Consider the following 108,865-nt stretch of genomic DNA (forward strand, 5'->3'; position numbering starts at 1 on the left):
ATTCTATTATTAGTCTACCTTTCAACTATTTTGTCATGTAATGACAAAAATAGTTACGAAGGAATCGATAAAAAGGAATCTGTTTTTTTATCAGGAAAACAAATCTCAGATAGCCATTTTTTAGGCGATAACAATTGTAAAGAATGTCATATAAAAGAATTTAAAGACTGGCAAGGGTCGCATCATGATAAAGCAATGCAAATTGCAGATAGTTTTTCTGTATTGGCTGGTTTTAATGGTGAGAAATTCACAAGCCAAGGAATTACATCACATTTCTATAAAAAAGACAACGCCTTTTACGCAAATACTGAAGGGCCAGATGGGAAATACCATGATTACAAGGTAATCTACACATTTGGAATCACACCTCTCCAACAGTATATCGTACAATTTCCTGATGGACATTACCAATGTTTAAGAACTGCTTGGGATTCAGTAGAAAATAAATGGTTTGACTTATATCCAGATTTTAAGGTTGTGCATTCTGAATGGTTACATTGGTCTAGAGGAGGTTTAAACTGGAATAATATGTGTGCAGATTGCCACTCAACCAATGTTAGAAAAAATTACAACCAAGAAACACATAGCTACGACACTAAATATGCCATAATCAACGTAAACTGCGAAGCTTGTCATGGTCCTGGAAAACAACATGTGGAGGATGTTAATAGATTAGGAGACAGTTATACTTCAACCGGAACTATGCATATGACTTTAGATACTAAACCAAAAGAATTAGTAGATCAATGTGCGCGTTGCCATATGCGTAGAGAACAATACTCTACTAATTTTAATTTTGAAGGAACTATGTTCGACCATTATTTTCCTCAGGTACTAAACGACCGTTTGTATTATCCAGATGGTCAAATATTAGATGAAGTATATGTTTATGGTTCATTCGTTCAAAGTAAAATGTATCAAAACAATGTGACTTGCAATAATTGCCACAATTCACATTCATTAAAATTAAAATTTGAGGGCAATACATTATGTGCTCAGTGTCATTTACCTGAAAAATATGACACACCTAAACATTACTTTCATAAAGAGGATACAGAGGCTTCTCAATGTATCAATTGCCATATGACAGGGAAATACTATATGGGAAATGATTTTAGAAGAGACCATAGTTTTAGAATTCCGAGGCCAGATCTAAGCTTAAAGTATGGTTCGCCGAATGCTTGTACTGGATGTCATGAAGATAAGGATGATAAATGGGCTTGGGAAGAATTCAAAAAGCAATATGGAGAAGTAGACTCTATACATTTTTCAGAAAAATTAGCTCCTGGAATTGTTCACGAACCAAATGCTCATATAGGTTTAGCCGAATTAATGAATGACAAAACACAGCCAGAAATGGCAAGAGCTTCTGCTGTTAGAGCGCTTTCAAATTACAACGCGGAAAATTTAATAGAGCAATACCTAGCGCTTTTAAATGATGAATCCCCTTTGGTTAGAGGAACTACTATCGATGTATTGAGTGAGGTAAATACTAACGATTATGCAGCTTACTTTTTACCATTGTTAGAGGATAGTAAAAGAAGTGTAAGAGTAAAAGCATTTTATGGGCTTGGAGGTTTAACAGAGTTCCAAATACCTGAAAAATATAAAAGCAGTTATCAAAAAGTTAAAAAAGAGTTTTTTAACCATTTAAATACCAATTCTGATTTTGTTGGAGGAAGAATTAAAAAAGCCATCTATTATATAAAAAAGGGCGATTTAGAAAGAGGTATTGAAGGCTATGAAAGCGCTTTAGAAATTGATAATACAAATAATCAAATACGGTTGGATTTAGCAAACTTATATTATCGTAATCATAACGTATTAAAGGCAGAAGAAACATTCAAAACAATTACTGAGCAAGAACCAGAATTTGGCCCAGTTTATTATTCTTTGGCCTTATTATATGCTGAATTAAATCGTACTGATGATGCCATAGTACAGATGCAAAATGCTGTTAATTATATGCCCGATAACACACGTGCTTATTATAATTTAAGTTTGTTATATGGTAAAAAACAAGATAGCAAAAATGCAGAACAAACACTCATTAACGGATTAAAGATTGATGCAAACAATGAAAGTTTATTATATGCCTTGGCGTATCATTATTCAAATACCAGTCAAACTAATAAAGCTAAAAACATCTTATCCAAGTTAGTTAACCTTTATCCAAACAACACACAGTATTTAGATTTTTTAAATCGACTTAATTAATCCTAAATCAAAAACTATTATAAATTTTAAAGATGAAAAACATGAGTAAAAATCGTAAAAGGAATGTTTCTGTTACTGGCTCAATTGAGTTTAGTAATCTACAATTAAAAGAACCATCAAAATCAGCTGCTGGATTAACAGGAGTTAAAGTAGCAATACAACATGCTTTTAACGAAATGGGAATTGGTCGCTCATTAAAAACATTATCTAAATTAAATCAAGTAGAAGGTATTGATTGTCCTGGTTGCGCATGGCCAGATCCAGAAAAGCGATCAAAATTAGGGGAGTTTTGTGAAAATGGTGTAAAAGCTATAGCAGAAGAAGCTACAACAAAAAAGATAGATGCTTCTTTTTTTAAGAATTATTCTGTTGAGGAATTGTCTCAATGGACAGATTATGAAATTGGCAAAAGTGGGAGACTTACAGAGCCTATGGTTCTTTATCCTAATGAAGTACATTACAAACCAATTTCTTGGCATGATGCATTCACTTTAATTACTGATGAGCTTAAACAATTAGATAATCCGAATGAAGCCATATTCTACACTTCGGGAAGAAGCAGTAACGAGGCTGCTTTCTTATATGGATTATTTGTCCGCGCTTTCGGAACTAACAACTTACCAGATTGTTCAAACATGTGTCACGAATCAAGTGGAATTGCTTTATCAGAGACTTTAGGAATAGGAAAAGGCTCTGTGAAACTTAAAGATTTTGAGCAAGCAGAAGTTGTTATGATTCTTGGACAAAACCCAGGAACAAACCACCCAAGAATGCTAAATTCTCTTGAAAAGTGTAAACGTAATGATGGAAAAATAATAGCCATAAACCCTTTAAAGGAAGTAGGATTAATCAACTTTAAAAACCCACAGAAAATTAGTGGATACAGTAGTCCTGGTGTTGCTCTTGCAGATATTTATTTACAAGTGAAAATTAATCAGGACGTTGCTTTATTAAAACTAATTTTAAAGAAACTTAAAGATAGAGAAGAACAAAAAGAAGGTGTTTTTGATTGGGATTTTATTGAAACATATACTTCTGGAGTAGAAAACCTGTTAGAAGATTTAGACAAGTATGATGTTACATATTTATTAGAATTGTGTGGTGTTGAGGAAAAGTTAATTGATAAAACAGTTGACCTTTTGGCTAGTAAAAGTAAAATTATTATTTGTTGGGCAATGGGGTTAACTCAGCATAAAAATGCTGTTGATAATATTAAAGAGTGTGTTAATCTACTATTATTAAAAGGCAGTTTGGGTAAACCTGGTTCAGGAACCTGTCCTGTTCGTGGACATAGTAATGTTCAAGGAGATCGCTCTGTTGGAATTATGCATTATGTTTCAAAAGACCTTAACGATGCTATTAAAAAAGAATTCAATTTTGAAGCACCAAAAAAACAAGGTTTAGATGTCGTTGAATCCATAGAAGCCATGCACAATAATAAAGCAAAAATATTTGTCGCATTAGGTGGTAATTTTTCTTCTGCAGCTTCAGATAGTTATTATACAGCAGAAGCATTGGAAAAGTGCTCACTTACTGTACAGATTAGCACCAAGTTAAACCGCTCACATTTAATAACAGGCAAAACAGCTTTAATTTTACCTACTCTTGGTAGAACAGAAATAGATGAAAGGTCAGGAAATCAACGCTTTTTAACTGTAGAAAACAGTATGGGAAAAGTTCATACTACACGAGGAACTTTAAAACCAACTTCTGGGAATTTAAAAAGTGAACCTGAAATTATTGGAGGAATTGCCAATTCTTTTTTTGGAGGAAATCATAATGTTAATTGGAAAACATTAAGCGAGAACTATGATTTGATAAGAGAAAAAATTGAAAACGTATGTAAAGCTTATAAAGGAGTAACTCATAAAGCTCAAAAAAATGGGTTTTACCTTCCTAACAACGTTCGTGATTTAGATTTTTCAAAACTTCCAGATGGTAAAGCGCAATTTAGCTTGTGCCAACTTTCAGATATTAAAACAAATGATGATGAATTTGTTTTAATGACAATTCGTTCTCATGATCAGTTTAATACTACTATTTATGGCATGAATGACAGATATCGTGGTGTTTTAGGCGAACGTCGTATAGTTATGATGAATATTGAAGATATGAATAGATTAGATTTAAAAAACAAGGATGTAATTAATTTAGCTAGTTATTATGATAATAAAGAAAGGAAAATAGAGAACTTTAAAGTAATTCCTTATGACATTCCTAAAGGGAATTTAGCAGCATATTTCCCTGAAACAAATCCTTTAGTACCAATTAATCAGTACGCTAGAAAAAGCCAAACACCAATTAGCAAATCAATTAAAGTAAAGGTGTACAAAACTTTAATTCTATAATGAATAAAGAAGATACTATTTCGGCTTATATTTTATGTGGAGGCACTAATAGTCGAATGCAAACCGAAAAGGGGTTGATAATCTACAAGGGCAAAACGTTTATTGACTGGGTTATTGATGCTATAAAACCGATTACCAATTCCATTTTTTTAGTAACTAGAAATGATGATTACAAAAAATTTGGTTATCCATTAATTCCAGATACTTATCCTAACAAAGGACCTGTTGGTGGTATTTACACGGCACTTTTGCACACCAATACTGACACCAATATCATTTTAAGTTGTGATATACCAAAGATTACTTCATCTGTTTTAAAAACTTATTTGGTTGATAAATTTGACAAAAGTAATACTGTTTTATATGTTGCTGATAATAATAGAACATATCCTTTAATTGGTTTGTACTCTAAAAAGCTTGTTACTAAATTTGAAACAGCTATAAATAATGACCATTTAAAATTAGTGAGATTATTAGAAAAAATTAATTGTAAGTGTGTAAAAACCAAACCTGAAGATTATAATGCTTTACAAAACATAAACACTATTGAAGAACTCAAAATATTAATTAAAAATACTTGAATCAGTCAAGATTCTTATAAGACTTGAATTCACAAATACTTATTAAGCTATAAAAAGATTAAATTAAAAAATGGTAATTGATGATTATGTCTAAAAAAATAAAATCCTAACACATTATTATATAACGTATTAGGATTTATTCAGTGACCTCGAAGGGACAGAGTTCAAACTTTTTGACAGATGATATTAATCTAATTATCTCACAATCAATTAGTATGAAAGTAAGTCTTAAAATCTAATTTCCTTTCGTTTCTAAACTTTTAGCCAACCACTCATAATATTCATCCACACCTGAATACTGTTTCGCTTCGTTTAAAATTTCTAAGTCAGAGGTCATTGTTACATAAAATGGTTGCGATGCAGTTTGAAAATTTAGGTATTGAAACGTTGACCATTTGTCTCCAATGGTTTCTATATCTTTTAAATGATTTTCATTGAGCTTCATTCTAAATTGAGCTTCTTTTGGCAATTCTTTCCTATCATCTATGTACAAGGATATAAGTACGTATTCATCTTTTAAAATCTGATATACTTTTGGATCACTCCACACATTTTCTTCCATCTTTCGACAGTTTACACAAGCCCAACCAGTAAAGTCTAATAATATGGGTTTGTTGTTTGCTTTCGCGAAAGCGATACCTTCATCAAAATCTTTAAAGCAGTCTAATCCTAACGGACAATCTGATTCTTGCTCGTAAAGGCTGTAAAAGGTCGGTGGTGGAAAGCCTGCTAATAATTTAAGATGTGAATTTTTAGTAAGTCCTGTACCAAGATAAATAACAAAGGCTACCACTAAAACTGCAAACGAAACTTTTGGGAAACTAAACTTCTTTTTACCATCGTGAGGGAATCTTATGACTCCAAAAAAGTATAAAGCCATTAGCAAGAATATAAGCATCCAGATACCAATAAAAACCTCTCGTTTTAATAATCCCCAATGCGCCACTAAATCTGCGTTTGATAAAAATTTAAATGCTAATGCAAGCTCTACGAAACCTAATAACACCTTTACAGTTGTTAGCCATCCACCTGACTTTGGCAGGGATTTTAAAAGATTAGGAAAGAGCGCAAATAAAGCAAAAGGCAGTGCAAGTGCTACTCCAAATCCTGTCATTCCTGCTGTTAATTGAAATGCGCCTCCATCACTTGTAAGTGATCCTGCTAACAAAGAACCTAATATAGGACCAGTACAAGAAAATGAAACTAGTGCCAATGTAACGGCCATAAAAAATATACCGATAAGCCCTCCAGTACTGGAAGCAGAATCCATTTTATTAGACCAAGAGTTGGGAAGTGTTAATTCATAATAGCCAAAAAATGAAAAAGCAAAGAATATAAAAATCACAAAGAAGATAACATTCAACCAAATATTAGTTGAAATGGTATTTAAAATCTCTGGGTCTACAGAGTCTAAAAAGTGGAACGGAATACTAAGCGCTACGTAAATAATAACAATAAAGGCTCCATATAGAATTGCGTTTCTAATCCCTTTTGCTTTATTCCCTGACTGCTTTGTAAAGAATGAAACTGTAAGCGGTATCATCGGGAATACACAAGGTGTAAGTAACGCAACAAGACCTCCCAAGAAACCAAGAACAAAAATCTTCCACAAATTCCCGTCTGAGGTAAGCTCTTCTGAGTCTGACAATAAGCGTTCTTTATGTTTTAAATCGAGTAATAAGCTATTAGAAAGTGTTTTGCTTTTTTCATCTAAAACCACATTGTCAAGCGTTGCTTTACTACCATCCAGATTGATTACAAACTGCTCTTCCTTATTAATGCAAACTTCCTTACAAACCTGATACTCTAAATTTATAGTGAGCTGTTTTAAGTCTTGGTTTAAAACTTTAATTCGCTGGGTAAACTCAACTTTTTTAAGAAAATAAGTTTCTTCTACTTCAAAAATATCATTGTATGCTTTTACAGTTTCACTCTCTTTTGCTATGCCCAGTAGCTCATAGTTGCCTTCTGATTGCTCAAAGCTAAGAACAGATGGTAATGAGCCATCTTCACTTGTAAATTGAGAAAAAACGTGCCACTCCTCATCAATTGATCCTGTGAGTATTACATCGTACTCGGTGTCTGAAATTTTAGTAATATTAGATTCCCAGGTTACAGGATCTATAACGCCTTGTTGAGCCGTACTTATTCCGCTCAAAAAAAGGACTAAAGCTACAATTAAATTTTTCATATTAGTCTGTAAAAGTCTTGTCCTACTGTTATAGTAGAACAAGATTAGTTTGATAAGAGGTTTTGAATTAGTCCATCACAAATTTAAATCCAGCGGTAATGATGCTAGAGCTAAATGTTGTATCTCTATCGTACTGATAGAATTTAAGGTCTATACTTTTTAAGCCCAATTTCCAGATGTGCGCTTTCGCAAAAATGTCTGTGTAAGAAACTCCAAAGCCAAATTGATTTGCACTGTACTCAGATAAGTCATAATCTGAAGTGTAAAACTCATCTGTGGATAATGCTTCTTCATAAGGCCTAAAGTAATCTGCTGCGGTTTGGTTATAGAATCGGTACGAAGGATAAAGCGTAAACTTATCTGTTATCTTAATAGGCACTTCTATACTTGCGGTATGCGATGTAATTCCCCAATCATCATAATAATAGCGGTAAAAAGTACGTACTGTAAAGGTTTCATTGAGATACCAGTTTAAGCGACCACCTGCTGCCACTTTAAATCGAGAATCTGGTAAGCGTTCTATAGCATCTGCCAGTTGGAAATTCTCAATAAAAGAGTCTGCAACATCTCCAAAATATACTCGCTGGAATGGTGTTGACAATAAACCTTGCTGCTGAACAAAATCAAGTGCTAAAGACCCTTGAACATTCTTGTGAAGAATTTGAGAGAATCCAAAACCTAGAGAATATGAATTACGCCCTTCATCTGCAAACTCAGTAAAAATCGGTGCGTAATTTGTATTTCCAGTAATCGTGTTTTGAGTAAATAATCTGTTACTTAAACCATTTCCTCCTTCGCCAAAAGGCCTTAACTCTGTAGGGTAGATAGCATTCCAGGTATCTATATACACATTACCGTTCACACTTAGTTCGGTATTTTTCTCATTGAAGAGCTTAGTATAACTACCTCCTACACCTACAGAAAAATAATCATATTCTGAAGACACAGATAGTTTAGCTGACCAGATATCATTTCTGTCGTCTGAGCTGTGACTGTAACTTCCTGTTAGGTTTGCCCATAAATCGCTGCTTGACGCACCTGATGAAGCTTGAAAAGGATCTGCCTGTCCACCACCGTCAAAAGGTCCAACATTACTTGAAGAAGCAGAGGTGTATGCAGAAACTCCTGCATCTATCGTTAATACATCGTCATCATTTAATGGAATGGAAACCACAAATGTACCTGTAACGTCTGTCAACTCTTCAGTACCAATACCGCCACTTACGGCAGCATTATCTCCATCTTGCGTGTAATAACTTGATAAGAAATCTACTTCTACAGATTCAAGTACTCTTTTTTTATAGACTTTAGTCGAGTCTTGTGCTGTTTGTGAGTACGCTTTCGCGAAAGCGAATACACACATTACTAAAATTAATTTTTTCAAATTGTTTTGTTGTATTAATTAGATTCCGCTATACAGCGGAATAACTTCAATTCACATTTTTAAGTGCCGATTGCTTCTTAAAAAAGGAATTCAGTTAATTACAGCCGCAGCCTCCTCCAGTTTTTCCTCCATTTGCACCTACCGCTGCTTCGCGATAGGAATGTGCTGTGGTTACATTACGATCACACTTCTTTTCAGACAATGCCATATCTGGATCATTGATATTTACTTTTTCGTATTCTTTTACGACTACACAACTACTTAAACAGGTAGCTATTACTGCCGCTATCATTAATCTCTTTATCATATTTTGTCTATTTTTATGTTGTCTGATTTGAAGATATTTCCTTTATCATCAATGATGATACATTCTATCTTTGGCATCTGATTTATTCTGCTCAATCCTACATCTTTACCCATAACAAATACAGACGTAGCGAGTGCGTCGGCAAGTTCTGCTTTGGGCGCAAAAACTGTTACACTTATAATTCCGCTAGATGGATATCCTGTTCTAGGATCAATAATGTGGGAATAGCGTGTTCCATTAAATTTTACAAACTTCTCGTAATTACCAGAGGTCACAACAGCACCATTTGTAATAGGCAATAGCGCAAATACCTTATCCTTATCCATTGGATTTGTGATGGCTACTTTCCATTCTTTACCACTAGGTTGTTTTCCCCAAGTATTCATATCTCCAGAGGCGTTTATAATGCCTGATGACACTCCTTTAGAGATTAACAAAGACTTAGCTTTGTCTGCCGCATATCCTTTTCCGATAGCTCCAAAGCCTATTTTCATTCCTTCTAACTTGAGAAAGACTGTACTATTTTCTTTATCTAAGATGATGTTCTTAAAGCCAACTTTAGCAACAGATTCTTTTATTTTTTCTTCGGAAGGCATCTCTGTCATACTACCATCAAATTTCCAAATGCGATCCATAGATGCATAGCTAATGTCAAAAGCGCCATCTGTCAATTTTGAAATACCTATTGCTCTTTCAATTAATTGAAACAATTCTGAATCTACTTTTACAGCTTTGATACCAGCATTTCTATTAATTTCTGATGTTTGAGAATTGGTATCCCAAGAAGAAATCAGTTTTTCTATTCTTGTAATTTCGGCTACAGCAGTATCGATATACTTATTTCCTATACTTTCATTTTCTGCAACTACGGTTATGTCAAAACGACTACCCATTAGTTTGAGTGTACGTTTGTATGGCTGTTGCGCTATACAGACAACTGAAAAGAACAATAATGATAAAGTGATTAGATTCTTCAAATTACTTGGTAAAAGTGTTTAGTTCCTCAATGTACGCTTCTGGCGTCGTCTTTTTATAACTCGTTTCTCCTAATACTTTTCCGTTAGCGTCAAGTATAACTATGAAAGGAAAAATCCCATTTTTGTTATAGGCCTCTGCCAATTTTGCATTTGCTGCAGTTTGAGATTCACTCAATGCGTTTTTCTTTTTTCTTGGGAAGTCTGCTTGAAGCATCACGTAGTTTTTACTTGCGTACTTTTTAAAGGCTTCCGTACTCCAAATTTCACGATCTAATTTTATACAAGGCGCACACCAGTCTGATCCTTGAAAAACAAGAATTATAGGTTTATTTTCTTCGGTTGCTGTTTTCTTTGCTTTTGCAAAATCCGTATGCCATTCTTGAGCGGTTACTCCGCTAATAGTTAATAGTAGCACAAGTAATGTAAAAATGTTTTTTTTCATAATAATTTATAATCTGTAAAGGTATTTAGTTTAACGTTAAAAGCTATTTATTCTTACATTGACATTTATCAATTTTATTTATAATTACTTGCTTTTACAAGCCCTTCAAGGTCTTCAATAAAAATGATTCTACCCTTAGTAGAAATAAGCTTTTCTTCTTTAAAATCTTTCAACATTCGTACCAAGGACTCTTTTGCCGTACCTACCATACTTGCAAGATCTTCTCTGTTTATTTCAATTTCTTTAAGACTCTCTTTAACGCTGAATTTTCTTTGTAAAATCAATAGATTTATTGCCGTGCGTTCTCTAACCGTGTAACGTGCTAATATTTTAGTTGCATTTAAAAAAACTCCAAATTCGTGACTTAAATTTTTAAGCAAGCGTTGCGATAATAGGTGAGATTTGCTAACCACATTTAAAAAATCATTTTTAGGAATAAATGCTACTTCACAATCTAATAATGCAGTTGCAGAGTCTGGATACTCTTCTTCACTTAGAATAGCGTGATACCCAAGATATTCGTTTTCTCCACAGATATAAAATATATGGTCTGTACCAAAATTGGTAGCAGTATATTTCTTTACTTTTCCTGATAGTACTCTATAAATACCTTTAGGCTCTGTACCTTCTTTAAATATCTGCGTGCCTGCCTTAAAGTTCAGTATTTCTTTATTAGCTGTGAGTCTATCGCATTCAGCTGTTGTTAACCCAGATAATAAATCTTGATTATTAAAATTGTATTTTGAGTATGGAAAATTATTATTCATTGAAATAGTTTAAAATGTTTTCAACTTTATGAAGATTTTCCTGCTTGCCGATTTCTAAAGTTTGCTTTCCATAATCACTTCTAAAGTGATGCTCTTTTAAAAATTTGAGATTCAATAAATGCCATTCTTTATTTGTTGTTTTAATATCACAGAATAACTCCCATTCTCTACGAAGCAATAATTTTCTGTAAAAGAAATGCGAGTTACTTATATGAAAAATGTCTGCATCGCACAGAATTTCAGATAATCTATCTGTTGGACTTTGAGGCATCTTTGTGGCTTCTATACAATTACAAATTGTACTAATACTATTGCTTTCCATTCCTATACTGGAAAGAAACTTTTTAGCAATTTTTATACTTTCTGCCTCGTGCTCTTTGTATGTTTTAGAAAATCCTGTGTCATGAAACCAAGCTGCAATAATTAACAAATCTGTTTCTACTGAATTGATATCCATTGCTGCACATAAATACTTTACATTTTGAACGACCTCTTTAGTATGCTCAAGATTATGAAAAGGCAGTTCCTTACATTTTGAAGTGGTAAGCAAGTTTGAGCAATATTCAGAAACATCTTTAATCATCATCGGAGTCATTATCTTGAGAATCTAACTGAATTACATTTGCATCGTTTCTAATTTCGATATGCGTTATTTCGCCGCCACTTGTTCCTACATATTTAGAAATCCCAATTGAGGCAACGGAAAGCAATAAACACACAACAAAGCCATATTTATAAAACGGCAACTTTTTATATTCTAAAAACAAGGTTATTATTGATACTCCTCCTAAAATCAGCATCATTGTAAAAAACAATTCTGCATACTCTTCGTGTTTATGAATTAATGTCTCGCTAATTCCAGGTAAATTCTCTACAATTTCTTCAGCTCCTTCTCCTGTTAAAAAAGCTACTACTGCTGTTACGGCACTAAATATAAAAATGCCTAATGCGGTGTTTTTTATTTGAGGTTTTTTCATAATAAAACCTACTAATAATACTAAGAATCCAATCAATACTCCCACAATAGGAAGATGATTTACTGCTAAATGAAAATGTGCGTCGTTCATAATTTTATGTTTTGTTTAGAGATTTACTCCAAATAGATATCCAACTAATGCTGTTAGACCCATTGCTACGGTTCCCCAAAATGTGATACGTATAATTGCTATTCCTATACTTGACCCACCTGTTTTAGCTGCTAGAGCTCCTAATACAATAAGGAAAAATAGCGCAAAACCGTAAATAGAATATTCCATACTATTTAATGGCAGAAAAAGGGTTACTAAAAAAGGAAGTAATCCTCCTATAGTAAATGCTGCTCCAGATGCAAAAGCCGCTTGAATAGGTTTGGCTTGACTAATCTCATTAATACCTAATTCGTCTCTGATATGTGCACCTAAAGCATCGTGCTCTGTTAATTCTTGAGCAACAGTTAATGCAGTTGTTTTTTTAAGCCCTCTTTTTACATAGATATCTGCTAATCGCTGTAATTCGATTTCTGGCATTTCATTTAATTCTTGCTTTTCACGTTCAATGTCTGCTTTTTCTACATCTGTCTGTGAACTTACAGAAACATATTCTCCAGCAGCCATTGATAAAGCACCAGCAACAAGTCCTGCCAAGGTTGCTAAAATAATAGGCTCTCTTGTAGCACTTGCAGCTGCAACACCTATTGCAAGACTGGCTGTAGATAAAATACCATCGTTTGCTCCAAGCACTGCTGCTCTTAACCAATTGCTTCTATGAATGTAGTGGTTGTCTAAATAATTGTCTAATTCGTTTATTTGTTCTGCCATTTATTCAGTTATTAAATTAAAAGCTCCTTTTGTCAAAAACTCTGTATCTGCATCAAAATCCGAAGCATTTACTATTTGAATATAGCCATTATTTGTAGTTCCAATTTTTACTAACATTCTTTTAAAGTTTATCCCGTTTTCTTTAACCAGAACAAAGTAGTCATTATCAATATTTGCAACTGCTTCAACTGGTAGAGCAGGATATTCTGTGGTAGTAGTTAAAATCTCTCCTTCAATGTACATTCCTGGTGCAAATAATTTTACCTCACTTTCATTTACTAAATCTCCGTGAATATCTACTGTTCTGTCTTGGGTATTGATTGCCTTGTTTACTAAATGTACCTTTCCTCGGTATACTTTATCGGTATCATTTTGAAGTCTTACGTTAATAGGCTGTCCTACTTTTACCATAGGTAGATCTTTTTCAAAAATCTTTAACTCTATGTGTAAATCATCAGTATTTGTAACTGTAATAGCAACATCTGAAGGGTTTAAATACATCCCTTTTGTTGCATTAATTGTTGTCGCATAACCTGACAAAGGCGAAGGTACGCTGATGACAGAACGAATATTATCTCCTGTTAAGGTATTTGGGTTAATATTCATTAAGCTCAACTTCTTTTTCATTGACTGGTATTGTGCTAACGTCACGTTGTATTCTGACTCTGCCTTTAGGAAGTTCTTTTTTGATGTCACGTTATCTGCAACCAATTCTTTTTGGCGCTCATAGTCTGACTTTAAATAATTCAAACGTCCTTTGGCTTCTAAAAAATCTTGTTGTGCTTGTACATATTCAGGATTTTCAATCGTGAATAAGGTCTGGCCTTTTTTTACTACATCTCCAGGCAATAGACTAATGTTTTTTACATAACCAGCAAAATAGGCACTTACATCTGCTTGATTTTCTGGTGGAACAGCAAACATCCCGTTTGCTTTTACTACCGTATTAAATGGTTGCATTGTTATTTTGCCAAGCTGCATATCGCCAGATTTAAACTGATTCTCTGTTATTGAAACTACATCAGTGTTTTCAATCTCTGTGGTCGCTTCTGCATTGGTAACCTCGGTTTTCTCTTTAGAATTACAAGAGGCTAAAGCCATTATTACTACTAATAAAAAACTTTTCAAGTATATAAAATTTGCTATGGTGTTACAGGTATTTTTCATCGTTAATTGGTTAAGTAGTTTAATTCTAAAACTGTATTATTATACTTATTTAGGTTTTGTAAATAGTTGATTTCGATATTTTTTGCACTCTCTAAAAGCTGCACATATTGTAAAAAATCTATCTCGCCATTTTGAAACGCTTTTGAAGCTGTTGTTGTTAATTGCTTAGAAAGATCTCTTCCTGTACTTTGATAATAATCAACTGTTTCTTGAAACTTTTTTAAATCAGAAAGCAAGGCGTCGTATTTTGATTGTAATTGAATTTTATAGTTTTCAAATTCATTAGCAATAATCAATGTTTCTGTCTTAGCTGCATTGATTTTTGATTTATGTGCTCCAAACCATAATGGTACTGCAATACCTACTTGAAATCCATTATAATTTCTTGCAGCTACACCATTGTTTGTGCCTTGAAATACTGATAATTGTAAATCAGGTAAAAGCTTTTGTCGCTCTAATGAAAGAGAAGATTTAGCTAAGTTTTCTGCTGAATTATAATACATTAGTCCAGGATGATCTGTTAGACTGAATTCTTTTAATTCCAGTCTTGGTAACACATCTTCTGAAACCGTAATTGTTGAATCGGTCTGTACCCATTGATTTAACATTGTGTAGGCTTTAGAAACGTCTTCGCGTGCTTGAGAAAGTGCGATAGCGATTTCTTTTTGCTTGGTTTCAGCCGTTAGTTTTTCTAATAAATTAGTTTCCCCTACATCGTATCTCTTTTTAGCAGCTCTTGCAAATTGACCATATAAGCTATCTAAATAGACATATTGCCTCACAAGATTATTGCTATAGACTACATTATAATAGGCTGAATTAACCTCTTTAGTCAATATTCTTTCATTTAGACGATACTGCTGCGTTATTAATGCTACTTTTTGATTTTCTACTTTACGCTGTGCGCCATATACTGTTGGGAATTGAAGTGATTGACTAATGCCTAACACCTTTAATGGCAAACCATTTTCGGCAATGTTATTTTGGTCATAGCTATAGTAAACTTGTGTTTTGTCCAAATTAAAAGCACTTCCTACCAACTGTTCTGATTGATTAATCTTTTTCGCGTAAGCTTGCAATCCATTATTATTTTCAATAGCCATTTTTACAGTCTGCTCAACATTTACTGGGTTTTGTTGTGCCTTACCAAAGAATGGTAAAAACAATAAAAGCATAATGCTTAGAGCCTTAAAATTCACTTTTGTTTTTATTTTAGGATGATGTCCTTTTCTGTCGAACATTGCATATAAAATAGGCAGTACAACTAAAGTTAAAACGGTTGCAGTTATTAATCCACCTACAACTACTGTTGCTAATGGTCTTTGTACTTCGGCGCCAGCGGAAGTTGATATTGCCATAGGTAAAAATCCTAAAGCTGCTGCTGCTGCAGTTAATAATACTGGACGCAATCTGTTTTTTGTTCCCATTAAAATTCGCTTATTAATATTGCTGACACCGTGTGCTTTTAGTTCTTTAAACTCTTCAATCAACACAATACCATTTAATACCGCAATACCGAAAAGCGCAATAAACCCAACACCTGCCGATATACTGAAAGGAAGGTCTCTTATATACAGTAGCATCACACCACCAATTGCGGATAAAGGAATGGCACTGTAAATCATTAAGGCTTCTTTTACAGAATCAAAAGCGAAGTATAACAACACGAAAATTAATATTAGTGCAATGGGTACCGCTACTTTTAACCGTGCTGATGCAGTTCTTAAATTTTCAAATTGCCCTCCGTAGCTTATAGAATATCCGGTTGGAATCTTAACATCTCTCTCAATGATTGCTTGTACATCTTTTACAACAGATTCTAAATCTCGGTTTCTAACATTGACACCTACTACGATACGACGCTTGGTGTTATCACGTGAAATCTTTGCTGGTCCTTTGGTGTAACTTATGTTCGCAAATTCGCTAAGCGGTAATTTAGTACCATTAGGTAAAGTAACCGATGCGGTTTCTAAGTTTTCAATATCTTTTCTGTGAGCAGCATCAAAACGTAATACTAAATCAAATTGTTTTTCGCCTTCAAATACATTTCCAGCAGGCATTCCTGCAAATCCCATTGTTACCACTTTATTTAAGTCTTCAATGTTTAATCCATATTTAGCTATTTTCTGGCGGTCATATTTTACAGACATTTGTGGTAAACCAGCTGTTTTCTCTACAGAAATATCAGCTGCTCCTTCCACATTTTGAATGGCCTTTTCTATTTCTAATGCTTTTCTATAAAGCACATCTAAATCTTCTCCAAAAACCTTGATAGCTAAATCTGCTCTTACTCCTGTAATCAATTCGTTAAATCGCATTTCAATAGGTTGTGTAAATTCAAAATCTACACCTACAATTTCATTTGATAAGGCTTCTTTAAATTTATCTGCTAATTCGTCTTTAGACTCAGCAGAAGTCCATTCGCCTTTAGGTTTCAATTTTATGATAACATCACTTTCTTCCATAGACATTGGGTCTGTTGGTACTTCGGCAGCTCCAATTCTACTTACCACTTGTTCTACTTCAGGGAATTGTTTTAGTATTTTTTCTATTTTGGTAGTGGCTTCAATCGTTTTACTCAAAGACATTCCTGTTTTTAAAACGGGTTGAATTACAAAGTCACCTTCATCTAAAGTAGGTACAAACTCGCCACCCATTCTAGTGAATAAAAATCCTGTAAAAACTAACAACGCTACAGCCATACTTAATACCAATGTCTTTTTACGCAATGCCCAAGTAATGGTAGGTCGGTATTTGTTTTCTAAAAATGTAATAAGTCTTGATGATATGGTTTTCTTTTCTGTATTAGAAGGTTTAATAAATAATGAAGCCATTACTGGAATGTAGGTAAAGCATAACAGCATTGCACCTATTAATGCAAAACAGAATACCAATGCCATAGGACGGAACATTTTTCCTTCTACATTAACTAAAGATAGAATAGGTATAAAAACGATGATGATGATTAATTGCCCAAATACCGCAGAGTTCATCATTTTCGAAGCTCCTTGATAGGTTATTGTATCAATCAATCCTTGTCGTTCTTCTATTGGAAGCGCTAATAATTTAGCGCGTTGACTTGTGATTTTAAAGGCGATAAATTCGACTATAATTACGGCACCATCTATTATAATACCGAAGTCGATCGCACCCAAACTCATTAAGTTCGCATCGACCCCAAAAATGTACATTAACGAAAGCGCAAACAATAAACATAATGGAATTACAGAAGCCACTACTAAACCAGAACGCAGGTTTCCTAAAAGTAAAACCACTACAAAAATCACGATTAAACATCCTAAAATCAGGTTTTCGGCAATTGTGAAGGTCGTTTTAGCAATAAGTTCGCTACGCTCTAAAAATGGGTTGATTGAAATTCCTTTAGGTAATGAGGATTGTATTTCTGCCACACGTTGTTTTACTGCCTCGATTACAGCATTAGAATTGGCATCTTTAAGCATCATTACTTGTCCTAAAACTTTTTCGCCTTCTCCGTTTCCTGTGATAGCACCAAAACGGTTAGCGTGACCAAAGCCTACATTGGCCACATCTCTTACATATACAGGAATGTCACCTTTATTAGTTACGACAATATCTTGAATATCTTCAATTGAAGTGACTAAGCCTTCACCTCTTATAAAATAACTTTCATTAATTTTTTCAATATAACCACCTCCAGCAACGCTATTGTTTTTTTCAAGAGAATTAAAGACATCGAAAATAGAAACATCCATTGAACGTAGACGTTCTGGATTAACCGCTACTTCATAAGTCTTTAAGTAGCCTCCCCAAGTGTTTACTTCAACAACTCCTGGTATTCCAGAAAGCTGACGTTTTACTACCCAATCTTGGATGGTACGAACATCTGATAAGGAATACTGGTCTTTGTATTTAGGATCTACATCAATTACATATTGATAAATTTCTCCCAAACCGGTAGAAACTGGCCCCATAAAAGGTTTCCCAAAACCAGTTGGAATTTTTTCTTCGGCACTTTTAATTTTCTCAGCAATAAGTTGACGCGGTAGGTAAGTACCCATTTCATCATCAAAAACTACAGTAACTACTGATAATCCAAATTTAGAAATAGAACGAATTTCTGTTACTCCAGGTAAGTTTGCCATTTCTAACTCTACTGGGTAGGTTAAAAATTTCTCAACATCTTCGGTCGATAAGGTTCTTGAGGTGGTAATAACCTGAACTTGATTATTGGTCACATCTGGAACTGCTCCAATAGGTATATTGGAAAGGGAATACAAGCCGAATCCAACGATTCCTGCGGTAAATAACAGCACAATCAGTTTGTGATGAATACTGTACTGGATAATACGTTCTAACATTTTCTGGTGGTTAATTAAAATAATGAAACAAATGTAGATGGGTTATCTAATTGTAATCTAAACGGTTTCTTAAGATTAGCTTAAGATTGATTATTTATGTGTTACTCTAAAAAACAAAAGCCCTGAGAAACCTCAAGGCTTTTGCAACTACTAACCAATAAAAACCAACCAAAATATTTAAAGGTCAAGAGGGGGAACTGTTTTCTTTTTCAAGAGTTATTAAGCTAATTCTTTATAAAAGTAATGCTGTAATTTTAAGACTGTCTAAGGATAGTCTTAAGATTGGCTTAAAAGTAAACAGTAAAAGTGGTTCCAACGTTCAACGTGCTTTCTACTTCAATGTTTGCATCAATAGCATCTGCAGCTTTTTTGGCTATTGATAGTCCCAAACCATTTCCAGAGATAGTCTTGTGATTTAGTGCATCAGATCTAAAAAAATGGTTGAATAAATTATCTAAATCTTCATTTTTTATTCCAATACCCTCATCTTGAACTTTGCAAATAGTTTCTGAATCTAATTGGGTAATTGATATGTGTATTTTGGTAGCATCCTTAGCATATTTTATAGCATTACCAATAATATTTTCTAATATAAGGTTACTAAAATACTGAGGGACTGAGGTGTCATTTACTGTTTCATTTTTAAAATCAATCGAGAGTTTCTTTTTTGTAATCTGATTTTTATGTCTTGAAAGAATTTCGTCAATGATTGTTGTTAAGGAAATGGACGCTTTGTTTTTTTGCTTTGAATTAGTATCTAATCTTGCTAACAACAATAATTGTTCGATAGTGGCAGTCATTCTGTCTATTTCTGTAAGACTAAACTTAATTTTGTCTTCATATTCTGATTGCTCCCTTGGTTTACGAATTAATACTTCCAGCGTCCCTTTTAAAGTTGCTAAAGGTGTACGTAATTCGTGAGAAGCGTCCGATGTAAATTGACGTTCTCTTTCGATAGCATTCTCGATACGCTGTAATAAAGCATTAATACCAGAAGACAAATCAAACAGTTCATCTTTGTTTTGAGGAAGTGCAACGCGTTCTTTTAAGTTGTTTTTGGTGATTCTGTTAGTAGTCTCCGTAACTATTTGTACAGGAATGATACTTCTACCTGCAATATATTTTGATATAAAATAAAGGCTTGCTAAGAGTACTAAATAGACAAAAAATAAAATATTTCTTAAATTCAATAACACCATTAGAGAGGATTCTAATGGCATAGCCGCCACAATAAAACCTTTTATTTTACCATCTTGTTCAATGGGTAATTGAATCTGTCTTATGGGTTTACTATTGAGAGTTTCGTTATAGCTTCCGCCAAAATTGGCTTCAGAATTGTATGCAAGTTCGTTTTCTTTAAGATTAGGGGATTTATCCATAAAAGAACCGTTTCTATCCAAAATTTGGATAAAAACAGGATTTACTTGAACCTCTCTATGTTCGCGTTCTTCCCACTCTTTTTTGTTTTTAATTTTGATGCTGTCACCAACAATTTTTATTTCTTCGGTATGCTTTTCAGCTTCAAAAGAAAGGTCACTATCTATATTTTGATACACCACACCTTTTACCACAAAGAATACAACTGTAAATGCTACAGCCATTATAACTGCTGTGGCGATCATATAATGTAACGCAACCCTATTTTTAAAACTTAAATTCATAGCTCCTTCGCAATGTAACCAACACCTCTAACGGTCTGGATATAGTTTTCGTCCTTACTCAATTTCAATTTTTTACGAAGCGCATTAATAAAAACATCAATAACACCTGTATTATAATCAAAATGTATATCCCAGACACTTTCAATAATTCGGGATCTTCTACATACTATACCTTTATTACGTAATAAGTACTCTAACAAAGCAAATTCTTTTTGTGTTAAGTTGACTTCTTCTGTTCCTTTAAACACTTGATAGGTTGTTGTGTTCAGCGTGATATCTCCAATTTTAAAAATAGAATGTTCTCCAGATTTTGGTCGTAATTGCACTTTTATGCGTTCCAGAAGCTCTTCAAAATGGAAAGGTTTTTTAATGTAATCATTTGCGCCAGCCTGTAGTCCAAAAACAGTTTCGTCTATGGTGTCTTTAGCGGTCAAAAATATGATAGGTGTTTCTTTAAATTGTTTTCTAAATTGACGGCATACTTCAATACCGCTTAAACCAGGAACCATCCAATCTAATAATAAGAGATCATATTCTCCTGACAGTGCTAATTCTAAACCTTTTTTGCCATCTTCTGCAATATCTATAGCATAGGATTCTTCTTCTAATCCTTGCTTTAGAAAATTAAATATACCTGGTTCGTCTTCTACTATTAGTATTCGCATTGTACAAAAATCAATTCTTAAATTTAAAGTAGCATTAGTTGTTTCTTAAGATTTGCTTAAGATATAATTTATTGGTTACATATCTTCATTAGAAGTAGAAGATGGTTTGAAGAAAAATAGTGAAATTTAATACAAGTAGCACATTGCAATTCATACTCCATTTAAGAAGGTAATTTAATCGTTGGACTAAACCAAGCCTCATCTGAGTTGACTGCTGCGAACTTATTAGAAATATTGGGGTGAAAATTGAAACTCTAAATTAAAGAGAAACAATATATGTGCTTACTTGGATCATTTTTTTGTCAAAACATAAATAGCCAAAATATTATATATTGAACTTAAACGAGAAATAATCAAACTTTTACTTATTTCATAATCAAATGATTAACAAAAATCTAAAATTTACAATAAAGCTAAAAAGCTCTTTAAACAATTAGTTTAAAGAGCTTTACATAATGTTCGTGAACTCAACGGGACAGAGTTCGAACTTTTTGAAGAGTGATATTTCTTTAACACTCTCAAAATCAATGCTTATTGAAAATACTATTAGATTGTAATGTTTACTCCCACTTCATTTTCTGCAATCGAACAGCATTGAGAATAGCCAGCAATGCTACACCTACATCTGCAAAGACTGCTTCCCACATTGTGGCGAGACCTCCAGCGCCTAATATTAATACAATAACTTTCACGCCAAAGGCAAGTATGATATTTTGCCAAACAACCCGACGTGTAGAACGGCCTATTTTTATCGCTCTTGAGATTTTACTGGGTTGATCTGTTTGTATAATAACATCTGAGGTTTCAATAGCCACATCGCTACCAAGACCGCCCATCGCGATTCCTACATCACTAGCCGCAAGTACAGGCGCATCATTAATACCATCACCTATAAAAGCCACCTTAGTATCTGGTTGCTGTTTTAATTTTTCCACCTCATTGAGTTTGTCTTCTGGAAGCATTCCACCTTTTGCCCAGTCGATGCCTAATTCTTTTGCTACTTCTTGAGTGATAGAATCCTTATCTCCAGAAAGCATAATAATCTTATCGATTCCTGCTGCCCTTATTTCTTTGATCGCTTGATGCGCATCGTCTTTCAATTCATCGGCGATTGTTACATAACCTGCAAATGCGCCATCTATACCTACCATCACTATAGACTCAACAATGTTGTCTGTTTCTGCTGGAACTTCTATCTGATGTGCTGTCATCAATGCTTTGTTCCCAACTAAGACTGTTTTTCCATTTACGCTACCTTTCAAACCTTTACCTGCAATTTCAGAAACGTCTGTAGCATTATAATCTGCTCCTTCAGCCTTATATTCCATAATGGCTATTGCTATTGGATGCGTGGATTGCTCTTCCATTGCCATTAGGTATTTCATAAATTCTGCTTTCGCGAAAGCGGAACCAGTAACAATTTCTTTAATCTTAAATACTGCTTTAGTGACCGTTCCCGTCTTATCCATCACTACGGTATTAACTTGAGTCATTGCATCGAGAAAGGACGCACCCTTAAAAAGAATACCATTACGTGAAGCAGCTCCCAAACCACCGAAATAACCTAGCGGTATCGAGATAACCAAAGCACAAGGACACGAAATCACGAGGAATATCAATGCACGATATAACCAATCTCTAAACACATAATCATCTACAAAAAAGTAAGGAAGAAACGTCAGGCTGATGGCAAGGAATACAACGATAGGCGTATAAATCCGCGCAAATTTTCTAATGAACAATTCCGTTTTTGATTTTCTAGCAGTTGCGTTTTGCACCATATCGAGAATACGTGCAATGGAACTGTCCTTAAATTCTTTTGTTGTTTCAACTTCAATAACTCCATCGAGATTAATACTTCCAGCAAAAACGGTATCGCCTTTAGCAATAGTATCAGGTTTGCTTTCGCCTGTCAAGGCAGCAGTATTAAAAGAACCCTTTTCAGAAAGCAGAATACCATCAAGCGGAACTTTTTCGCCTACACGTACCTGTATCTTTTCGCCAATTTCAACTGTCTCGGGATTTACTGAAACATAATCGCCATCACGATAAACTAATGCCTCATTTGGTCTTACATCGAGTAAGGCTTTTATATTTCCTTTCGCACGGTTAACGGCCGCATTTTGGAAGAGTTCGCCCACAGCATAAAACAGCATTACGGCAACACCTTCGGGATATTCGCCAATGGCAAATGCACCTAAAGTGGCTATGGACATTAAGAAGAATTCCGTAAAAAAATCACCATTTTTGACACTCTTCCAACCTTCCTTAATTACAGGGAATCCCACAGGTATATAGGCTACCGTGTACCACACTATGCGAATCCATCCTTTGAAGAAAAGAAACGCATCAAAGTAATCAATAGCAATTCCGGCTATCAGCATCACAAAGCTGAAAATTGCCGGTAGATAGGTTCTAAAATTTGAAATTTCTTCAGGGCTGCTATGGTTATGGCCATCATCGTGTCTGTGCTCACCTTGATGTTCTTTCGCTTCTAAGTCACGTAAGTTTACTTTTTTCTTTTTCATATGTTCTAATCAAGTTTGATATCATTTTAAAAACTACTTCGATAATTTCAATATTCTCAATGCACCGCGCATTACAAAAGTGAAAACGATGCCGCCAATCACTAAATCGGGCCATTTACTATTCAGAAAATAAACCAGCACCCCAGCTACTATAACACCACCATTAACAATAATATCATTGGATGTAAAAATGGCACTTGCCTGCATATGAGCCTCTTGACTCTTTGCCTTGTTGATGAGCCAGAGCGATATCAAATTACCTGCCAATGCGAAAATTGAAACGATAATCATCCATTGAAACAAGGGTGTTTCGGTATTGCTAAAAAACCTTCTCAAGACCTCTGCAAACCCAAGTGTTGCCAATGCCATCTGAAAGTATCCGCTGTATTTCGCAACCTTCTTTTTTCTTGAAATGGCACCGCCTACCGCAAATAGGCTTAATGCATATACGATGGAATCTGCCAGCATATCTAATGAGTCTGCCACAAGACCCATCGAAGAAGAAATCCAACCGGTGGTCATTTCGATAACGAAAAAGCCAAAGTTGATGCCCAAGACCCACCATAGGATTCTTTTTTGTTTGGATTGGTCTTCCATTACGGGTGGTTCGGCTTCTGTGGTTCCTTCTAAGGAATCCCCAAGTTTTAAGCTGGCTATAGACGTTTTTATCGCCTTGACGTCGTCCACGTGATATACTTCCAATTTTCTGTTTGGAATATCAAAATCCAAGTGTTTTACTTGAGCATAAGACTCTAACTTCATCCGAATCATCTGCTCTTCTGAAGGGCAGTCCATTTTAGTTATTATAAAAGTGCTTTTTTTCAAAATCAATCTAATTTGTTCGTTTGTTTATTAAAGTAAATTACTGCTGCATTTTTCGCATATTCCCGTAACCACGAGATTAACATCCTCTGCCAAATATCCATCTGGCAAATTGATATGCGGGATTTTTTGTTCCGTTAAACAAACTGTTTCGTCACAGTTAGTGCAATGAAAATGTAAATGCAAATCCTGTTCTATTTCACAATTACAGCCTTCTTCACAAAGTGCGTATTTAGAGATTCCAGTTCCGTCATCTATGTGATGCACCACGTTTTTTTCTTCAAACGTTTTTAGGGTTCGGTACAATGTGGTTCTATCCGATTTTGCGAAAGCATTCTCAATATCAGTCAGGGCGATGGCGGCATCCCTATCGGCCATATACTTATAAATCAAGATGCGCATTGCGGTGGGACGCACGTTATGGTCATTTAATGTTTTTTCAATTTCAGTCATTTTGTGCGGTGTTATAATTGATATTTTTAGCTTTATTGTAGGCTTCATAGCCTTCTTTTGCAGCGTACGGAACGATAAGTAATGCCGCCACAGGATCTGCCCACCACCAGCCTAACCAGTTGACCAATAGCAATCCTATAAGTACGACCACGGTTTGGTATAAGCAAATAAAGGTGTCTTTAGCATCAGCCAGCAAGGCTGGACTGTCTAATTTCTTTCCATACTTTCTTTTGAAATAGATCAGGATAGGATTTACAACCAGGGAAACCAATAATATAATCAGTCCCATCGTGCTCCAGTTTGCGGTTTCTTTATTTATAAGCTTTGTAATGGAATCGTAGGAAATGAAAATACAGATGAGCGTAAAGGAAACTGCAATTACGATTAACGTGATTTTTTGTCTTCGTTTTACTTTTTCTTCATCGATACCTTTAATCTCGCCGTGTAGTCGCCAGCCTAATGTTCCCGCACTAACCACTTCAATCGTGCTGTCCAATCCCCAACCTATCAGAGCCGAACTATTTGCCGTAAATCCAGCAATAAGCGAGACCGCAACTTCAATAACATCGTAGATGACGTTCCAAATCTGTAAGGTTCTTGCTACTTTTAAGTTTTTCTTTCTTTTTTCTTTCATTCCATTTTAATCATCGTCACCAAGTTCCCCTTTTTTCATCTCTCCCATAAGGTAATAGGCATTATTAAAGGCAAAATGAGTATTTGGGTCTGGGGTTTCAAAAAAACGTATGGCTATCCAGTCACCATCCTTCTCGCCCGTAGTGACTTCTACTGGTATAAAACTCCAAGTGTTGCCTTCCCTTTGCGCTTTAAACACATAATCCCTACCACCTTCTGTAATAATGGCACTTTCTGGTAATGCGGTTTCAGCGGTTTCATCGTTATCAACTTCAATCCTACCTTTAATGTACATTCCTGGGATAAGACCACCACCTTTGTTCTCAATTTCTGCGTGTACGTGCACCGCTTTGGGATCTTGCTCGAAGGTTTTTCCTACTGAATAAATTTCGGCAACGAGTTCCGTTCCTGGTCTTGATTGAACGCTAAATCGTACTTGTTGACCTTTTTTTACCCTATCAACATCTTTTTCGAAAACCATTAAATCTGCGTGTACGTGGTCTGTATCTACTATTTCCATTAGGTTGGTCTGTGGCTCCACATATTGTCCAGTTTTTATAAAAACTTTTTCTACAACCCCTGCAATGGGACTGCGCAATGCAACACGCTGGTAGATAGTGCCATTGCGCACGCCATTCACATTGATGTTGTACTGTCGCAATTGTGCTTCCAGCCCGTTTACCATTGCGGTAGATGACTGATAGTCTGCCGTTGCCTTTTGGAAATTCATACCAGATGCCACACCAGCTTCATAAAGCCTTTTTTGACGTTCGTATTCTTGTTTTAAAAACCGACTGTTGCTGTGTGCATTTAAGTAATCGCTCTGTATCTGTATGATGCTGGGATGTGAGAGATAGGCGACCGCTTGATTTTTTTTCACTTCATCACCTTCTATTACTTCTATGGATGCCACATTTGCTCCTGTTATGGCGGTAATGGATGCTTCGTTTTGTGGTGGTACTTCCAGCGTGCCATTTGCTTCTACATAACCGCTCATATAACGTTGTGAGAGCGTGTCAATTTCCATCTGTAAGGCTTCAAACTGCTGTGCCGTGAGCATTACTTCCTTAGCTTCGCCTTCCATATTATCTTCTTCATCTTCCCCTTCAGAGTGATTTTCTTCTGTTTCAGAATGGGTGGCTTCATCGTGGCCATCTTCAGTTTTTGACTCGCCACAGCTGAATAATGTCAATGCCATAAGCATTGTGGTAATCGGTATATATTTTAATTTTTTCATCTTTTTTTAGTTTTGGAAATATTGTAGTTTAAACAAGGCTTCTAAATAATTATCGAGTGCGTCCAGCGCATCCATTTCGGTCTGTATGGCATCACGTATAATTTGCGTGAATGCTGCATAATCAAGCGCACCTTCTTTGTAGGCGAGCAATGCGCCTTTGCGCTGGTCTATGGCAAGTGGCAGAGCTTCGGTTTTATAGAAAAACCAAGTATCTCGCCATCGTGTATAATTTTGCTGTGCTTGTGTATATTGGGATTGCAGCTCGCGTTGTTTGAATGCGGCATTGGTTTCTGCAATCTGTGCATCCAGTTTAGCAGCTTTTGCGCGGCTGCGGTCTGGGCCAGAAAACAGCGGTATGGAAATCCCTGCCTGATAGGTGTAGAAACCACTATCGCCATTTACACGTTGCAGGCCACCTTGCAGATTGAATTTGGGCAACAAATTTGCTCTTGCTGCATCATAGCTTGCCTGTGCTTCGTCTATACGCTTTCGCGAAAGCGATAACTCGGGATGTTCATCCAATGTATCATCAGTCTCTAACACCGAAATTTCGGTAGCTTCAAATTCATCAGCTACGGTGTACATCGTATCTGGTGTCAACCAAAGATTGAGTTTTTGTAATGCGATTAAATAATCTGTTTCTGCCTGCTGAAACCTGTTGGTTATCTGTAACGCTTGATTGCGCGCAGCAGCATATTCCAGTCTCGAAATGGCTTCGACTTCAAAATTGAGTTCTACAGATTGTGCAAATTGACCATAAATGCTGTCCAGTTCTCGATAAAGAACAAATTTCTTCTTTGCCTGAAAAGCTTCTGACCAGGCTTTTTTGACTTCCAGTTCTATCTGGATTTCAGATAGGTCAAAAGCTGTTTCGGCTAACTGGATGCGTTGTTGTTGCAAGCGTTTTTTGGCACCTATTCCCAATAGATCAATATTTTGTTGACCGATACCTATCAAGGTATAAATGCCCTGACCATCTGCCACTTCTTCGCCACCTGTAAATACTTTAGTATTACCGAAGTCATAGGCATTGCCCGTGAGTGCGCTCTGTCTTTCTATTTCGAGTTGGCTCGTCTTGAGTGCTGGATAATTCTCTTTAGCAATTTCTACAGCCCGAGATAAGGTAATGGGTGTAATGCTATCCTGAACAATGAGGTCTGGCACAGGTGCTTGTGTTTGTTGCCCTTTCCCTTCGACTGCGCTCTGGGCAGGCGCGAAAGCGGTACCACCTAACATAAAACCAAGTATTAAAATCGTGGCCAATGCTTGCGGATTAAACGAACCAATCTTGTTCTGGTCTTTGCGCTCACGTCGCTTTTCTATAAAGGTATAGAGCACGGGAAGTACGATCAACGTGAGTAGGGTGGCCGTAAGCATCCCACCAATAACTACCGTAGCGAGCGGTTGTTGCACCTCTGCACCGGCTGATGTGGAAAATGCCATTGGTAAAAACCCAAAAATATCTGTGGTGGCCGTGAGCATAATGGGACGAATACGTTCTTTAGTCCCTTGAAATATTCTATCCTTTATACTTATCACACCTTCTTCTTTTAAGGAATTAAATCGGTTTATAAGTACCAGTCCGTTAAGAACTGCAACACCAAATAGCACAATAAAGCCGACACCTGCCGAAATACTAAATGGCATATCCCGCAACCATAGGGCAAACACACCACCGATGGCCGCCAAGGGAATCGCTATGTAAATCATTAGCGATTGTGAAAAGGATTTTAAGGCAAAGTACAGCAGTATAAATATTAAAAACAGGGCGATGGGCACAACGATTATCAAACGATCCTTTGCGCTTTGTAGATTTTCAAACTCGCCACCATAGGTAATATAATAGCCTGATGGCAAGTCCAGTTCTTCATCTAATTTTTGCTGAATATCTTTTACTACAGACTCCACATCCCTGCCTCTTGCATTTACACCTACGTAGGTTCTTCTATACGTATTGTCACGTGAAATTTGCATAGGTCCAGGGACGTATTCAATTTCGGCTATTTCGATAATGGGTATCTGATTGCCATCCTTAAGATCGATATACATATTGCGTAGGTCATCGATACTTTTTCTATGGCTTTCATCAAATCGTACCACGAGATCAAATCGTTTCTCGCCTTCAAAAATTACTCCTGCAGTTCCGCCAGCGAATGCGGTACTTATGTAATCATTTACTTTTTGAATATCCAGTCCATATTGCGCCATTTTATCACGCTTATATTTTACGGTCATCTGTGGTAATCCTGCAGTTCGTTCTGCACTCACATCACCAGCGCCAGGAACGGTCTGTATAATCGCTGCCATTTCCTGAACCTTTTGTGATAACACATCTAAATCTTCGCCATACAGCTTTACCGCAATATCTTCTCTTACACCTTCTAACAGCTCGTTAAATCGTAACTCTACTGGTTGGGTAAAAACTAAATTTACACCCACGAGTTCTTCATCTAATTTGTCTCTAATGGCATCTATCAAACCTTCTTTAGTAGTAGCTGTTGTCCACTCGTCCATATCCTTGTTTAGGATGATGTACATATCTGCAATATCCATAGGCATAGGATCTGTAGGAATATCTGCAACACCTATACGAGCTGTGACTGTTTTAATTTCAGAGAAATTTTCTAATAGGATAGTTTCTATTTTCTTGGAAACTTCAATAGATTCGGATAATGAACTTCCTGGTCTAATGAGCGCTTGCATTGCTAGATCTCCTTCATCAAGCTGGGGCACAAATTCTCCACCCATATTAGAAAAGATAAAACCAGCAATAAGAAGTAATACGGTAGCAGCTGATAAAACAATAAGTTTTAGTTTAAGGGCTCCCTTTAATAATGGCATATATGCACTATGAATAGCACCTATAATTTTATCGCTTATTTTTTCGAGCCAACGCTCGAACCTGCCGAACCAGTTTTTGGTATTTTGTACTGGTTTCATAAAAAGCGCTGCCATCATAGGCACATACGTGAGACACAAGATGATGGCACCTATCATTGCAAAGCCAAAGGTGTATGCCATAGGTTTAAACATTTTACCTTCTACACCAGTTAGAAAAAGTATAGGCGTAAAAACGATGAGGATAATTATCTGTCCAAAAAAAGCGGAACCCATCATCGTGCTTCCTGCATCATAAGCCACTTTATCCATCACGCCTTGATTGAATTTTAGCTTGCCAGACCTAATCCGTTTTTGGATCTCATAAACCGTTCCTTCTATAATAATTACCGCACCATCTATGATAATCCCAAAATCAATAGCTCCCAAGCTCATTAAGTTTGCCCATACATTAAACTGCTTCATCAGGATAAAGGCAAAAAGTAAGGACAATGGTATGGTCGTGGCTGTTATGATTCCACCTCTTAAACTACCCAGCAATAACACAAGGGCAAAAATCACTATTAGAGCACCTTCCAGTAAATTAGTTTTAACCGTATCTGTAGTTCTGGCAATAAGCTCACTACGATCAATGATAGGGGCGATCGTTAAACCTTCTGGCAGGGATTTTTCAATTTCTGCCATACGATCCTTTACATTTTGAATAACTGCATTAGGATTAGAACCCTTGAGCATCATAATCATACCGCCCACGGCTTCCTTACCGTCTTGGGTAAATGCACCATAACGTACCTGACTCCCAAAATGGACACGCGTTGCTACATCTCCAATTGTTATGGGAATGTTGCCTTCGTTGATAATCGAGATATTCTTGATGTCTTCCAAAGAGCGAATAAGACCTTCGCCTCTTATGAAGTTTGACATTTTATTTTTCTCAATATAGGCACCACCTGTATTGACATTGTTCATAGCAAGAGCGTCATACACTTGTGAAATGCTGATGCCCATACTATTTAACTTCTCTGGATCGACGGCAACTTCGTACTGCTTAATGCTACCACCATATGAGTTAACTTCTACCACACCTTCCAGTAAAGTAAGTTGTCGTTTGATAACCCAGTCCTGGATGGTACGCAGTTCCATAGGCGAATATCTGTTTTCAAATCCTTTCCCTGGCTGAATGGTGTATTCATAAATTTGACCTAATCCTGTGGAAATGGGACCCATAGATGGACTTCCAAATTTTTCAGGTATAGATTCTCCAAGTTCGTTGAGTTTTTCCCCTACCAGTTGTCTAGGAAGATAAGTCCCCATATCGTCCTCAAAAACGATGGTTACTACAGAGAGTCCGAAACGTGAGATAGATCTTATTTCGGTAACGCCCGGTAAATTACCCATAGATAATTCTACAGGATAGGTCACGAACTGTTCAATATCTTCCGTTCCCAGATTGGGCGATTGCGTGATGACTTGCACTTGATTATTGGTAATATCTGGCACAGACCCAAGATTTACCGTTGCCATTGACCAGATACCGACACCTACAAGAGTCAAGGTAAACAAGCCAATAATAAATTTGTTATTGATTGAAAAATCAATGATTCTGTTAATCATAGATTAATGTATTAATTCAGTTAAAAAACGAGTTTGCGTTTTCGCGTAGCAAAAACATAGTTGAGCATTCCCATTAGGAAAACTTCAAAAAAGGATATAGTTATCCTATGAAAACTGAATTATGCCCGAGGTGGCTGAAAAAGGGAATGGGGAATATCTTTGCCAAGGTCATCGAAATGGGCAAAGAATTCTTGAGGAATAGCAGGCTGTAGCGGTTGAAATGCAACAAGCCCAAAATTTATCGTGTGAACGTGACAACAATGGCATTGGCAAAAAGGCGAGCATAACTCACAGTCTTGGTCGTGGTCGCCATCAATATCGATTACTGTAACTACTTGGGTATCATCAGCTCTATTTGCCGCATCGCTACAAGGCACTACATTGAGTGCCAAGAAATAAAACGATAAAATGATTGCTACAACTTTCACAATGCAAAGATAAAATTTTTTTGGTGCAACTGTGTTGCAAATGATTTTTACAACGAATCAATCACACTTCCGCAAGTCAACATTGCATCGCCATAGTATGGATTTCTTATTTCTTCTTCCATACTTAGCCATACCGCACCTTTATTGTTATTTGCCATAGGGCATTTCTGAATGTAATAATTTATCGAGTTTTTTATGCTCATTGCAATAGGCACGATATTCTCGTTTAGAATGACGAAGTGAGCGCGCTGGTTTTCCAGATTATCATTGTTTGCAACGGCATCCAGCATCTCAATACTTTTGGTTAAGTGTTGTTTTTCCATCGTACTTAAATCATCAGTCGATATTGCTTTTAATTTTAATGATGTCGCTTTCGCGAAAGCGGAAACTTGACTTGCATCGCTTGCTACAAGGGCATCTTTCATTTTGAGATATGATGGTAATGCTTTGTCGAAATCAGAACTAAACGCATTGCTGAAACTCATTTCCATATCGCCCATCATTGCTGATTCGTCCTGCATCATTTGCTGATTCATCATTGATTTTTTACCCTGTAACTGTGCCGCTGCATCTACTGTAAATGTTCCATTGGTAACAATTTCATCGCCATTATTTAATCCGGCCGATACTTGGTAAGTTTCGCCAGAGCGATTGCCCAAGGTTACTTCGTGCATTTCAAATACAGGCTCGTTAGGATTGGTTTTCACATATACCAATGAGCGCTCGCCCGTCCATAACACAGCACTTGCAGGCACGGTAAGGGTGTTTTCCATAGTTTGTGTTGCGCCTTTAACCTTACCTGTAACAAACATTCCTGGTTTAAATAGGTCGTCTCTATTTTGAAGGGTTGCACGTACCGTTACCGTTCTTGTAGCATTATTTAAAATTGGGTCAATAAATGAAATTGTTCCCTCAAATTCTTTATTTGGATAGGCATTGGTCGTGATGTTGATTTTTTGCCTAACGTTGAATAGCGCTATTTGATTTTCATAGGCATCAAATTCTGCCCAAACCGAATTGAGGTTGCTCAACTTCACAATAGGCTGTCCTTGATTTACATAATCGCCTTGTGCTGCCATTACTTCTGAAACCGTTCCGGAAACCGTTGCATAAATCGGGAAATTCTCTCGTACCGTTCCACTTTCTTCAATAGCATTGATTTGTGTATCTGAAAGTTTCCAGTTTTTGAGTTTATTGCGAACTGCTTTATACAAAGCGGGTTGCGATTCTTTCAACGATGCTGCGGTAATCAATTCCTGTTGTGCCGCTACAAGGTCTGGTGCGTAAATGGTTGCGAGCAGCTGACCACGATTTACTTGTTGACCTTCATAGTTGACGTTGAGTCTTTCTATTCTTCCTTTGAAATAGCTGGCTTGCACAGTATTGTTTTCTTCATTAGCAGCTATTTTTCCAGAAAGGGATGTCATCCCATCATCATCGCTGGCTTCTGCATTGCCCACGATAGTGGTTTGAATATTTGCTAATGCCATAGCATTTTCGGTCATTTTTATCTCGTTTGCTGCGAGACCTTCAGCACCAGCTTCAGCAGGGATTAAGTCCATTCCACATATAGGACAATCGCCAGCTTCTGGTTGCATAATCTGTGGATGCATTGAGCACGTCCACATCTGGTCTGCACTCTCGCCAGAATGGTCGTGTTGATCGGACATATCAGACGTATCCTTATTTGCTGCATTGTCTGAGCTATTTCCAAAAATTAGCCAGCCAGCGCCCAAACCTATGATAACGGCTATTGCTATATATAAAATATTCTTATTCATAATCTTATTTTTCGTTTTCTAGACGTTCAATCATTGCTTTCATCTCTGCAATTTCCTTACGTTGTGCCTTAATAATGTCTTCTGCTAGTTTTTTTACTTCTGGGTCTTTAATATCTGCACGCTCACTTGTTAAAATTGCTATAGAATGGTGCGGTATCATTGCTTTCATCCACAGTACGTCGCCCACAGTGGATTTTTGGTCGCGTACTAGTCCTAATGCTCCCAAAAACAATATAACACTACCTGCGAGAATTGCAATATTCTTTTTCTTGTCTTTATACATATTCAGCATAAATAACAACATAATAACAGCCATAGTAGCTATTCCTAGACACACCATATAAAATCGTGTAAGACTGAACCACACGTGGTCAAACTCGTAGGTATTTAAATACATTGTGATGTACATTGCTATAAATGATGACCCTAGCATAAGGAAGAATTTAGTGTATTGGCTCATTCCTTTGTTCTTGTTTTCGTGTTCGTTTGAATTCATAATTTTTGGTTTTTTTGTTATTAATTATTTAATCTTCTTTTCTAGTTTTCTGATTGATGGGGAACTGATATACCACAAAACGAAACCACTCAATACGGTTATCAATCCCAAAAGTGAAAATGCCCTTAACAACAACGTGTTGAAATTATCCCTTCCCTGATAATCCATTGTATGGGTCATCCAAAGAAAATCAAACCAGCGCCAATCCCTGTGTCTCACCGTTTGAAAAGCGCCATTTTCAACCGCCACATAGGCTTTTAAATTTTGTGGTGTCTCATACAAGATTTCATAAGCTGGAAGTGGGCGACCGCGATATTCGTGATGTGACCCTACAGAATCGACTAATTGAATTTTTGCTATTTCTAAATCGTCCAACATATACCTATTTGCAACTTGTTGTGCCTCTTCTTTAGAAATTCCATTTTTCCTTTGTCCCGTTCTTGCATTATAAAGCTGTGCTTCATTAATCCAATAATAAGGTTCATTTGCGATTTCCAGTAGTTCCAAAGATTTTACGGATTCTTTTGTAGCCAGTTGGGATGTACCGAGCAAATTATCAAAAGAGGTCTGCACCGGTGCCGATTTCTTAAAATGGTCACCGTGGATTTCGTCGATGTCCGTCCAACTGAAATACATCCCACTAATCGTCCACATCAGAAACTGAATACCTAAAAAGATACCCAAATAGCGATGTGCTTTTCTAATTTTAAGAGCTGTCTTTCTTTTAACCATTTTAGTTTACTTCAAATGGAAATTCAACAATGACCTTTTCCCAACTTAAACTAATTGTGCCTGATGTATTGTTAACCTTAGTTACTTTGTACTCTAGATGTTCCTTGATTTCTTCGGAAATTTTAGGGGCTACTTTAAATCGCAATACATCATTATTCTCGTCATATTCATCCTTACCGTGTTGGTCCCAATTGGTATTAAAAATGATTGTCCATTCTTCTTGATTAGGAATAACAAAGAATCCATACTTTCCAGCATTCAATACTTTTCCATCAATGGTTAAATCTTTATTTGTTTCCATCCAAGTTGCATTATGTGCACCTGCCTGCCAAACAGCGTCATAAGGAAGTAATCCTCCAAAAACGATTCGATTACGAACTCCGGGCGATGAATAGTCAAAATGGATGTGTGCATCTCCCACCATTGCCATTGTACTTGTATGTGGACTCAATGGTTTTTTCTTATCTGGTTCAGCACTTTTTGTTTTTTGCTCCGTCGTTTCTTCACTCTGTGGTTCTTGCGCATTCTTTGAAGTTTCTTTACAAGAGACTAAGAGGATAAGGCATAAAAGAATGATACTGTTTTTCATATAAGTATGGTTTAGTTAATTGATTTTGTTTTAAGTCTAAGTGCATTCACGATTACAGAAACCGAGCTAAAGCTCATTGCCAATGCAGCAATCATAGGCGAGAGTAGAATTCCGAAAAACGGGAACAATACTCCTGCTGCAATAGGTACACCGAGTGTGTTATATATCAAAGCAAAAAATAGATTTTGCTTAATATTCCGCATTACTTTATGGCTTAAATTCCTTGCTTTTACGATGCCGTGCAAATCTCCTTTTACAAGCGTTATCATCGCACTTTCAATAGCGACATCTGTTCCCGTACCCATTGCAATACCTACATCACTCTTAGCGAGTGCTGGTGCGTCGTTGATACCGTCGCCCGCCATTGCTACGACTTTGCCTTGTTCCTGTAATTTTTTGACTTCATCAAGTTTGTTCTCGGGTAACATTCCTGCCATAAAGTTTGCAAGGTTCAATTCACTCGCTACGGCTTGAGCTGTATCGTGATTATCGCCCGTAAGCATAATGACATCAATACCTTTTTCTTGAAGTTCCTTAATTGCCTTAGCGCTTGTTTCTTTGATTTTATCGCCTATTACTACATATCCTAAAACATCGCCATCAATGGATAGATACGAAACTGTCTTACCTTGTTTCTGAAAAGATTTTGCTTCGGTTTGCATTTCAGAGGATAGCGTAGCATTTGCGTACTCCATCATCTTTGCATTTCCCAAATCGAGTTTTTTTCCATCAACTGTTCCTTCTACGCCTTTTCCTGTTACTGCGCTAAAGTTTTCGGTTTTGGATATTTCAGTTTTCTGTTCCTTTCCATATTTCACGGTAGCTTCGGCAAGTGGATGCTCGCTGGAACTGTTTAGGGATGCGATAAAATTTAGAATCTCGCTTTCGCGAAAGCGGTCTCCAAAAACACCTATTTTCTCTACCGTTGGTTTTCCTTCCGTTATGGTTCCTGTTTTATCCACGATGAGCGTGTCTACCTTATCCATTTTTTCGAGCGCTTCGGCATTTTTAATCAGCACTCCGTTTTGAGCACCTTTACCCACGCCCACCATTACTGACATAGGTGTAGCCAATCCTAAAGCGCAAGGGCAAGCAATAATCAATACCGCGATGGCATTGACCAATGCATAGACATATGCAGGTTCTGGACCCCAAATTGCCCAAACCGCAAATGTGATGAGTGAAATAACAACTACAACTGGAACAAAATAACCTGAAACCGTGTCTGCTAATTTCTGAATGGGTGCACGACTGCGACTGGCATCGTTTACCATATGTATAATTTGGGAAAGCAAGGTGTCGCTACCTACTTTTTCGGCTTTCATTAAAAAAGACTGGTTTCCGTTAATTGTACCGCTGCTCACTTTATCACCTTCAACTTTATCGACAGGTATTGGCTCGCCAGAAATCATCGACTCATCCACAGTTGTTTTGCCTTCAGTAATCTTACCATCTACAGGAATTTTATCGCCCGGCTTCACTCGTAGTATATCGCCTTTTTCAATCTGGTCAATAGAAACTTCTTCTTCATTTCCATTAACTACTTTAATTGCTTTATTGGGTGCGAGCTTTAATAATTCCTTTACTGCGGAATTGGTTTTACTATGCGCACGGGCTTCCAAAACTTGACCCATCAATACCAATGTGAGAATTACGGTAGCGGCCTCAAAATAAACGTGAACCGCACCAGATGCTGTTTTGAATTGTTCGGGGAAAAAATCTGGAAACAACATTCCAAAAACACTAAAAAGCCACGCAACGCCGGCACCTATGCCAATAAGCGTGAACATATTGAGATTCCAAGTTTTGATGCTTCGGTAGGCACGCTCAAAAAACATCCAAGTGGCATAAAACACAACTGGAATAGATAGCCCGAATTGAATCCAGTTCCACCATTTTTGCTCCATTATATCGTATAATGGATTATTAGGAATCATTTCACTCATAGCGATTATGAAAATAGGTAGTGTGAAGGCTACAGCAACCCAAAACTTCTTTACTAACTTTTTATACGTTTTTTCTTCTGCTGAACTATCGGCTTCCATTGGGACTAAATCCATTCCGCAAATAGGGCAAGCTCCAGCTTCGTCTTTTACGACTTCTGGGTGCATTGGGCAGGTCCATTGTTCTGAAGTTACTACTGATAGATTTTGCTCTTCGACCAAATCCATACCGCAGACAGGACAATCGCCTGGCTTGTCATAGGTTTTATCGCCTTCGCAATGCATTGGGCAATAGAAGGTGCCAGCTCCTTTACCTTTTGGTTCTTCTTTATTTGCCTTTTTTGTATGGTGTTGGTGTTCTTCTGAATTATGAATACTATATCGACCACCATCATTTTGTAAAGCCTCTTGAAACGTCTCTATTGCAATGTGAGATTCCATTTCGATTGTAGCTTCTGCTTTCTCTAAATTTACCGAGGCGTTAGTAACACCTTCCACTTTAGAAAGTGTTTGCTCTACGTGATTTCGACAACCGTTGCAGGTCATTCCTTGTATGTGATAGGTGTGTTTCATAATTTTCTAAATTTTACATTTTCATCATTCCCTCATCATCCATCTTCATTTCCATATGCATGTTACCATCACTATCAGTATGAGATTTCATAAAAAGGAATTGAAAAAGGAATATAAGAATGATACCTATTCCTGCTACTATAAGCACGAAGGGGTCGTTTATATATTTTAAATAAATGAATGCAGATAAAATAACTACATCCATTACTATTGCTATTATAGGAATAACTGGATTAAATTTTACTTCTGTTCTAAGATGTCTAAATAGTCCCCAGTGAATTGCAATATCCATTATCAGATAAAAGATTGCACCTATGGAAGCTATACGAGTTAAGTCAAACAAAATAGTCAAAAGTATTGCCAAAGAAACCGTGAAAATGAGTGCTGGATTTTTAAGTTTTTGAATGATGTTTAAATTGGGCACTTGTTTCATACTACTTAACATTCCTAACATTCTTGAAGCGGAATATACACTAGCTATTACCCCAGATACCGTAGCAATAATTGCAAGAATAATTGTTAATATAGAACCCCATTCGCCAAATATTGGTTTTGCTGCCGCCGCCAAAGCATAATCTTTTGCTATAATTATTTCTTCAACACCTAATGCTCCAGCAACTGATAAGGCCAAAACAACATAAATAATGGTGCATATAACTATTGAAATAATTATGGAACGCCCAACATTCTTATGTGGATTTTTAATATCCCCTCCCTGATTCGTAATAGTTGTAAATCCTTTAAAGGCAAGTATAGATAAAGCCAAAGCAGCTATAAAACCGAAACCTTCGGGTAAGGATTGACTACTACTCGCTACATAATTCCCCGTGATGGTCGGTAAGCCTGAAATAATCAATCCTGAAACTGCCAACAGTACAATGCCAATTACTTTAATAATTGCTGTAAACGTAGCCGTAGTTTCAATAATCTTGTTACCGGATATATTTATAATGTAAGCGAGACCTATAAGAACCACACCTAATACTGATGCATATCCTGAATATTCCTGTGGAAATAGTCGCAATGCATAAGCTCCAAAAGTACCTGCAACTAAACTCTCTGCAACTACCATAGACACGTACATTAATAATGAGAAAGACCCAGCAGCAGTACCTGGTCCATACGCTTTTGTTAAAAATTTTGCAACACCTCCAGATGAAGGATACGCGTTTGAAAATTTTACATAAGAATAAGAACTGAACCCAACCACGATGGCACCTGCAATAAAAGCAATGGGAAACAAATCGCCTACCAACTCTGCTATTTGACCCATTAAGACAAAAATACCAGCACCTATCATCACGCCTGTGCCTAATGATACAGAGCCTATTAATGAAAGTTTTTGATTATTTATTTTTGGTGGTTTCATTTTATCTTAATTTTTTTCGCATAGCTTCGGAAATGTTCTCGGCATAGACACCATAGGCATCTACTAATAAGCCTTTAATTCCTTTTTTAGAAGATATAGCGTAAAGCACACTATTGTCGTCGGTACTGCTCATACCTTCAAAGCGATACATCTTATCAACCTCAAAATCTTCTGGGTGTAATTTTAATTTTAAAGAATTGCATTCTATATGTCCCGAGCATATATTGAAATCATAGGTATAGCCATCAGCTTTTAAACTGTTCATAGCCTCTGAAAGAGTATCGTAATTTTTCATATTATAGATGAACTGTCATCACTGGTTTTTTTGAATGATTCGTTACATCTTCGGCAATACTCTTTGAAAACATACTTGATAATCCCTTTCTGCTATGGGTATACATTACAATTAAATCTACATCAATGGATTCTTCAAATTTTTGGATACCACTTTCTACATTAGTTTCACTATAAACGTGCATCTGATAGTTTTCCAAGTTTGGGAAATGCTTTATGAAATCTTTAATAGGCTCCAAACCATCTTCAACGCTATTAAAATCTGTTGTTGTGTTGATGTTTAACAAGTGTATTTTTGAATTACATTTTTTTGAAATTTCTTCAACTGTTTTAAATGCATTGGAAATATCTTCCTTAAAGTCTGACACAAATGCAATATTTTTAAAAGGAAATATTACTTCATTTTCCTTAACAACCAAAATAGGCACACGAGTATTCCGAATAATCTTTTGGGCGTTACTACCCAATAATTTACTTAAGAATCCTTTTTGAATACCTTTACTTCCAGTTACAATAAAATCGTGATGAAAATCGTGAGAATGTTCTACAATTGCTTGATTGTCTGATACAAATTGTAAAAAGGTTCTTGATTTTAAACCCTTATGTTCTGCCTCCATATCTAATGCTCTTAATTTACTTTTGGCATCACCTATTGCTGCAAGCGTATCAGGATAATTACTTTCCTTTTCCTTATCGAGTTTTACCCAATCTACAGGTGTATGCAATTGATGTAAAAAATGAATTTCGGATTTGAAAAGTGTTGCGATTTTAATAGCCAGTTTTGCTGCTTTATCGCAATTATCTGAAAAGTCTGTGGGCACTAATATGTTTTTCATAACATCTATTTAACAATCAATTGAATTATAACTTTTTAAATGAAGTATGTGAGTGTATGATTTTCCATTTGCCTTCTATTTTTTCTAAAATAGAAGTAGCAACTCCTTTACTTTTAATGGTTCGCTCCTCTGTCCCTTTAGCCTTGTCACCTTTTAAAACTATCTTATACAGGTAATTTTCAGTTGTATATGCATACGGTAAATTGACATTTGCATTAATTTTATAATCTGAAAATGTAAAACTTTTAAAGTGACCTAATTCTGGACCTAGATGCCCATTAATGTACTCTTTATAAGTGCCCTCTACTTTACCTTGTTCAAAAATTGTAGCATCCTCCGTAAAAAGTTCGAAAGTACCGTCTGTAGTCAGGTTTTGAATGGCATCTTTATACGACTTCATCACTTCTATGACCGCTTGTTCTTCTGTATCCACATCGGCATTTTGACTGTTGATTTGACTAGTCACAAATAACAATAGCGTTAATAATGTTGTAAGTTTTACTGTTTTCATACTGTTTTTTCTTTAAAGGGTTATTTATTCACTCTAATTCTATTCACATTTGCGATACCAAAAACCAACACGAAAAATCTAAGTAATACCTCAAGTGTTACTAAAATTTTAGCAGGAACCGTTATTGGAACTATATCTCCAAATCCTACAGATGAAAATGTAATAAGGCTGAAATAGGATAAATCGAAAAATACCGAGAGTCCATTATTTCCAATGCCATTGTTGACTTTAAAATGAGTAGGGTCCAAAAATTGTAATGCTGTAAAATCTATTGCAAACGAGAATATAACCAACACAATCAAATATCCGAACAGCACCAATACGTGACTCAAGAGATGACTTTGAGCAATTATTTTCATCAACTGATTAAAGGACAAGGCTATAATAAACCCAATTTTAATCAATGTTAAAACTAAAATTATAATTGTAACGTAAGACGCATCAAGACTAGGCATAGCGTACAGTTCGACTACCGAAGCGATAAGCAGCACTAATAGCACATACTTAGAACCATAGAATAGCTGCCCATAAAACGCAGTTGTAGTTTCTATGTCTTTTTCTTTACCCATTCATTAATTAGTTAACTATGATTTTTCATCAAAGGTCTCTTCAATTATATTATTCTTTTAAACTAATATCTGTAGCACCAATGCACCGCCAATTATTGCTATTAATATTGCATACACTAAATAATTGAACCATTTTGCAAAAGAGCTCTTATTTTGGGCTTTGGCATTATTAGTATTACAACAATTCTTCATTCACTTTACATATTTTTTGATTGTGATTAGTAAACTGAAATCTTTATTTTATACTTAAAAATGTGGGGCGAACTAGTATTAAACGATTAACCACTTAAGTCTTTCATCTCATAAAATCAGATACTCTTTACTATTTTTTTTAATTAATACATTGTGCCTAAAAAAGAGAAAGGGTTTACTAAACCAACCAATGAAAAGAACATCCCTTTCTCTTATTAGGACTTTAATTTGTGCTTGAATTGGGAAGTAACTAACACTAACCATCAATTATTTTTCCTTCCAAAACAGGACTTTTTAACTATTCAGATATCCTTATCATCTCTCAACTTTCTGTTAACTAATAAACCAGAGTATTGAAAAGATTTCTATACAAGGGACTATCTATTGAATAGTTTTTTGAACTTTTCCACACTTCAACATTGAGCTTCCATAATAAGGATTTCTAATTTCTTCACTTGTGCTTAACCAAGCACTCCCTTTATCATACATTGGGCAAAATTGTTGGTACAATGTGCTTTTTGACCCTGTAATAGCTATCATATCGGTAATATCCTTACTCAAGATCTTAAAATGCTCTCTTTGGTGGTCTATGGCACTTTCAGCAATATGTTCTGAGTGTTCAGTAGCATCTTCTATAATGTCGGTTAGCTCCTTTTGCTGATCTTTTGTGTAGCTACTTTTATCAAATGATTTAAGAGAGGCTACTAGTTTAGTACCTGCTTGTGCGGCTTTTTTGGTGTCATCTCCTACTAGAGCATCTTTCAACATAAAATAATCAGTAAGAATTACTTCTGTTTTGGCATCTCCCATTTTCATTTTACTATGATCCATTTCCATTTCTCCGTGGTTCATTTTTTCTTTTTCCTGTGCATTAGTAAAAGAAATTGTTAACAATAGCATTGCTGCTATACTCATTTTTAAATTTTTCATTTTCCTTAATATTTAATTATTATTTATAAACTATCCTTTAATTGTGTGATGAAATTGATTATTTCATTCGTTTCTTCCTTTGAGAACGTTGCGTCTTTATGAATTAAGGTGTAAGAATCTAAAGGCATTTCTCCGCTTTCTATTTGTTTAATAATTGATCGAAGTTTACTTTTCTTTCTTCGGTTTGATAACGAATCCCATTCGTTGAAATTTAGTTCCGCTTTTCCTTCTTTAATGTGACCTTCTAAAAACCAGGTAAAAGGTTGCACTTTATTATACCAAGGGTATCGGGTGTTATTACTATGGCAATCATAGCAGGATACTTGCAACTTTTTTTGAATAGTTTTAGGTACATTATTAACCAACATAAAATCGGTTACTGGGACAATATCGCTTTGGTTGCGTTCTGTGGGTACAAATTGAATTCCCACAAGAACGACCAATGCGATAATTGCTATGATTTTTATAGCTTTTTTCATTTAGTTAATTTCTCTTTGCACTTTACCACATTTAAGCATTTTGCTACCATAGTATGGGTTTGTTACTTCTTCATTCATACTTAACCAAGCTGAACCACCGTCAAACATTGGACAAAATTGTTCGTATAATTTTGTTGTTGTTCCTGTAATTGCTACCATATCAGTTACATCCTTGCTTAAGATTTTAAAGTGCTCACGTTGGTGGTCTATATCATTTTTTGAAATATGCTCTGAATGCTCAACAGCATCTTCAATAATATCCTTTAAATCTGCTTTTTTAGCATCTGAATAATTTGAAACATCAAGATTTCCTAAACTTTTAGCAAGGGTTGCACCAAGGTTTTTTGCCTTTACATTATCGTCTGCGACCAATGCATCTTTAAGATTGAAATAGTCATTTAAAATAGCTTGTGATGCGCCATCTCCATTCATTGCCATTTTCTTGCTTTCTCCATCGTGATGTCCATCGCTATTATCGTGGTTCATTTCTGAATGATTACCATCTGAGGTATTTTGTTCCTTTTTTGCGTCTTTGCAAGACACCGCTGTTACCGTGATAAATGCTATTGCAACTATACCTATTGTTAATTTTAGTTTTCTCATTACTATTTGTTTTAGTGTTAATATTATTTACTTAAAATCTTACGGATAATCCTCCGCCAGCTCCAAAGCGGTTATCATAACTTCCCATTAACGAGAAATTTCTAGATAGCATATATTCGGCTCCTGCACTCCATACGGTTTCTGAAGTAAAATCTTTATTCATAGGTAAATCATCTACGAAACCTAAATCTATTTGGTATTCATAATAACCGAATACAGACAGTTTAGGGAATATCATTATACTGCGTCCTACACCAATTCTTGGTCTTAGTTTATTATCGACACGCACATCTAAATTGAATAAGTAGGGCGTTAAATAACGCACACCAACAACTGCTGTAGTACTAAATTCATCTAAGCTGTCTGGAGATTCATTTTCAATATTAACTCCTCCAAAAACTCGTAAATAATCGTGTAGATAGCGTTCATATGTAAATTCTCCTTCCATATTCTCATTCCAGCCATATTCAAAAGAGGCATTAAATTGATTTCTAATATTCGAAGTCAATAAATTAAAACCTGTAGTATGCGATGCAACATCTGCCATTCCCCAAGTGTACCATTTATTAGTTTCTTCAATGATTTTAGAAGCTGGAAATTCATCCATTCTTGGGTCTCTTGGCGTATCATAAGACACTACTCTTGCCATACCACCCATCATATGATATAAAATGTGGCAATGGAAAAACCAGTCTCCAGCCTCATCGCCATTATTTCCATAAAATTCTATGGTCATTTTTTGCATTGGTGGCACATTTACCGTGTGCTTTAATGGCGAGTATTCACCATTTTCATTAAGTACTCTAAAAAAGTGACCGTGCAAGTGCATTGGGTGGTGCATCATCGTCAGGTTATTGAATGTAATGCGCGTTACCTCCTTATTATTTATTTTGATATTATCAGCCTCAGACAATGGTACACCATTCATACTCCAGATGTAACGATTCATATTACCAGTAAGATTCAATAAGATTTCTTTTACAGGAACATTCTTGTCGTAGGTTGTTTTCTCTGGCGACTTTAAATAATCGTAATTGTATTCGGAAAACATATCCATTCCTTCTATCTTCATTCCCGGCATAGAATCCTCTTTCTTCATATTCATTCCAGACATTGTTTTGTCTTTATTCATATCCATTCCTGCCATATTAGAATGGTCCATCTTACCCATTGCTATAGTATCTTTTGACTTATTCATATCCATTCCAGATGTTTTTGAATGATCCGTCTTCATACCTTTCATTTTAGAGTGATCCACTAGCATTGAATCTTTAGGCATTTCCATTTTAGAATGATCCATTTTCATCTCTCCATCCATTTTCATTCCCTCCATTTTATCCATCTGCATCCCGTATTCCTCATTCATCTCAAAACGCTCATCCTTACCTGGCTGAAATTTTAAGGCGTGTGCACCCATTTTCATATCCATTTTAGCCATTTTTTGCATCATCCCGATTTTATCTGGTCGAGCAACATCCATTGCAGGTAAAATTGTACCATTACCTATAAAAGCAGATGCTGTACCAGAACCATCTTGTGCAGTAATTCTAAATTCCATCTTACCTTCTTTTGGTACCGTGACAATAAAATCATACGTTTCGGCTACTCCTATAAAAGTTTTATTTCTTTCTACAGGAACCACATCTAATCCATCTGAAGAAACCAGTACAGGCGTTTCCCCACCAAAAGTCATCCAAAAAGAGGTAGAAGCTCCTCCATTAATCATTCGTAGTCTTATTTTTTCACCAGCTTTAAATTCTGGATAGTCAATGCTTTCTTCTCCATTAATTAAAAATGCAGGATAATATACATCTGCAATATCTGCACCTTCCATACGCTGTCTCCAAAAATCTAATTGCGCACCAAAAGCACCTCGTGCGATTACTTGATTTAGTGGTGTAGCTGTTCCTTTTTTAATGCCATACCATTCGTTGCCACGTTTTAAATTACGCAATACGTTCATTGGCTTTTCATTAGTCCAATCAGAAAAAACCAATACCAATTCTTTATCATAATCCAACACTTTTTCTTTAGGCTGAATTACAATGGAACCATAAACACCGCTTTGTTCTTGTAACATTGTATGCGAGTGATACCAGTAGGTTCCAGATTGCTTGATAGGAAATTCATATTTCTGTGTATGGCCTGGTTCTATAGGTGGTGTATTTAAGTAAGGAACACCATCGTAAAAGTTAGGAAGTAAAAGTCCGTGCCAATGCACCGATGTTTCTACACTCATCTCGTTCTTTACATAAATAATTGCATATTCTCCTTCGGTAAATTCTAATGTCGGACCAGGAATGGTTCCATTAACGGTCATTCCCATAACGTCTTTTCCTGCTTTATTTACGGTAGCCTCTCGTAAGGTGATGGTGTGTTCTCTTATAGGAAGGTTATTTATGTTTCCTTCTAACTGTACTTCTTGAGCAAAAACGCCCGTTGTTAAAGCAAGTAGTAAAAGAAATATCAATTTTGTTTTCATAGTTATCTTTTTTTATAAAAATACTGTTGGTTAACAGCTTGCTATCTATTAATTATGGTTGGTATTTACACAATTCGGTCTAAAGGATTCCTAAAATTTTGCTTGTTGTCTTTGTACTCTGTTAAGCTCATACCTGTCTCATTTTTAAATTGATTACTTAAATGCGTTAAATTGCTATAATCAAGTAGTTGTGAAATTTCTGTAAAGTTGTTTTCTTGTAATTGTATCAGTTCTTTTACTTTTTCTATTTTCAATTTGATAAAGTATTTTTCTATAGTTATACTTTCATTAAATGAAAAAATCTTACTGATTTTTGAGTACTCAATATTCATTGTACTTTCTAAATATTTAGAGAGTGTTTTCTCTAATTGTAAAGGTAATTTTTGCAGTAATTTGATGAGTTCAATTTTAGTTTGTTCTACTAATTGCTGGTCTTGAGCAAGTAGAATTTCAAAGCCATTGTTTTCTAAGGCATCTTTTATATTTTGAAAATCATCTTTAGATTTCTGTTCATAAATTATAGAGCCCAATTCGATATGTTTTGACTGAATACCCAATGCATCGACATCTCTCTGGATTGCTTTAATACAGCGATTACAAACCATATTTTTTATGAATAATTTCTTTTCCATCGGTTAGTTGATTAGGTAATTAATCAATGCAGATTGTATGTAATACATCTGTATGGATTCCACCTGATTCAACTCAAATTTGAGTTGTAGCTCTTGAATATCCAGCACGTCGTTAAAATCGATAGTTCCCGTTTCATAATTCTTGATGAGAATTTGTTCGGCATCTTTAGCTTGCTTTAAATTTTTAGCTTGTGTGTTGTATGCTATTCTGGACTGATTATGTTGGGATATCGCTTTCGCGAAAGCTGACTCCAGCACATTTAATCGCTCATCCTTTTGCAAGTTAATTTCTTGCTGTCGCAGTTCATTTTGCTTAGAAATAGATTTATACCGATTATTAAAAATGGGAATAGAAACAGAAACCATAGGCATCAAAATATCTTTACCATTATCGCTAGGAAATGCATCTGTACGCTCACTAACAGGTAAATAATCCACGCCAAAACCTATCATAGGCAATCCTTCACGCTGATTGAGTAACTCTGATTGCGCTACAGATTCGTAAAGTTTATCGTACTTGAGTAATTCAGGATTTAATGCTAAACCTTCTAAAGTTTTGATTGAGTCTATTTCTGGAATATTCATCTCTGTAGGAATAGTAATCAGGGCATTTTTTTCTTTATTTAATAAATTATTAAATACAGTTTGCTCTGCGATAAATTCTTCTTCAAGCACTTCTTTTTTCTGTTGCATTTCGTTCTGGCGTATTTGTAAACGCAGTACATCTACCGCACTCGCTTTGCCCACTTCTACAGATGTTAAAGCTAATCGCTCGTAAGTATTTAAAAGCTGGATATTCTCTTCAAGTACTTCTTGCTTTGCTCGAATGGCGTATAGTCTATAATACGATTGAGAAACAGAAAGCGCTAACTTTCGTTTTGCAATCGCGATTTCCACATACTCGGTATCTGCCATAGAGGTGGCATAATTTTCACGTGCTGTTATAGTTCCAAACCAAGGCAACATTTGTTTTACACCTATACGTGCTCGTTGCGCTCCTGTTCTGGTTTCTGGTGTGCTCAAAAAATAGCCTGCGCTTATCTCTGTATTAGGAATCCAGTCAGCCTCATTTACTTTTTCTTCGGCTCTATTATAGCGCAATTCAAAAGCCTGAATGTCTGGGTTATTAGATTGTGCCTCGTCTATGTATGCTTGTAATTGTTGCGCTTTCGCGAAAGCGGAAACAAACAAAAGACAAAGAATTATTAGTGTATTTTTCATTTGTTTGCTCTTTTAAGTTGAAATTCTTTTTTCCAGCTATACAATACTGGTAGTAGAAAATAGGATGTAACATCTATAATCATCCCACCAAAAATAGGTATCGCCATAGGTATCATTATATCACTACCTTTTCCAGTAGACGTAAGGACTGGAAGTAAAGCGAGTACGGTTGTAACGGTTGTCATTAAACAAGGTCTAATACGTTTTCCAGCTGCCTCTAAAGTAGCAAGCCTTATCCCTTTTTTAGTATCTGGATTTTTACTTTCAAAAGATTGGTCTAAATAAGTGGCCATTACCACACCATCATCTGTAGCAATACCAAACAGCGCTATAAACCCTACCCATACGGCAACACTTAAATTGATAGTTTTCATATTAAAGAGGTCTCGCATATTCTCGCCAAAGAGACTAAAATTGAAAAACCAATCTTGACCATATAACCAGATCATTATAAAGCCACCAGCAAACGCCACAGCAATCGCAGTAAAAACCATCAACGACGTGGAAACTGACTTGAACTGGAAATAAAGAATCAAGAAAATTACGAGTAGGCAAAGTGGAACTACAACCGCTAAGGTTTTTTCTGCTCTTAATTGATTTTCATAGGTTCCCGTAAAGCGATAGCTTATACCTGAAGGAACAACCAATTTTCCCGTATCAATATTTTCCTGAATTAATGCCTGTGCATTCTCTACAACATCTACTTCGGCAAAACCATCGAGTTTATCAAATAGTACATAACCAATTAAGAATGTGTCTTCACTTTTAATGACTTGCGGTCCTTGTTCGTAACGAATGTCTACTAACTCGCCTAATGGCACAGGATTCCCTTTTTCAACCGGAACATAAATTTTTTTTAAGTCGTCTTCATTACCACGTAATTCCCGTGGGTAACGTACACGAATACCATAGCGCTCGCGACCTTCAACAGTTTGTGTAAGTGGCATTCCTCCAACAGCTACTTTAAGAACCTCCTGCACATCCATTACTGAAATACCGTATCTGGCCAATTGTTCTCGCTTGATATCAATAAGTAAATAAGGTTTCCCAACAATACGGTCTGCAAAAACAGCTTGTTCTTTTACACCTTCGGCTTGTTTTAAAATACCTTCTAATTGTAAACCGAAATCCTCAATCGTTTTTAAATCAGGACCCTTTACTTTAATTCCCATAGGCGCTCGCATTCCCGTCTGTAGCATCACGAGCCTAGTTTCAATAGGCTGTAATTTGGGTGCAGAAGTAACTCCTGGGAATTTGGTCACCTTAACTATTTCATTCCAAATATCATCTGGGCTATTGATGTCTGGTCGCCAGTTTCTGTAATACTCGCCATCGTTATCTTCAATTAAATCATCCCGGTTTGCAGAAGTCTGTAGACTTGCTTTATCATAATTTGCATTTTTCTCAACTTCGTTATTTGGATTTACGATGAACTTATTATTTTTGAGGACAAAAAATCCGTCATCATTTACCTGATAGCGTTGTCTTTCACCATTCTCGTTACGTATATATTCAGATTTATACTGAATTACATTTTCATACATAGAGAGTGGAGCAGGATCTAAAGCAGAATCTGTTCTTCCAGATTTACCTACTACCGTTTCAATTTCTGGAATGCTTGCCACTGCCATATCGAGCTGTTGTAGTACACGTTTATTTTCTTCAACTCCTGCGTGTGGTAAGGATGTAGGCATTAATAAGAATGAACCCTCATTAAGTGCTGGCATAAATTCTTTACCAGTATTACGCATAATCAAAAACCCAAACGTCAATACCGTTGCTGGAATAATTAAAAACAAAAGTTTATTTTCTAATGCCCAGCGTAGTATTCTATCATAATACATTCTGAAAATAGAGAATACACCCAGCAGTCCGAAACAGATAATAGATACAAATATCAAATTGAGAAAAATGCTACGGTCAAAACCTAGCGGTCTCCAGTATTCGGCAAGAAGTATGACTATCGCAATACAGGAAATAATAATATGAATGAGATTTGCTCGTTTTGCTGTAATAATCTCTCTCACACTCAAAATTGCTACGACACCAAAGGCAATTAAAATAAGTCCTAGCCAGTAGCCGAAAATAATCGCCGTAACGCCTAGAATGATGAGAACACTATTGACAATGTATTTAGTACGTTCTCTAAGAGTATTATTTCTAAAAAGGAAAGCAGCAACTGGCGGAATTATAAATAGAGCAATAACTAAAGAGGATGCAAGTGCCATCGTCTTTGTAAACGCCAGTGGACGGAATAATTTACCTTCTGCACCTATCATTGTAAAAACGGGCAAGAAACTGATAATCGTTGTGAGTACCGCAGTTAAGATTGCGCCAGAAACTTCAGCAGTAGCGTTGTAGATTATTTCGTTTGTGGTGTATTCTATACCGCTTTCGCGAAAGCGTAACTTCTCATCTTCCAAATGCCGAATCATATTTTCGGCAAGTATGACGCCTACATCCACCATTGTACCAATAGCAATAGCAATTCCTGATAGTGCAACAATATTTGCATCTACATTAAAAAGCTTCATCGCGACGAAAACCATCAATACCGCTACAGGTAATAATCCTGAAATTAGAATGGATGCTCGTAGATTAAATACCATTACGATAATTACTAAAATAGTAATGAGTATTTCAAGAGTAAGCGCTTCGTTAAGTGTATGAAGTGTTTCCTCAATGAGCTGTGTACGGTCATAGAATGGAACAATAGTTAATTGTGAGGTGCGACCATCTGCTAATATTTTAGTTGGAAGTCCTGATGATAATTCGGCAATTTGATCTTTTACATTATTAATGACTTCCATTGGGTTTGCGCCATAGCGAGCTACCACAACACCACCTACAACTTCGGCACCTTCTTTGTCTAGAATACCACGCCTTGTTGCTGGTCCTAAATGAACATTTGCAACGTCCTTTATACGAATAGAAGTGAAGTTTTCTGAATCTACGACTGCATTTTCTATATCTGCTATCGATTTCACATACCCTAAACCACGCACGAGATATTCGGCTTGGTTAATTTCTAAAGTTTGAGCACCGATGTCTTGATTGCTTTCCTTGACAGTTTTTGCTATCTGGGAGAGACTTATGTTATATTGACGCATTTTTTCTGGGTCAATATCCACTTGGTATTCCTGAACATAGCCGCCGATAGATGCTACTTCTGAAACGCCGCCTGCAGAAGACAATCCATACTTCACGTAATAATCCTGAATACTACGTAATTCTTGCAAATCCCAACCACCAGTAACATTACCGTCTTGATCACGACCTTCGAGTGTGTACCAAAATATTTGTCCCAATCCCGTTGCGTCTGGGCCCAAAGCTGGGTTGACACCTTCGGGCAATAAATTTGCAGGAAGCGAATTGAGTTTTTCAAGAATGCGGCTACGTGACCAATAAAACTCTACGTCTTCTTCAAAAATGATATAGATACTGGAAAACCCAAACATAGAAGAACTACGAATAGTTTTAACTCCAGGAATACCCAGAAGTGAAGTCGTAAGTGGGTAGGTGATCTGGTCTTCGATATCCTGCGGAGATCGCCCTTGCCATTTTGTAAAAACAATTTGTTGATTTTCACCAATGTCTGGAATAGCGTCTACTGCAACTGGATTGGTAGGTAGAAAACCTGTGTCCCAACTAAATGGTGCGTTTATAACTCCCCAACCTATAAAAAGAGTTAAAAGAAGTACCGCTACAAGTTTATTTTCAATTAGAAATTTAATCGCCTTATTAAGCATACGATTTGATTATTAGATAGTTGAAATTGTGCGAAGTAAAAAATACCGTACACGAGATTCAGCCCACTACAGTATAACTGCTGGGCTTTGTTTCAAAAGTCTAATAGATCAAATAAGAAAAGTCTGGTGCAACACTTGCACGTCCTGTTTGACAAAGGGCGGCGAGTAAGCAACAAAAGGAACATCTGTAGTTGCGGTTCCTTCAAATAAATTTAAATAAGAATATGTAAATGAGGCAACAAAAACTTGTTGCTCGAAACTGAGTGAATCAAAAGAAACCTTTAAATCATCTTGCCCTTGCTTAACCATTTGCTCATCAGAGCAGCAAGACTTTTTAGATAGTGTTGGTTTCTCACAAGAAACAGTTACTTGTGCTTTCTCCATTCCGCAAGTTTCTACTTGTTGAACAAAAGAAAAATCAACAAGTATATCTCCACAATAATGCATATCCACAGTAAACGACATCGTAGTCATAAGAACTACGGCTGCCATAAAAACTGCCATTGATTTGTGGATAAATTGTTTCATTTGATACAAAGTTAAAAATTTATTTAACATTGAAGCTGTCTTTAACTAATTTTTATGCTCTCGATAAAATCATATTTTAGAAAATTAAGAACAAATCACAATGAAATTCTTTTAACTTAGTAAGCTCACAAATCATTAAACTTCATTAATTATAGATTTCGATTTAGCAGACATACACGCATCATACTCCAGTCTTATTCCAAAGAAGATTGACGGTATTACTGTCTATATGCTTCATAAGAGAATCATTAATAGACAGGTAAATAAGCACTTTACATATAAAGATATTGAAAGATGTATTAAAGAAGCGGCACTTATGGAAAGCGGCGTCGTACCTCACACGGATGCTATTGTAGATGGTTTGCTAAAGTACTATTTAGAACACCCAAGAGAAGAACGCTTTAAGTATGCATTAACCGATTTCGCACTCAAATTCGTCAAACTTTTAGATAATAAACTTTATAGTCCGTACGCAAAATTTCCGTTACGTGATACTTTTAAAAAACTTGCAGATTTTAAATCTGCAGAAATTAAAAGTATAGATGATTTTAATAGATGGTATGAATTCAATTTTGAAGGAAACAGCGGTACCGTTATTATAGATCATCTAGAGGCATTAAAGGATTACGTAAATAAAGCTATTGATGAGCTTAATGCATACATTAATCAAGATCAAGATTCTGCATTAAAAACAGCAGAAAACGTTTCTATTTTATTTGAGAAAATCACTGCAAAAAGTGAGGAGATAAAAGACACTCTTTTAATAAGCAACAGTCTTGATGAAGAAATAGAAAAGGTTGTAAACTACTTTCTAAGGAAGAAAAATAGTCTTCCTGATAATAAAACGCCTAAGCAAAAAGAAGCGCATAAAATTTTAAGAGAGGAATACGATAGAGCTGTAGAAATTAAGAAAAAGGTAGATGACTTTTTTGTTGAAGTTGAATATAAACTGGGACAGTTATTAGACAGATCTGCCTATGCAAGTACGCAACTTATAACGGTACAAGATAATTTTAAAAATAAATCTGCAGTTAGAATTAATATCAAGCGCCTCTTGAAGTTTACATTAGAGCAAGCCAAATTTTCAAAAAAAGAAGGTTTCTTATTACCTGAACATTTCCCAATTAAGTCTGTAGTATCTGAACGTTTTAAACATATTGGTTTGGTTTATTATGAAGAATTTGGTCTTCAGAAAAGCTACGTTATTGAGCCTAAGACTAATGAAGCACATCTTAAATCACAAGTTTTGAAACTGGATACAGAATTAACAAGGCAAGAGAATACCGCAAAATGGGTTAATCTATTCAAAAAGCAGTTGCAAAAAGAAAGAGAGATTGATTTTAGCAATCATTTTTACGATATCGCATTGAAAGAAAATGATACTTTAATTGCACTTAAAGTAGGGTTTGAACTTGTAGAGTTTGCAAGACATAATAAAGAGTATGAAATTAAAATAGACAGAGAAATACCAGAATCCTCGCTGTCACAAAATATTGCATTATGGAAAATGAAAATAATAAAGAGATAAATCAAAATTTTTCGTTTTTTGAAAACGCCGACGTACAAGAATATTTTGCAGATTTGAATATTGAATTGCTATCTGGTAGGCACATCCAGAAAGATAGATTTTATCTCTACAAACTACTTAAAGATTACTACAACGAACTTTCGTTTTATTATGAAAAATTATATGGTTTAGAGCTATTAATGGAAACCAGAGAGAACTCTAAATACTACTATGTCGATTATCCCGATACATCTAAAGGAGCGCTTGCAAATCCGTTGCGCCACAAAATGTTAACTCAGAAACAAACGCTAATAGGTCTAATATTACTTAATATGTATTATGAGCAGTATTTTGAAAATAAAAAAGAGGTACGCTTTGCGGACATTAAAAAAGAAATTAAAGAAAGTGAGAACAACATTTTGTACAAAAAATTATTTTTCAACAAAGTGCAAGACGATTATCTTGAGGGCGACTGGTCAATAAAAGTTATAAAACCATTTAAAAGTGTGTTAAGAGAATTCAGTAGGCTAGGATGGATTACAAACCTGGCAGTCGAGGATGGCGAAGAAATTCATTTTGTGCTTCGTGAACCCATTATTAGGTTTCAAAAATTATATGAAAAAGAAATTACAAACTTCACAGAGTTCAGTGAAAAATACCTTAGCCAATTACAATGATAGAATATCCTAGAATTTTTTCGTTATCTACGGTTGGTATTAGAAAGCACTATAATCAAGACTATTTACTGCATCGCGTAAGAACAGATTTTACCGGTAATAATGGTATTGGTAAATCGCTTATAGCAGACTTATTTCAACTCATATTTATTGGGCAAAAGAGCAAAATAAGTTTTGGTACAGAAAGTTTTAAAAACAAAGATAGGCACATACATACCATACCTTACGATACCGATGATGCCTACGTTTTTATACATATTGAGTTTAAGAAAAATGAATTTATAACCATTGGTACTAACATAGGTAACAAGCGTAGCAGACCTTTGAAATCTTTTTGGATATTAAACCAAGCCTATAATGATAATGACAAAAAAGACCTTGAAACTTTGTCACTTAACGCCGACCAGCTATCATACAGTAAAGATTTTTTAAAAGATGGCCACTTTTTGCCTATAAGCCAACTTGCAAGACACCTTAAAAAGAATAAAAAAGGATTTCTGAAATCGTTTACGGATGTAGAAGATAAAAAGGAATACTATGAATTTCTTTATTCAAATGAGCTTTTGCCCATAAATCTTGCGATTGATGAAAATATGGACGCTTTCGCGAAAGTGATACAATCCTTTTCAAAAGCAAACTCGTTAGATACTGAAAGCGATAAGATTTTAAAAGATTTTCTATTTGAAAATAGTTTGGACACGCTTCAGTCTAAATACCAATCAAACAAAGAGAAGCTTGAGAAACTAATAAATGAATACAATGAGCTGGATGAGGAAATACATACGATTGAATTAAAACAAGAAGTGTTAGGCGATCTTAAAGAGTTACAACAGCTTAAAAATGAATCTCAAAAAAAATACCTTACAGCAAAATATCACATCAATTATTTTAGGTATGATAAAGTAGCAACTAACTGCACAGATACTTCCGATAAGATAAAGAAGGAAACAGATTTTATTGGTAATTTAAAAAAAGGAGTCCCTAAAATTGAAAAACAAATAGGAATTACAAAGTCGGAATACGACACCTATTCTAATGCTCAAATATTCTTCATAAATTATAAAAATCTGTTCAATACAAGATCGAAAAAATTAGAAAGTCTTAACCAGCTTCAAAAAATGAAGCTACCTATAATAGATCAAGCAAATTTAGTTGAGATAGATATTGATGAATATGGCGACCAGATAATCATTGAAAAGATAAATAAGCTTAATTCAGCTTTAGAAAAATACGGCACGATACATAACATAAATGAAAAAACGCTATCGCAACGAAAAATAATAACAGAATACAAAGAGAAAAAAACCTCAGAGCTTGCTGATTTGGAAGCGCTTAATCGTATTCTTTCTGCTGGAGAAGATGGCTCTTTAATAGCACAAATTATAAAAAATGGTAGAAATCTTACGGTAGAAGAGGAAACGGTTCTGTTTGGGTTACTCAAAAATGTTCATTTGGAAAAACCAAATAATCCTTCTAAAGGAACACAATTCACTAAAGATAGTTCTCTTTTAAAATATGATAATATAGAAGACGATAAAGTTAATTCTGGTTATTGGTTCAAGGTTGGTGCTCTGCGAACATTCGTACCTTATTCCAATGAGAAGCAAATATTTGCAGATACTGCTAAAATGAAAATTGCCAAAGAAAAAAAGCAGAATGCAATTGATGAGCAAATCAAGTCTATTAAAAATGAACTTGTCGAAATTTTGAAATTTGAGAAAGGAGACGTTTATAATCTGTCATCGGTTGATGAGTTAAAAAATCTCAATAAAAATTTTAAAGACTTCTCATTATACGAATCCTCAAAAATCGCAATGAGTATAGCCGAAAGTCTTTCTACAAAGATCCTTACTGATCAAAAAGAGTTGGCGCAATCATTACAGGAGTTAGAGATGCTTGAAAAGAAAATTCCAATTAAAATTACTGATGAGAAAATAGACGACCAGTTAACGTCTTATATTCAAAAAATAGCTGCTAAAAAATCCGTTTATAAAGAATTACAAAACAAACTTAAAAACTCAAAATCTACAATAACCCAAAAGGAAGATAACTTAACTACATTAAACGAACTACTTACAGCAAAAGAAAAGGAAAGAGATGACTTAAAGAAACAATACGAAGACGCGTTAACAAATTTTAAAAAGCATTTTAAGCTCTTAAATATTAACGATTTAAAACCTACCAACCTCGACTCGATTGATTTAGATGACCTTAGTAAACAACATAATAAGCACAAGGATAATTATATAAACGCTTATGGTAAAGCATCGTCTCAGTTTGATACTACAAAGGATGACTTAGAAGTTAAAAACCAGATGGATGATCAAAACTATTCATTTGAAGTTTTAGAATTAGTTCTTTTAGGTCCAAAAATTAAGCATACAGAAAATCTGGCACCAGCACTTAAAAAATCCAATCAAAACAGAACTAAAGTAATGCAGGCCATCACTCAGGCGATGCTCCGAATATTTAAGTTGACAAAAACAAAATATAAAGACTTTGAAAAAATAGTTGAAGATTTAAACGACTTCTTTAGTGAGCGACTTATTAGTGATAAATACAACTTCAAGATCGACTTCACACCTAATGAGACTTTTAAAATAGATTGGATGAAAAATTTACAATCTTCCACACAAGCTGCATATTCAGAAGGAGAATTGCAATTTTCAGACTCAGTAGAAAGTTTTGTTGAGAAGATTTTCACAGAAGCAACATCCTACAACGAAAAGATTAAATTTTCAGATCTATTAGACCCGAAAACGTATTTTGATTTGAGTACGAGGTTGCTTGACAAAGATGGAGTTGACCAAACAGGAAGCACAGGACAAAGCTATACTGCGATTGTTTTATTAGGTATTGGGAGACTTTCTATTGTACAAAAGGAAGATAGAAAAGGTGTAAAGTTTTTAATACTTGAAGAAGTCTCAAATATGGATAAAGGTAACTTTAACACATTTCCTAACATAGCAAAAGAGTTTGGATATCAAATGCTAACGATGACACCAGAACCTTACGGATCTAATGAAAATGAAGGTTGGTATTTACACCATTTAATAGAGGGCTATGAAGACGTTAATATTAATTATGCGATGCCAAGCAGCTATTTTAAAACAAATGAATCTAGAGAAGATTTATCAGATTACTTAAAAAATATAAATAAACAATGAATTGGGTCGCACTAAAATCCCTAAATGAACTTTATAGAGATAAACAGACAAAGATTAAAGAAACTTTAATCAAGGACTCTTTGTTTCAACATTTACTGAACGATACTCAAGAGATAAAAGAAGGTTATAAAATTTATTATTCTGATGATGAAGAATTTTTTGAGATGTATGAAGAAGAGCATTTAGAGAAATTTAATCAATACTATGATTTTTTAGAACATAATAAACTCTTAAAACCCCAAACAAGATTTGAAGAGGCAGATATTATTGAGCTAATGGATATGAAGCGTCGTATGGATAATGGTCAGCTATTGCCAATACGAGACCAAATTGTCCAAAATGAAGATACTGTTAGAAATGTATCTTCTATGTTTTTTAAAAATGAAAAGTATTTGCTCGGAAAGAAATCGCTCATAGATGCCATAAAACAAATACTTCAAATTGAAGAACTTGCAGATGATAAAGATCAGCAGTATATGTACAAGCTACTATGCGAGAAAGCTAATCTAATAATACTTTGTGAAAATTTAGACTTTTTAAAAAAGCCATCATTACCACAAAAATATGGGTATGAATTATGGTATGCTGGCGGTAAAAATATTGATAAATTAAAATTCACAGATAACAGAGGTTTACCAATTTATTACTCCGCAGACTGGGATTATGATGGCTTACTCATTTTTAATATGATAAAAAAAATTATCCCTAATATTAAGTTGTTATATCCAACCGCAAATCCAAAAAGCATCGTAAAGTCGGAACATAAAAGCCTATGGGCAGATATGGATAATCCTGAAAATTATTCTAATCTTGACATAAAAGACTTAGATACAAAGCATAAAACTATTTTAAAGAAATTAATAGAAAATAACCAGTGGATTACCGAAGAGGATAATAATCTGAAAGAAATGGTATCATTAGTCTTTAATTCCAATTAAACAATCTCAATAGTATCTTCAGATCTATCATCAAAAAAATAAATACGATCAAAACCGTTTTTATCAATTGATGACCTATCGAGTAAATCGAATCTGTATCCTGATGATCGATGACCTAAGCCAGCAATAATAACAAGCCATTTTTCATCAATATTATTTGGGTATTGGGTAATTAGACTGGCTTTGTGATTTATTACAAGTTGTACATCTTTGTAATCTATTGGCTTTACCAGATATGCACCTACGGATTGCCAGTTACTCCAAGTAGTATCTGAGCTCACATTGATACTATCTACAAATTCATTTTCTAACTTGCAATGTTTAGTACTAACTCTAAAATCTCTTCCCTTATTTGCTAAATAAATAGTTTCTACAAGACTGAAAAACAAGTCAATATAATGGTTTTTAGAATGTCGCTTGTCCATCACGGCATCAGAGTACCTGAACATACATTGCAACTCCACATCGTACTTATCCTCAAATTTAAGGCGTGCTGCATCGATAATACTTTGCCGGTAGACTTCAATCATTTTACTTTGATTGTTAATGAATCTCGTATGTTCTATCGATATGATTTTATCAGTCGTCTCCGCAGTAAAATCTGGTGTTTCAGACGCTTCTCATGTCTGAAATATGATACCGTGCTTCACGTTAGATATAAAGCGTTCAATCTGTAGTTGCTCAATTTCCTTTGCCCTAATTCTTGTCACAATACTTTTTTAAGACAAAGTAAAGTAATTAATTTAAAACCTAAACAAAAGGATTTACCTCCGCAGGTGTCCCACTTGGATAGCCCCAAGCCACATACTGCGACTTCATTTCATCTGTATCAAGATGCACAAAGGTTCTACCTACTCCAATGCGCTTAAAACCAACATCGCGAGCTACAGAGACTAGATGATTACGGATAAACGTAGTTTGAGCTTTAATATCTACAGCTTTACACGTAGGGATTTTATGAGACGAACTGGAAACGCCGCCTACTTTTTTGTTGTGTGAAGCGCTACGAGCTCCAGAGTTAATCCATTGAAAAATAGGGTAGCCAGTTCTGGCTTCCAGTTGCTGAAGCATAAAGATTAATTGCCTATCCATACAACTACCAGAGCCAGGAAGATCTGGACTGTCAAAAACAGATAAATCGATAGGTCGTTGAGTCATTCGTATCACTCGATTTTTAATTGACTTTGTTTTTGATTTTCTGTAAATAACAAAAGCACCTATCAGCAAAATTGACAAGGTGCCTAATCCAACATAGATATGTTGATTGTTACTTTTTACCACAGCCACAACCTTTTGCTGTTTCTTTACTTTTCTTGTATCTCAAGAATAAATCTGAACTTATTTTTACAGCGCTTAGCAGTATAAACGCCCCAAAAATATAGTTCAATGTGTTATTTCCTTTGTCCACGTTCATTGTTTTTTTGTTTGTTATATAATTGAATTTCAGCTTCCAATTGCTCGATATATCTTTCAAGATCTGTTATACGATCCCTTTGTTTGGTAATCGTTTTATTCATCAAGGTATTCTTACTTTCCAGTTGTTTCAACCGTTTCTCCATATTTTCAGACCATAGCTTATAGTTTTCTACCACAAGACTATTGGCCTGAACATTGAGATTGCGTATTTCGGCGCTTTTGAGACGTCTTTGCGTCCCATATTGCAATAGCACTTCAATGAGTTTCCAAAACCCAGTAGCGCCCAGTACAATTGCAAGAATTTTAATTAAGTCCATTAGTTTTTAGATTACGCTTTCGCGAAAGCATCATTAAATTTTAAAAGGTGCTTGGTACTCGAGTTCGTCTTACTATAACTGGCTCAGACTCTTCGATTTCGTCTTTCTCAATAACATCAGGTGGTAGCACAAATATTCCACCAGAAAACGGTCTAAACTTCAATGGAAGCTCCGCCACATACGGATTCACATTAAAAATGATTTCATCTTCTGGATCGTTAAAAATACCGCTTACAAATACACGACCGTCGTCATCTATCGCATAGTAAAACGGTTTTCCTTGACGGCTCAACAGTGTTCCTGTATGCTCGCCTTGTTGATTTTTGTTGATCGGTGCAGGTAGACTTAATTGCCAGCCAGCAATTTCCTTTCTTCCAGACCTTGAACGCAAACGAATGTCCTTGCCGATTACGATATTCTCGTTGATCACTGCATAAATATTACGACCAGGAGAGTGCAACATATCTGCATTTAATTGATTAGATGGCACACTCAGCTCTCGCTGAGTGTTTGCTATTAATCCGCCACCTTGTGCTTTTGGCACATTACTTTGATATCCTACTATACTCATTATTGTGCTATTATTATTCCGGTTAATACAAGTAAGCCACCGCCAAAAAACCAGCGCTCCAGCTTACCTCTTTTAATTTGTTTGTGCTGTCTCTTAATGGTCAAGTTCAGCTCTTGAATATGAGATTCATCATTATCCTGAATGACAACAAAATTCTCAACTTTACGCTCCAATTTAAAAATGATCGTATCCTTTTTTTGAGTGAGATACTGCCATCTATAATTGCGTAATTGCAACGTATCAATAATGCTATCTTGATAAAGACTGAACTCTAATCGCTTTGCCAAATACTTTGATTGTGATAAGTCAAAACAGAAATATTTCTTATTGTTTAAGTCTTGTACTATCGGCTGTAAATCCTGAGAAATACTCATACAAGTCCAGAGCAGACATCCTATCAATAGTATTAATTTTTTCATCCAATGCATTTTGTAAATTTTGAATCGTTTTATGGCTTAAAACTATCTTACCAGTCAAGCTATCAGTTTGCTTTTTAAGCTTTTTTATTTCTTCATCAAGGCTTACGTTTTCAACCGTAAGTAGTTCGTTTTCCTTTTCAAGTTTTAGTATGGTTTCATTGTTCAAAGCTTCCTCTTGCGGAATGATGTAAAAGATGAGCAAGACAAGAATCCCTGCAATCCAAAGCACTAATAAAAAAGGTTTCCAAAACTTCATTACTCCTTGGGTTTCGTTTGAAATAGTTTGTTTAAAAATTTCTCTAATAAGAGTTTATGAAACACCAGCGCAAAAGCAAACGATTGTAATAAACATTCAATCATCTTGATTTGATAACCTCGTATGAAGTACAGAGCGACTCCGTAAATAATGCCGATGATGAGCACACGATAGCGTGTTGCTATTTTAAGCTTAAAAACTTCATAAAAGAAGTTAGTTGAGCGGTAATGGTTGAGACCATAAGCAATAACGATGAATGTGAAAATGTAAGCCCAATCCAGGCTATTTAAATAATTGGAGATGTGTGATAAAATTTCGATCATTTTAATTGTGTTTTTAGGGTTTCTTTTATGCTTTTAATATCTGCTTGCAACGCAGCTATTTGATGATTTGGAAATAGATTCTTAGTTAAATGTACTACTACCACTATAGTTGCTCCCGAAGCCAATAGAGCAAGCACAATTTTGGTTAATGTTTGATTGGTAAGCGTTACTGTGACTTCGGTCTTGATACCGTCTTTATCTACCAGACCATCTATTAAATCTTTAATGCTTCGCTTTTCTGCCATCCTTGTGTTGCTTTTTTATGTTGCCCATATTGCGTTCGTTGAAGAGCTGTTCTGACACTTCTTTTACTTTGTAAAGTCTCAAAACACGTTCTTCAGTAATAGCATCAAATTCATCTGTGATTAAGCCTTGTGCAGCACCGTGATTTTTTAAGAGATAGACACGTAATTGATAAACAGGTTCTCCTTTGCTTCCTAATTTTAATGGAAAATCATCATTGGGTTTTGGTAGTACTTCGGGCTTTATGACGATTGCTTTCTTTTCTTTTTCCAAAGAAACTATAGGCTTCATTTCAACCACAGAAACTTCTTTTTTCTGTGGAATAGGTTTCTCAACTTTTACAGATTGAGATTCCTCAACGATTGTAAATTCTGCATCTTCAATCGTTTCTTCTTTATCTCTAAAGAGGACATAGCCCAACAATCCTAATCCCAAAAGCCCACCAGCGATAAGCAATCCTTTTTGCATCGTTTGTTCGCTCATTATTTCCCGAGACTTGACAGCGCTTTTCGCATTCCTGCGATATCGGCTTGAGTGAATACTGTTTTCTTTAATCGCTTTTGTGCAGCTCGCGAGGTTTTAGGACCAAATTGCCCATCTACACCATCACGTTTTGGTCCCGTTTTGCCTAAATCTTCTTTGTAGATCTTCAGATAGCGTTGCAATATTTTCACATCAGGATGACGGCTTCCATATTTGATAGGATAGCCTGTTTTAGTAATAACTGGTTTCGTACTTGAACTAGATGAAGTTGAAGAACTTGGAATAAACGGTGGTGTTTGATAGCTGGATGAACCACTTGAAACTGTTGTAACTCCAGACGAAGATGCAGTTGCTAATGCAGCTTCTTTTTTCTCCTTTTTCTTGGTCATAAAATAATACGCGGTAGCAGCTCCCGCGAGTACCACGATAACACCACCTACCACTAAAAGGTCTTTGTTTTTAGTCATAAATGATGGATTTGTTGCTGTTGATTTCTGTTTCATTGGTTCGATTTATGATTGATAATTGGGAAGGCGTTGCACATAGTTTGAGACGTATTCCTTCATTTCGCTTTGGCTCAAAAAGCTATTCAAGTGTTGCCACATATCCTTGTTGTAGAGCTGATAAAATGCTTTAGAAAGACTGGCGATTTGCGTTTTATCACGCAACTTTTTACCGAAAACATCTTTGATGGCCTCTTCATCGTCATTAAAAGTGCCTTTCGCATCCTTAATGATTTTAGCCAGTTTCTTAGCCGAAGCATCGTCCAATACTTGAATACTTTTTGGTGCCACCCATTTCTGAACATCTGTGAGATAGTTCATATCAAATGGACTGTTCCAATTCGGCTCTTGTTTGGTAGTTCCTACGTTTCCAGTAGTGACTTGCACACCAGTTCCTATAGATGTGGTTGTCGTGGATTGCAGTGCTTGCTGCTTTATACGCTTTCGCGAAAGCGTAACAAAAACACCTATCCCGATAACGCCAAGTCCTGCGCCACCTATCATCCACCATCCTGTTTTTGAGATTTCCATATTAAGCTGTTCTGTAATTAGGTAGCGCCTTCACGATGTTGAGCACTATGGTTATTTCTTCCTTATCAAAGCGGTCTTTGAGCGTGTCAATCAGGTTTTTTGAATAGGTTTCTTGGTAGGCTTTTGCCACTTGAGAGACCTGAACTTTATCTTTCATCTTGCGAAAGACTCCGTAGACTTGTTCTTCATCATCGCCTCCTTGATACCAGCTTCCCCAAGCTTTGTGAATCTGGTCTGCATAGCGAGAAGCGGTACTTGTTTTTAATACCAACACTTCGCGGTTTACTGTTTGTAACACCTTATTCAAAAAATGAATATCAAAAGCATTCTGCGAGGTCAGTCCACTTGAAATTGGTTGAATTTGCGCCTGAATAGCAGTCAGTAATTTGCTGGTGCGTACGTCACGACTGCGCTTCCTCAATGAGAAAAACGTTGTCCCTATAAATAGAGTTCCTACACTTGCGCCTATGATTTTATACGTCATACTCATTTGTCCAACAGTTTTAAGCCACGACCTGCAGGTGTGAGCATTGCTAAATCCGACACATCTGCATTCTTTGCTGAATTTTTAAGAAGTACGATAACACCAACCAATACGACTGCCAGTATCACAGGAACACCAATCGATAATACCTTTGTCAAACTCTTTCCCAAGCCAAAAACATTTCCACCTATTTCAGATAAATCGGCAATGGTTCTGGTTGCCATATTAGAAACATCAAGATTGTTTTGATTGAGCCATTTGTTGAAATTGGGACTCGTTGTACAGGATGCTGAACCGTTAGATTTCCAAGTAATGAGCCATATCATTTTTGCATTCTCTTGACCTAATTCGCTCTTTAATTTGGCGAAATAGCTTGTCCAGAAGTCACACGGATCGTCTGCTTCTGGAACTAAAAAAATGCGGTTATCTATGTTTACTTGTATCGCCATTAATTACTCCTGAAAATGGTATTACTGTGTTTTTTGCTATCGGTTTTACTGAAATCGTTTTGTTCTAAAAATTGCTGAAGGCGAGCTTTGAGTTGTGCTTCTTTTCTTAAAGCGGTTCGCTTATCATAATTGATATACAGCTGCCTACCCAACCAAAAACCTACGCCTAATGTCAAAATCGTTTTCATCTACTTTCTCTTGTAAATATTATGCTCGGGAATGTCTAATGCTCTGAGCCATTCTGCTACTTCAAATCCTGGACTATCTTCATCTGCTTTGGCAGGAATTTCATTAAAACCTGCAATAATGATGTCTGGAAAGCGCAGTATATAGAACTTTACAATCGCTTCGAGTGACTGTTTTTGTTCATCGGTACGCGTGTCTTTGTCCCAAGCTTCCTTGAGTGTTCTGCCACCTACATAAGCAATGTGTTTGGCGATTCCCGTGATACCATTTTGTCCGTGAGAGATGCCCCATAAATCTGTGGTTGTTGGGCTGTCTTCACTTATGATGGTTTGTAACACACCATCTTGAAGTACGAGATAATCAATGCCTGGACGGTTCCATCCAAAACCGCCTTTATCTTTTGGTAGCGTGTGCTGATTGATAATAATTTCTTTACCAAAGTCTTTAGCTTCGCTGGTATCGGTACTTTGTATGATGAGATAATCTACTTTTTGCATCTGTTTTGATTTAAAGGTTTATGGCGGATAAGCGTCTAAAGCCCAATAAGCGATAGACAGGATATTTCTTGATGTTAACTTGATTACTTTGGTTGCCTCCCAAGACGTAGATGTATTTTTTGTCTTCGGAATAACTGATAAAAAGACCTACGTGACCTTTCCAACTGGACTTTTTATGACGCCAGAAGACGACCACATCGTTAAGTTTTGGTTCGTTGATTTCCTCGCCAACTTGCAACCAAGAACGCGCAGTAAGTTTATTACTTCGTTCTAATTTCGCCTTGAGCGCTACCCAATTGATAAAGGCAGAACACCAAGCAGTTTCATCTGTAGAAACCCAAGTATGACCTATTTCCTTGAAGTAGTTGAGAACAATGGGATTATGTTGATAGCCTACAATTTCGGTTACACCGTATTGGCTTAAGGCTATATTAATAAGTTGACTCATTAGGTGGATCGTCTTTAGGGTTATCGAGCCACGATACTGGAATGCCTTTACTCATTTGGACACCAGTAGATATTCTTGATTTTTCGGGAAGTAGATTATACATCTCTATTTGATTGTAATAAATTAAAAAGCTGACTTGTTGTAACGGATTGATTTTAAAACACCAGGTCACGTGTCCATCTATTAAGTTTCCATCAAAGTCAAATACCTCTGAAACATTTGCAAAGTTTTGAGGACTCTGACTATTACTCAACGAGATGGTTTTACAGATTTCGGTACCAGTGACGGACTTCTCTGTAATCTGTAGTGCATTGATGCGGTCTTCTCCAGAAGCGACCAGCTTTACGTGACCAACCATTGCAGGATTATGTTGGAAGTCTTCACGATCTTCATAATATTCTTCGTTTACGGTTACGGTAGGACCAGATTGTAATCCCGAAATGCTAACTGTATCATCTACAGAGTTACTTACGCCTATAATTTCTTCCTTAGAACTAATAGCTAACCCAAGTCCAAAACTTTCAGTTTTAATAGTATCTAATACTTGATGCTTTGGGCTAATTCTACTGAACGTTTGATCGCCTCGATTTCCCACGTACATCAATCCATTATGCGAATTATAAGCAATAGCTACAGGATCTTTACCTACTCTTAATTTAGTGATGGCTCCAAATCTTACGGTGTCTAAAACCGAAACAGAATTTGAATTATTCAGTACCATATACATATTCTTGGTCACTGGATGGAATTGAAACGAAACAATATCTGCCACTACAGAACCTACGCTTCCTTTTTGATTGCCTTGAAGATCATACACATTGATAGCGCCATCCACAATATTGTGAATGTATAAATCACCTGAATCTGTATCAACTCCAAGTGTTCTGGCTCCAGGTACTAAAGGCAAATTATTTACTCTACGATTGATGCAAATTTTAGAGATTGTTCCTGAAACTAAATTTGCTGTATAATAACATTGATCCACTGGATTATAAACGATATCTACTGGACGATTTCCAACAGATTCTCTTCGTAAAATTGTAAAGTCTTGATTTATAAAAACGACTTCATTTGATACTGAGCAAGCTACCGCAACTACTCCGTATTCAACACTATTAGCAGATGTATTTACCGCTAAAGCAACTGGACTGATACTACCTGGAACGCTTAAAATTGTCGGATTAACAGCTCTTCTTTCGCCAACTCCAGATCCACTATCAGTCTGAGAATTACCTTGCAATAAGTCAATAGTCGTAACAAGTTCTCCTGAAGGGTTAACCACCGAAACTGAATCGCCTAATTGATTCACTACATAAAATAAGTCTGTAGCAACATTATAGACCAACTCTTGTGGTTGCTTATCTACGATTACACTTTTTGTTCCTTCTTCATTTATAAACATTGGGTCAGTAAGAGGTGTGCAAGCAATCGCACCCCAAAGACATACTTTTCTTATGTCCTTAGTATGGTTGGTAACCGTTACTTGTACAACATCATTATCTTTTTGAAGTTGTGCGTAGAAACGTTTTAAACTTGCCTGCTTGTCTAACCAAGTATATGTTGCTCTACTCATTGGCTCTATAATTTTCTATAAAATTGATAACATCTTTGGTACGCTCAATTTGTGATGCACCAACCATTTCTGGGTTTTTCCCGAACACTTTCGTTACCGCATACACCGCCTCAATGGTTGGGAAACCATAATCGAGGTATTGTTTCATTCCGCATAAATCTGCGGTGGTTTGACTGCGCGTATTTAAGAACCAATGACAACCTTCGTGTGCTAAAATGGCAACACGAATAGGAATGGTGTACGATTTAAATAAACGTTGTGATATCTGAACTCTCGGCATTTTGCGATGCGTTCTCGCTGGTGTGATAAGCTCTGTACCAAAAGGATCTGTTATTTTATCTAAATATTGAAATAGAAATTCGTTGTCGGTGCTTTCATAAAAACCAGGAGGCACATAACCTGCTTTTTGTGCAAACTGAATCGCAAATTCTAAGAAACGATGTTGGTCGTCAGTCGCCCAAACCGCAAGTGCTGGCATTTTTTCAATTTTCACATTGACGATTTCAAAAGCATCGTCATCTGCGTGGTTTTTATCAAAGACTTCCATCTCCAGCACTTCTGGAGAGACAGGTAATGCGATCACAAATTCTCGTTTTGAGTTTGCTTTCGCGAAAGCGGCTTTTCTCCTAAAATAATAGCTATTAGGATGCTCAGGATCATACACACGAATTCCCAACTCAAAAGGCATCAAAGCCATAATGGTCAGTTTTATCTGAAAGCGTTCTCTATTTGATGGAATGGTTGTTATCACTGAGGATATTGTTGGTATTGCTTATTCTTAGAACTACTCATTACTGCAAGTCCAATCACTCCGACAACTACGACGCCACCTAAAACATAAACGATGGTAGGAATCCCTTTTTTCTCTTCTTCTGGAACTTCTGGAGCTCCTAAGTCTACAGAGAAGTCCGAAGGTAATTCTGCGTTAGTGCCATATCCATCTAAAGGTTTTGGTGTAGTAAACGAATCGATTACTTGACCTATTGCTGTAGCGCCACCAGCTTCTTTATAAATCTGTCCTACATCTTTAAAGAACTTCGTGCGCTTTGCTTTGCGCTCTATTCGTTTTGGAGCAGATCTTCTTACCGTTCGTCTGGCCGCACGTGTTGCTTTTCGCTTGGCACGTCTTGCTTTACGTTTCTTTTTATTTCCAAAAAAGTCATCGTAATCCTCATCTTGTAGATGGCGACTTAAAATGCTCTCTGTTTCTCCTAAAATCATAAATGGGAATTAGATAATTTGCATTATTCTTAAGGTCGAGGCTCCAGGATCGTAGGTAATTTTCTTATAACCTTTACCCACAAAAGGGTAGCCCTTTGCTTCGCCTGGAAATAAAACCACTCCATTAACCAAAGCTTTTCCCTCTCCCACGTTTTTAATTGAGGCACTCAAAAACCCATCACTTATTTCTCCTGAGACCGTTGTGTCAATTTCATTTACTTGTGCTAATATGTCCATTTTGTAATTTTTTGTTTTGAATGAATTTATAAATCCCAAATCCTGTGACACCTACAACGCCCACGACAGCAATAACTTTAACCACTTTGCTCACCTTACTGTCAGATTTCATTGTCTTTTTACTGGCTTCTACTTGTGCAGTGTGAAGTTGTTTGACTTCGGCTTTTGCAACAGCCGATAATGGTGTTTTGACAACCGATGGATTTGATTTTTTAATCAAGTGACTTATGGGTGTCTTTGTTTTGACTGGTGGTTTTTTAGTCTTGATGACCGCTTTTTTCGGTTGTACCGTTTTCTTACGAATCACAGGAATACTCTTCACTCGAATAGGCGGTAATTTCATAGGACGACCAAGAACGACTCTGGGGCGACTTCTTACAGGTGGTCTGCTTAATTTTGGTTTAGAAGACCGTCTGCGTTTTAATAATTTTCGAGTACGTCGTTTCTTTCTGCGACGACGACGTCTGCCTCCAAAATTATCGTAGTCTTCGTCCTGATAAACATCATAATCCGTAAGTGCGTAGGTGTTTGTCATTTTATCTCGGTATTGGCATCGGTTGTTGTCCGTAAGGCATAGGTGGACGTCCCGATTTCATTAATACTACCGCTCCGATTCCTAAGACGACCACACCGCCGCCTATCATTAGCATCATATTGGTTTTCTTTTTTGCAGCTTCGGCTTTCTTCTTTTCCTCCTCACGACGACGTGCTTCCTCTTGTCTACGTCTTTCTTCTGCCTCACGACGTTTGCGTTCTTGCTCTTCTCGCATACGCTGCATACGCATTTCCATATCTCTTTTGGCCGCAGCAGCTTGGGCAGATGCTCTTGCTTGTGCAGCTGCTTGAGCTGCGCCACTATTAGATGAACCTCCACGTTTCTTTTTCTTAAAGAGTCCACCTATAATGCCTACAGCACCTTTGGCAATCGCTCCCCAAAATTGGTCGTTCTCTTGTGATGAGAAACGAGCTATTAAAGTTTCTAACGCTTTCGCGAAAGCGTAATCTCCATCTTTTAATAGGTCAACCACCTCATTTACGAGTTGCTCTTTTGATGGTTTACCTTGAAAGAACACATTGCTTTTAGCAAGTAATTCTTGAACAGGTTTTGGATAATTGAGAACCAAATAAGTAAGGTTATCAATCGCCTGATTGTATTGTGATTGTTTATTTGACATTGCTAAAATTGAATTTTAAACCGTGCCCAACTAAAGCGCCTGCGATGAAAACCACTCCAAAAAGTAGGAGTTCATCTTTAGTCACGCTAAAGGTTTTATGCGGTTGTGGTTTAGGTTCTGCTTCTTTTTTCTTTGCTTCTTTACGAATGCGCACTTCGTTCCAAACCATTTGAACTTCCTGCGCAAGATTCTTATCATCTGCTTGAGCGTTAGATCGTTTTACGATGGTCTGGTAATAGCGTTCTAAGTCCTTGTCAGAATAGCTCTCAAACTGGTTAAGAAAACTGTCTTCATCTCCTGTGCCTGAATAATTAGAATGCCCACAAGCTTTACAGAAATTACTTTCTGTATTGTAAGAGTCGTTGCTACAAGCACCACAAAAGTTGTCTTCTTTGGGTTGGCTAAGCTTTAGAATAGCCTCCTTATCGGGATGTAATTGTATGAGCTCTTTAATAACCTTCCGACCTTTTTTGCGAGCAAGTTCTTTTATAGCTTCTGCTAGGTGTTTAGGGTCTTCGGGCGCTTCAAAACCATACTCAAACAACAATTTTGCAACATCATCTGTATTGTGATAGACGATATAATCGATTCTATTTTGAGCTAGTGAAGGTGTTTGTTTTGAGTTTTTCATCTTGATTTCAATAAGAACAGCCAGAGTGTATGGTTTAGGGGAAAACCGACTCTGGCTGTCTGGTATTAGGTACAAAGTCTGGACGATTTCCTTATTACAGGACTATCGTCTACGACGTCTTACCAATCGAGAAACTGGACGTCTCGCCACCGGTTTTCTGACTAGTCTACGACGTTTTACAACTCTACGAGTAGGACGTCTCACCACTCTACGTCTAGGACGCACACCTAATGCTGTTGGTCTTTTTCTACGGATTAAATCCAGTTGTGGAAGCCCAGTGGTACGTGGTGCTCTTGAAAGCTCTGCCACGTTAGTGCCTTTTAAAAGGTTACCCAGATTTGCTCTCGCTTTAATCGTAAATGTGAATACTGCCGTCACACCATCTTCTACAGATACACGCAGGGAATCCTGACCTGTAACATCCATCTCGAAGTTATCATCGTCGATGAGTTGTTGGGTAAAGTTTTGTGGCGAAGTCGCATTACGCGGTTGATAAACTCTGGTGGTTTTAGACCCAGAAGCGGTTCTACGGTCAATACGTAGCACGTTATCAAATTGCAGTGCGTTACTCACAGAGTATTTCATTCCCGCAATCTTGAACGGATTTGATTTGCTCTCTTCACGTACTTCTTTGTGACTGGACTCTTCAATCTCAACGGTTAGTCCGTTAGGTTGAGCAGCTTCTGCATTACCACCAAAAATAACTGCCTCTGCACGAGCGCCAGATTTGTTAGTCACGACAACCGTAAGGGTTCTATCGTTAGGGTCTATCTTGCCAATACTTGATTTTGTGTAATCATCATAGGCATCATCGTCGTACTCGCCTTCATCAGCGTAGTCGTCGTAATCATCATATTCATCTTCGTACTCTTCGTCATAACCGTCTTCTAAACCTTCAAATCCAGTATCGAAGTCGTCTTCTTCATCGTCGTACATCTCGTCGTTATCGTAGTCGTCATACTGATCTTCAGCAGCTTCTTCGTAACGCATTAATTCGTCGTTATAATCTTTCATTTGTTTTCATTGTTTGCCTGTTCAAAAAACAGGATGATACTTTTGTTTTGGTGTCCAAAAGTGTCTCTAAACACTATTTTTTAGTTGGACTTGCGGTTGCTGGTTTCTTTGCTTCAGCTAATTTTTTAGCTTTCATTTTTTGCATCATCGGAGCAATTAAAAATGTTCCTAATGCGATTCCAGCGACGCCTGCTCCCACACAATACAGAATTGGTGTCCAGGCGATGTCGTTCTTGTTTGCCATTCGTTTAATTATTGATTGATTTCGTTTTGAATTAGTTGGCGAGGTCTCTAAACCTTGATTGACTGCGAAGTTGAGAATGAATGGTAGTTTTTCCGCTGTCGCGAAAGGGACTTTGGGACGATGAATACTTAAAATATTCAAAAAATAAATCTCTAACTATTGACTATTAACCAGAAAGGAGTAAATTGTATTTGAAGATATTTAAGATCGTGATTTCTTGGTTAACGAAATCTTTTGATGTTGGTTTATCCGTAGTCAGGTTTGGTATGCACTTCTCGTTAAGTGAACTAATAACAATTTTAAAAAACGTGATTATGATAAAAATTAATGAAGTAAAGAATTTTGTGAAAAATGAATATGGAACTATTTTTAATAGTATTGTCTGGAGTTTAGCGCTAGTGGAGAAGTGTGGTACCGATAACACCTGACTTAAGATAAGCACCCCAAGAAAGTTAATCAGCGAAAGAAATCAGGACGGCGCTGGGGAGGTTCGACTCCTCCCTTCTTCACCAATTTATCATAAAGGACCACTCAACCCATCTTCGTGATAACGTAACTTATCTGAAATCAATTTTACAATAGCCTCATTCTTGGTTTTGTAAATATTGTTTTCATTAAAATCTTGTTCATTTAAAAGCATCTTTACTTTTCTACTTTCTTCCTGGTCGATAAACTTTTTACAAGCCCTTATAAAGGCTGCGCGACTACAACCTTTAATGCGTTGCTCTCGCATATTGACATACACGAAAAAACTCTTCTGGATTTTATATTCAAGATCTGTAATCTTTCCCATTGCAAAAGCATTGGAACATAGTTCATATTGTTCATCTACGATAAGCTGACCGATACGCACCATTTGATACTTAGGAATACGTTCTCGATAGCGCGTCACATCATCTACTTGGTGGTGCAATCGCAACCACGTACAGTTTTGCCACTCAGAGGTTGTGATTTTTGCTACAGACTGGTGCGTTAGTACGATATCAATCCCTTTATGACGCACTGTACAAAGCGCACCTATCATAGACTGTCCTTTTGCGCCTGTCATATAATGGTCAATATCGTCTAAGACTACGAGACCATTTTTATAATGTTTCATAATCTTCGTAATGACTTCTTTTTTTTCGTCATTATCCATAGGCGAACCATCTGCGTTAAAAGGACGGATGCGTCTTGAAGAGACTTTGGTAAGTGCCTTCAAATGATTTGGGCTTACGGTTCTGAATTGTGGATAATCATCATCATTGGTATCAAAGGCCAAAACCTTGCGACCTTTCTTTCCCATCACTAAATGATCCATCATATAGTGTTTGATCTCTTGTTTGTTGCGATAGGTTTTACCAACACCTGTTTCGCCACAAACGAGCATAATCATCGGTTGGCGTTCTAAATCTTCTTTCTTATAGCTTATGGGCTTACGTCCTCGATTAGATGTAGTTCCTGACATTACGAATTGCTTTGTGGTTCTTCAGCAACATCTAAGATTGGAATATCATCATCGACTTCTTCGACTTCTATATCTTGAATGGTAGGTTCAGGTTTAATTACTTTTTCTTTAAGTGGCTTTTGTTCTGGTTGCGCTTTAACGCTGCGCTCTCCCTGCGGTCGTGAATCTCGCACGCTCGATTTCGAGAAAGCATAATTAGCACTATCTGTATCGTCCTTATTTTCATCTTCCTCCTCAATATCTTCTATTTCAGTCTCACCTTTTTCTTGGCGAACGATATCGAGAATGCGGTTTTCAAGTAGACTGTTCTCTGCACGCACTTCCATAACGACTTGTGCTTTTTTCATCAAAATGGAAATGACTGCACCCATTAATTGCTGTTCTGGCGTGAGCTTTTTAGCTTTCTTACGAAGTACTTGAGCAAGCAATGGTCTAAGTAAAGCTTGATCTTCTTTGTCAAGCTTTATACGCTCTACATTCTTTTCATTTTGCTGGTCTACAACCTGAATGATTTCTTCAAACTCATAGAACTCTTGGTGCTTTTTTATTTTTACGAAGTAACCACCGCCAACTGCAAGAACATTGTTAGACATTCCCAATATCGCATCGGCTGCTTGATTAGCTTGCGCGAGCGGAACTTCAAAATCTTGGTCGGTTACGGTTTCATCAGCTTCAGTATCAAATCCATTTCCGTTGATTTCTTGCTCTGGAGCATCAAGTGGTTCTTGCTCTTTTTCCTTTTCGACCTTGGCTTCGACCTTAGTTCTAAAATCTGTTTGAGTATTTCCGCTGCGTCCAGGTTCTAATTCATCAAGGGTCTTATGCTCTTGTTCTGGTTTCCAAACGTTCCAGCTTTTTTGTTTTTCTTCATCTGCATCAACAGGACGTTCACCACCTATGTCTTTTTCAATCACTGGTTGGTTAAGCGGACTACTATCTTCGTTTTGAAGTTGTTCAAAATTGATTTCTTCTGGAGTTGCAGTTAGGGCATCTTGTACCTCTTGGGCTATTTTATCTTGCATAGGCTTAATTCAATTTTGCAATAAAATTGATGATGTTGTTTTCGAGGATTTTGAATTTTTCTACAAAAGGTTTGTAGAATTGTGGGATGGAAAGAATCTCATCGCACTTGTGGTAATTGTATAGTATGGCACGTTTGGACTGCTTAAAACTCTCGCCAATCTTTGCATAACTAGAATCTGTATATTTTTTGAGTAAATAATAACAGGACATACGAGCCTCACGATACTCTTGAACGCTGCTGGTGTAGAAGTTTTCTTCTTTTAAATCAAAGACTTCAATGCTTTGTGAAATAATAAAAACGAGAAGAAGTTTTACTTTCTCCTTGTCTTGAGTGGTAAGCTCTGTATTGCTGGTTAAACTATCAATAACCTCAATGGTTTTTTGAAGCCCAAACTTTCCAATTAAGGAATCTATACTCTGCTGTAAATCGTGGTAATCGTGTGCTGTCTTTTTCATTGGGCAATCGCCGAATTGTTTGACAGGCAAACTACTAAAAGTTGTTTTTCAATTTATTTACAAAAAGTTTATAGAAGATTTACTTTAGTTTTCACTTGAGTAGGTGCGAATGTTTTTTAACTTGTATACTTTTTTAATATAGCGCATAAACTACTACTTAACCATTTGCCTTTGTGATTTGAATAAAGATAGAATTCAAGGTTTGGTAGCTTAATAAAATAGAATGTATTTATCAAAACTAAGCATAGAAAATTTTAGAGGTATCAAGAAAATGGTACTGGAATTCCACAAGCGAATCAATATACTTATTGGAGAAAACGGAAGTAATAAATCTGCTGTCATAGATTCCATACGCTTACTATATAATATGGGAGAGCCACTTAGGGATTTATCTGTTGGTTTCTCTGACTTTCACGAAAGTATCACTAAAAACGAAGATGACTCTATTGCAGTCGAGCGTGCAGATAAAATCACAATATCATTTGAGTTTAGAGGCCTATCTGCATCACAAAAAGGAGCTCTTTATGAATATATGGTTATAGATCCAGATGATGACACAAATGAGTATGCAGGCATCACATTAACTTTTGAGAACAAAGGTGGTAAATACCCAATATCTTCATATTATACTGGCAATGTAGAAGGACAACGTGCAGATTATAAAACTTTTGAAATTTTCCAACATTATTACTTAAGTGGTTTAAGAGATAGCACAAGAGATCTTTTAAGTAACCGAGGAAACGTGCTGGGTCGTGTTATTAAAAGACGCGTAGAAAAAAATGGGTCTGAGGCAACTATCGAGCAAATAATGACAGATGCAAATGACAGATTGCTTGAGCAACCAGAAGTCTCTGAAACTCGATTAGGAGTAAATGATAATTTATCTGGTATTTACCAACGTTTTAGAGATAATCAAATAGGGCTTCAAATTGAGCAATCTAAAACAGAATATATTGTAAATGCAATCAAGCCTTATTTACCTCACAATAGAACTTCATTAACTGGAGACGGTTTTTCATTGTGGCAAAATAGTTTAGGACAGAACAACTTAATCTACATTGCAACAGTCTTAGGAGATATAAAGCATCAAATTGAAGAAAATAAAATTCCTCATTTTGCCCTATTAATAGAAGAACCAGAAGCGCACTTGCACCCTCAGCTTCAATTAAGTTTGTATGGCTTTTTACGAGACTCCAGTACTTCTAAAAATAGCCAACTATTTATTACTAGCCATTCGCCTACGTTAACATCAAAAGTCCCATTAAAGAACCTAATTCTTTTAGATGACAATGCATTTAGACTTTCAAAGCAGTTTGAAAACAGAGATGATGAAAGTATTGTGGAAAACACCGTAAAAGGTAACGCAGTTAAGGATGCTCGATTCAAATTCAGAAAAGATCAATTAGAACGTTATATAGACGTTACCAAATCTCAATTGCTGTTCGCAAAAGCTGTTCTATTCGTTGAGGGTATTTCTGAAGAGTTACTTATAACGGCATTTGCCGAACTAAAAAAGTATCGTTTAGAAGATTATAGGATTGAATTAGTAAACGTAGGAGGTACAAGTTTTTATCCTTTTATGCATTTGTTTAATTCGTCGAAAGACGAAAAGGCAATTACTAAACCTATTTCTATTCTAACAGATAATGACAAATATCCCAAATCAAAAAGTAAGGATTATAAGTTTGACAAGCTTATAGCAGATGGTTATAAAGTGTTGAATGTATTAGATAATGAGATCCAATCTGCTGCCCCAAATTCAAGGGTTGCTAATTTGAAATCTGTTGCAAATAGCAGAGATCATATTAAAGTTTTTGATGCTGAGAAAACATTAGAATATGAGCTTGCACTTGCAAACATTCCCGAAGAAAGAGCTGATTTACAAAACAACTTCCTTTTTAAATATATAAAGAAAATTGACGATGATAAGGCATCTAGTATTTTAGAATACCTCGAGACGGTTAAAGATGAAGACTGGGATGAAAGCTACAGAAGAAAAACTGCAATTTTGTTATGGAAAACATTTACTTCAAAAGGGGCATTTGCACAAAATTTCTCACTCTACTTATTGAAGAACATTAAAAGGGCTCGGAAGGAATTTAAAGTTCCAAAATACATTCGCAAAGGGTTGAAACATTTAAGGCAAGGAGTATGAATATAGATATTACTCCTGAACTTCAAGCCTATCTGGATGCCGAAGGTAAGGTTGTCTTAAATGCGTGTCCTGGTGGTGGAAAAACAACAGCCATAGCACAAAAAATTATTAACCTTGAGCCAGGTTACCGCAAAAAGTACAATACTTATTCTGGAATTGCTTGTTTATCCTTTACAAACGCAGCAAAAAACGAACTGAACGAAACATATAATAAACTTAGTGGTCAAACCTTATCATATCCTAGTTTGGTAAGTACAATAGATAGTTTTATTAATATTTACATTACGTTACCATTCTACTATTTGTTACAGAGAAATTTTGCAAGGCCTAGAATCTTAGATAATAATTCAAGACTTGATTCATTTTGGAAAATCAAATACAATAAAAATGGAAAGCTAGTTGATGGTATTACCTACAAAATGAACGGCTTCAAAGCAAAAGATGATAGAAGTATCTACTTTTTATATCCCCCTTCACAAATTAGGCTTGAGCCTAATGGTAGTTATACTGTAAAAGGAAATGCACCTTCAGAAGATAAAGTTGATCTTGAAGTTTTTAAAGAATACTGTAAGTATATAAAACAATGGCAGTTTGAAAAAGGTCTTATTACAACAAATGACTCTTCGTTCATAGCTTTGACATTACTACGCAAAAACCCAAAAATAGCGCAATGGCTTGTTAAACGATTCCCACATATTATTATAGACGAAGCACAAGACAACTCACTCTTGCAGCATCAGATTTTTGAAGAATTACAATCTCAAGGCTTACAAAACATTGAATTCATAGGTGATCCATATCAAAGTCTCTACGAGTTTAGAGACGCAAATCCCCAACTATTTCTTTCGAAATTTGAAGATGATGGTTATCAAGGTTTAGAACTTACAGACAATAGAAGATCTCCCCAGCATATCATAGATTGTTTTTCATTATTGAGACCGGATAGTGTTTCAAAAATCAACTCTGCTTGTGCAGAAGACCTTGAAGAACCTATCTTAATTTATAGATATAGATCAGACGATCGAAGCGCAATAATCCAACATTTTGATAATTATTGTTACGTAAATAGTTATGATGACCGTAAAGTTGTTGTAAGAGGAAATACAGTTAGAAATAAAATGCTTGGAAGAAATGCACTACAGCAACCCTGGAACGAGAGGCTTCCTTATGATCTTATAACAGCGAGAATAGAGTACGAGGACAATAATCTAAAGGAAGCTATTAAAATAATGAGATATATCACTGTCGAAGTAGAAAACCCTGAAGCAAACCATTCTACAAAAGCTCAGATTAAGGAAGAACTATCTCACGACTTTGAGAACAACGCGAGATTGATAAAACTTATTAAAAATCTGCCAGCTCTTACTAATACGGTAGCTGAATGGTCGGTTTTATGTCCTGCCTACTTTGAAAAGCACTTAGATGTTGATGTCAAATTATTATTTAAGTTGAAGCGAGCTTCAAAATACTTTGATAAATCAACACGTGATGAACCGGTAAGTGATCATTTTAACCGTGTCGATATTGCAAAAACAAATGCTCTTACTACTGTTCATCAAGTAAAAGGAAAAACTCTAGACGCTATTCTCGTATTTTTTGATGAGAAAAACCATAAACAGAATATGAATTTTAGAGACATAGAACCTGAGCCAAATGGCTTTATATCGGAAAAGAAGAGAATTATTTACGTTGCAATGTCAAGAGCCAAACATTTATTGGCAATGGCTTTTCCCGTAACCATAAGTGAAAAGCAGATTACCGATAAATTTGGGGATAAAGCTATCTTAGTCAATTCTGTAGACCTTACGGACGAATAATATCTATATCCGCTCCACCTCATACCGATACTTAAAAACACTAGTCCTTACCACACGATACTTCCCAATCACCGTATTCCAACCCAACTGCGTTTTTACACCCAAATCTCGAAACGTAGAGCCAGCAATATTTCGGACACGTCCCATTTTTACTAACTCCTCTAAAATAGCCTCGTCATTAGCAGGTTTTGCAGCTTCCTTTTTAGGTGCTACTTTTTCAAGTTCTGGTTGTTCTTCTAGTGCATCTTCAATTTCATTGAACTCTAGTTTATCGGCATACTCTTCATCGATGTCCTCTAAGATTTCTAAATCCAGTTCCTCAAGCTGTTCGTATAAACTCCCTTTTTCACAATCTGAAACTGTTTCAAGCAGTTTATACATTCTATCAAAGATTTCTATTTTTTCTTGAATGGGTTGTAATAGCAATTTCTTATCCAGCTTGTTATTTTTCAGGAAACCCTGATGTTCTATTTTCTTCATAATCTTATGTTGTTATTGGGATGAGTTCCTGTTTATCTGCAATAGCATTTTCTAAAACGTTAGAAAGTGCTGCTGTCGCCAGAGAGGTCACGATAATGATACCAGTAGTTTTTAAAAGTTCGGCACCTTTGGGTATTTGTAGTTTTAACTCCTTTGATGGATCATTCTTACCTAAATTGTAATAGATAAGCGCTTCGGCAAAACCTATTGCGAGTCCAGCGCCTGTGATGATTAATACTTTTTTATTCATAGTTATTTGGTAGCTTTTTCTTCCATTTTGTCATACTTCTCCTTGATGGCCAGTTCGCCAGCTTCGGCACGTACAAAGTTGATTCCGTAGGTGTTCATAATACCTCTGTGCGCTCGCAGCAGAATCTTCTCGGCTTCTTTCTGCATCTTCACATTATCCTTATGCGCTGGCGGAATCAAATTAGCAATCGCGATAAAATGATTTTTGATTTTGGTGTGGCGCATCGGCTTGGGCTTCTTAGGCTCGTTCTTGCGCTTTTCTTCGTTAAAACGTTTGATTTTTAACCGACACGCCTTGATGTCTTTACTCAAACTATCCAGTTCTTTCTTAACGGTTTTAGTAGGTTCTTTGTCCTTTTTTGGAACATCCTTTTTAGACTCAGTAGATTCTTTTTTAGAAGTCTCTTTGGGTTCCTTCTTTTCGGCTTTCTCAGCTTTTATGGCTTTAGGTGCGAGACGTTCCACTAACAGAAAAACCTTCTCGATATTTTCTTTGGCAATCTCTTCAAAAGCCTTTTTATCATTGGTTTCTTTGTAGTCATCCAGTATGTCCTGCACAGCAGTTTGTAATGCTTCAGGTTGCACATTGCTCATATCGAGCGCTTGTAATTGTTGTATGGTCATCGTTTTTTTTTAAGCTGCGATTAGTAATTCTAGTTCCAGAAGGTCTAACGCTCTGGCACGTTCCTTTTCTTGTAGGCGTATAATTTCTTTAGCATCGCTACGTTTGTCTTTCTGCTGCATTTTAGGATGTAACATCTCATATAAAAGTGCATCTGCTTCTTCTGCTTTTGCATCAGATTTACTGAAATCTTCAGAAGTTGATTTAATCACTTCCCAAGCCTTAACAGGATCAAGTTTACTACCTGTGAGATCTACAATCTCATCTTGATTTTTAATCTTCAACGCCTTGAGCGCTTCCTTGGTTATATTCTTCGTTTTATACATTTTCTATAATTTATGATCTATGGCATATTGTTGATGGTACAGCGGTTCCAGCGACCAGATAAAATCATTTGCTTCTTCCTGATCTGCATAATGAATCGAGCAGAGTTGCGACGTGCCATCGGTTTTAAAACACTCGTAACGGTAACATTGCACAGGATTATCTTCGTTTGAAATATCTATCGTCGTCCAGCGTAGGATTAAGGTATTTTTACGCTTTCGCGAAAGCATAATCTGAAAATCTGTACATCGTTCTTTACAAGCTTTATTGATCTCAATCGCTCTGTCCATTATCTTGTGAATGACGCTTTGCTTTAAGGTTTTTTTATCCATTTGGCTGCAACTGATTTTTATAATTGGTAATGATTTGCGAGACTTCCTTAACTGCCGAATCCATCGAATAACTTTGTTCAAAGACGAAGCCTTTAGGGTTGATCGCTTTCGCGAAAGCGGTACCCATACTAGCCGAAATAGTTCCCAAACCAGAAGGAATCGTGAGACCAAAATAATTGCTCATCGCCACTAAAGATTTAAACCCACGAAACCTAAAATAACGCGGATCACTACTCATTAGTAGTAATTGGTTTTTATCCAGTTTATCCTGAAAGCGTTTCACACGCACACAACCCATCGTGACCTGATTGTTAAATGAAGTGCCCAACATCACATTCACTTCCACCGAGACGCCACGCAGTTCCATAAACTCCACAAGTTCTGAACAAGCGAGACCTACATAGAGCAAATCATTACCTTTTACATTGGCATTAGCACCAGCCATAATGTATAATTGAAGCGATGGATAAGACATCTGTTTATCCTTAAAATAAGCAAACACACTCTTTACCGAAGTCAAAACTGTCTTGTTGCCCAATTCAATATTCATTTGGCTTACAGACGTATTAATTGGCGAATTGGTATTGATAGGAAACTGTTGATACATTCCCATCGCAGCACGCTCAAAAGAGAACACGCCAAGACCGCGATCATTGTAAGCCATCTTTGGTTTTGGCATCACAGAATCGTTGAGATATTGTAAATAATGTGTGAGTTTCTCTTTGATTTTGGGTTGAATTTTCTCAACTAGAGGCATCCCTAAAAAGGTACGATGTTCATTAAGCTCATTTACGTTTTTAGGCGTTGGTGTGCCATACCAATCAGTTCCACTTTGGATCTGACTAGCGGTACTTTCTTCAATAAAATCCCAACGCGACTGATTTGCAGATGACAGATTTTTAGTCTCATCATCTACAAAACCATTGAAAGCAAAGACACTATCAAATAAAAGATAGTTGTATTTGCCATCAGGACTTTTAAGGGTATGTTGTTTTGGTGCGCTCACGTATGCTCATAAAAGTAATTTTTGAGGTGGTGTGAGTTGCGTAATGGGATTGTAGTTTGGGACGTGAAATGTCACAAAAATTTTAATACTTTTTTTTCAGGGAACCTATTCTCGTAACTTTACTGAAAAAACAATTATGACAAAAATTCAATTTACACTTTACAAGAATTTATACGATTTAAAAAATAATGGACCAAGTTTTTACCATCAGTTCGATGTTGAAACTCTTCCTGAAGTAGATGGTTTCTTTAATTATAACAAAAGCATTTTTGAACTTATGGATGAGGAGGCTAAAGATACTTTCGAAAACTTCTATGGCTTAGAATTAGGTAGATATTATATCTACAGCTCTAAAGACTATACTGAAAAAAACAGTCCAATATCTTATATTTATTTTGCCGTCTTTGATGGTAATTAGGATTTACCCAATCTTCCTTTTAGACTTAATAATAAAAAGTTTGTTTCATACCGCTACTTTTAAAAGAGTTTATAAAGCCTTAAAGGTCTATTGATTTCGTGTTTATATCTATTCATTTTGCTTTAATTCATAACTTCTTTTAATGGGTAATCTCCAGAATGCAGGAAATGGTTGTGCCCTGAAGTGTCTGCTAGCTAAATGTGGTAGGAAATTGAAACCTGTTTTATAAACTTCAAAAGTGACTTCTTTTATAAATAAATCGATTTCTTCAATAATTTCTTTTTCGTAATCCTCCATATTTTCATAGAGTATTATTGAGTGTTTTAATTTTCCCTTTTGTGCGCTATAATTTGTTCTACAAAAATCCTTCTCTGTGTCCTCAGTTGCAAACCATAGCTGAAGGTTGACTTTCGGAAAGGTATTATTTACTAGAGTTCTTACGTCTTGATATAGTTGTTCGTTGTTTAACAAAAGTGCATATTCTGCTATAATTGGTAGTATCATTGTAGAGTCCACTTCTGACATATCATCTCCATTATGAATATCTACAAGTTTATCAAAGTTTGTTCTGAATAATGGGAAAAATTTATGCGTTACGTAGCTATTATAAAATCCAATAATAATGTTATTCATCCACTTTAGAGCCCATTTCGAATTACCTGTTTGACACAACAATTGAAGTGCTAGTGAAATTTCGATGGAGTGTTCGTCATACTCTGGGTAATTTAAAGGCGGATTGTTAAAAATAAAGGATACCAAAGCATTCGAAATATTTATAGCGCTTTTAGAATAAATATCAACATTTTCTTTATTATTGAGTTGAGCATAAAAATTCCACTCTTGGATTTCGCCTAGTCCAATTATGGAAATCAATCCTAATTCTTCCCAAGTATTTAAACTGTATTCTATACGATTTCTTCCATACCTATAAAGACTATGCTGTGTCTGGTAGTGATTAACTGTCTTATTGAAATAGAGAACTCCTATCTTTCTTTTTAATTGAAATAAAGTATAAAACTCGGCCTTTACATAGTTCTTTTCGGTATGCTTATGTTTTGATATCCAATCCCAGGTTAACAGTAAAGATCTTTCACTGGCTATAAGGGCCGGTCTTAAGTTATTGATGTCTTCAGACCACTTAAAGATAATTCCTGTGCACAATCTAACTAGTCTTAATCTCTTCAAGATTTTCTGTTTCTGCTTTTCAGGTTTGGTTAAAATCTCTTCAATTAACTGAAAGAAGTGAGCGTAATTATAATCTGGTAAATCAATGAAAGCAAGTGTTTTTCTTAAATATGATTGATATTCAGCAGGAAAAAGTTTTTCACTGTTTAGATACTTATCGAGCTTACCGGCTAATTCTCCAGTTCCCCAGAATTCATAGGCTCTCTTCTTTTTAGTATTTTCATCTACATAATTTTTCCAATTGATTTGTACGTTTTGCACCATCTCACCGTTGGTAGCTACTATGATTTTAATAGGTAGTTTTTTATACCTTTTATCAAGCATTGTACGTATGTAAACATCAATTACTTCGTTTAGACTTTGCCTCACAGAATTTACACCGCTATCCCAGTTTGACCGTGTTAAATTCTTTTGTTTAACTACAATCAAAAACATTTTTTTCTTGTCATCATCAGGATCAATCCCTACAGCTGCTATATCTACACCGTGTTGTCTACCTCTCTGAGGTATAGATATAGGTGTTATTTTCATTCCTACTAGTAGGTCTGTGATTAAGGTATCCAACTCACCATCTTCTTTAAGAAGTGTAATGTATTCACTTAGTATAAATCTCATTTTCTTCTTATAAAATTTTGTCCTTCTAATCGCAAAATACTTTGCGCAACAGGGTCAATGTATTCTCCACGAGGCAATTCTTCACTAACAGAGAATAATTTAGGTTCCATCTCTTGACTATACTGGCCATTGAATTTTCCAAATGCTTTTTTACCAGTTCTAAACTGAAGAGTAGTAACCATACTTAAAAATGAATTGTCGGTTTTGTCACTCTCATCGCGCATTTTATTCAATTTTTTATTCTGAATTTTATCCATAAACCTAAGTCGCTCTGTAGATGGCTGAAATTCTTTAAGAATATCTAAGTCAGAATATGCTTTGTAATAACGGTCACCTTCAAAAATGATATCTGAAATAATCTTTTTAAGTTTTCGATTTACACTTTTCTTTTGGTCTTTTAGGTAATCAATTGTAGAGTAGTAATTAAATATCAAATAGTCTACAAATAACCTGCCTACGAGTTGAGTAATATCTTCATTATCATACCTATGCTTGAGTATGGAGAATAACATAACTCTAGATACTTTTCTATCATAAATATAACCCACGATTTTTTGAGTTATATATTCAATATCATTAACATTATATGTTGCTAATAATGATGGTGATAGTTCAAAAGTTGAATTACTAGCGAAGCTCATTTCTCGTATCACATTGAACATCGCTAGTTGATATTTGTGATTATATTCGTTTAACCATTCCGTGATTAGGATTTGAAATTCTACTGGGTGTTGATCATATATTTTACTGAAGACAGATTCAAATACTTTTATCTTATTATAGTGGTCATCTTGAACAATCCATTGATTTATGTAGTTTTTGACAATAACTAAGTTTTTGTCAACTAAATTACTGAGCATATAGCCGAACATACTATGATAGCCTAATTGGGAAGCATCAAATGTTACCAAAGAGTCTAAAATCGTTAAATAAAATTCTTGCTCAGTATTAATATCTACGCTGTAGTGAATGATATCAATCAGATAACTTTTTATCTCCTTTTCCTCTCGTTTTGTAACTATTAGAACATCACTATTGAGTTTCAAAAAGTGCTTCCTATGTACTCTATAAACGAAGAGAATAGCTGTTAATATTTCAATAGATCTACCTTCATTGATATACTTTGAAAAAGTATCAATTAGATATTCTTTTAAGTCTTCAAAACCAGATTTGTCTAATTCAAATCGAGCAACAGAAGAAATAGCTTGCACAATATTTATTTGTTCATCGCTTGCGATTAAGTCTTTTACTATTAAAATTGCTGAGTCTTTATCAGAAACAGATAATCCCGCAACAATATCACTGAGTAATTCGAGATTTTTTCCAGACTTAACAATAATGTTGTAAAAGTCATTTCCAAAAGATTTATTAGTGGAGGATACTCTTTCTATCCCTTTTTGAAATAAGTGCTTACTTTGATTTTCTTTTTGTAATCTAGCAGTCAATCTAGGTAATAAATCCAACAATTCAGTAATTGTAAATATTTCTATATTATTACAAAAATCATTATAACTTGACCAAAACCTTTCTATTGGCTCTTCATTATTGATGTTGTTTAAAAATTGTTTTACTTCCTTCATTTACAATCAACTATTTGATTGCAAAGAAACTTTTTAAATCGAGAATAAAAGAATTAAGCGCAATAAGTTATTTAGGAAATATTAAGAATTAAAAATATTTGTTGAAGAAGTACTTAGTTTTGTAAATCAATTTAATTAGATGAAGGTTGATGTCCATCATCCAATCCGCCTTTTAAACTCAACAATAAAAGCCTGCTTCATTCCGCTACTTTTATAAGAATTTAAAAAACCTTCAAGATTGATTTCCGTCTTAATGTGTTCTGCTTTTTCCTTCGTCATAGCTATGAAGTAGCTGTGTAGAGAATCCTTTAGGGTTTTACCGTTGGGCATCTTTCGATAGGTCTTGCCAAACTCATCTTTCATTCCAGTTTCTCGCTTCATTTCAAGCTCGTAGGCACGTTCAAAGTTGAGCATTGTACGAAGTGTCATAATGTCTTCAGTATCGTCATCGCCAGCTTCTTTTCCTTCATATTTCAAAATAGATTTACGAATAGTCAAACAGATATCCACTACAGCTGGATAAACGAGTTGGCGCTCCAAGGTTTCATTAAAACCTATACGGTAAATACAACCACTAAAACGATCCAATAAGGACGCATCTTGCTTATTGTTTCCAACATAGTTTCCGCTTGCACCTTTACCAATAACGTTACCAGTAGCAATACAACCAAAGTTTCTATGTTTTTTGATTGGCTCATTATTTCCATTAAAAATGATAGCATCTTCACGAGCGCTTTTTGCTAACGCATCGTTTAATAATCCTGCGGTATTGGCATCCAGCTTTGGCATTTCGTCCAGGATTAAAACCTTGCCATCACGCCAAGCTTCAATAAGCGCACCTTCTTTGTAACCAGAAATAGTCTGTCCACCTTTAATGTCAATAGGCGATGTCCATTGATTGCAGTTCACAATAGTAAATGGCAATTCTTGCCCATCGTTTTCTGCGCGACCTTTTATAGCGTAAGCGACCTTTTCTCCAATGGTTGTTTTTCCTGTTCCGGCGCTTCCTACCAAATACGGATTATTTCCAACGCTTAAATCATCCATAATTTTCATAAACTGCGGAATCTGCTGTACTTCTGGTATGTCTAATTTTCTGTTGTTCATTCTTAATTTCTTTTTGCTTTTTTGAATAGCTTGTCAGCAGCTTCGTTAGCTTCTTTTTTGGTTGAGTAAATACTATCGATTACATCTGCATCCATACCACGCCTAAATTTATTTTTGAGTTCTTGCATAGTTGTAGGTTGACCATCAAATATGGATTTTCGAGTTCGATAGAATGGCGTGTACACGATGTACATTTTATTGGGATTGACTTTCATCTATTTCAAAGCAATTTGTAGTTGGTTAATTAGTTCATCGATAGATGCTATTTGAGCAATCGTATCCTCATAAAAGACACGTCCTAAATCTAGAGCAGTGTACTTTCCAAATACAAATTCTGCATTACCATCTTCGTGTAGGTTATTCAAAATAAAATAACCCATTGCCTCAATCGCTTCGTGTAATGGCAAGTCTCTTACTTCTTCAATAATGGCATTAAAATCATCTTTAATTTCTGTCTGGAGGATAGTCGTTTTCCAATCTTCGTAAGGTTCTTCAACGTTCTTAAAAATGGGAATCAGCGAGTAATTGTATTTCTCCTTGTCAGTAAGTGGGCGATTGTAAATCACAAGACCAAATTCGTAATCTGCAGTTGGTTCTTCATAGCTTACAAAACCAATGGTGGGATTACTTCCTTGGCCATAAGCACGTCCTAATTGATACTTAAAATTTCCTTTTTTCTGTTTGGTCTGTGCTTTCCAATCGGTTTCATTTTCAATTTCCCAATCTTCGAGTTCACGAGCTTTGCCCATATACTGCACTTGAAAAGCATCCAATCGATTTAGAAACGGTTGCAGGTTTTCCAAATGCAATGCGCCAGTCATATCGCCAGCATTTTGTACAAAGTCTGGCAATTCATCTTGTGATTGACCAGATTCTCGTCTTAATAACGAACGTAGTTTTTCGTCAATTACCGCTGGGTATAAATCCTTTTTGTCTAAATAGACTTGATAATAATTATCACTTATTCGCTTTGCTCGAAAACTTAACTTGTGATCTGCAAAGAAGTCATCTAAATCCAATTTGCTAATTATTGGATACGCTTCAGAAACTGGAAGCAATGCCGAATCTGCCTCGCCTTCTTTGCCAAAGTCTCTATGCAATAGGATTCCATTTTTGATGGTACCTTCTTTGGTATTGTACTTAATCAGTTTGTTTTGAGTACCAATCTGACCTGAAGCACCTACGATATTCTCTGTCAAAATGTGACGACGTTCGCGTTTTGAAGAAGCCTTTTTAATCAGCTCGTTCCATTCCAAATTAACCATTTGTATGTCGACATCGGTAATGCCACGACTCTCTGTAAATACCTGGCTAATGAAACTCTGCTCGGCAGGCTGTAAACTGTATGTTAAAATCTTACGGGAATCTGTAACACCAAATTTTAAACTGATATTACTCAACGTATATGGGTTCTTACCAGATTTCCCGACGCTCACACCCAAGAAGATTCCCCAAGATGGTTTTATGGTCGTACCAATAAACGGAACACGAATCACATCGCCAATATTCCACATATTGGTATAGCGTAAAATGATGCTTTGAATGTTTTCTAATCCAGCGATATAAGTAGCGAGCTGTGAAGTCTTTTGATTGATAAGCGCTTCCAACTTGTTCCAGTCCGATAGAATCTTTTCGTTCTCTTCTTCGGTTTCTCCGCTGCCTCTTTGTGGTAATACTTCCCGATCTTCTTTTAATTTTTCTATGACCTTAAAACGTTTTGCTTTTCGGTCTTCTAAAAGTTTAGGATAAGCTTCATTGATTTGATCTTCTAATTTCAAACGCACTTGAACTGGTTTTTCTCCATCAAGCGCATCTTGAATGCGCTGATCAATATCTTGTTTGGTAAATGGTCGTTTTAGGTTATTTACTATAGTAATATCCCGTACCGTATCTTTACCAAATGGTGTGCGACCACCTTGACCTTTTTGAAACAGGAAACGCTTTTTTACTTCGGCATCGAGTGGTAAAAATTCAGTTTCCAGATCATACGTGCCTTGCTGTTTTTCTAATTTGATTTGATGGTCGTATCGTTCTAATAAATCATCGTACAACGCGTCTTGATCTTCCACTTTAAGTAATCCAGCTCTTCCAGTTAATTGACGGATAGCACCTTCTTTAAAACCATTACGTTCATAAGAAATGAAGCCTCGTTTATCGGTTTTCTTTTGATATGTTGGATAACCCAATTGTTCCATCATCTCTTGGTTTTCATCTACCCAATTCCACGCTGCGATGTCACCATATTTGTTTAGGAAGTCGGCACTTTTTAAAGTATCATCATTTGTCTTTTGCGAGCCTGTGGTATTAGCATCCAGCGATTTTAATTTTGCTTTAAGCATCGTCATTAAACGCTTTTCGGTCGGAATGTCACTTGTGATGTAATAATACTCTGGCAAGTTCACTTGACCAGTACGATTGATGCGTCCCCTTTTCTGAACTTCAGTATTTATATCCAGCTCGAACTGATGTACGATCATCGCTCGCTGGCGTTGGTCTTTAAAATCTTTACTCGCGTGCGCAGAAGATCCTGTACTACCACTTTGATTAATAAGCAGCACATCATAATCGCCACTATTAAACATTCTAAAAGAGCGTTCTGTATTGCTACGAAAAGATTCTACAACCGCTTCATCATCAGTTAAATCAATACGTTGATTACGACCTGTTACTTCGGCTACTTTGAAATACATATCAGAATGACCGCCTAAATGTTTGGGCTTCTTTTCAGTCTGCAGTAAATGAATCAACTCGTCAATGGGCGAAATAGATAGTCCAGAGCTTTCTAATAACATTCGTTTTTTGATGTCGTTGTATTTCTCAATCCCATTCTGAGGCAATTCCTCTAACTGAATACGTTCTCTGGTTTTTTCGCCATCAATCGCCACATAATTGTAGTTAAATATTCCATCGAGTCCTTTGACTAAAGTTCTAACAAAGTCCATTTGTTCATTTGGAATCACATCGCCACTTACCAAATTCAAATCTTTCAAGAATGCACCCATTGTGGACTTAAATGCAATGACTACTTTCTTGTCTTCCTTCAGTAATTTGATGGTGTGCGCTACCACATCTTTGACTTTCAATGCAAATAGCATTTGGTCAATGATGTTGAACACACGAGAAAAGTATGGCGATTGTTTTACGCCAAGTCCTCTCGGTTTAGAAGACATATGCTCGCCTTGCGCTTTCGCGGAAGCGTGAACGTCTGCTAATAATGGCGCCACAAATTCCTGCTCAAAAGCCACTACGTCATTCATTAAACTGATGATGCGATTGACGCTTTCTCGACTTTTACTGCGTTGTGGTTCGGCGTCCAGTGTTATGTAATCTACATTGATACCTTCGTTGGAACGCTGACGTCTAATAAGCTGACCACTTTCTGAAAGATTGGATGCCACAATTTCCTGTAATGCTAATCCGCCACTGGTCATTGAACGCACAAAATTTGAGTCGGTCAATCCTGTTTCAGCGATGGCGGTTTTCTTCGCATAGAAAGGCATCACTTCTGGATATTTGGCGAACGTAGCACTCAAAAAGCAACAAGCTTTAGTTTGCGGCAAGACTTCGCGCATCCAGGTACCGATGATGGAATCGAAACCGCCAGCCATATGCGACTCATCGAGAATGAAGATGAGCTTCTTATATTTTTTACTTCCATCGATTCCGTTATTTACCATTTTCTCAATCCACATACGTTTGTAGGGATGTGCAGATTGCACTTGAGAATAAGTAGCAAAAATCATATCATAACCCAATGGTAAATGGTCGAGCGTCAATGGAATTTTAATAGTTGGTGTTTTATCAGGATCAGGTAGTTTCTTCCCAATCTTTTTATGGTATTCAATAGACTCTGGACTCTCCGTTGGAAATTCAATTTCGTTTGAAATCAGGTCAGCTTGCGCAGAACTACTCAGCGGACTGAACACCACATTACCATCGGCATCTTTAATCTTTGCATTGGTATCTGTATTGACTATGAATGGCCTGATGTTCTCAAAACCTATCGCTTTCAGATCACGATACATATCTGTAAACAAGTCTGGTTTCTTGGTAAAAAAGACAGGAATATAATCGTTCATAACTGCGTGTCGTATCACCGCAGCAGCCTGCCGACCTTTTCCTATTCCTGTCTGATCTGCTATAATAATGCCTTGCTCATTTTCAAATTGATTGAGATACAAACCAACCGCATCCACTTGTTCTGCACCCAATCCACTCCAAAGTTGTTTGGTGGATTCATACTTTAATTGATTACGCACATAATTATCAATATTCCCTTTTGTCTTCACAATGCTATTGAGCGACTTTTGAACCTCAAATGCCATATTACGCGGAATGAGCGTATTCATTCGGTATGGCGCTTTTGACTTTGGGACGTATTCCACTAAAGCACTTTCTTGCGTGGCAAGTTTTGCGACCTCTTCGGCATCTTGCTTAAAATCTGCCTGTTCTATTTCTAATTCTTGGTTACTCATTCTTGTGTTGGGCTAATGCTTCTAAATAAGTTCGTAATGTGATTTCTGAATACAACTGAATGGCCTCTTCTTTATCCATACCACTTCCATAAAGCAATGAATCTTGAGGTGCGGTTTCGTCCAGTTTATCCCAACTTTCTTTGAGTGTCCAGAGTGCGAGTTGCATCTTATCTGTATTGGCAAGAAAGTCGGCTATTTCTGCTACCGATTTCCCTTCGGTGTAGACCAACTCCAGATAATCTTCAATAAGAGCAATTGGGTTTTCACCTTTCGCGAAAGCGTGTTCCACCAGTAGATGTAATTGAATGTAAAGTGCTGCTTCGTGGTCTTCATAGCGTTCAAATGATTTGGTGTTTGTGACCATAAAGAGTTTTGTACTCGTGTCGTTAGGCATTAATTGATTATTGAAATAGATCATTTTGTTCTTGCGGTTTTAAGCTGTTTTATGATGGTATCGATATTTGGTTTGATGTGCGATTTGGTTTGCTTCCAGAGATCTTCAAACGTCTCTACCATATCTTCTAAATGTGGTTGTTCGCTTTTGTTTGGTGCTACTCCATAAGGTTTTGATTTACGACCACCAATGAGAATGAGCATTGTTTTTGTAACCGCTCCTTGTTTATTGTAGAGCTTGTAACTATTCATATTAATCACATCGTCTACTTTGTAATGACGATACAGCCAGTTGAAAAACGGACGGTATTTTGCAAAAAGTCCGTCGTCTCCAAAATAGACGTGTCCCATTATAATAATTGCTGCCTTGCCATCATCTTTCATCGTGTAAAGCGCCAATCCAGCCATCAAGTGTTCTAGGCGAATATGGTTTGCTAATCCGCGATGTTTGTTGAAGTATTTCTGTATAATTCGCTCCTTATCAAACTTAGAATCATCCCAACTTGCAAATGGCGGATTGGTCACGACCACATCGTGAACTTTGTGCATCATTTCTGGAAATGGTTCTGCTGCGTTATCTGATGTAATACGACCAAAACCTTGATGCTCTAAAGATTGTTTTCGGCTTTTATCTATCTCGTTGACGTGAGTGATTCTTGGATTCGCTCCTACGAGTAGCAACCCATTTCCAGCACTTGGCTCAAAGATGAACTCGGCTTCATCCATTTGGGTGTATTGCGCGATGATGGCTCCAATAGGACAAGGCGTGGAATACTGTTTGTAGAGTTCTTTACTACTATCAGAATACGCATAGGTAGGTTGCACTTTATTCCAAAACAACACCATCTTTTTCAGTCGTGCTTCAAATGGGATAGGTTCTCTGTAGAGCATCTTGTACCATAACAACCAACTCAATTCTACCGCTTCCCAAAGTGCGCCCATCGTTGGTGCATTGGTTTCTTCTCTAAGCTTTTCTATCTTCTTTTTTGATAGGCGTTCCGCTTTCGCGAAAGCGGTATGCAGAATAGCTATGACCTTATCTAAATAGTCGTTGGGTTCTTGATGTTTTTCTTTTTTAGGCTTGGGTTCTGGAAGTGATTCTTCGACCTCTAAATCCTTGTTCATATAATCCTGAATGACCAGTTTGGATCTTTCCAATCTGCTTATTTCCCATTCAATATCATTGAAAGCTTCTTTGGACTGCTTATCGGTTCTGGGTTTGTTGGATTTTGGGTTGACTAATTCCAATTTCTTTTCAACCAATTCCATTAATAAGGAATCCATAATCACAATTCCCTTTGCTAAATCTGCAATAGGTCTGGAATGTTCGACCGCAGACCACCATTGATGCCTGTCATCGTATGCGCCAATTTGAGAAGCTAAAGTTGAGACACTTTTATAACCAGTATGAACGTTCACATAAGGATAATCTAAATCTGTAGGATAGCCGATTTCTTCAAACGCTTCCAGACCGCGACTTTCCCACTCACGAAGAACTGTAGAACGATTTACATTAATTCCATAATCATTAGGATGTGCCATTTGAGACAGACGAAATAAATCTAATCCAGAGGCTTGTTCAATGGTATCATCTGTAATGTTGTAGAGTCGCTTGAACTTCATTCTCATAAAGTTGGCATCACTTAAATTGAGTCCACCAGATTGAAAAGGTTCGCCAGCTTTTGTTGGGACTAAAACATTGGGAACAATATGATCGCGATTGAAAATATCTTTTGATACAGATAGCGTTCTAGCGACCTCTTCTTTCAGATGGAAAAGAGGTAAGTCTAGCGATAGGTTCAAGCGATTGATTTCCATTAACGCCATTGTGCGCGATGAGAAAGTCAAATCCAAAATCCAATCCTTAAAGTTTTGTAGCGCTTTTAAAAGTTCGTTCTTAAAACGTAGTTCGCTGGATTGTTCCTGCGCATCTTCTAAATCTAAAATGGTGGTGGCTATGATGGTTTCATCTTCACCTTCAAGACTCTCTTCTAAAATTACAAGTTTGCTAATCACTTCGCTTAAAATCTCACGAGTAGAAATTTTACGCTCTTTATCGGTCTTGTAACCAGACTCATTTTCTTTAGGCACTTCTTCAAGGGTCTCTTCGTTTTCAGTTTTGCTATCTTCTATAGGAAGTTCGTTTTCTATTTTGATTTGCTTTTCGTTGTTTGTTGTCTCAAGAGTAGGTTTGTCTTGAGCTTTGCCATCCTCTATAGGAAGGTAGTTTTCTACTTCCTTAGTAGGTTCGTTTTCTATTTCCGTTATCTCATCGACTTTAAAACGATTTATAATTTGCCCTTTGTCATATATAATGCGAGCTTTCCGTTTATAGTTTCTGGGAGAGACTTCGACGTTTTGCAAATCGTCTCCATATTTGGTAATGGCATATTGAGTTGCTATTTCTGTAGCGACCTTCTTATAGGGATCGAATAAAACATAGTCCTTCGTTTCTGCCTTTTCTGTACCTCTGTATGAAATAGTAACAAAACTAAATTTGCTTTTATCAATGTTTTCTAAGGAAGGTTGAAACGATGGATACATCGAAACCGTTTTCCAATCGTCTCCACGAGAAAACGCATCTCTTAAGGAAGTAGCAAAACTTTTATAGGCTGGATGCGCATCAGAATACCAAGTATTTTTCTTCTTAAAAACCTCGCGAAAGCCTAATTCTAATAGGAAGGTCGAAAACTCTTTGGGTAGGTTTTCACTGAATAGCAATTCAATTGCGTTTTTCTCTTCGTTCTCTGTAATCGTTACCTGCATCTGTATCGGGAATAGGAAAACTCATCGCTATAGGAAGCTCGTTTTCTCTTTGATTTAGGATAAATATAGATTTGAGAGTCGGTCGATTGACCTTACGGAAATGTACTTCGGTACATTGGGATTATTTTGAAATTAGGTTGAAATGGGTAATCGTAGTAACGGTAAGGGTTTTGAATTTATGGGTGGGATAAATTCAATAATTTTAGAAGGTACTCTAAAGTAATATCCCTGAACTTTCATTTTAAGTTAAGGGATATTGATTGATTAAATATATAAGGAAGTTATTTTATCAATAGATGTCTTTGCAAAGCTGTTATTATTCCAGATATTCTTTATGAGACTAGAAGAAAAATTTTTCTCTTTATCATATTTTACAAGTGTTTCAAGAGCTTCTAACCACTCAGGAGCTTCACTCGCTAAAAATCCATTTTCTGCATTGTGAATCCATTTTTTGACTGGATGGTGAGATGATGCAACTACAGGAATCCCAAACGTTGAAAGCTCCATAAAAAGCTGATAGTTTTGATGCCTATTAAAAAGACATTCTAAAGCAGGTAGTAAAACTACATCGAGTTGTAAGCTGTTCAACTTTTCAAAATAATCTAAGAATGAAACGGTAGGATGTATTTCTACTTTATATTCTTTAAAAAGTTTTTCTACTTCCCATACAGAATAGGGCTTCCCGAAGTAAATAAACTCAATTTGATCTCCAAAATTTTTTCTCATTTTAAAAAGTACTTCCTTAAGAGATAGCAAATCTTCTTCGGTTGATTTTATTAAGCCTACTCGTAATTTCTCTGAAGTGTTTCTTGTAAGTGGTGGCATTTCTTCATAGCCATATCTCGAGACTAAACTGGGAAGGTATTGCACAAATGTATGTGCGTTTTCTAAGCGGTCGTCAATGAATCGCTGCAAGAACTTTTGAAAAGCTTCATTTGCAACAGTCACGATATCCATTAGACCCAAATTATTTTCTATGCACTTTAGTTTGTCATTAGTTAGCTTTCGCGAAAGCGGAATAGAAACAGGTATCGCAAAATAATTTCTATCTAAGTCCATCACTAATTGAACCGAAGGATTAAGCGTTTTGATAGCCTGCATCAAATAGCTAACATCACTAAACAGGGCAGGGAAAATGATGTAATCTGCCCAGGTAATTAAGCGCTCATCCAGCTGATTTACAAAATCAGAAAGTTTCATCGAGAAGTCATTGGTCTCGATACTGGTAATAATCGCCTTATGCGTATCTGTTTTATTGATTTCTAATGCAGGTGTTATCATCCTGTAATAACCTGTCGCATTGAGTTTGGGACTCACATAAAGCAGATGAATTTTATCATCTGCCTCTATGTTATATCGCTGGTCAAAATTGTTTTTAGGATTGAGCTTCGCTTGTAATTCTTTAATTGTTCTCATTATATAGTTTCAACTGATTTCTCAATCCCTTCGTAAAATTTTGCAATGCGTTGTCCGGTTGCTTTGTCATAAATCTCAATGGTACCAGCTAATGGACCATATTGTTTTATCTTTTTTCTGAAACGTTCCATACCAGTTTCTTTGCTGCGTGTTCTTGATAATTTGTGCTTCCAATCTATTGAATACATTGTTCTTACGTTACCGTCTTTAAACCAGACAATCATTTTTGAAAATGAATCTTGTCCTAGTTTCCATCCTTTGCTTTGTGCCATTATTTGAAATATTTAATTAGTGAATTAAGTGGGATTTGTTTTATAAACTCTTCATTTTGAAAAGCTCTAACCTGGACTTTATCGTCCTTGAGGTGAATCCAAATACGGACGCTTTCTTCATCAATACGATTGGCTTCTGCAAACTCTTTGAGGTATTGTTTGATGCTGAAGGCAACTTTATTCTGTACGTTATCCAATTGTGCTAATTGCTCTTCCATAAAGAAATACGTGAGCTCTTGAGTAGGTATAGCGCTCACAGGTTTACTCTGATTGTATAAAAATGAACGTATGATGTGATCTTTTTGAAAAATCCTGATGTAGAGACGATCCTTTGGGATTTGAAGTCTGTTGGAAATGTAGTTGGTGCGGTTAGTGATAGTTTTAGTTACCATCTTTTCGTAACCAAAAATATCAACCGTCAAATCGGTTAATGCACCTTTGAGTTTTTTGCTCAAAGACGCATCATTTTTTTTAAATGGATTCATTTTTTAAGTATTAAGTTGTAAATATTTGTGTGTAGAGTGATTCAAAACAGAAGCGTGAAAAGTGTTCAACAATTCTGGTTGACCTAATTTGCTGATTCTGGTTTCGCAAGACCTAAATAGCTCAAGGCGAGGTTTTTGCTTTGCAGTTTCTTTTTTCTCATTGTTGAGAAAACGACGAATTTGAGCTTGTAAAATCAGTTTTAACCGCACCTCGTATTCTCTTTTCTTCTGCTTTTGGTACCAGATTCTCGTTCCCGTAAAACCTGATGGATTTTTTGGATCAAAGTATTTGTCTGGCAGCTGGACGTATCGTTTTGTTGGGTCTTTTGCAATGTATTTTTGTACAATTCCTAAGCGACTTACGTAAACTTCGTGAACGTTTTGCAGTTGTTTGTCAGAGACGGGCTCATACCACAGATAAAGTAGTTTCAGCGCCATTTTCTCTTGACTTTGAGTAAGATAATGGTCTTTGTAGATGGTGTTTCGCGCCAGTTTCCAGAAGGACTTGACATAAAATGATAGGGAAGCGGAACGAGCCTGATCGACGCCTGAAATTTCGGCGCTGGTTTGATCTGTGGCTCGTGATTTCCGCTCTATTTCCCCTGCATCATTATTTTTTTTGGGGTCTATTTTTCCTGTGTATCCTGTAAAAGTGTTACTAGTAGCGTTGCGTGACTCATAACCGTTCGTGAGTGGTAACGAACTCGCTTTAGTCTTCAACTTATCAACGCCTATTATTATATTATTTATGTAACCATTGTTACTAGTATCTGTATGAGGACAAGTTGTCGTTTTAGAATTTTTAAAAAACTGATTATCAGTAGTTTTTGATTTTTCAGTTTGAAGCTCATTTTCAGGCTTATTAACGGCTTTTACACCACCTATTAACAAGATGTTTGGGTTGATAAAAAGCTCGTATCCCGAATTGGAACCGTGCCATATCTTTTTAGTGATGATATTAGCTTCTATGAGGCGTTTCAGGTGTCGCTGGATGGTTCTTGTGCTTGCTTTGGCACGTTTGGCTAGCTGTACGTTATTAGTCTTTAATGGAGGTAAATTCTGTAAATCTATGGCAGCTATACTATTTGCCTTCAGTAAGGATATAGAATAAATCTTGATGATCTCTTGAGTGGTTAAGATCATTGCCTGTCTTATATGCGAAGAGAGGTCCTTTGTGCTTGCATTATGCTGGTTAACGTAACCTTCTAAAGCATTAAATGCGGTTGAGTATTGTATGATGGCCATTGTTGAGACAATAGCCAGTAATCAGCTTTTTTGCTGTCTGTACTGGTAATTTGAGTGAAGTGCCCGTTTAAGCATCTTAATTTTTAAGCCTCGTTGAATAGTATCTCTGTTCGCTTCTTAATAGAAGATCGCTTTTCTTCTTTTTCTTCAATGAGATCAAGGCACAATTCATAAATAATTTCTACACTACTGGGTCTGATAGATTGTAGTCTAAAAAACTTGGTAATCGTGGGGCGTGATAATTGTGTTTTGCTTTTTATGACGTTCACGGGACTATCATAAAGCTTCTCCATCCTGAGAACCACCTTTTTAATATCTTCTGTTAGGTACATTAATTAAATGTTTAGTAAATTAATTGACAACATATTGTAAATAAAATACAAATAAAACATCATTTATACTTTATTTGATGCCAAATATACTTAATATTGCATTTCAATTAACATAATAATCTAAAATAATGTTGTTTTAAAAACAATAAAGTAAATAACGTATTGATAAATAGATAGATATAGATGAAAGAAAATCCCCAATATGATGAGATAGATCTCAAATTTGTAAATGCAGTAGATGAAGTGATTGCTGTAAATTCTGAGTTAGGCATTAAACCTAATAATGACAGCTCAATTGGTAAAGAGGTTTATCCTACTAACAGAAGTATAGTTTCTGCAGTAAGAAGCAGGTCGAAGCATATTCCGCATTTAGCTCTCATCAATTTTGCTAAGCGTTTTAATGTAGATATGAATTACTTCTACAATGAAACCCCATTGCAATATCAGCCACCAACTATCACAAATATTACTGTAAAGAAAAACGGAATAAGTAGTACTGGAGATAACGCGACTAATATTCACGCAGGTAATGGAAAGATAAAAGGAATCAACAATGCTGAGGCTGGCTCAAAGAACACCTTAGTAGAAGTTGTAGAAGTCAATACAATGATTAACAACTTTATATCTCAAATAGATGGCGAACGAGTAAAACAGTTCTTGACTATTATCTCAAAAATACAAGTGGAGAGCAAATCTTCATCTAAAAAATTAGAACGCATTTTAATTGAGAAATCAGAAGAAATAAAAGAAATGCGTATTTCATTTAAAGAAGAAATGGGAGAGCTAAGAGAAGAGCTTAAAGAAACGCGTGAGAAACTTGATATTTCTCTTAAAAGAGAAGTGGATTTATTGAGAGAGCTATTAAACGAAAGAAAATGAGTTTAATTATAGAACAGAAGGATTCAAAGTCATTAGATGATTTTAGTCCTGAAGAACTTCAGTTAATTGAAATGACAAGAAATCAAAAGTTTCAATCATTGAGAATAGTAAAACGTGACGGTCGAATTGATATGATTGAAGGAGTTGAGCGTATTGAGGACAGAACTAAAATAGTAGATATCCTTAAACAACACGATTATCAGAATATTGAAATTAAGCAAAGCGATGGCAGAATCGTCTTGATTAACAGAACAGTAAAAACAAAGGTTAAGTAAACCAATTTAAGCAACTGAGTATAGTCATCGGAATTACCGAAGCTTTGCTGCGAGATCATAAGGATCACTATTTCAGATTCAATTGTAACCAAAAAGTAATGGAGCGATTGATAAGAAAATTAAGATGTCTAACTCAATTGCAGTAGAAGAAAAACCTACTTTTAAGAAATATGATGCTGAATGGCTTCAAAAGTTTGATGGCTTCGAAGATTATTCAGATAAGAAAGTAGAAGAGACAATAAACCAGTTAGAAGAATTTGCAAAAGTACTTTGTGAGCATCTTCAAAATAGTAGTTAAGCATATGAAAGACCAAACAATATTTGATCAGTTTGCCAAAAAAGGTAAAGGACAAAAATTACGAACAGATGGTAAAGCTGTTATATACACAAGAGTATCTACCAAAGAACAGGCAGAGAACAACGCCAGTTTAGAAACTCAATTAAAGTACTGTAAGGAGCTTGCAAATAAAAAAGGACTTGTGGTAAGTGAGTATTTTGGAGGAACCTATGAGTCAGCTAAAAGTGATGAGCGTAAGGAATTTCAAAAGATGCTTAATTATGTAAAGCGAAGAAGTAACGTAGGCTATATAATTGTCTATTCTTACGATAGGTTTTCAAGGACTGGAGCTAATGGCGCTTACATAAGTGATCAGTTAAAAAGACAAGGTATTGTCACAATATCAGCTACCCAAGAGGTTGATACTTCTACAAGTGCAGGATCATTCCAACAGAACCTTTACTATATGTTTTCTCAGTTTGATAATGAATTGAGAAGAGATAAATCAGTGTCTGGAATGCAAGAGAAACTTCGCAAAGGACATTGGACAGGCGCATATCCGTTTGGTTACACAAATGCCAATCCAGGAAAAGGAAAAACTCCCAAATTTGTTATTACAAAAGAAGGAAGGCTATTGAAGCAGGCTTTCTTGTGGAAAGCAAACAGCAATATGTCTCACGTTGAAATCGCAAATAAATTACAGGAGAAAGGGCTTAAAATAAATGATAAGAGATTGAGCGTTTTATTTAGAAATCCATTCTATTGTGGACTTATTGTAAATAGCCTCATACCAGGAGAAGTTATTGAAGGCAATCATCAGCCTATGATAACTAAAGATTTATTTCTTAAAATTCATAACCTATTGAATACAGGAACTGAGACCAGAAAATACTGCGTAGATGATGAAAACTTACCTCTGAAAACATTCTTGAAGTCCACAACTTGTGGAACTCCTTACACAGGGTTTATCGTAAAGAAAAAAGGGCTTTACTATTATAAGAATCGTCGTAAGGGAAGTAAGGAGAATAGAAGTGCTAAGAAACTACATCAAGAGTTTTTAGAGCTTTTAGAGACATACAAGCTAAAGGATAAGAAGTTTGTAGCACCATTAAAGGAAATGGTTTACGACACTTTTGTAAGTATGAATGAAGAGGCTATTAAAGAGACCAAAGAACTATCAAGTGGTATAGTCGCTATTGAAATGAAGTTAGATCGTTTAGAAGAGCGCTATGTTTTTGAAGAAATAAATAAGTCTCAATATGATAGATTCAGAACCAAGTTGGTAGCAGAAGTTAATCAAAAAAAGAAAAATTTATCAAAACATAGCTTCGATAGTTCAAACCTTAAGAAGTCGATAAATACTGCATTGAAGTATGCACTCAATCTACCGCTATTATGGAGTTCTGGAGATATTGAAGTGAAAAGAAAACTTCAATATATGGTCTTTCCTGACGGTTTAGGGTATGACTTCAAAAACAAGAGAGTTCAAACTTTTAGAGTGAATTCTATTTTTGCTCAAATCGCCTGTTTATCAGATACATTAGGGGGAAATAAAAAAGGGAACTTTCAAAATAATATTGAAAATTCCCTTTCAGTGACCTCGACAAGATTCAAACTTGTAACCTCTTGAGCCGTAATCAAGTGCGCTATTCAGTTGCGCCACGAGGCCTTTTTAAGTGGGTGCAAATATAATACATTTATTAAAAAACTACCAAACTATTTTTTTCAAAATTGTAATTGTATTTTTGAAATATGATTTCAAAAGAATTACTTCAACCATTTCACTACTTATTTGATTCAGAAATTATTGATAATATCTCTAGTTTCTCTTTTCTTAAGACGTACAAAAAGCACGATATTATTATAGATATTGGACAAGACTTAAATTTTATCCCTCTTCTTATTAATGGAAATATCAAAGTTTTAAGAGAAGACACTCATGGTAATGAGCTTCTATTATACGTTTTAGAAACTGGAGATACATGCGCTATGTCTTTAACTTGCTGTATGGCAAAATCAGTAAGTAAAATTAGAGCAATTGCCGACGAAGACGTAACAGTTATAATGATTCCTATTGCTAACATGAAATTATGGTTTAACACCAATGAGAGTTGGCGTAGCTTTATTCTTCAAAGTTACCAAGTTCGTTTTGATGAAATGTTAGAAACCATAGATACATTAGCATTCATGAAAATGGATGAACGATTATTTAAATATCTTACAGACCATGTAAAATTAACAGCCTCAACAACACTGGAAATTACACACCAAGAAATTGCTGAAGATTTACACACCTCTAGGGTTGTAATTTCTAGACTTTTAAAACAACTTGAAAGAGAAAATAAAATTGAACTTGGAAGAAATAGAATCTCTGTTTTAGAGTTTTAGTAACTTTTGTAGCATATCCTATTATGTATAATTCTATTTTTGCATCAAATTAAATCTATGGAATACATCTTACAACCTTGGCCATGGTATGTTTCTGGACCATGCATTGCTATTGTAATGTTTCTCCTACTCTACTTTGGCAGAACATTTGGTATGTCATCTAATCTTAGAACAATGTGTGCTATTGGAGGAGCTGGGAAACATGTTGATTTTTTTAAGTTCGACTGGAAAAGCCAAAGATGGAATCTTATTGTAGTGCTTGGAGCTGTACTTGGAGGTTTCATAGCCCATAATTATCTATCCAATCCAATCCATATAGACCTTAGTGAAGATACCATCAAAGATTTAACCGTTCTTGGTTTCAATGGCGCTGGTCAAAGTCTTTTACCACCAGAACTATTTAGTTGGAATTCTGTATTTAGTCTAAAAGGGTTATTAATTTTGATCATTGGAGGTTTTTTAGTTGGTTTCGGAACTCGTTATGCAGGCGGTTGTACATCAGGCCATGCTATAACAGGATTAAGTAGTTTACAATTACCTTCATTAATTGCTGTAATTGGTTTTTTTATCGGAGGTTTAGTTATGATTCATTTCATTTATCCAATTCTATTTTAACATGGGAAAATATTTAAAATTCTTTTTAGTGGGTATTTTCTTCGGAATTGTTTTGGTAAAATCTGAAGCAGTATCTTGGTATCGTATTTTTGAAATGTTTAAGTTTCAATCCTTTCACATGTATGGTATTATTGGTACAGCCGTAGGAACTGGTATTATTCTACTATTACTTTCTAAACAATTAAAAATAAGAACCATCCAAGGAACTTATATAAGAGTTCCGTTAAAAGAAAAAGGGTTTGCACGCTACATTATTGGAGGAACTATCTTTGGTTTAGGATGGGCACTATGTGGAGCTTGTCCAGGACCTATGTATATTTTAGTTGGAACAGGAGTATTTACAATTCTTATTGTTATTGCCGCAGCATTGTTTGGCACTTTTATATATGGTTTAATAAAAAACAAATTACCTCATTAAATGGAATTAACAGAAATTATAGGATATTTTGGCGCATTAATTGTTGGGCTAGTTTTAGGTCTAATAGGTGGTGGAGGTTCTATTTTAACTGTTCCTATTTTGGTGTATTTTTTAGGGTTTAATCCTATTGCTGCAACAGCCTATTCGCTTTTTGTGGTAGGTAGTACGGCATTAGTAGGTACTCTAAGAAATATTAAACAAAATCGAATAGACTTTAAAACGGCAATAATATTTGCTGTTCCTTCAATAATTACTGTCTTTATGGTAAGAAGTTTAGTAATCCCAAACTTACCAGAAGTCATATTTTCTATTGGTAGTTTCAAACTTACCAATTCACTTTTTATAATGCTTTTATTTGCTTTAATTATGCTTTTAGCAGGCTGGTCTATGATTAAATCTAAAGAAATAGATAGTGATACAGAAATTAAAGAATTTGATAAAATGCACTATTTCGCAATTGGCACACAGGCAATAGGTATTGGTGTTTTAGCAGGTTTAGTTGGAGCTGGAGGTGGGTTTTTAATAGTTCCAGCATTAGTCTTACTAGTAAAACTGCCTATAAAAAAGGCAATCAGTACATCCTTATTTATTATTGCGATCCAATCTTTAGTAGGATTCTTAGGTGACATAAAAACGTTAATTATAGATTGGCAGTTTCTCCTTACGTTTACGATTATCTCAATCTTTGGGATTTTTATAGGACTAGCATTATCTAAAAAAATTAGTGCTAAACGATTAAAAAAAGGATTTGGATATTTCACCATAGTAATGGCAGTTTATATCTTATATAAAGAGCTCATTTAATACTTTGTGATAAATATCACATTTCAAAAAATGAAGTTTCGTAAATTTGCATCATAAATATATTAAGAATGAAAATTGAACAATTATATACAGGATGTCTAGCACAAGGTGCTTATTACATTGAGTCAGATGGTGAAGTTGCTATAATTGATCCGTTAAGAGAAATTCAGCAATACATTGATAAAGCTGATTCTAATAATGCAAAAATTAAGTATATTCTAGAATCGCATTTTCATGCAGATTTTGTCTCTGGGCATGTAGATTTAGCAAATAAAACTGGAGCGACGATTGTTTTTGGTCCTGGAGCCACTACAGATTATGATATCCATGCTGCAATCGATGGAGAAGAACTTAAATTAGGAAAACTAACCATCAAAATTTTGCACACTCCTGGTCATACTTTAGAGTCTGCAACCTATTTACTAAAAGATGAAAACGGAAAAGATTACGCCATCTTTTCTGGAGACACTTTATTCCTAGGTGATGTTGGACGACCTGATTTGGCAATAAAATCTGATTTGACTAAGGAAGATTTAGCAGGAATGTTATTTGATTCTCTTCGAAATAAAATTATGCCTTTGGCAGATGATGTCATTGTATATCCTGCTCATGGTGCAGGTTCTGCTTGTGGTAAAAACTTAAGCAAAGAAACTGTTGGTGTTTTAGGTGATCAAAAGAAAACAAATTACGCCTTACGTGCAGATATGACAAAAGCAGAATTTGTAACTGAAGTGCTTGATGGTATTGCGCCACCTCCACAATATTTCGCTAAAAATGCCATGATGAATAAAATGGGTTATGACGCTTTTGATACCGTTCTAAAAACTGGTGATGTTGCGCTTAACCCTGAAGAGTTTGAAGCTTTAGCAAATCATGAATCTGCATTAGTTTTAGATGTAAGACCAGAATCGGACTATATAAAAGGACATATACCAAATTCTATATTTATTGGCTTGAATGGCTCTTTTGCTCCTTGGGTTGGTGCTTTAATTACAGATTTAAAACAACCTATTGTTTTAGTGGTTCCTAAAGGAAAGTCAGCTGAGACTGTTACACGATTATCTCGTGTTGGTTATGATAACACACTTGGTTATTTAGAAGGAGGTATTGAAGCATGGTCATCAGCAGGAAAAGATATTGAAACGTTAGAATCTATTTCTGCAGAAGAATTTGCTAACTGCGCAAAAACTAGTGATATTAATATTCTAGATGTTCGTAAAGATGGTGAATACCAATCTATGCACTTAGAAAATGCCCAGCATTTGTCATTAGACTTTATCAACGAAAAAATGAACGAAGTTAACAAAGACAAAACCTACTACATACATTGCGCAGGTGGTTATCGTTCGGTAATTGCAGCTTCTATTTTAAAGGCTAGAGGGTTTAATAACTTAATTGATGTAGCAGGTGGATTTGGTGCTATTAAGAAAACCGATTTGCCAACTACTGATTTTGTTTGTCCTACAACTTTATAAATAACTATACTGACGGGTTGAGCGCAGTCGGAACCTATTCAGTTTTCTACACAAATTAACTTTGACTGCGCTCAGTTTGACAAAAATTATATATGAAAAGTATTTCTATAAACATCCAAAACCTTAAATGCCATGGTTGCGCAAACACTATAGTAACACAGTTATCTAAATTAGATGGCATTTCTAAAGTTACTGTTGATAATGAAACAGACGAAGTTAGTTTTAGCTATATGGATGAAACAAATTTTGACTCAGTAAAAAAGAAATTATCTGACTTGGGATATCCTATTGCAGGAGAAACAAATTCTTTACCCAAAAAGGCTAAATCTTTTGTAAGCTGCGCAGTTGGGAGAATAAAAAAATAACCACAAAATATTGTTTTTGAACGCATTACACTCAAACCACTTTTGTTTATAATAAATTTAACATTTAAAAATCTCAATTACTAGACGAGTGGTCATATATTTGCAATATTAAAATTCAAAATGACTAAAACCTTAAAACACGATCTTAAAGCTGATGCTCTTTTAGAAAAAGGAATGGAGTTGCTTTGGTCTAAAGGTTACAATGCAACAAGTGTCAATGATATTGTAAAGGTTGCTGGTATTCCTAAAGGTTCTTTCTATTTTTATTTTGAAAGCAAAGAGGACTTTGTGGTGAAAGCCATAGATAAATATTTTTGTTTGATGTTTACTCCTGCAAAAGCGATTTTGGAGAATAAATCATTATCTCCTAAACAAAGACTTTTAGATTTTCATGAATTCAGGATTAATATCTTAAAAAATGAATTGGAATGCAAAATGGGATGTATGGCTTGCAATATAGGAAATGAAATGGCTGAGCATAGTGAAAAAATTAGAACAGCAATTTTGATTCACGATCAAATAATTATATCGACGATTACTGATGTCATTCAAGAAGCAAAAGACTTAGGAGAAATAAAAAACATGATGAGTTCAGAAGATATTGCTGCCTTTATAGAAGATGCTGGAAAAGGTGCTATGATAAGTATGAAAGAAATGAAAAGCTCTTATCCTATAGATAATGCAATGAATATGATAAGAAACGTACTTTTAAAATAATTTTTTTTAATCAACTAATAGACGACTGGTCATTTATTAAATTCTTTCAATAATTGTCCCCTAACATATAATCAGAATCGTCTTATATGTAAACAAACGAATTAATAGATCAACATCAGTAATCGACTGGTCAACTAAAACAATCAAAAAAATGAATGCACTAAAAAAAGTAAAAAATACTACAAACATGTTTGCTAAACAATGGGCAAAATTTGTTATTAAAAATAAATGGCTGGTTTTAATAGGAACTTTCATCCTTGCTTTAGGATTAGGTTCTCAAGGGGAAATGGAATTTGATGGAGATTATCATGTATTCTTTAGTGAATCAAATCCTGAACTAGAAGCTTTTGATGCGCTACAAGAAAAATACACAAAAGATGATAATGTCATAATTGTCTTATCCCCTTCTAATGGCAACTTATTTACAAAAGAAAATTTAACAGCTATTGAAAAATTAACAGCAGAATCATGGAACACACCGTATTCGTCTAGAGTAGACGCATTAACAAACTTTCAGCATACAAGTGCAGAAGGCGATGATTTGTATGTAGATGATTTGTCTTATGAATCCTCTTTAAAAAATGATAATGAAATTGCTGAAATAAGAGAAAAAGCTTTAAAAGAACCATTATTAGTCAATCGCATTCTTAATGAAAAAGGAAGTGTAACTGCAATTAATATTACTGTTAAACTTCCTGGTGTTGATAGTGCTAAAGAAATTCCTGAGGTCACAATGTTTACTAGGAATATGATTTCAGAATTCAAAGAGAAACATCCAAACTTTGAAGTACATACATCTGGTCTTGTTCCATTAAACACAGCATTTTTCGAGTCTTCAATGGCAGATATGGCATTGACAATGCTAATGCTAATTATTGTCATTATAACCACATTTATATTAACTAGAAATATTTATAGCACTATAGCTACATTAGTTGTCGTTATGTTCTCAATTATGAGTGCTATTGGGTTTATTGGTATAATGGGTATTAAATTAACACCTCCTTCTGCAACATTTATGACCATGATTCTTACCCTCGCAGTAGCAGATAGTATACATATACTGATAACTATGTTACAGAAAATGCGTCAAGACGGTCTTAATAAAGTTGATGCCTTAATCGAATCGATACGTTTAAATTTTATGCCAGTTTTCATTACGAGTTTAACGACTGTTATCGGTTTTCTTACAATGAACTTTGGTGATGTTCCTCCTTTTTGGGATTTAGGTAACATTACAGCCTTTGGAATGACAATGGCATTTCTTTTCTCAACAACTGCGCTTCCAGCATTGATGGCAATATTTCCAGTAAAAACTAAAGCGAAAAAGGAAAGTACTAAAACAAATAAAAATTGGTACTCCTCTTTAGGGAATCTAGTTGCAAAACAACCATTAAGACTTACTATTATTTCTCTAATTATAATTGGTGGCTTATCCCTTTTGGCAACAAAAAACACATTCAATGACGAGTTTATAAATTACTTTGATGAGAGTGTAACCTTTAGAACAGACACCGATTATATAAGCGAAAACTTAACTGGAATCTACAATATCGAGTTTTCTGTAGGTAGTGGAGAAAGTGGAGGAATTAATAATCCAGAATACCTTACAAAGCTAAATGCTTTTGAGGATTGGTTGAACGAACAACCAGAAGTTGTTCACGTAAATGCTTTTAGTGAAGTTGCAAGACGTGTAAATCGATCAATGCATGGAGATGATGAACATTTTTATCATGTTCCTGACAATCGTGAAGAAGCAGCCCAATACTTATTACTATATGAACTGTCTTTACCTTTTGGATTAGATCTTAACAACCAGATAAATGTCGATAAATCAGAATCTCGTGTAACGGTTACATTGAAAAATCTTGACAGTCCAGAAATGATTGCTTTTGCTGAAAAAAGTGAGCAATGGTTAATTGATAATACACCAACCGAAATGCATGCCATAGCTGTAAGTCCAATGCTAATGTTTTCTAAACTAGGTTTCAGACAAGCAGAAAGTATGTTTAATGGAAATATAATAGCACTTATTTTAATTTCATTGGTACTTATGTTAGCCTTAAGAAACTTCAAACTTGGCTTATTAAGTATCATTCCAAACGTAACACCAGTTCTTGTTGGATTCGGAATTTGGGCACTCTACAAAGGGCAAATCAATACAGGAATGGTAATCGTTTTTGGTATGACTTTAGGAATAATAGTTGATGATACTGTTCACTTTATGAGTAAATTCTTAAGAGCAAGGAGAGAGTTAGGATATGATGCCAAACAAGCTGTTGTGTATGCTTTCGAAACTGTTGGAAAAGCTCTTGTAACAACAACAATTGTATTATTAGCCGGATTTGCAGTGCTTTCAACATCTTCATTTGCATTAAATAGTTACATGGCAAGAATTACAGTAATCATTATAACAAGTGCTTTAATAATTGACTTTATTTTATTGCCTTCATTATTAATTCTGACTAGTAAAAAGAAAGAAAAAATCATTCAAAAAAAGGAATTCACAAAAGTAATTCTTGATAAATAATCCAATAAAACACAAACAACATGAAAACAATAATCTTAACATTAATTCTTTTAAGTACAGTTGGACTTTTTGCACAATCTTCTGAAGATCGTGGATTAGAAATCGCAAAAGCTGCCGAAACAGCTGATTTAGGTTTCAATAGTTCTACAGTAGAATTAAAAATGACCTTGAAAAATAAAAATGGTCAAACTAGTGAACGTTTATTAACTACAAAGACATTAGAACTAACAGAAGATGGAGACAAATCTCTAATTGTATTTAATAGTCCTAAAGATGTAAAAGGTACTTCTACGCTAACTTTTACACACAAAATTGGCTCAGATGATCAATGGTTATACTTACCTTCTATTAAACGTGTAAAAAGAATTTCATCTAATAATAAGTCTGGACCATTTGTTGGCAGCGAATTCGCATATGAAGATTTATCTTCACAAGAAGTTGAAAAATATGCTTATAAATTTCTTGAAGAAAAAGGAAGTATCCTAACTGTAGAACAAGACCCTGTTG

105 protein-coding genes and 2 tRNA genes are annotated in these 108,865 nt (G+C 35.8%); 24 read left to right on the top strand and 83 right to left on the bottom strand.

The window, feature by feature from the left end; translation table 11 throughout:
• From QZZ53_RS00525 to QZZ53_RS00535, 3 genes are all read left to right on the top strand, one after another.
• Window positions 1–2,217: tetratricopeptide repeat protein (locus QZZ53_RS00525; RefSeq protein ID WP_365940152.1), on the top strand; the 2,217-nt coding region annotated here is incomplete at its 5' end.
• Between the two features lie 41 nt (window positions 2,218–2,258).
• On the top strand, window positions 2,259–4,565 hold the full coding sequence (locus QZZ53_RS00530) for an FdhF/YdeP family oxidoreductase (RefSeq protein WP_296380348.1): 2,307 nt from the start codon (window positions 2,259–2,261) through the stop codon (window positions 4,563–4,565).
• Window positions 4,565–5,146, top strand: coding sequence for a molybdenum cofactor guanylyltransferase (locus QZZ53_RS00535; RefSeq protein WP_296380349.1), 582 nt, complete (start codon window positions 4,565–4,567; stop codon window positions 5,144–5,146). Before QZZ53_RS00530 ends, QZZ53_RS00535 begins: the two co-directional genes overlap by 1 nt.
• Before the next feature lie 235 nt (window positions 5,147–5,381).
• Here QZZ53_RS00535 and QZZ53_RS00540 read toward each other — a convergent pair whose 3' ends face one another.
• The 38 genes from QZZ53_RS00540 to QZZ53_RS00720 all read right to left on the bottom strand — a co-directional run bounded on the left by QZZ53_RS00540 (window position 5,382) and on the right by QZZ53_RS00720 (window position 51,905).
• Window positions 5,382–7,337, bottom strand: coding sequence for a cytochrome c biogenesis protein CcdA (locus QZZ53_RS00540; protein ID WP_296380352.1), 1,956 nt, complete (start codon window positions 7,335–7,337; stop codon window positions 5,382–5,384).
• Window positions 7,338–7,404: 67 nt separating this feature from the next.
• On the bottom strand, window positions 7,405–8,700 hold the full coding sequence (locus tag QZZ53_RS00545) for a DUF3570 domain-containing protein (RefSeq protein WP_092132440.1): 1,296 nt from the start codon (window positions 8,698–8,700) through the stop codon (window positions 7,405–7,407).
• Window positions 8,701–8,815: 115 nt separating this feature from the next.
• On the bottom strand, window positions 8,816–9,028 hold the full coding sequence (locus tag QZZ53_RS00550) for a DUF4266 domain-containing protein (RefSeq protein ID WP_092132195.1): 213 nt from the start codon (window positions 9,026–9,028) through the stop codon (window positions 8,816–8,818).
• Window positions 9,025–10,005 (bottom strand): FAD:protein FMN transferase, encoded by a 981-nt coding sequence (locus QZZ53_RS00555; RefSeq protein WP_151674513.1) that lies wholly within the window; start codon window positions 10,003–10,005, stop codon window positions 9,025–9,027. The genes QZZ53_RS00550 and QZZ53_RS00555 overlap by 4 nt, the downstream gene beginning before the upstream one ends.
• 1 nt (window position 10,006) lies before the next feature.
• Complete coding sequence (locus QZZ53_RS00560; protein WP_296380359.1) at window positions 10,007–10,447, bottom strand: thioredoxin family protein; 441 nt, start codon at window positions 10,445–10,447, stop codon at window positions 10,007–10,009.
• Window positions 10,448–10,521: 74 nt separating this feature from the next.
• Window positions 10,522–11,214, bottom strand: a complete 693-nt coding sequence (locus tag QZZ53_RS00565; protein ID WP_296380362.1) for a Crp/Fnr family transcriptional regulator — start codon at window positions 11,212–11,214, stop codon at window positions 10,522–10,524.
• A complete protein-coding gene (locus QZZ53_RS00570) occupies window positions 11,207–11,800 on the bottom strand; it encodes an HD domain-containing protein (RefSeq protein WP_296380364.1) in 594 nt (197 codons plus the stop codon). The genes QZZ53_RS00565 and QZZ53_RS00570 overlap by 8 nt, the downstream gene beginning before the upstream one ends.
• A complete protein-coding gene (locus QZZ53_RS00575; RefSeq protein ID WP_296380366.1) occupies window positions 11,790–12,281 on the bottom strand; it encodes a hypothetical protein in 492 nt (163 codons plus the stop codon). The genes QZZ53_RS00570 and QZZ53_RS00575 overlap by 11 nt, the downstream gene beginning before the upstream one ends.
• A 15-nt stretch (window positions 12,282–12,296) precedes the next feature.
• On the bottom strand, window positions 12,297–13,010 hold the full coding sequence (locus QZZ53_RS00580) for a VIT family protein (protein ID WP_296380368.1): 714 nt from the start codon (window positions 13,008–13,010) through the stop codon (window positions 12,297–12,299).
• The gene (locus QZZ53_RS00585) at window positions 13,011–14,138 is read right to left on the bottom strand and encodes an efflux RND transporter periplasmic adaptor subunit (RefSeq protein WP_296380370.1); all 1,128 of its coding nucleotides are present in this window, start codon (window positions 14,136–14,138) and stop codon (window positions 13,011–13,013) included.
• 41 nt (window positions 14,139–14,179) lie between these two features.
• Window positions 14,180–18,517, bottom strand: coding sequence for a CusA/CzcA family heavy metal efflux RND transporter (locus QZZ53_RS00590; RefSeq protein ID WP_296380372.1), 4,338 nt, complete (start codon window positions 18,515–18,517; stop codon window positions 14,180–14,182).
• Between the two features lie 287 nt (window positions 18,518–18,804).
• Window positions 18,805–20,139 carry an ATP-binding protein gene (locus QZZ53_RS00595; RefSeq protein ID WP_296380374.1) on the bottom strand — a complete coding sequence of 445 codons (1,335 nt, stop codon included), beginning with the start codon at window positions 20,137–20,139 and terminating at the stop codon, window positions 18,805–18,807.
• Window positions 20,140–20,174: 35 nt separating this feature from the next.
• Window positions 20,175–20,843 carry a response regulator transcription factor gene (locus QZZ53_RS00600; RefSeq protein WP_151674518.1) on the bottom strand — a complete coding sequence of 223 codons (669 nt, stop codon included), beginning with the start codon at window positions 20,841–20,843 and terminating at the stop codon, window positions 20,175–20,177.
• 560 nt (window positions 20,844–21,403) lie between these two features.
• Window positions 21,404–23,371 (bottom strand): heavy metal translocating P-type ATPase, encoded by a 1,968-nt coding sequence (locus QZZ53_RS00605; protein ID WP_296380379.1) that lies wholly within the window; start codon window positions 23,369–23,371, stop codon window positions 21,404–21,406.
• 33 nt (window positions 23,372–23,404) lie between these two features.
• Window positions 23,405–24,196: a cation diffusion facilitator family transporter gene (locus tag QZZ53_RS00610; RefSeq protein WP_181898143.1), complete on the bottom strand. Its 792-nt coding sequence runs from the start codon at window positions 24,194–24,196 to the stop codon at window positions 23,405–23,407.
• A 27-nt stretch (window positions 24,197–24,223) separates the two neighbouring features.
• Window positions 24,224–24,646 (bottom strand): transcriptional repressor, encoded by a 423-nt coding sequence (locus QZZ53_RS00615; protein WP_296380384.1) that lies wholly within the window; start codon window positions 24,644–24,646, stop codon window positions 24,224–24,226.
• On the bottom strand, window positions 24,639–25,280 hold the full coding sequence (locus QZZ53_RS00620; protein ID WP_296380386.1) for a cation transporter: 642 nt from the start codon (window positions 25,278–25,280) through the stop codon (window positions 24,639–24,641). The genes QZZ53_RS00615 and QZZ53_RS00620 overlap by 8 nt, the downstream gene beginning before the upstream one ends.
• Before the next feature lie 6 nt (window positions 25,281–25,286).
• Window positions 25,287–26,516 carry an efflux RND transporter periplasmic adaptor subunit gene (locus tag QZZ53_RS00625; RefSeq protein ID WP_072316425.1) on the bottom strand — a complete coding sequence of 410 codons (1,230 nt, stop codon included), beginning with the start codon at window positions 26,514–26,516 and terminating at the stop codon, window positions 25,287–25,289.
• 6 nt (window positions 26,517–26,522) lie between these two features.
• Window positions 26,523–30,968, bottom strand: coding sequence for a CusA/CzcA family heavy metal efflux RND transporter (locus QZZ53_RS00630; protein ID WP_041566903.1), 4,446 nt, complete (start codon window positions 30,966–30,968; stop codon window positions 26,523–26,525).
• 119 nt (window positions 30,969–31,087) lie between these two features.
• Window positions 31,088–31,396, bottom strand: coding sequence for a DUF6660 family protein (locus QZZ53_RS17115; RefSeq protein WP_041566902.1), 309 nt, complete (start codon window positions 31,394–31,396; stop codon window positions 31,088–31,090).
• Between the two features lie 47 nt (window positions 31,397–31,443).
• Window positions 31,444–33,177 (bottom strand): efflux RND transporter periplasmic adaptor subunit, encoded by a 1,734-nt coding sequence (locus QZZ53_RS00635; RefSeq protein WP_015361360.1) that lies wholly within the window; start codon window positions 33,175–33,177, stop codon window positions 31,444–31,446.
• A 4-nt stretch (window positions 33,178–33,181) separates the two neighbouring features.
• Window positions 33,182–33,673: a DUF305 domain-containing protein gene (locus QZZ53_RS00640; protein ID WP_174270037.1), complete on the bottom strand. Its 492-nt coding sequence runs from the start codon at window positions 33,671–33,673 to the stop codon at window positions 33,182–33,184.
• Between the two features lie 24 nt (window positions 33,674–33,697).
• On the bottom strand, window positions 33,698–34,405 hold the full coding sequence (locus QZZ53_RS00645) for a PepSY domain-containing protein (protein ID WP_296380400.1): 708 nt from the start codon (window positions 34,403–34,405) through the stop codon (window positions 33,698–33,700).
• Window position 34,406: 1 nt separating this feature from the next.
• Window positions 34,407–34,994: a DUF2911 domain-containing protein gene (locus tag QZZ53_RS00650; RefSeq protein ID WP_144782607.1), complete on the bottom strand. Its 588-nt coding sequence runs from the start codon at window positions 34,992–34,994 to the stop codon at window positions 34,407–34,409.
• An 11-nt stretch (window positions 34,995–35,005) separates the two neighbouring features.
• Window positions 35,006–37,510 carry a heavy metal translocating P-type ATPase gene (locus tag QZZ53_RS00655; protein ID WP_144782605.1) on the bottom strand — a complete coding sequence of 835 codons (2,505 nt, stop codon included), beginning with the start codon at window positions 37,508–37,510 and terminating at the stop codon, window positions 35,006–35,008.
• Between the two features lie 13 nt (window positions 37,511–37,523).
• The gene (locus tag QZZ53_RS00660; protein WP_144782603.1) at window positions 37,524–38,879 is read right to left on the bottom strand and encodes an APC family permease; all 1,356 of its coding nucleotides are present in this window, start codon (window positions 38,877–38,879) and stop codon (window positions 37,524–37,526) included.
• A gap of 1 nt (window position 38,880) precedes the next feature.
• Window positions 38,881–39,174 (bottom strand): phosphoribosylpyrophosphate synthetase, encoded by a 294-nt coding sequence (locus QZZ53_RS00665; RefSeq protein ID WP_144782601.1) that lies wholly within the window; start codon window positions 39,172–39,174, stop codon window positions 38,881–38,883.
• A gap of 1 nt (window position 39,175) precedes the next feature.
• Window positions 39,176–40,009 carry a universal stress protein gene (locus QZZ53_RS00670; protein WP_151674527.1) on the bottom strand — a complete coding sequence of 278 codons (834 nt, stop codon included), beginning with the start codon at window positions 40,007–40,009 and terminating at the stop codon, window positions 39,176–39,178.
• A gap of 25 nt (window positions 40,010–40,034) precedes the next feature.
• Window positions 40,035–40,520, bottom strand: a complete 486-nt coding sequence (locus tag QZZ53_RS00675; RefSeq protein ID WP_144782597.1) for a nuclear transport factor 2 family protein — start codon at window positions 40,518–40,520, stop codon at window positions 40,035–40,037.
• A gap of 20 nt (window positions 40,521–40,540) precedes the next feature.
• Window positions 40,541–41,089, bottom strand: coding sequence for an ion channel (locus QZZ53_RS00680; RefSeq protein ID WP_151674528.1), 549 nt, complete (start codon window positions 41,087–41,089; stop codon window positions 40,541–40,543).
• A gap of 573 nt (window positions 41,090–41,662) precedes the next feature.
• Entirely contained in the window at window positions 41,663–42,211 is a 549-nt protein-coding gene (locus QZZ53_RS00685; RefSeq protein WP_151674529.1) for a DUF3347 domain-containing protein, read from the bottom strand.
• Window positions 42,212–42,234: 23 nt separating this feature from the next.
• Window positions 42,235–42,690, bottom strand: coding sequence for a heme-binding domain-containing protein (locus QZZ53_RS00690; protein ID WP_151674530.1), 456 nt, complete (start codon window positions 42,688–42,690; stop codon window positions 42,235–42,237).
• On the bottom strand, window positions 42,691–43,293 hold the full coding sequence (locus tag QZZ53_RS00695) for a DUF3347 domain-containing protein (RefSeq protein WP_151674531.1): 603 nt from the start codon (window positions 43,291–43,293) through the stop codon (window positions 42,691–42,693).
• Between the two features lie 31 nt (window positions 43,294–43,324).
• Complete coding sequence (locus tag QZZ53_RS00700; RefSeq protein ID WP_151674532.1) at window positions 43,325–45,775, bottom strand: multicopper oxidase domain-containing protein; 2,451 nt, start codon at window positions 45,773–45,775, stop codon at window positions 43,325–43,327.
• 65 nt (window positions 45,776–45,840) lie between these two features.
• Window positions 45,841–46,407, bottom strand: a complete 567-nt coding sequence (locus QZZ53_RS00705; protein WP_151674533.1) for a helix-turn-helix domain-containing protein — start codon at window positions 46,405–46,407, stop codon at window positions 45,841–45,843.
• 3 nt (window positions 46,408–46,410) lie between these two features.
• Window positions 46,411–47,628 (bottom strand): TolC family protein, encoded by a 1,218-nt coding sequence (locus tag QZZ53_RS00710; RefSeq protein ID WP_272022852.1) that lies wholly within the window; start codon window positions 47,626–47,628, stop codon window positions 46,411–46,413.
• Window positions 47,625–51,377: an efflux RND transporter permease subunit gene (locus QZZ53_RS00715; RefSeq protein WP_296380416.1), complete on the bottom strand. Its 3,753-nt coding sequence runs from the start codon at window positions 51,375–51,377 to the stop codon at window positions 47,625–47,627. The genes QZZ53_RS00710 and QZZ53_RS00715 overlap by 4 nt, the downstream gene beginning before the upstream one ends.
• A 108-nt stretch (window positions 51,378–51,485) precedes the next feature.
• Window positions 51,486–51,905 carry a hypothetical protein gene (locus QZZ53_RS00720; RefSeq protein WP_151674536.1) on the bottom strand — a complete coding sequence of 140 codons (420 nt, stop codon included), beginning with the start codon at window positions 51,903–51,905 and terminating at the stop codon, window positions 51,486–51,488.
• A 229-nt stretch (window positions 51,906–52,134) separates the two neighbouring features.
• On the opposite strand from QZZ53_RS00720, the gene QZZ53_RS00725 reads away from it, so the two are divergent.
• The 4 genes from QZZ53_RS00725 to QZZ53_RS00740 are packed head-to-tail and all read left to right on the top strand — an operon-like array spanning window position 52,135 to window position 58,194.
• A complete protein-coding gene (locus QZZ53_RS00725; protein ID WP_296380419.1) occupies window positions 52,135–53,433 on the top strand; it encodes a hypothetical protein in 1,299 nt (432 codons plus the stop codon).
• On the top strand, window positions 53,406–54,089 hold the full coding sequence (locus QZZ53_RS00730) for a hypothetical protein (RefSeq protein ID WP_272022849.1): 684 nt from the start codon (window positions 53,406–53,408) through the stop codon (window positions 54,087–54,089). Before QZZ53_RS00725 ends, QZZ53_RS00730 begins: the two co-directional genes overlap by 28 nt.
• On the top strand, window positions 54,086–57,256 hold the full coding sequence (locus QZZ53_RS00735) for a hypothetical protein (protein WP_296380422.1): 3,171 nt from the start codon (window positions 54,086–54,088) through the stop codon (window positions 57,254–57,256). The genes QZZ53_RS00730 and QZZ53_RS00735 overlap by 4 nt, the downstream gene beginning before the upstream one ends.
• A complete protein-coding gene (locus QZZ53_RS00740) occupies window positions 57,253–58,194 on the top strand; it encodes a hypothetical protein (protein WP_296380425.1) in 942 nt (313 codons plus the stop codon). Before QZZ53_RS00735 ends, QZZ53_RS00740 begins: the two co-directional genes overlap by 4 nt.
• On the opposite strand, the gene QZZ53_RS00745 is transcribed toward QZZ53_RS00740, so the two are convergent.
• From QZZ53_RS00745 to QZZ53_RS00860, 24 genes are all read right to left on the bottom strand, one after another.
• Entirely contained in the window at window positions 58,191–58,724 is a 534-nt protein-coding gene (locus QZZ53_RS00745; RefSeq protein WP_272022846.1) for a hypothetical protein, read from the bottom strand. The genes QZZ53_RS00740 and QZZ53_RS00745 overlap by 4 nt on opposite strands.
• A gap of 220 nt (window positions 58,725–58,944) precedes the next feature.
• Window positions 58,945–59,352: a D-Ala-D-Ala carboxypeptidase family metallohydrolase gene (locus QZZ53_RS00750; RefSeq protein WP_272022845.1), complete on the bottom strand. Its 408-nt coding sequence runs from the start codon at window positions 59,350–59,352 to the stop codon at window positions 58,945–58,947.
• A gap of 233 nt (window positions 59,353–59,585) precedes the next feature.
• Window positions 59,586–59,927 (bottom strand): hypothetical protein, encoded by a 342-nt coding sequence (locus QZZ53_RS00755; protein WP_042269915.1) that lies wholly within the window; start codon window positions 59,925–59,927, stop codon window positions 59,586–59,588.
• Between the two features lie 40 nt (window positions 59,928–59,967).
• The gene (locus QZZ53_RS00760) at window positions 59,968–60,318 is read right to left on the bottom strand and encodes a hypothetical protein (protein WP_296380433.1); all 351 of its coding nucleotides are present in this window, start codon (window positions 60,316–60,318) and stop codon (window positions 59,968–59,970) included.
• Between the two features lie 179 nt (window positions 60,319–60,497).
• A complete protein-coding gene (locus QZZ53_RS00765) occupies window positions 60,498–60,785 on the bottom strand; it encodes a hypothetical protein (RefSeq protein ID WP_296380435.1) in 288 nt (95 codons plus the stop codon).
• Window positions 60,786–60,822: 37 nt separating this feature from the next.
• Window positions 60,823–61,173: a hypothetical protein gene (locus QZZ53_RS00770; protein WP_272022842.1), complete on the bottom strand. Its 351-nt coding sequence runs from the start codon at window positions 61,171–61,173 to the stop codon at window positions 60,823–60,825.
• Between the two features lie 319 nt (window positions 61,174–61,492).
• Complete coding sequence (locus tag QZZ53_RS00775; RefSeq protein WP_272022841.1) at window positions 61,493–61,741, bottom strand: hypothetical protein; 249 nt, start codon at window positions 61,739–61,741, stop codon at window positions 61,493–61,495.
• Entirely contained in the window at window positions 61,719–62,222 is a 504-nt protein-coding gene (locus QZZ53_RS00780; RefSeq protein WP_296380437.1) for a hypothetical protein, read from the bottom strand. Before QZZ53_RS00780 ends, QZZ53_RS00775 begins: the two co-directional genes overlap by 23 nt.
• A complete protein-coding gene (locus tag QZZ53_RS00785) occupies window positions 62,222–62,725 on the bottom strand; it encodes a peptidoglycan-binding domain-containing protein (RefSeq protein ID WP_272022839.1) in 504 nt (167 codons plus the stop codon). The genes QZZ53_RS00780 and QZZ53_RS00785 overlap by 1 nt, the downstream gene beginning before the upstream one ends.
• 9 nt (window positions 62,726–62,734) lie before the next feature.
• The gene (locus QZZ53_RS00790; RefSeq protein ID WP_296380442.1) at window positions 62,735–63,256 is read right to left on the bottom strand and encodes a hypothetical protein; all 522 of its coding nucleotides are present in this window, start codon (window positions 63,254–63,256) and stop codon (window positions 62,735–62,737) included.
• Between the two features lies 1 nt (window position 63,257).
• Window positions 63,258–63,746 (bottom strand): hypothetical protein, encoded by a 489-nt coding sequence (locus QZZ53_RS00795; RefSeq protein WP_272022837.1) that lies wholly within the window; start codon window positions 63,744–63,746, stop codon window positions 63,258–63,260.
• The gene (locus tag QZZ53_RS00800) at window positions 63,743–64,066 is read right to left on the bottom strand and encodes a hypothetical protein (RefSeq protein WP_296380444.1); all 324 of its coding nucleotides are present in this window, start codon (window positions 64,064–64,066) and stop codon (window positions 63,743–63,745) included. The genes QZZ53_RS00795 and QZZ53_RS00800 overlap by 4 nt, the downstream gene beginning before the upstream one ends.
• A gap of 122 nt (window positions 64,067–64,188) precedes the next feature.
• Window positions 64,189–64,377: a hypothetical protein gene (locus tag QZZ53_RS00805; RefSeq protein ID WP_145000658.1), complete on the bottom strand. Its 189-nt coding sequence runs from the start codon at window positions 64,375–64,377 to the stop codon at window positions 64,189–64,191.
• Window positions 64,378–64,872, bottom strand: coding sequence for an N-acetylmuramoyl-L-alanine amidase (locus QZZ53_RS00810; protein ID WP_272022835.1), 495 nt, complete (start codon window positions 64,870–64,872; stop codon window positions 64,378–64,380).
• A 10-nt stretch (window positions 64,873–64,882) separates the two neighbouring features.
• Window positions 64,883–65,320, bottom strand: coding sequence for a TIGR02594 family protein (locus QZZ53_RS00815; protein ID WP_272022834.1), 438 nt, complete (start codon window positions 65,318–65,320; stop codon window positions 64,883–64,885).
• Complete coding sequence (locus tag QZZ53_RS00820) at window positions 65,304–66,893, bottom strand: YncE family protein (protein WP_272022833.1); 1,590 nt, start codon at window positions 66,891–66,893, stop codon at window positions 65,304–65,306. The genes QZZ53_RS00815 and QZZ53_RS00820 overlap by 17 nt, the downstream gene beginning before the upstream one ends.
• On the bottom strand, window positions 66,886–67,581 hold the full coding sequence (locus tag QZZ53_RS00825; protein WP_296380448.1) for a hypothetical protein: 696 nt from the start codon (window positions 67,579–67,581) through the stop codon (window positions 66,886–66,888). The genes QZZ53_RS00820 and QZZ53_RS00825 overlap by 8 nt, the downstream gene beginning before the upstream one ends.
• Before the next feature lie 59 nt (window positions 67,582–67,640).
• Window positions 67,641–68,114 carry a hypothetical protein gene (locus tag QZZ53_RS00830; protein WP_272022831.1) on the bottom strand — a complete coding sequence of 158 codons (474 nt, stop codon included), beginning with the start codon at window positions 68,112–68,114 and terminating at the stop codon, window positions 67,641–67,643.
• A 9-nt stretch (window positions 68,115–68,123) separates the two neighbouring features.
• The gene (locus tag QZZ53_RS00835) at window positions 68,124–68,351 is read right to left on the bottom strand and encodes a hypothetical protein (protein WP_042269945.1); all 228 of its coding nucleotides are present in this window, start codon (window positions 68,349–68,351) and stop codon (window positions 68,124–68,126) included.
• A complete protein-coding gene (locus tag QZZ53_RS00840) occupies window positions 68,326–68,886 on the bottom strand; it encodes a hypothetical protein (RefSeq protein WP_272022830.1) in 561 nt (186 codons plus the stop codon). Before QZZ53_RS00840 ends, QZZ53_RS00835 begins: the two co-directional genes overlap by 26 nt.
• Before the next feature lies 1 nt (window position 68,887).
• Window positions 68,888–69,526 carry a hypothetical protein gene (locus QZZ53_RS00845; protein WP_272022829.1) on the bottom strand — a complete coding sequence of 213 codons (639 nt, stop codon included), beginning with the start codon at window positions 69,524–69,526 and terminating at the stop codon, window positions 68,888–68,890.
• Window positions 69,516–70,157: a hypothetical protein gene (locus QZZ53_RS00850; protein ID WP_272022828.1), complete on the bottom strand. Its 642-nt coding sequence runs from the start codon at window positions 70,155–70,157 to the stop codon at window positions 69,516–69,518. The genes QZZ53_RS00845 and QZZ53_RS00850 overlap by 11 nt, the downstream gene beginning before the upstream one ends.
• 102 nt (window positions 70,158–70,259) lie before the next feature.
• Complete coding sequence (locus tag QZZ53_RS00855) at window positions 70,260–71,171, bottom strand: hypothetical protein (protein ID WP_042269951.1); 912 nt, start codon at window positions 71,169–71,171, stop codon at window positions 70,260–70,262.
• 73 nt (window positions 71,172–71,244) lie between these two features.
• Window positions 71,245–71,415, bottom strand: a complete 171-nt coding sequence (locus QZZ53_RS00860) for a hypothetical protein (RefSeq protein ID WP_162851989.1) — start codon at window positions 71,413–71,415, stop codon at window positions 71,245–71,247.
• A 400-nt stretch (window positions 71,416–71,815) separates the two neighbouring features.
• On the opposite strand from QZZ53_RS00860, the gene QZZ53_RS00865 reads away from it, so the two are divergent.
• Window positions 71,816–71,927: transfer RNA gene (locus QZZ53_RS00865), tRNA-OTHER, on the top strand.
• Between the two features lie 5 nt (window positions 71,928–71,932).
• Here QZZ53_RS00865 and QZZ53_RS00870 read toward each other — a convergent pair.
• The 3 genes from QZZ53_RS00870 to QZZ53_RS00880 are packed head-to-tail and all read right to left on the bottom strand — an operon-like array spanning window position 71,933 to window position 74,341.
• On the bottom strand, window positions 71,933–72,862 hold the full coding sequence (locus tag QZZ53_RS00870; protein WP_272022827.1) for a zonular occludens toxin domain-containing protein: 930 nt from the start codon (window positions 72,860–72,862) through the stop codon (window positions 71,933–71,935).
• Entirely contained in the window at window positions 72,862–73,884 is a 1,023-nt protein-coding gene (locus QZZ53_RS00875) for a hypothetical protein (RefSeq protein WP_296380458.1), read from the bottom strand. Before QZZ53_RS00875 ends, QZZ53_RS00870 begins: the two co-directional genes overlap by 1 nt.
• A gap of 4 nt (window positions 73,885–73,888) precedes the next feature.
• Window positions 73,889–74,341 carry a hypothetical protein gene (locus QZZ53_RS00880; RefSeq protein WP_179022130.1) on the bottom strand — a complete coding sequence of 151 codons (453 nt, stop codon included), beginning with the start codon at window positions 74,339–74,341 and terminating at the stop codon, window positions 73,889–73,891.
• Window positions 74,342–74,564: 223 nt separating this feature from the next.
• On the opposite strand from QZZ53_RS00880, the gene QZZ53_RS00885 reads away from it, so the two are divergent.
• On the top strand, window positions 74,565–76,496 hold the full coding sequence (locus QZZ53_RS00885; protein ID WP_272022825.1) for an AAA family ATPase: 1,932 nt from the start codon (window positions 74,565–74,567) through the stop codon (window positions 76,494–76,496).
• Complete coding sequence (locus tag QZZ53_RS00890; RefSeq protein WP_296380464.1) at window positions 76,493–78,313, top strand: ATP-dependent helicase; 1,821 nt, start codon at window positions 76,493–76,495, stop codon at window positions 78,311–78,313. The genes QZZ53_RS00885 and QZZ53_RS00890 overlap by 4 nt, the downstream gene beginning before the upstream one ends.
• 3 nt (window positions 78,314–78,316) lie before the next feature.
• Here the strand turns inward: QZZ53_RS00890 and QZZ53_RS00895 are convergent, their stop codons facing one another.
• From QZZ53_RS00895 to QZZ53_RS00920, 6 genes are read right to left on the bottom strand one after another with little or no spacing between them, the layout of a single operon-like run.
• The gene (locus QZZ53_RS00895) at window positions 78,317–78,739 is read right to left on the bottom strand and encodes a hypothetical protein (RefSeq protein ID WP_365940162.1); all 423 of its coding nucleotides are present in this window, start codon (window positions 78,737–78,739) and stop codon (window positions 78,317–78,319) included.
• Window positions 78,740–78,797: 58 nt separating this feature from the next.
• Window positions 78,798–79,043 (bottom strand): hypothetical protein, encoded by a 246-nt coding sequence (locus QZZ53_RS00900; RefSeq protein WP_296380468.1) that lies wholly within the window; start codon window positions 79,041–79,043, stop codon window positions 78,798–78,800.
• A gap of 2 nt (window positions 79,044–79,045) precedes the next feature.
• Window positions 79,046–79,666 (bottom strand): hypothetical protein, encoded by a 621-nt coding sequence (locus tag QZZ53_RS00905; RefSeq protein WP_296380470.1) that lies wholly within the window; start codon window positions 79,664–79,666, stop codon window positions 79,046–79,048.
• 9 nt (window positions 79,667–79,675) lie between these two features.
• A complete protein-coding gene (locus QZZ53_RS00910; protein WP_296380472.1) occupies window positions 79,676–79,990 on the bottom strand; it encodes a hypothetical protein in 315 nt (104 codons plus the stop codon).
• A 3-nt stretch (window positions 79,991–79,993) separates the two neighbouring features.
• Window positions 79,994–80,320 (bottom strand): hypothetical protein, encoded by a 327-nt coding sequence (locus QZZ53_RS00915; RefSeq protein WP_042269993.1) that lies wholly within the window; start codon window positions 80,318–80,320, stop codon window positions 79,994–79,996.
• Window positions 80,313–81,326, bottom strand: a complete 1,014-nt coding sequence (locus QZZ53_RS00920; RefSeq protein WP_296380474.1) for a hypothetical protein — start codon at window positions 81,324–81,326, stop codon at window positions 80,313–80,315. Before QZZ53_RS00920 ends, QZZ53_RS00915 begins: the two co-directional genes overlap by 8 nt.
• A 136-nt stretch (window positions 81,327–81,462) precedes the next feature.
• On the opposite strand from QZZ53_RS00920, the gene QZZ53_RS00925 reads away from it, so the two are divergent.
• Window positions 81,463–81,744, top strand: coding sequence for a hypothetical protein (locus tag QZZ53_RS00925; RefSeq protein WP_296380476.1), 282 nt, complete (start codon window positions 81,463–81,465; stop codon window positions 81,742–81,744).
• A gap of 108 nt (window positions 81,745–81,852) precedes the next feature.
• Here the strand turns inward: QZZ53_RS00925 and QZZ53_RS00930 are convergent, their stop codons facing one another.
• The 11 genes from QZZ53_RS00930 to QZZ53_RS00980 all read right to left on the bottom strand — a co-directional run bounded on the left by QZZ53_RS00930 (window position 81,853) and on the right by QZZ53_RS00980 (window position 97,283).
• Window positions 81,853–83,544 (bottom strand): hypothetical protein, encoded by a 1,692-nt coding sequence (locus QZZ53_RS00930; RefSeq protein WP_296380478.1) that lies wholly within the window; start codon window positions 83,542–83,544, stop codon window positions 81,853–81,855.
• Entirely contained in the window at window positions 83,541–85,124 is a 1,584-nt protein-coding gene (locus tag QZZ53_RS00935; protein WP_296380481.1) for a hypothetical protein, read from the bottom strand. Before QZZ53_RS00935 ends, QZZ53_RS00930 begins: the two co-directional genes overlap by 4 nt.
• Before the next feature lie 156 nt (window positions 85,125–85,280).
• Window positions 85,281–86,231: an AAA family ATPase gene (locus QZZ53_RS00940; RefSeq protein WP_178989509.1), complete on the bottom strand. Its 951-nt coding sequence runs from the start codon at window positions 86,229–86,231 to the stop codon at window positions 85,281–85,283.
• 2 nt (window positions 86,232–86,233) lie between these two features.
• Entirely contained in the window at window positions 86,234–86,359 is a 126-nt protein-coding gene (locus tag QZZ53_RS00945) for a hypothetical protein (protein WP_296380485.1), read from the bottom strand.
• An 87-nt stretch (window positions 86,360–86,446) separates the two neighbouring features.
• The gene (locus QZZ53_RS00950) at window positions 86,447–90,706 is read right to left on the bottom strand and encodes a strawberry notch C-terminal domain-containing protein (protein WP_296380488.1); all 4,260 of its coding nucleotides are present in this window, start codon (window positions 90,704–90,706) and stop codon (window positions 86,447–86,449) included.
• Window positions 90,699–91,100, bottom strand: coding sequence for a hypothetical protein (locus QZZ53_RS00955; RefSeq protein WP_272022811.1), 402 nt, complete (start codon window positions 91,098–91,100; stop codon window positions 90,699–90,701). Before QZZ53_RS00955 ends, QZZ53_RS00950 begins: the two co-directional genes overlap by 8 nt.
• 20 nt (window positions 91,101–91,120) lie before the next feature.
• Window positions 91,121–93,865: an N-6 DNA methylase gene (locus QZZ53_RS00960; RefSeq protein ID WP_178989513.1), complete on the bottom strand. Its 2,745-nt coding sequence runs from the start codon at window positions 93,863–93,865 to the stop codon at window positions 91,121–91,123.
• A gap of 264 nt (window positions 93,866–94,129) precedes the next feature.
• Entirely contained in the window at window positions 94,130–95,281 is a 1,152-nt protein-coding gene (locus QZZ53_RS00965) for a glycosyl transferase family 2 (protein ID WP_229719272.1), read from the bottom strand.
• The gene (locus QZZ53_RS00970) at window positions 95,281–95,553 is read right to left on the bottom strand and encodes a hypothetical protein (RefSeq protein ID WP_178989514.1); all 273 of its coding nucleotides are present in this window, start codon (window positions 95,551–95,553) and stop codon (window positions 95,281–95,283) included. The genes QZZ53_RS00965 and QZZ53_RS00970 overlap by 1 nt, the downstream gene beginning before the upstream one ends.
• Entirely contained in the window at window positions 95,553–96,038 is a 486-nt protein-coding gene (locus QZZ53_RS00975; RefSeq protein ID WP_178989515.1) for a hypothetical protein, read from the bottom strand. Before QZZ53_RS00975 ends, QZZ53_RS00970 begins: the two co-directional genes overlap by 1 nt.
• Before the next feature lie 3 nt (window positions 96,039–96,041).
• Entirely contained in the window at window positions 96,042–97,283 is a 1,242-nt protein-coding gene (locus QZZ53_RS00980; RefSeq protein WP_272022810.1) for a hypothetical protein, read from the bottom strand.
• A gap of 515 nt (window positions 97,284–97,798) precedes the next feature.
• Here QZZ53_RS00980 and QZZ53_RS00985 point away from each other — a divergent pair.
• The 4 genes from QZZ53_RS00985 to QZZ53_RS01000 all read left to right on the top strand — a co-directional run bounded on the left by QZZ53_RS00985 (window position 97,799) and on the right by QZZ53_RS01000 (window position 100,676).
• On the top strand, window positions 97,799–98,494 hold the full coding sequence (locus QZZ53_RS00985; protein ID WP_296380499.1) for a hypothetical protein: 696 nt from the start codon (window positions 97,799–97,801) through the stop codon (window positions 98,492–98,494).
• Entirely contained in the window at window positions 98,491–98,769 is a 279-nt protein-coding gene (locus QZZ53_RS00990) for a hypothetical protein (protein WP_179022109.1), read from the top strand. Before QZZ53_RS00985 ends, QZZ53_RS00990 begins: the two co-directional genes overlap by 4 nt.
• A gap of 124 nt (window positions 98,770–98,893) precedes the next feature.
• On the top strand, window positions 98,894–99,067 hold the full coding sequence (locus QZZ53_RS00995; protein ID WP_161596083.1) for a hypothetical protein: 174 nt from the start codon (window positions 98,894–98,896) through the stop codon (window positions 99,065–99,067).
• Between the two features lie 4 nt (window positions 99,068–99,071).
• Window positions 99,072–100,676 (top strand): recombinase family protein, encoded by a 1,605-nt coding sequence (locus QZZ53_RS01000; protein WP_296380504.1) that lies wholly within the window; start codon window positions 99,072–99,074, stop codon window positions 100,674–100,676.
• Here the strand turns inward: QZZ53_RS01000 and QZZ53_RS01005 are convergent.
• Window positions 100,642–100,715: transfer RNA gene (locus QZZ53_RS01005), tRNA-Arg, on the bottom strand. The two genes, QZZ53_RS01000 and QZZ53_RS01005, sit on opposite strands and share 35 nt — an antisense overlap.
• Before the next feature lie 83 nt (window positions 100,716–100,798).
• Here QZZ53_RS01005 and QZZ53_RS01010 point away from each other — a divergent pair.
• The 9 genes from QZZ53_RS01010 to QZZ53_RS01050 form a co-directional block, all read left to right on the top strand.
• The gene (locus QZZ53_RS01010) at window positions 100,799–101,434 is read left to right on the top strand and encodes a Crp/Fnr family transcriptional regulator (RefSeq protein ID WP_296380506.1); all 636 of its coding nucleotides are present in this window, start codon (window positions 100,799–100,801) and stop codon (window positions 101,432–101,434) included.
• Window positions 101,435–101,491: 57 nt separating this feature from the next.
• On the top strand, window positions 101,492–102,049 hold the full coding sequence (locus QZZ53_RS01015; RefSeq protein ID WP_296380508.1) for a YeeE/YedE thiosulfate transporter family protein: 558 nt from the start codon (window positions 101,492–101,494) through the stop codon (window positions 102,047–102,049).
• A gap of 1 nt (window position 102,050) precedes the next feature.
• Complete coding sequence (locus QZZ53_RS01020; protein WP_296380510.1) at window positions 102,051–102,467, top strand: DUF6691 family protein; 417 nt, start codon at window positions 102,051–102,053, stop codon at window positions 102,465–102,467.
• Window positions 102,468–103,271: a sulfite exporter TauE/SafE family protein gene (locus QZZ53_RS01025; RefSeq protein ID WP_296380513.1), complete on the top strand. Its 804-nt coding sequence runs from the start codon at window positions 102,468–102,470 to the stop codon at window positions 103,269–103,271.
• A 68-nt stretch (window positions 103,272–103,339) separates the two neighbouring features.
• Complete coding sequence (locus QZZ53_RS01030) at window positions 103,340–104,746, top strand: MBL fold metallo-hydrolase (RefSeq protein WP_296380515.1); 1,407 nt, start codon at window positions 103,340–103,342, stop codon at window positions 104,744–104,746.
• 92 nt (window positions 104,747–104,838) lie between these two features.
• The gene (locus QZZ53_RS01035) at window positions 104,839–105,111 is read left to right on the top strand and encodes a heavy metal-associated domain-containing protein (RefSeq protein WP_296380517.1); all 273 of its coding nucleotides are present in this window, start codon (window positions 104,839–104,841) and stop codon (window positions 105,109–105,111) included.
• A gap of 120 nt (window positions 105,112–105,231) precedes the next feature.
• A complete protein-coding gene (locus QZZ53_RS01040; protein ID WP_296380519.1) occupies window positions 105,232–105,828 on the top strand; it encodes a TetR/AcrR family transcriptional regulator in 597 nt (198 codons plus the stop codon).
• Between the two features lie 121 nt (window positions 105,829–105,949).
• Window positions 105,950–108,358: an MMPL family transporter gene (locus QZZ53_RS01045; protein ID WP_365940169.1), complete on the top strand. Its 2,409-nt coding sequence runs from the start codon at window positions 105,950–105,952 to the stop codon at window positions 108,356–108,358.
• Window positions 108,359–108,378: 20 nt separating this feature from the next.
• Window positions 108,379–108,865 (top strand): outer membrane lipoprotein-sorting protein (locus QZZ53_RS01050; protein WP_296380521.1); only part of this gene is annotated, 487 nt, incomplete at its 3' end.

Source organism: Winogradskyella sp. (genome assembly GCF_016744625.1).
Taxonomy (GTDB): domain Bacteria; phylum Bacteroidota; class Bacteroidia; order Flavobacteriales; family Flavobacteriaceae; genus Winogradskyella.

Excerpts from the sequence above, each read along its gene's own strand:
- QZZ53_RS00780 (WP_296380437.1), bottom strand. The coding sequence starts at position 62,222 with ATGAGCGAACAAACGATGCAAAAAGGATTGCTTATCGCTGGTGGGCTT.
- QZZ53_RS00815 (WP_272022834.1), bottom strand. The coding sequence starts at position 65,320 with ATGAGTCAACTTATTAATATAGCCTTAAGCCAATACGGTGTAACCGAA.
- QZZ53_RS00630 (WP_041566903.1), bottom strand. The coding sequence starts at position 30,968 with ATGATTAACAGAATCATTGATTTTTCAATCAATAACAAATTTATTATT.
- QZZ53_RS00675 (WP_144782597.1), bottom strand. The coding sequence starts at position 40,520 with ATGAAAACAGTAAAACTTACAACATTATTAACGCTATTGTTATTTGTG.
- QZZ53_RS00735 (WP_296380422.1), top strand. The coding sequence starts at position 54,086 with ATGATAGAATATCCTAGAATTTTTTCGTTATCTACGGTTGGTATTAGA.
- QZZ53_RS00635 (WP_015361360.1), bottom strand. The coding sequence starts at position 33,177 with ATGAATAAGAATATTTTATATATAGCAATAGCCGTTATCATAGGTTTG.
- QZZ53_RS00730 (WP_272022849.1), top strand. The coding sequence starts at position 53,406 with ATGGAAAATGAAAATAATAAAGAGATAAATCAAAATTTTTCGTTTTTT.
- QZZ53_RS00670 (WP_151674527.1), bottom strand. The coding sequence starts at position 40,009 with ATGAAAAACATATTAGTGCCCACAGACTTTTCAGATAATTGCGATAAA.
- QZZ53_RS00600 (WP_151674518.1), bottom strand. The coding sequence starts at position 20,843 with ATGCGAATACTAATAGTAGAAGACGAACCAGGTATATTTAATTTTCTA.
- QZZ53_RS00690 (WP_151674530.1), bottom strand. The coding sequence starts at position 42,690 with ATGAAAAAAGCTATAAAAATCATAGCAATTATCGCATTGGTCGTTCTT.
- QZZ53_RS00795 (WP_272022837.1), bottom strand. The coding sequence starts at position 63,746 with ATGAGTATGACGTATAAAATCATAGGCGCAAGTGTAGGAACTCTATTT.
- QZZ53_RS00665 (WP_144782601.1), bottom strand. The coding sequence starts at position 39,174 with ATGAAAAATTACGATACTCTTTCAGAGGCTATGAACAGTTTAAAAGCT.
- QZZ53_RS00625 (WP_072316425.1), bottom strand. The coding sequence starts at position 26,516 with ATGAAAAAATTAAAATATATACCGATTACCACAATGCTTATGGCATTG.
- QZZ53_RS00985 (WP_296380499.1), top strand. The coding sequence starts at position 97,799 with ATGAAAGAAAATCCCCAATATGATGAGATAGATCTCAAATTTGTAAAT.
- QZZ53_RS00620 (WP_296380386.1), bottom strand. The coding sequence starts at position 25,280 with ATGAAAGAAAAAAGAAAGAAAAACTTAAAAGTAGCAAGAACCTTACAG.
- QZZ53_RS00980 (WP_272022810.1), bottom strand. The coding sequence starts at position 97,283 with ATGGCCATCATACAATACTCAACCGCATTTAATGCTTTAGAAGGTTAC.
- QZZ53_RS00530 (WP_296380348.1), top strand. The coding sequence starts at position 2,259 with ATGAGTAAAAATCGTAAAAGGAATGTTTCTGTTACTGGCTCAATTGAG.
- QZZ53_RS00810 (WP_272022835.1), bottom strand. The coding sequence starts at position 64,872 with ATGCAAAAAGTAGATTATCTCATCATACAAAGTACCGATACCAGCGAA.
- QZZ53_RS00890 (WP_296380464.1), top strand. The coding sequence starts at position 76,493 with ATGAATATAGATATTACTCCTGAACTTCAAGCCTATCTGGATGCCGAA.
- QZZ53_RS00685 (WP_151674529.1), bottom strand. The coding sequence starts at position 42,211 with ATGAAAAATTTAAAAATGAGTATAGCAGCAATGCTATTGTTAACAATT.
- QZZ53_RS00615 (WP_296380384.1), bottom strand. The coding sequence starts at position 24,646 with ATGACTGAAATTGAAAAAACATTAAATGACCATAACGTGCGTCCCACC.
- QZZ53_RS00855 (WP_042269951.1), bottom strand. The coding sequence starts at position 71,171 with ATGAAAGATTATAACGACGAATTAATGCGTTACGAAGAAGCTGCTGAA.
- QZZ53_RS00905 (WP_296380470.1), bottom strand. The coding sequence starts at position 79,666 with ATGACCATACAACAATTACAAGCGCTCGATATGAGCAATGTGCAACCT.
- QZZ53_RS00535 (WP_296380349.1), top strand. The coding sequence starts at position 4,565 with ATGAATAAAGAAGATACTATTTCGGCTTATATTTTATGTGGAGGCACT.
- QZZ53_RS00875 (WP_296380458.1), bottom strand. The coding sequence starts at position 73,884 with ATGCAAGATAAAATAGCCCAAGAGGTACAAGATGCCCTAACTGCAACT.
- QZZ53_RS00785 (WP_272022839.1), bottom strand. The coding sequence starts at position 62,725 with ATGAAACAGAAATCAACAGCAACAAATCCATCATTTATGACTAAAAAC.
- QZZ53_RS00830 (WP_272022831.1), bottom strand. The coding sequence starts at position 68,114 with ATGATTTTAGGAGAAACAGAGAGCATTTTAAGTCGCCATCTACAAGAT.
- QZZ53_RS00695 (WP_151674531.1), bottom strand. The coding sequence starts at position 43,293 with ATGAGAAAACTAAAATTAACAATAGGTATAGTTGCAATAGCATTTATC.
- QZZ53_RS00575 (WP_296380366.1), bottom strand. The coding sequence starts at position 12,281 with ATGAACGACGCACATTTTCATTTAGCAGTAAATCATCTTCCTATTGTG.
- QZZ53_RS00705 (WP_151674533.1), bottom strand. The coding sequence starts at position 46,407 with ATGGAAAAGAAATTATTCATAAAAAATATGGTTTGTAATCGCTGTATT.
- QZZ53_RS01015 (WP_296380508.1), top strand. The coding sequence starts at position 101,492 with ATGGAATACATCTTACAACCTTGGCCATGGTATGTTTCTGGACCATGC.
- QZZ53_RS00885 (WP_272022825.1), top strand. The coding sequence starts at position 74,565 with ATGTATTTATCAAAACTAAGCATAGAAAATTTTAGAGGTATCAAGAAA.
- QZZ53_RS01040 (WP_296380519.1), top strand. The coding sequence starts at position 105,232 with ATGACTAAAACCTTAAAACACGATCTTAAAGCTGATGCTCTTTTAGAA.
- QZZ53_RS00965 (WP_229719272.1), bottom strand. The coding sequence starts at position 95,281 with ATGAGAACAATTAAAGAATTACAAGCGAAGCTCAATCCTAAAAACAAT.
- QZZ53_RS00755 (WP_042269915.1), bottom strand. The coding sequence starts at position 59,927 with ATGGACTTAATTAAAATTCTTGCAATTGTACTGGGCGCTACTGGGTTT.
- QZZ53_RS01030 (WP_296380515.1), top strand. The coding sequence starts at position 103,340 with ATGAAAATTGAACAATTATATACAGGATGTCTAGCACAAGGTGCTTAT.
- QZZ53_RS00590 (WP_296380372.1), bottom strand. The coding sequence starts at position 18,517 with ATGTTAGAACGTATTATCCAGTACAGTATTCATCACAAACTGATTGTG.
- QZZ53_RS00970 (WP_178989514.1), bottom strand. The coding sequence starts at position 95,553 with ATGGCACAAAGCAAAGGATGGAAACTAGGACAAGATTCATTTTCAAAA.
- QZZ53_RS00720 (WP_151674536.1), bottom strand. The coding sequence starts at position 51,905 with ATGAAACAATTTATCCACAAATCAATGGCAGTTTTTATGGCAGCCGTA.
- QZZ53_RS00820 (WP_272022833.1), bottom strand. The coding sequence starts at position 66,893 with ATGAGTAGAGCAACATATACTTGGTTAGACAAGCAGGCAAGTTTAAAA.
- QZZ53_RS00545 (WP_092132440.1), bottom strand. The coding sequence starts at position 8,700 with ATGTGTGTATTCGCTTTCGCGAAAGCGTACTCACAAACAGCACAAGAC.
- QZZ53_RS00740 (WP_296380425.1), top strand. The coding sequence starts at position 57,253 with ATGAATTGGGTCGCACTAAAATCCCTAAATGAACTTTATAGAGATAAA.
- QZZ53_RS00995 (WP_161596083.1), top strand. The coding sequence starts at position 98,894 with ATGTCTAACTCAATTGCAGTAGAAGAAAAACCTACTTTTAAGAAATAT.
- QZZ53_RS00660 (WP_144782603.1), bottom strand. The coding sequence starts at position 38,879 with ATGAAACCACCAAAAATAAATAATCAAAAACTTTCATTAATAGGCTCT.
- QZZ53_RS01035 (WP_296380517.1), top strand. The coding sequence starts at position 104,839 with ATGAAAAGTATTTCTATAAACATCCAAAACCTTAAATGCCATGGTTGC.
- QZZ53_RS00645 (WP_296380400.1), bottom strand. The coding sequence starts at position 34,405 with ATGGTTAAAAGAAAGACAGCTCTTAAAATTAGAAAAGCACATCGCTAT.
- QZZ53_RS00840 (WP_272022830.1), bottom strand. The coding sequence starts at position 68,886 with ATGACAAACACCTACGCACTTACGGATTATGATGTTTATCAGGACGAA.
- QZZ53_RS00975 (WP_178989515.1), bottom strand. The coding sequence starts at position 96,038 with ATGAATCCATTTAAAAAAAATGATGCGTCTTTGAGCAAAAAACTCAAA.
- QZZ53_RS00550 (WP_092132195.1), bottom strand. The coding sequence starts at position 9,028 with ATGATAAAGAGATTAATGATAGCGGCAGTAATAGCTACCTGTTTAAGT.
- QZZ53_RS00930 (WP_296380478.1), bottom strand. The coding sequence starts at position 83,544 with ATGAGATTTATACTAAGTGAATACATTACACTTCTTAAAGAAGATGGT.
- QZZ53_RS00745 (WP_272022846.1), bottom strand. The coding sequence starts at position 58,724 with ATGATTGAAGTCTACCGGCAAAGTATTATCGATGCAGCACGCCTTAAA.
- QZZ53_RS00605 (WP_296380379.1), bottom strand. The coding sequence starts at position 23,371 with ATGAAAAAGAAAAAAGTAAACTTACGTGACTTAGAAGCGAAAGAACAT.
- QZZ53_RS01025 (WP_296380513.1), top strand. The coding sequence starts at position 102,468 with ATGGAATTAACAGAAATTATAGGATATTTTGGCGCATTAATTGTTGGG.
- QZZ53_RS00540 (WP_296380352.1), bottom strand. The coding sequence starts at position 7,337 with ATGAAAAATTTAATTGTAGCTTTAGTCCTTTTTTTGAGCGGAATAAGT.
- QZZ53_RS00710 (WP_272022852.1), bottom strand. The coding sequence starts at position 47,628 with ATGAAAAATACACTAATAATTCTTTGTCTTTTGTTTGTTTCCGCTTTC.
- QZZ53_RS00655 (WP_144782605.1), bottom strand. The coding sequence starts at position 37,510 with ATGAAACACACCTATCACATACAAGGAATGACCTGCAACGGTTGTCGA.
- QZZ53_RS00835 (WP_042269945.1), bottom strand. The coding sequence starts at position 68,351 with ATGGACATATTAGCACAAGTAAATGAAATTGACACAACGGTCTCAGGA.
- QZZ53_RS00650 (WP_144782607.1), bottom strand. The coding sequence starts at position 34,994 with ATGAAAAACAGTATCATTCTTTTATGCCTTATCCTCTTAGTCTCTTGT.
- QZZ53_RS00910 (WP_296380472.1), bottom strand. The coding sequence starts at position 79,990 with ATGTATAAAACGAAGAATATAACCAAGGAAGCGCTCAAGGCGTTGAAG.
- QZZ53_RS00845 (WP_272022829.1), bottom strand. The coding sequence starts at position 69,526 with ATGTCAAATAAACAATCACAATACAATCAGGCGATTGATAACCTTACT.
- QZZ53_RS00580 (WP_296380368.1), bottom strand. The coding sequence starts at position 13,010 with ATGGCAGAACAAATAAACGAATTAGACAATTATTTAGACAACCACTAC.
- QZZ53_RS00940 (WP_178989509.1), bottom strand. The coding sequence starts at position 86,231 with ATGAACAACAGAAAATTAGACATACCAGAAGTACAGCAGATTCCGCAG.
- QZZ53_RS00595 (WP_296380374.1), bottom strand. The coding sequence starts at position 20,139 with ATGATCGCCACAGCAGTTATAATGGCTGTAGCATTTACAGTTGTATTC.
- QZZ53_RS01020 (WP_296380510.1), top strand. The coding sequence starts at position 102,051 with ATGGGAAAATATTTAAAATTCTTTTTAGTGGGTATTTTCTTCGGAATT.
- QZZ53_RS00945 (WP_296380485.1), bottom strand. The coding sequence starts at position 86,359 with ATGCAAGAACTCAAAAATAAATTTAGGCGTGGTATGGATGCAGATGTA.
- QZZ53_RS00955 (WP_272022811.1), bottom strand. The coding sequence starts at position 91,100 with ATGCCTAACGACACGAGTACAAAACTCTTTATGGTCACAAACACCAAA.
- QZZ53_RS00950 (WP_296380488.1), bottom strand. The coding sequence starts at position 90,706 with ATGAGTAACCAAGAATTAGAAATAGAACAGGCAGATTTTAAGCAAGAT.
- QZZ53_RS00565 (WP_296380362.1), bottom strand. The coding sequence starts at position 11,214 with ATGAATAATAATTTTCCATACTCAAAATACAATTTTAATAATCAAGAT.
- QZZ53_RS00870 (WP_272022827.1), bottom strand. The coding sequence starts at position 72,862 with ATGTCAGGAACTACATCTAATCGAGGACGTAAGCCCATAAGCTATAAG.
- QZZ53_RS00680 (WP_151674528.1), bottom strand. The coding sequence starts at position 41,089 with ATGGGTAAAGAAAAAGACATAGAAACTACAACTGCGTTTTATGGGCAG.
- QZZ53_RS00860 (WP_162851989.1), bottom strand. The coding sequence starts at position 71,415 with ATGGCAAACAAGAACGACATCGCCTGGACACCAATTCTGTATTGTGTG.
- QZZ53_RS00800 (WP_296380444.1), bottom strand. The coding sequence starts at position 64,066 with ATGATATGGCTCATTACTTGGAAATCTAACGGTTCAGCATCCTGTACA.
- QZZ53_RS00770 (WP_272022842.1), bottom strand. The coding sequence starts at position 61,173 with ATGAAGTTTTGGAAACCTTTTTTATTAGTGCTTTGGATTGCAGGGATT.
- QZZ53_RS00900 (WP_296380468.1), bottom strand. The coding sequence starts at position 79,043 with ATGAATAAAAAAGTATTAATCATCACAGGCGCTGGACTCGCAATAGGT.
- QZZ53_RS00560 (WP_296380359.1), bottom strand. The coding sequence starts at position 10,447 with ATGAAAAAAAACATTTTTACATTACTTGTGCTACTATTAACTATTAGC.
- QZZ53_RS00880 (WP_179022130.1), bottom strand. The coding sequence starts at position 74,341 with ATGAAAAAGACAGCACACGATTACCACGATTTACAGCAGAGTATAGAT.
- QZZ53_RS00725 (WP_296380419.1), top strand. The coding sequence starts at position 52,135 with ATGCTTCATAAGAGAATCATTAATAGACAGGTAAATAAGCACTTTACA.
- QZZ53_RS00850 (WP_272022828.1), bottom strand. The coding sequence starts at position 70,157 with ATGAAAAACTCAAAACAAACACCTTCACTAGCTCAAAATAGAATCGAT.
- QZZ53_RS00990 (WP_179022109.1), top strand. The coding sequence starts at position 98,491 with ATGAGTTTAATTATAGAACAGAAGGATTCAAAGTCATTAGATGATTTT.
- QZZ53_RS00750 (WP_272022845.1), bottom strand. The coding sequence starts at position 59,352 with ATGACTCAACGACCTATCGATTTATCTGTTTTTGACAGTCCAGATCTT.
- QZZ53_RS00805 (WP_145000658.1), bottom strand. The coding sequence starts at position 64,377 with ATGAAAACGATTTTGACATTAGGCGTAGGTTTTTGGTTGGGTAGGCAG.
- QZZ53_RS01010 (WP_296380506.1), top strand. The coding sequence starts at position 100,799 with ATGATTTCAAAAGAATTACTTCAACCATTTCACTACTTATTTGATTCA.
- QZZ53_RS00935 (WP_296380481.1), bottom strand. The coding sequence starts at position 85,124 with ATGAAGGAAGTAAAACAATTTTTAAACAACATCAATAATGAAGAGCCA.
- QZZ53_RS00925 (WP_296380476.1), top strand. The coding sequence starts at position 81,463 with ATGACAAAAATTCAATTTACACTTTACAAGAATTTATACGATTTAAAA.
- QZZ53_RS00960 (WP_178989513.1), bottom strand. The coding sequence starts at position 93,865 with ATGCAGGTAACGATTACAGAGAACGAAGAGAAAAACGCAATTGAATTG.
- QZZ53_RS00640 (WP_174270037.1), bottom strand. The coding sequence starts at position 33,673 with ATGAATTCAAACGAACACGAAAACAAGAACAAAGGAATGAGCCAATAC.
- QZZ53_RS00700 (WP_151674532.1), bottom strand. The coding sequence starts at position 45,775 with ATGAAAACAAAATTGATATTTCTTTTACTACTTGCTTTAACAACGGGC.
- QZZ53_RS00825 (WP_296380448.1), bottom strand. The coding sequence starts at position 67,581 with ATGCCTTTTGAGTTGGGAATTCGTGTGTATGATCCTGAGCATCCTAAT.
- QZZ53_RS00915 (WP_042269993.1), bottom strand. The coding sequence starts at position 80,320 with ATGGATAAAAAAACCTTAAAGCAAAGCGTCATTCACAAGATAATGGAC.
- QZZ53_RS00715 (WP_296380416.1), bottom strand. The coding sequence starts at position 51,377 with ATGCTTAATAAGGCGATTAAATTTCTAATTGAAAATAAACTTGTAGCG.
- QZZ53_RS00775 (WP_272022841.1), bottom strand. The coding sequence starts at position 61,741 with ATGGCAGAAAAGCGAAGCATTAAAGATTTAATAGATGGTCTGGTAGAT.
- QZZ53_RS00570 (WP_296380364.1), bottom strand. The coding sequence starts at position 11,800 with ATGATGATTAAAGATGTTTCTGAATATTGCTCAAACTTGCTTACCACT.
- QZZ53_RS01000 (WP_296380504.1), top strand. The coding sequence starts at position 99,072 with ATGAAAGACCAAACAATATTTGATCAGTTTGCCAAAAAAGGTAAAGGA.
- QZZ53_RS00790 (WP_296380442.1), bottom strand. The coding sequence starts at position 63,256 with ATGGAAATCTCAAAAACAGGATGGTGGATGATAGGTGGCGCAGGACTT.